Genomic DNA, 110066 nt, shown 5'->3' on the forward strand with positions numbered 1-110066 from the left:
GACATGACGCCGGCCGAGATCGCCGCGGAAACCGATCGCCTGTGGGGCCAGGTCAAGCCGCTGTACGAGCAACTGCACTGCTACACCCGCACCAAGCTGCAGGCCACCTATGGCGTGGAGAAGGGCCAGGTCAACGGCCTGCTGCCCGCGCACCTGATGGGCAACATGTGGCAGCAGGACTGGGGCAACCTGTGGGACATGCTGGAGCCGTACAAGGGCGCCGGTAGCCTCGACATTACCGGTGCGCTGGAGAAGCAGTACCAGGCCGACTACCAGGCGGCGCTGGCCAAGGCCGGCCCGGGCGTGGGCACCGACAAACTGTTCCAGGCCGAGCGTGAGGCGCAGCTGCAGGTCGCCAAGCAGATGACCGAGCGTGCCCAGGACTTCTACACCAGCCTGGGCATGCCCAAGCTGCCTGAGAGCTACTGGACCAAGACCCAGTTCATCAAGCCGATGGATCGCGACGTGGTCTGCCACGCGAGCGCGTGGGACATGAACATGACCGGCGACGTGCGCACCAAGATGTGCATCAAGCCGAACGAGGAAGACTTCACCACCATCTACCACGAGCTCGGCCATGTGTATTACTACCTGGCCTACAACAAGCTGCCGCCGCTGTTCCAGACCGGCGCGCACGACGGCTTCCACGAGGCCATCGGCGACACGATGGTGCTGGCGATGACGCCGGACTACCTCAAGTCCATCGGCATGGTGGGCGACCAGCAGCAGACCAACGAAGCGTTGATCAACGCGCAGATGCGCATGGCGCTGGCCAAGGTGTCGTTCATGCCGTTCGGCCTGATGATCGACCGCTGGCGCTGGGGCGTGTTCGACGGCAGCATCAAGCCGGCCGACTACAACAAGGCCTGGTGGGACCTGAAGGCGAAGTACCAGGGCGTGGCACCGGCCACGGCGCGTAGCGAAGACTTCTTCGATCCGGGCGCGAAGTACCACGTGCCGGGCAACACGCCGTACACGCGCTACTTCCTCTCGCACGTGCTGCAGTTCCAGTTCTACAAGGGCCTGTGCGACGCGGCCGGCTACAAGGGCCCGCTGTACAACTGCAGCTTCTACGGCAACAAGGCGGCGGGCCAGAAGTTCTGGGCGATGCTCGAGAAGGGCGCCAGCCAGCCGTGGCAGGGCACGCTGAAGGAACTCACCGGTACCGACAAGATGGACGCCGGTGCGGTGCTGGAATACTTCGCCCCGCTGCAGGAGTGGCTGAAGCAGCAGAACGAAGGCCAGACCTGTGGTTGGCCGGCGACGGCGCCTGCCGCCGCGGCCGCGCCCGCGAAGCCCTGAGTTCGTCCCCTGGGCGGGCCGCCATCGGCCCGCCCGTTCCGCCCCACGCTCCGACACGGAGGTCCGAAGAATGATGCGATCGAACACCTTGCGATGCCTTGCCAGCCTGATGCTGGTCTCCCTGCCCCTGACTGCGAGCGCAGCGGTTACCCAAGTGGCGGGCGAAGCCAGTCGCACGCCGGCGCAGTCCGCGCCCGCGTGGAAGCTGGCGCAGTTTCCGGCGAACAGCACCACCAGTCAGGGGTATCGCGAACTCGCACTGGAACGGCTGGTCGAAGTGGAGCAGCGAAACGCCAGCCAGCGCATCAAAGCGACCCAGATCGGCATCGAGCGCGTCCAGGCCAACGAAGGCATCGAGCGTTTCACGCCGGGGCTGCGCTGGGTAACGATGAAATCCGGAGACGCGGTGGCGCGCCTGCGGGTGGACTCCCCCGATGCGATGGGCTTGCGGGTTGGCCTCCAGGTGAAGCGTCTGCATCCGCACGTCGAACTGCGTTTTGCGGGCGCGGACGACCCCCAACGCGTCGTCGCGCGCGTCACCGCTGCCGAGGCGCAGTTGCTGGCCGACGCCGGCGGCCTGTACTGGACGCCCGCCACCGACGGCAGCGCGCAGATCATCGAGATCTATCGCCCCGCCCACGTGAAGGCGGCGCAGGCGCGGTTGCAGGCGCCCCAGGTGTCGCACCTGCTCACCAACAGCCGCAACGACTTCAAGATCGTGGAGAAAGTCGGCGAATCGGGGGCCTGCAACATCAACGCCGTGTGCCGGGTCGACCAGTTGGGCGCGGCCTACGTGCAGGCCAAGAACGCCGTGGCGCACATGGTGTTCGTCAAGAGCGGTCGCAGCTACATCTGCACGGGCACGCTACTCAACGACACGACCGCCGGCACCCAGGTCCCCTACTTCTACTCGGCCGCCCACTGCATCGCCGACCAGACGGTGGCGAATACGCTCAATACGTACTGGGCCTACGAGAACACCGGCTGCAATACGCTGGACGGCGTGCGCGCCAATCCGCTGGCCGGAGGCGCGGACATCCTGTTTGTCGATGCGGCCAGCGATGCCCTGCTCCTGCGACTGAAGAACCCCGCACCCGCCGGCGCAACTTTCGCTGGCTGGGATGCCAGTCCGGTAACGACAGGGGTCAACGTGGTCGCGATCCACCACCCGTCCGGTGATGCGAAGAAGGTCTCGTTCGGCCAGTCGACCACGGGCAGTCCCTACCCGGAGCGTTTCGCGGCGGGCTGGCTGGAAGGAACCACGGAGGGCGGTAGCAGTGGCTCGGGGCTCTTCACCCGCTATGCCGACGACTCCTATCGCCTGCGTGGTGGCCTGTACGGTGGCTGGGCGACGTGTGCGAACTCCGGCAACCTCAACAATGCGGAGAACCGCGACTTCTATTCGCGACTCGATCTGATCTTCCCGCAGATCAAGCAATGGATCGCCGCCGATCCCGTGCTTGAGCGCAGTTCGCAACCGCTCGTGCGCAGCGCGGGCGCGACAGCCGGGGTTCCTGCGCAAGGCCAGGGCGCGCGTGCCACCGGTTCGACTGACGCTCCGGTATCTCCCACGCCTTCGACGATCGCCGAGCGTGTGCGCCAGAAAGCACCGCTTCGCACGACCCAGCGCGAACGCTGATTCCCGCGCGGGGTTCGCTCTGGAAAGGCCGGCTCGATGCAGGCCTTTCCTTTTGGCCACACGCGCACTTCATCGAAGACACACCTCGGCGGCGGACGTTGGGTACTCCAACGAACGACATTCCGCATGCCCACGATCCTGACCCACGCCCTGCTCCCCCTCGCCGCCCGCATCGCGCTGGGGCGCGACCGCGTCCCGTCCCGACTGGTCGCCGCCGGCATGGCGGCCGCGATGCTGCCCGATGCCGATGTCGCGATGTTCGCGCTCGGCATCGACTACGCGCATGCCTTCGGCCATCGTGGCGCCAGCCATTCGCTGGTCTTCGCGTTGGCGTGCGGACTGCTGGCCACGTGCTTCGCGCGAACGTTGAAAACACCGCCCATCACCGCGTTGTTCTTCGTCGCGCTGTCCGCCACCTCCCACCCGCTGCTGGACATGCTGACCGATGGCGGTCTGGGCGTGGCGCTGTACTGGCCGTGGTCCGACGCGCGCCACTTCGCGCCGTGGCGGGTGATCGAGGTATCACCGTTCGCGAACCGCTTCTTCAGCGCGCGCGGCCTGGCCGTGCTGCGCTCGGAGCTGTGCTGGGTATGGCTACCGACGCTTGCGCTTGCCGGCGTCCTCTTCGGGACACGTGTCGCAGGACGAAGCGCGCGACAGCGCGGCGTCAGTTGATGTCCGGCGCCGGTTCTTGCTTGTTGGCCTTCATCTGCTCGGCCATCTGCTGCTCGAACTGCTCCAGCGTCAGGCCCTGGGCCGCCGCCTCGATCACCGCCGTATCGCGCAGCTCGTCGGAATACACCAGGCGCACCGCATTGCCCTGTGCTTCGTGCAACGCCGCGGCCTGCTTGATCATCGCCAGCACTTCGGCCGCGCTGTCGGAACTGCCGGCGATGCGGCCGTCCATGCCCAGCACCCACACCCCCGCCTGGCGCACGATGCCGGCCAGCAGGTCGCCTTGCGGATTGCGCAGCTCGGCATGCGGCTCGATCGCCGGCGCGTTGGCGCGCGCCACGTTGCGCTCCTTGGTCGCCTTGCGCTTCTTCGCTTCGCGTCGGGCCTTGGATTGGATGGACATGGGGAAATCTCGCTGCAGGTCAGAGTTGATCGGTGGGCTCGAGCGCGGCTGGCGCGCGCGGGCAGGCGGGCTGGCGGCGGCTGGCGTGCGCCTCCCATTGCCACATCAGCCAACCCACCAGCACGAAGCCGGCCATGCCCAGCGCCAGGTGCAGGCCATGATGGCTCAACAGCGGCGACAGCACGCCGGCGATGATGGCGTTCACCATCAGGTTGCTGAAGGCCTGCAACGACGAGGCCGCGCCGCGCTGGCGCGGGTACATGTCGAGGATGGCCAGGGTCAGGATCGGGAACACCAGCGCCACGCCCAACGCGGCCAGCATCATGGGCAGCACGGCCCACGGTACCCGGATGTCCGCCCCGGCCCAGGCGTTGTAGCCCACGTTCGCCACCATCGCCAACGCCATGCAGGCGTAACCGATCCGCACCAGGCGTGCGCCTTCGACGCGGCCGGCCGCACGCCCGGAAAGGAATGCGCCCAACACCATGCCACCGATGGTTGGCAGGAACAGCCAGGCGAACTGCTGCTCGTTGAGATGCAGCAGGTCCATCACGAACGCAGGCGCGGACGCGATGTACAGGAACAGGCCACCGAAGCTCAGCGAACCGGCCAGCGCCAGGCGCAGGAAGCGCCGGTTGCGCACGATGCCGACGTAATCGCGCAGCAGGCGGCGCGGGGACACTTGCAGGCGCACCTCGGCCGGATGCGTCTCCGGCAGCCATACCGCCACCGCGACCAGCAGCAGCAGCGAGAACGCCGCCAGGAACCAGAAGATCATCGGCCATGCGCTCCAGCCGAGGATCCAGCCGCCCACGATCGGCGCGATGGCCGGCGCGATGCCGAAGATCATCGACACCTGGCTCATCAGCCGTTGCGCATCGTCGCCCTGGCGCGCGTCGCGGATCACCGCGCGGCCGACGATGAAGCCCACGCCCGCCGACAGGCCCTGCAGCGCGCGGAACAGCAGCAGCGTGCCCATGTCGGTGGCCAGCGCGCAGCCTACGGACGCGAGCAGGAACACGAACAGGCCGCCCTGGATCACCCGCTTGCGCCCGAACGCGTCCGACAGCGGCCCGTGCACCAGGCTCATCAGCGCGTATGTCAGCAGGTAGGCGCTGATGGTCTGCTGCATCGCCACCTTGTCCGCGCCCAGCTGCGCGCCCATCGCCGGGAAGGCCGGGAAGATGGTGTCGATCGAGAACGGGCCGAACATCGCCAGCCCACCCAGCAGCAGGGCCAGGCGGCGGTTTGAAATGGCGTGGGGGGCACTCATTGCGGGGGACGCTCCGGACGGGCGCGGCGGTCCACCATGAACAGGCCGCGCCGGGCGGCACATGGTACGCCGAAACCGCCGGCGGCCCCGTCGCCGGGCTATAATCGGCCGGCAACACCCGGTGGGAGAAGCCTGTCGCACGCGACCGGCTGCCGAAGGCGCAAACGCCCGTAATCGCTCAGGCCCGATACCACCACTGCAACAGACACTCTGGAGAGACCGGCCGCCTAGCGGCAGCGCCGGCGCCGAAGGGGCACGAAGCACGCGACCTCGTCCGCCGCGCTTCCAAACTCTCAGGCAAAAGGACAGAGGGGCATCCCACGTGCGGTTTCCGCGCGCCGGTCCTCATTGCCCTTCCCGGATGCCTGCCATGTCGAATACCCCCTCCCTGCGCGAGCTCGAGCACCACGGCGCGTTCCTCGAACGCCACATCGGCCCCAACGACGCCGAGATCGCGCACATGCTCGGTGTCGTCGGCCATGCGTCGCTCGACGCGATGACCGATGCCATCGTGCCGGCCAACATCAAGTCCGCGCAGCCGCTGGCCCTGCCCGCGCCGATCAACGAAGAAGAAGCGCTGGCCAAGATCCGCGCCGTCGCAGACCGCAACCAGGTCTTCCGCAGCTTCATCGGCCAGGGCTACTACGGTACCCACACGCCGAAGGTCATCCTGCGCAACATCCTCGAGAACCCGGCCTGGTACACGGCCTACACGCCCTACCAGGCGGAGATCTCGCAGGGCCGCATGGAGGCGCTGATCAATTTCCAGACCATGGTCGCCGACCTGACCGGCATGGAGATCGCCAACGCCTCGCTGCTGGACGAAGGCACCGCCGCCGCCGAGGCGATGACGCTGGCCAAGCGCTCGGCCAAGTCGAAGTCGAACACCTTCCTGGTCGCCGGCGACACCCACCCGCAGACGCTGGAAGTGCTGGCCACCCGCGCCGAACCGCTCGGCATCACCGTCGACGTCGTGCGCTCCACCGACGCCTTCCACGAGAAGCTCGCCGCCGGCGATTACTTCGGCGTGCTCGTGCAGTACCCGGCCTCCAGCGGCTGGGTCGAGGAATGGACGAAGGACGCCGAGACCATCCACGCGCACAACGCGCTGTTCGTGGTCGCCACCGACCTGCTTGCGCTGACCCTGCTGAAGTCGCCGGGCGAAATGGGCGCGGACATCGTGGTCGGCAACTCGCAGCGCTTCGGCGTGCCGTTCGGCTTCGGGGGCCCGCATGCAGGCTTCATGGCCTGCCGCGACGCCTACAAGCGCAGCATGCCGGGCCGCCTGATCGGCGTGTCGGTCGATGCCGAAGGCAAGGCCGCCTACCGTCTCACGCTGCAGACGCGCGAACAGCACATCCGCCGCGAGAAGGCCACCTCCAACATCTGCACCGCGCAGGTGCTGCTGGCCGTGATGGCCAGCATGTACGCCGTCTACCACGGCCCCGAGGGCCTGAAGCGCATCGCCGGCCGCGTCGCCCGCCTCACCGCCATCCTCGCCGAAGGCCTGCGCACGCTGGGCTACCCGGCGGTGCACGCCAGCGCGTTCGACACGTTGTGCATCGAGCCCGGCGACGCCCGCGACGCCCTCCTCGCCCGCGCCCGCGCTGCCCGCATCAACCTGCGCGTGCGCGGCAACGGTTCGCTCTGCATCTCGCTGGACGAAACCACCACGCGCGCCGAGGTCGAAGCGCTATGGGGCGTGTTCGCCGGCGAAGGCGCCACGCTGCCGTCGATCGATGCGCTCGACGCTTCCGCACCGTCGCTGATCCCGGCCGCCCTGCGCCGCACCAGCGCGTTCCTGACCCACCCGGTGTTCAACACGCACCACAGCGAGCACGAACTGCTGCGCTACATGCGTGCGCTGTCGGACAAGGACCTGGCGCTGGACCGCACCATGATCCCGCTGGGCAGCTGCACCATGAAGCTCAACGCCACCGCCGAGATGATCCCGGTGACGTGGCCTGAGTTCGGCAACATCCATCCGTTCGCGCCGGCCGAGCAGTCGCAGGGCTACACGCAGCTGATCGACGAGCTGGAAGCGATGCTGGTCGAGTGCACCGGCTACGACGCCGTCAGCCTGCAGCCGAACTCCGGCGCGCAGGGCGAGTACGCCGGCCTGCTCGCCATCCGCGCCTACCACCGCGCGCGTGGCGACGCCCATCGCGACATCTGCCTGATCCCCGAATCCGCGCACGGCACCAACCCGGCCAGCGCGCAGATGTGCGGCATGGCCGTGGTGGTCACCAAGTGCGATGCCAACGGCAACGTCGATGTGGAGGACATCCGCCGCGCCGCCGAGAAGTACAGCGACCGCCTGGCCGCGATCATGATCACCTACCCGTCCACGCACGGCGTGTTCGAGGAAGACGTGGTCGCCATCTGCGACATCGTCCACCAGCACGGCGGGCAGGTGTACACCGACGGCGCCAACATGAACGCCCTCGTCGGCGTGGCCAAGCCCGGCAAGTGGGGCTCGGACGTTTCGCACCTCAACCTGCACAAGACGTTCTGCATTCCGCACGGCGGCGGCGGCCCCGGCGTGGGTCCCTGCGCGGTGAAGGCGCACCTCGCGCCGTACCTGCCGAAGAAGCTCGGCGGCGAAGGCGACGTCGGCATGGTCAGCGCGGCCAGCTTCGGCAGCGCCAGCATCCTGCCGATCAGCTGGATGTACGTCACCCTGATGGGCGCCTCCGGCCTGCGCAAGGCCACCCAGGTGGCGCTGCTCAACGCCAACTACATCGCCAAGCGCCTGGAAGCGCATTACGAGACGCTCTACACCGGTCGCAACGGGCTGGTGGCGCACGAGTGCATCCTCGACCTGCGCCCGATCAAGGACGCCACCGGCATCAGCGCCGAGGACGTCGCCAAGCGCCTGATCGACTTCGGCTTCCACGCGCCCACGCTGAGCTTCCCGGTCGCCGGCACGCTGATGGTCGAGCCGACCGAGAGCGAATCGCAGCACGAGCTGGACCGCTTCATCGACGCGATGATCGAGATCCGCGAGGAGATCCGCGCGGTCGAGGACGGCCGCCTGGACCGCGAGGACAACCCGCTGAAGAACGCGCCGCACACCGCCACGATGGTGATGGCCAGCGAATGGACCCACGCCTATCCGCGCGAACTGGCCGCGTTCCCGCTGGCCACGCTGAAGCTGCAGAAGTACTGGCCGCCGGTGGGACGCGTGGACAACGTCTACGGCGACAAGAACGTCATGTGCGCCTGCATCCCGGTGGATGCGTACAAGGAAGACGTGGAGGCGTAAGCCGCCTTGGTCGGATGGTGGAAGGCCCCGCATCGCGGGGCCTTCTGCGTTCAGGGGAACGTCTTGTGGGAGCGTGGCACAGGCCTGGCTGCGCCCCGCGACACCCCACATGGCGCCCGGCTAACATCGCGCCATGACCGATCTCACCGCGTTCGCCCTCGATGCCCTGATCTTCATCGGCCTGGCCTGGGCGGCCTGGCGCGTGCTGGGGCGGTCGATCCCGATCGCCGTCATCCCGATCATCATCGGCCTGCTACTGGCGGCTACCGGCGTACTGCCCGCGGGTTGGGGCGTGCCGTCGAAGCTCGGCGACCAGATCGGCTTCCTCGGCGTGCTGCTGCTCGCCTTCACCGCCGGCCTGGAAACCCGCGAATCCGCGCATCTTCCCAGCGCGCCCAATGCCGCGCCGCTGCCGCGTGCGCAGGCGCTGCGCTTCATCGCCAGCGCCGGCATGGCGCTGCTGCTGCCCTTCGTCGCCGGCACGCTGGCGGCGCACTACTACTTCACCGGCCTGCCGGGCTGGCAGGCACCGAAGGGCGGCGCATGGATGGGCTCGCTCGCGATCGGCCTGTGCATCGCGGTCAGCGCACTGCCGGTGCTGATCGGCATCATCCGCGAGCTCGGCCCGCTGCACCGCCCGCTCACCCAGATCGCCCTGCGCATCGCCGTGATCGACGACGCCGTGCTGTGGACCGGACTCGCCCTGCTGTTGCTCGCGGCCGAAGGCGGCTCGCTGCTCGCCAGTGCATCCCCGGTCACCGCACTCGCGATCGGCGCGCTCGTGGTGCTCGCCTTCGCGGGCCGGCTGGCGCAACGCGCGCAGGCGGCACCGCCGGCGTGGGCGGTGTGGATCGCGCTGCCACTGTTCCTCGTTGCCGGCGCATGGGCCAGTTCGCAGCTCGGCCTGCATGCATTGCTCGGTGCGTACTTCGGCGGCGCGATGGTGCCCCCGGCCTGGTCGCGTCGCGTGCCGGTCGAACGCGTCGGCCAGATCGCCCTGATCGGCATCGCCCCGCTGTTCTTCGGCCACAGCGGCCTGAAGATCGATGGCAGCGTGCTGGGCTGGGCTTCGCTGCAGGCCTCGCTCGTGCTACTGGGGGTGGCGGTGCTCGCCAAACTCGCCGCGGTGATCGCGTGCCCGCCGTCCTCCACGCTGTCGCGCCGCGACGCGCTCGCGGTCGGCGCGCTGCTGCAATGCAAGGGCCTGATGGAAATCGTCGCGGCCACCATCCTGCGCGACAAGGGCCTGCTGTCCGAACACGCCTTCGCCGCGCTGGTCACCCTGGCCGTGTTGTCGACGCTGCTCACCGGCCCGTTCTTCCGTGCGCTGGTGAAACGCCGCGCCACCGCCGACGCGCACAGCCGTCACGCCGTGTGATCGCGGCGATGCGTCGCGATCATGCATCCAGATAAGGCCGCGTCGTCTCCGTCAGCCACACCATGAACGCCTGCACGCGCTGCGGCAGGTGGCGGCGATGCGCATACAGCAGCGTCACCGGCATCGGCTCCGCGGCGTATTGCGGCAACACCTCCTCCAGCAGCCCCTGTTCCACCAGCGTGCGCAGGCCCGCGACCGGCGCCTGGATCAGGCCCAGGCCGGCGATGCACGCCGCTTCGTACGCATCGGAACTGTTGACCGTCAGCGCGCCTTCCATCGGCACGCTGGTGTAGCGCGTGCCGTCCCAGTATTCCCACCCATCGGGCTTGCCGCCGAACTGGCTGGCGTAGTGGATCAGCCGATGCGCATGTAGATCGTCCGGCGACTGCGGCACGCCATGGCGTTGCAGGTACGCCGGGCTGGCGCAGGTCACCACGCGCAACTGGCCCAGCGGCCGCGCGATCAGGCTGGTATCGGCCAGCGTGCCCACCCGCAGCACGCAGTCGAAGCCTTCGCGCACGACATCGACGCGACGATCGGTGCAGCTCAGTTCCAACGCGAGCTGCGGATGCTCGTGCAGGAACGCCGGCAGGTGCGGCAGCACGAAGTGCCGTGCGAAGCGCGCCGGCATGTCCACCCGCAGCCGGCCGCGCAACGCCTGCGGCGAGCGCGCGAACAGATGCTGCACCTCGTCCATGTCGGCCAGCAGGTCCTGGCAGCGCTCGTAGAAGGCCTGCCCGTCCTGGGTGAGCTGCACGCGCCGCGTGGTCCGGTGCAGCAGCTGCGTGCCCAGCCAGGCTTCCAGCTGCTGCACGGCGGTGGAGACGCTGGCCTTCGGCAGGCCCAAGCTGTCGGCGGCACGGGTGAAGCTGGCCATCTCGGCGACCCGGACGAAGGCCTGCATGGCATCGAGGCGGTTCATGGCGGCTCCGGCGATTGTTCGCCTTTGGCGAACGGTCCAATCAGTCTAAGCCGATTTATCCGCCCAATCCCGCCCAATACAGTGCCTCCACGGTGAATCCACCGCCTTCCCCACTGGAGACCTGCCATGACCCCGACCACCTCCCCCCTCACCCTCATCACCGGCGGCAGCCGCGGCCTGGGCCGCAACTTGGCGCTGGCCGTCGCTCGCCAAGGCCACGACGTGCTGATCACCTACCGCAGCCAGCAGGCGGAAGCCGAGGCCATCGTCGCCGAGATCGAAGCCCTCGGCCAACGTGCCGCAGCGCTGCCGCTGGACGTCGGCCAGAGCGACACCTTCGACGCCTTCGCCGATGCCGTGCGCGCCCGCCTCACCGCCTGGGGCCGCGAACGTATCGACCACCTGGTCAACAACGCCGGCATGGGCGTGCATGCAGGCTTCGCCGAGACCACGCGCGCGCAGTTCGATGCGCTGGTCGATGTGCACTTCAAGGGACCGTTCTTCCTCACCCAGGCGCTGCTGCCGCTGCTCGCCGATGGTGGCCGCATCATCAACATCTCCTCCGGCCTGGCGCGCTTCGCGCTGCCCGGCTACGCGGCATATGCGGCGATGAAGGGTGCGATGGAAGTGCTGACGCGCTACCAGGCCAAGGAACTCGGTGCACGCGGCATTGCGGTGAATATCGTCGCCCCCGGCGCCATCGAAACCGACTTCGGCGGCGGCGCCGTGCGCGACAACGCACAGCTCAACGCCTTCGTCGCCTCGCAGACGGCACTCGGCCGTGTCGGCGTGCCCGACGACATCGGTGGCGTGGTCGCCTCACTGCTGTCGCCGGCCAACCGCTGGGTCAACGCGCAGCGCATCGAAGCCTCGGGCGGCATGTTCCTGTAAACGCGCGGCAACGCCGTCTCCCCGCCGTGCGGGGAGAAGGCATCAGCAAGCGCTAGAACTCCACCTTCACCGACGGCGCACTGCGCTTGGCTTCGCCGTGGAAGACCGCTTCGATGTTGTTGCCGTCCGGGTCCAGCACGAACGCGCCGTAGTAGCCCGGGTGATACGCGCGCAGGCCCGGTGCGCCATTGTCCTTGCCGCCGTGCGCGAGCGCGGCCTCGTAGAAGCGGTCCACCATCGCGCGGTCCTGCGCCTGGAACGCGATGTGGTGGCGGCCGGTGAGCTTGCCGTCCGCCGCTTCGCTGTCGGCGGTGGAGACGAACAGTTCGTCGGCCCAGAAGTAGTTGCCGCCGTCGCCGCCCAGCGGGATGCCGAGCACTTCGAACACCGCCGTGTAGAACCTCCGGCTGGACTCCAGGTCGCGCACGACCAGCTGGATGTGGTCGATCAGGCGACCGCGGTGCAGTTCATTGGTTTCCATGGCAGGACCTCCGGTGGTGGTCGCGGCAGTATCCGCGGGCATTGTGGACAACGAGTGTCCGCGAGGCGCCGTTAACGCGGCCTCGACAGCGCGTGAGGGAGGCTGCCATTCCGCCAGCCATCGCGAGCGCGCCATGCCCGAGTCCATCTACGACGCCCTGCACGAAAGCCACGAAGCCCAACGCGCGCTGTGCCGCCGCGTACTGCGCTCCAAGCCGGGCACGCGCGAGCGGCTGGACCTGTTCACCGCGTTGCGCATCGAACTGGCCGCGCACGCCGCCGCCGAGGAACGCTTCCTCTACGTGCCCATCCTGATGGACGACCGCGGCCTGAATTCCTCGCGCCACGCCTTGCACGAACACCACGAGATCGACGAACTCGTCGAAGACATCCAGGCCCTCGACCCGCGCCATGCCGCCTGGCTGAAGAAAGCGCGCGCGCTGTCGGAGAAGGTGCACCACCACCTGCGCGAGGAAGAGAAGAAATTCTTCCAGGTCTCCGGCCGCATCCTCAGCGCCACGAAGAAAGCGCAGCTGGCCCGCCAGTACCGCCGCGACTACGCGCGCATGCGCAAGGAACTGGAAGCGGAATAAGGCCGCCCGCGACGATGACCGCGCCACGCGGTAGGCTGCCGGCATGGATTCCCTGATCGCCGCCGCCGGCCGGGCCCTGACGTCCGGCGATGTCCTGGGCGCCCTCAAGCACGTGGGCTGGCGCGAAGATCCCGCCGCGCTGGCGCTGCGCGGCATCGCGATGGCGCAACTCGGCGACTACGCGCGTGCGCGCGACCTGCTGAAACGCGCTGCGCGCGGCTTCGGTCCACGCGAGCCGCTGGCACGTGCCCGCTGCGTGGTGGCCGAAGCGGAAGTCGCGCTCGCCCTGCGCGAGTTCACCGCGTCGCCGCAGCGGCTGGACGACGCCGCGCAGGCGCTGGCCACGCGTGGCGATCATGCCAACGCGCGCCATGCGCAACTGATCGCCCTGCGCCGCCACCTGCTGCTGGGCCGACTGGATACCGCGCGTGCCGCGCTGGGCGCGCTCGATCTCGAAGGCGCGCCCGCCGCGCACCATGCGCTGGCCGCGCTGGCCGCCGCCGAGATCGCGCTGCGCTCGCTGCGCACGCGCGATGCGCGTTCGGCACTGCAACGCGCGCAGGCCGCCGCCGCCCAGGCGCGTATCCCCGCGCTGTCGGCTGAGATCGCACAGGTGGAATCCCTGCTGCAACAGCCTGCCGCCCGCATCCTGCACGCCGGCCACGAACAGCCGGTCACGCTGGACGAAGTGGAAGCCGTGCTCGCCTCCGGGACGCTCGTCGTCGACGCGGTGCGCCACGCGGTGCGCGACACCGCCGGCGTGGAATCGTTCGCGCGACGCCCGGTGTTGTTCGCGCTGTTGCGCGCACTCGCCGCGGGCTGGCCCGGGGATGTCGAGCGCAATGCGCTGATCGCGCGCGTGTTCCGCACGCGCGACCCGGACGAGACGCACCGCGCCCGCCTGCGCGTGGAGATCGGGCGCCTGCGGCGCCTGCTGGCGCCGTTCGCCGACATCACCGCGACCGCGCGTGGTTTCCTGCTGTCGCCGCACGGGACGCGCGGCGTGATGGTGCTGGCGCCGCCGGTCGAAGGCGAACAGGGCGTGCTGCACGGCCTGCTGGCAGACGGCATGGCCTGGTCCACGTCGGCGCTGGCGTTGGCCACCGGCGACAGCCAGCGCTCGGTACAGCGCGCGCTCGCCGCGATGGAAGCTGCAGGCCAGGTCCGCGCGATCGGCCGTGCCCGCGCGCAACGCTGGGTCGCACCGCCGCTCGCCGGATTCACGACGATCTTGTTACTCCCTGCCACGCCACCGTCTGCGTAGATTGGCCCTGTCCCCGCACATCAGGAGCACGCCATGAACGACACCACGCGCAAGGAGGCCTTTGTCGCCCCGGCCGAGATCACCCGCGAATACGGCCCGTTCGAGACCCAGAGCGGCGTGGCCGGCGTGACCCACGACGGCCGCCATGTCTGGGCGGCCACAGGCGATCGCCTGATCGCCATCGATCCGGCCAGCGGCGAGATCGCGCGCAGCCTGCCGCGCCCGGCCGACGCCGGCACCGCATTCGACGGCACGCATCTGTACCAACTCGCCGAGGCGCGCATCGACAAGATCGATCCGGCCACCGGCACCGTCGTCGCGTCGATTCCCGCGCCCGGCCTGGGATGCGACTCGGGCATGGCCTGGGCCGATGGCAGCCTGTGGGTCGGCCAGTACCGCGAGCGCCGCATCGTGCAGATCGACCCCGCCACCGGCGCGGTGCTGCGCACGATCGCATCCGATCGCTTCGTCACCGGCGTCAGCTGGGTGGACGGCGAGTTGTGGCACGGGACGTGGGAAGGCGACGACTGCGACCTGCGGCATATCGACCCGCGCGATGGCCAGGTGCTGGAGCGCCTGGAGATGCCGCCCGGCGTGCACGTCAGCGGCCTCGAATCCGACGGCGCAGGCCTGTTCTATTGCGGCGGCGGCCGCAGTGGCCTGGTGCGCGCCGTGCGTCGCCCCGCGCGCGCCTGAGCTATCCGCCGCATCGCGCGGCACGCCTTCCCCTCCCCCGCATTTCCGGTGCCGTCACGACACCGGCACGGGCAACGCCTGCCCGCTTCCCCCACTGCCTGGAGTCCGCGATGAACACGCTTGCACACGACACGCCCGCCATCGTCACCCACGACGCGTGGCGCACCGCTCGCCTTGCCTTGCTGGCGCGCGAGAAGGAACTCACCCGCCTGCACGACCAGATCGCGCGCGAACGCCGCGCCCTGCCCTGGGTGCGCGTGGAAACGCCCTACACCTTCGACACACCGCAGGGCACGCGCACGCTGGCCGACCTGTTCGACGGACGCCGGCAGCTGATGGTCCAGCACTTCATGTTCGCGCCCGGCTGGGAACAGGGCTGCAAGAGCTGCTCCTTCATGGCCGATCACCATGCCGGTGCGCGGGCCCACCTCGCCCAGCGCGACCTGGCGCTGGTCGCCGTTTCGCGCGCACCGCTGGCCGACATCGACGCATTTCGCCGCCGCATGGGGTGGACGTTCCCGTGGGTGTCCTCGTTCGGCACCTCGTTCAACCACGACTTCGGCGTGAACTTCACCCAGGAAGAGATGTCGCGCGGCCAGGTGGACTACAACTACACGCGCCAGCCGTTCCCGCATGAGGAAGCGCCCGGCATCAGCGTGTTCGTGCGCGACGACGCCGGCCAGGTCTTCCATACCTACTCGCGCTACGGCCGCGGCGTGGAAACGATGATGCACACCTACGCCTTGCTCGACCTCACCCCGTACGGTCGCGATGAAGACGCCGACGACTATCCGATGGCGTGGGTGCGCCACCACGATCGCTACGACGCCGCCCCCGTCTCTGCCGGTGGCTGCTGCGCGGCCAAGCCCTGAAGCCGCGCCGCCGTGTCGCTGCCGGATGCGGGGTGGCCGTGGCTGGCGGTCGCCGGCCTCGGCGTGCTGCACGGACTGAGTCCGGCGAACGGCTGGCTGTTCGCCGCGGCACGCGCGACGCGCAGCGGCGATACGCGCGACGTGCGGCGCGCGTTGTTGCCGATCGCGCTCGGACACGCGATGTCGGTTGCGCTCGTCGTCGCGCTGGTGATGCTGGGCCTGTGGCGGGCAGCGGATCGGCTGTACCCGCTGGCGGGTGCGGGCCTGCTCGCGCTCGCCGCGTGGCGCTGGCGGCGGCGGTCGTCACCCCCTGTGGCGCCTCGGTCGCACGCCGGCCTGGCCGCCTGGTCCTGCGCGATGGGCACGGCGCACGGTAGCGGACTGATGCTGGTGCCGGCGCTGCTGCCGCTCTGCATGGCGAACGGCCCGGCCGGCGCGATCACCGCGACCGGATCGCTGCTCCTGATGCTGGCGGCGGTGGCCGTCCATCTGCTGGCGATGCTCGCGACGACGCAGGTCATCGCCGGTAGTCTCTGTCGTGGCCTTCGGCACCGCGCATTCCCGACCGAAGCCGCAGGGACGCTGCTGCTTGTCCTGACGGGCGTGCTGCTGATCGCGCTGCACTGAACCGCTACGCGTTCTTTACGCGTCCGTGACCGGAACGCATGGCGACGTTACGCGGCGCGGGCCTAACGTGGCCACACCGCACACGCCGTGCGCCACGAACCGCTCCATGTCCATCCTGATCCTGCGCGGCCCGCATGCCACGCACCCCGAAACGTCCCCACTCGATCCTTCGCTGCGAAGTCGCGCCCATGCCGCCGGGCAGGCGCTGCACTGCCGTGCATTCGCGACGCTGCGCGGCCTCCTTGCCGGCCTGCGCCGCGCACGCACCGGGCAGGCGGACCTGCTGTTGCTCGATGTCGGCGACCTGGCGCTGCAGAACGCGTCCCATACGCAGGCAGTGCGCAACGCGCTGGATGCATTGCCAACGCCCTACATCGAACTGCACGACGATGCCGCGCACGCACTGGAACCGCGCGTGCACCCGCAGCACGCGCCACTGGTCACCGTGATCCTGCGCGACGACCTGCCGCGCGCCTACGCGATGGCGCTGGACATCGCCCTGCGCCGACTTCGCCCTGTGGCGACGGAGCCCTTCCATGCCTGAACCAGAGCCCCTCATGTCCATCCTCGTCATCCGTGGTCCTGAACGCCACGACGCCCTCACGTCGCCACCGCCGCCATTGCCGCCGTCGGTGCTTGGTGCGCTCGTGCAACGCGCCGGCTGCGCCGGGCAGACGCTCGCCGTCCGCAGCTGCGGCTCCACCACCGAAGTGCTTACCGCCCTGCGCCTGGCCAACGAATGGGGCGTGCGCGCCACCCTGCTCGACCCGGGCGCGCTCACTGATCATCCACTGCTGCAACGTGCGGTGCAGGGCCTCGCCCACCCGTACGTTGAGGTACACGACACCCTCGACGAAGGCAGCCTGCCCGCCGCCACCGGCCGTCGTCTTGCGGTGGTCGATGGCTACGGCGCGCGCAGTTATGCGCTGGCGCTGGAAATCGCGCTCGAGCAACTCGGGTGCGCGGAATGCGAGTGCGATGTGCACGTCGGCACCTGATGCGGACGCGTGCCTATCCGTTCGCCACTACTTCGCCGACTACGAGGTGTACGACGGCGGACAGCGCGTCGCGTGGGGCCAGGTGGCGACGCACGTCGACGACAAGGCGACACCGGCCGACACCATCGTGGCGGGATTGCGCGATGACGCCGCGCGCCAGCACGGCGTGGCGCGCGGCGCCATCCGTCTGCGCTGTGTGTGTCGGCTGTGAGCACGCCACGAGACAGCGCATGTTCACGCCTACCTGTGACCCCGCACGCAGTTTCGCGCGGTGTGCACGCCTGCGTTGACGCGGTCTTTGCGAACGCCGCGCGACACTGCACGTGTGGTCGGTGCCGCCCAGCGGCCAACCGGATCCAGGTGAACAGCCACGGCGACCACAAGGACACCGTTGTGCGAAGCCCTAGCTTCGTCCAGCTCGGCTGCATGTGCGTCCCCGTCGATAGGATCGCTGGCGCGGTGTCCTCTTCTTTCAGAATGCGCACCGCGCGCCTCCCCTTCCCTGGGGAGGCGCGCGATGGCCGCAAGGTTCATCCGGCGTGCGTATCGTCTGCCGGCATCGCTTCGTACCAGGCCGTGTCCTGCAGCGCGAGCAGCACTTCGGGCGCCGTCGCTGCGCCCATCGCCATCACGGCCATCGCCAACAGACCGGCGGTCGACAGCGGCGCGATCCCGGGCACACTGCCTTCGCAACCGCGGCGCGCGCGCATCGCGCGACGGCGGCCCGCATCGGGGGATACCCGCTTCATACGTTCGGCGGCAGCGGCAGGCGGATGCGGGGCAACGGCTCGGGCAACGAGGCCAGCGATTGCAGCTGGCAGAAGGTGGCGTCGTAGGCGGCCACTTCTTCCTGGTACTGGCAGAGCGCGCGGAAAGGATTGCGCGCGGACAACGCCTGCGCGGTGGCGCGCAACTGCTGGCCGTCGGGATGGGTCTGGACCAGCGCCGCCACCCATACGGTGAGGGCTTCCAACTGGCCGGTTGTGCGGGCATCGCTGGTTTCCAGTCGATCCAGCAGGTTGTGCAGGTGAGTTTGCGAGTACAGCAGCATGGGGCGTGGCATCCGGTGCGTGATCACCGCGGCCTGGCCCCTGTTCCAGCGCGTTGGTTTTCCCTGTCACGGGCCGCGCCACGGCATCCGGCCACCGTTCGGCGGCCGGAGTCAGGTGCCGTTGGGGAAGTCGTGACTTCCGGCCTACCCCATGCGCCCGCGCGTCATCCGCGCAGGTTCACCTCGGCCACCTTGTCTTCGTAAGCCTGCTTGGGATCCACGCCGAACAGCAGCTTCATGCCGGCCCACAGGCTCTGCTCGTTGAGCCAGATTTCCGCGTGCTCGGCATCGAAGCGCAGCAGCGCGAGCTTGGGATCGTCCTTGCCCTCTTCGTACCAGGCGGCGACGAAGGGATTCCACAACCGCTCGATCACGTCGCGGTCGTCATCGCGCACCAGCGCGCCCTGCAGGCTGGCGAACAGGTCGTGGCCCATCGACGCGAACGTGGCGATGGCGCGTTGCGGCGTGGTCGCACGCCGCGCCAGCAGGTTGTCGGTGGCGGTGAAGATCCACAGCGGGCCACGGCCTTCGTGTTCGAGCAACGCGGTCATCGGGCGCGTGTGTCCGTCTTCCGCACCGTCCAAACCCAGCATCAGCGTGCGGTCGGACTTCAGCGCCTTCCACAACTTCTTTTCGAGTTCTTCGGGGGTGTGCATGGCGGCGTCCTCGTCCATGGATGCGCACACCGTAGGCGCGCCCGTGTGGCGCCGATGTCAACGCAACGGGACATCGTCAGTCCGTGGTCATGTTTGTCGCGCGCGCGTCACGGGCAGTGCACTGGCAGGTGAATGCGCGCGTGCGGCTTTCACTTGGGGTTCGCAACATCGCGCGCAGGCTGGCCTCGCGATACCCACCAGGAGAAGCGCATGAAGACCTCCCGCCTCGTGCTGTCGTTCGGCCTGCTGTCGGTGATCTCGGCCGCCGCCGCGCAGAACAGCTACTACGGCCCCGAAGACGAGGGTCGCCGCTTCAGCGACGGCAGCAAAGTGGAATGCCGCAACGTGGAAGTGCAGAAGAACACCCGCGACCCGAACCGCGTGGCCGGCACCGCCATCGGCGCGGTGATCGGCGGCCTGCTGGGCAACCAGGTGGGCAGCGGCAACGGCAAGAAGGTCGCCACCGTGGGCGGCGCCGTCGCCGGCGGTGCGATCGGCCGCAAGGTCCAGGGCAACAGTCAGGAAACCAAGGGCGACCGCATCGTCGAACGCCGTTGCGAGCGCGTGTACCGCTGACGCACCTGCTCCCCGGGACAGGTGCCCCCGGGCGCCTGCGGTGACGAGGCCGCAGGCGCCTTTCTTTTTGTCCGGATAGGGCGCTCCGGAACGGGTTGCGGGCGCGGGACCGCGAGCGTATAACGCACGTTATAACACCCGGAACCCCGCGCCATGAAGCTCAAGATCACCACCATCGGCAACTCCGCCGGCGTCATCCTGCCCAAGGAACTGCTCGCCCGCCTGCGCCTGGAAAAAGGCGACGAGCTGCATGCGCTGGAGACGCCCGACGGCATCCGCCTGACCGTGTACGACCCCACCCTCGCCGAGCAGATGGAGGTCGCGGAACAGGTGATGCGTGAGGATCGCCAGGTACTGCACAAGCTGGCGCAGTGAGGGCGATGCCATGACGCAGAAACCTCCTCAGCCCTCGCGCCTGCCGCCTGCGCTGGCACGCCAGATCGTGGTCGCCGAACGCGTCATGCGCCGGCGACGCTTGCTGCTCGCACGCCTGTCGCGGTGAGCCGCTCCATGATCGTGTGGATCAGCACGACGTTGGCCCTTGCCATTCACGACCGCCAGTTGGCCGAACACGGCGGAGGTACCGGCGTGCGCGATATCGGCTTGCTGGAGGGCGCGCTCGCCCGGCCGCAGCAACGTCATGCCTACGGCGATCCCTCCCCCGACCTCGCCGAACTCGCCGCCAGCCTGGCGCATGCGCTGGCGCGCAATCATCCGTTCGTGGATGGCAACAAGCGCACCGCGCACGTTTGCTATCGGGTCTTCCTCCGCCTCAACGGTGGCGACCTTGTCGCCAGCGACGAAGAGAAGTACGCCATGATGATCGGCCTCTCTGAAGGCTCACTCAGCGAAGCCGACTTCGCCACTTGGCTGCGCGCGCACCTGGTGGTGACACGCAAGGGCAAGCTGCAGGAAAAACGCGCGACCTATCGCCGTTAGCGGGGAATCCCTCAGCCCAGCAAGCCGTACGCCGCGACGGTGGCGGCGCGCTCGGGTTGTTCCTCCACCGGGCGCGGCGGGCTGATCAGGTAGCCCTGCAGGCGCGTGCAGCCCATGCCGGCGAGCAGTTGCTTCTGCTCCAGCGTTTCGACGCCTTCGGCCACCACGTCCAGGCCCAGTTGCCGGCCCAGGTGCACGACCGATTGCACGATGGCGGCGTGGCGCGAACCGGGCACGAGCTGGCGCACGAACTGGCGGTCGATCTTCAACTCGTGCACCGGCAGGTGCGCCAGGTACGAGAGACTGGAATAGCCGGTGCCGAAGTCGTCCACCGAAATGCGCGCGCCGGCCTCGGCGAGTTCTTCCAGCACGCCGGCGGTGCGTTCGGGTTCCACCATCGCCATCGATTCGGTGATCTCCAGCGTCAGCACGCCGGGCGGCAGACCGTGGCGACGCATCGCGTTGCGCACCTGCGCGACCAGATCTTCGCTGCGCACCTGCGCCGCGGACAGGTTCACCGACACGGTGGGTACGCGCGCGCCGGCGCGTTGCCAGGCGGCCCACTGTCGGCAGGCTTCGTCCAGCACCCACGCGCCGAGTTCGACGATCAGCCCTACCCGCTCGGCCAGGGTGATGAAGCGGTCCGGCATCACCAGGCCCAGGCGCGGATGCTGCCAGCGCACCAGCGCTTCCATGCCGGCCAGGCCGTTGTCGAGGGCGCGGATCTGCGGCTGGTAATACAGCACCAGTTGGCCACGCTCCAAGGCGCGGCGCAGGTCGTAGGTCATCTGCAGCTGGCCCTGCGCGCCTTCGCTCATCGAGGGCTCGTACAGCGCCATGCCGTTGCGGCCGGATTCCTTGATGCAGTACATCGCCGCATCGGCGTGTGCCATCAGCGCGTCGGGGTCTTTGCCGTCGCCGGGATACAGCGCGATGCCGATGCTGGCGCTGACCATCACATCGTCGTGGTCTTCCAGCTTCATCGCTTCGCCCAACCGCGCGAGCAGGCGCTGGCCCAGCACGGTGGCTTCGTTGGCGCCGCCCACGGCCGCGGCCATGACGAACTCATCGCCACCCAGCCGCGCGACCGTATCGCCGGGCGCGATCATCTGCCGCAACGTGCTGGCCACGCGCACCAGCAGCGCATCGCCCACGTGGTGGCCGAAGCTGTCGTTGACGCCCTTGAAGCCGTCCAGATCGATGAAGAGCACGGCGAAGCGACTGTCGTCGCGCTGCGCCTGCACGATCAGCTGCTGCAGGTAGTCGACCAGTTGCAGGCGGTTGGGCAGGCCGGTGAGCGCGTCGTGCAGGGCCAGGTGGGTGAGCTGCTGGTTGGCCTGTTGCAGCGAGGCCGACAGCCGCGCGGTGCGTTCGTGCAGCAGGCGGTCCAGCACGCTGGCGCCGATCGCGGTGCCGAGCACGGCTGCGTTGATGACCACCACCAGCCAGGCGAGCGAATCGGGCGAAAAGCCATCGCGCAGCGCGGCGCCGCACATCGAGCCTTCGGGGAAATGCGCGGCGGCCATGCCGGTGTAGTGCATGCCCACGATGGCCACGCCCATCACGCCCGCGGCCAGGGCGCGATGCAGGCGTTCGTGGTGCACGTCGTCGCGCAGGCGATAGGCGATCGCCAGCGCGCCACCGGCGGCGGCGATGGCGATCAGCACGGAGGCGATGAACCAGCCCGGGCGGTAGACGATGTCCGGGTTCATGCGCATGGCGGCCATGCCCACGTAGTGCATGGCGGCAATGCCCATGCCCATCACCACTGCCCCGCTGAAGAGGCGCGCGCGGCCGACGTGGTCGCGGGTGACCAGCCACAGCGCATAGCCGCTGGCGGCGACGGCCAGCAGCAGGGACAGGAAGGTGATGCCGATGTCGTAACCCAGGCGGATCGGCAGGCGCAGGGCGAGCATGCCGATGAAGTGCATGGACCACACGCCGATGCCCATCGCCAGCGCGCCGCCGGCCAACCACCAGCGCCGGGCGACCGGGTCGCTGGCGCGCACGCGGCCGGTGGTCTTCAGCGCGGCGTACGAGGCCAGGGCGGCCACGAAGAACGAGGTGACCACCAACTCCGGCACGTAGGTTGCGACCAGCCCCTTGTCCATCAAGGTCCCGCTTACTCCTGTTCCTGACGGCCTTAGCGGCCGCCCGCCCCGCAGCATGATGGTGTATGCGTGGTTACACGGTGTACATGCCCCGGAGTGAGGGCTGTGTCACAGAAAGCAGGCCCTTCCGCGGGGTCTGCAGCGGGGCGCACAAGCGAAATGGCGGCTACGGCACGGGCATGGGGCACCGCTCACACGCAGCCCATGCCCCCTGCATCACCCCCCCAATGCCGCGCCGTTGGCCTGCCAGACGGCGTAGTTCAGCGCGGCCGCGAAGGTGATCCACAACAGGTAGGGCACCAGCAGCGCGCCCGCGATGACCCGGATCTTCCAGAACGCCGTGAGGGTCCACGCGACCAGGATCCACAGCAGCACGATGTCGACGAAGGCGAGCGCGCCCTGCTTCCAGCCGAAGAACAGCCAGCTCCATAGCGCGTTGACGACAAGCTGCAGCACGAAGGCGGTCAGCGCGGCTTTGCGACGTGCCCAGCCCCCCGTGCGCCAGACGATCCAGGCGGCGAGCGCCATCATCCCGTACAGCACGGTCCACACCGGACCGAACAGCCACGCAGGCGGCGCCCAGACGGGCAACGTCAGCGACGCGTAGAAGGTCCTCGCCTCCACGGACGCCAGCGCGCCCACGCCCGCGGCGGCGTAACACGCCACGATCCATCCCACCAACCCCGATGCCTGTCGGCCACGCGTCATTTTTGGTCTCCCTGTGTGTTCAACGTTGCAACGAAGTGATTGAAGCTGTCATCGCGTGTCGGCCGGTGCATCGGCATTGCAATGGCTATCCGGTGGGACGGCGCTCCACTGCCTCGCTGCCCATAGCAGGCCCGGCAATGCCATCGCCCACGCCACGGCGAGCCAGGCGATGCCCCGCCACGCGGGATCCGCGAATCGCGCCGCGTCCCACCCTTTACTCGCGGCCAGGTACGCCAGCGGCCCGCCGATGCCCCCGACCAGCACGCCCAGCCAACGCCGCCGTTGCAGGCTGCGCATCGCCACGTTGAGGGTGACGGCGAGCGAGGCCCACAGCGCCAGGATCCACACGGGCGGCAACCCCTCGCCTCCCGGCAGCGGCGCGGCATAGCGAAGCCACCCCTGCGACGCCGCGATGCCATCCACCATGACACCGCACGCCAATGCCGCGCCCACCAGTTTCAACTCCACGCGCGGCGCGGCCGCGGTGACCACATGGCAGCCGACGAACACCGCGGCCGCCAGCACTCCCGGCCACGCATGACCGTGCGACGCGGCGATCACCGCCACGAACCAGACCGCCTGGTTCCCCGCCACATTGATGAGCAGCCGCGGCCATCGCACCGCGCCCGCGTTACCCGAACCCGTTGGCCGGGTGCGTCGTTCGCCCCCGGCCATCCCCGTGCGTCGATATCTCAACGTTCCGGCTCGTAGAAGTAGGTCTGCACGCGTGCCGTGCCGATCGGCAAGCCGGCCTGGAACGCATCGACATTGAAGACCGCATTCAAGGCTGCCGCCGCGTCGGCGTTGAGGGTGAGTTGCACGTTGTCCAGTTGCACGGAACCGGCGCGGGCATGCAGGCCGCGCACCACCGGTGCGCTCACCAGCGCGATGTCGAACAGCGGCAATCGACCGAACACGCTGTCGTTGACCTTCACCAGACCGGTGAGGACCGGCGTGGCCCCGGTGGTGTCGATCGTGTAGCTGCTCAGATTGACCTGGGTGTCCCCAGCCTGCAGGGTCAGTCCGCCCGCGTGGTCCACTTCTCCCTTCAAGGTGCCCAGATCCAGTTCGCCACCCGGAATGGGGAAGGACGCCTGCGCGCCGCGCAGTCGCGCGGGATAGCTCGCGCGCACCGACACGCCCAGCGAGGTGAGCGCACCCACCAGATCACCGGACAGGTGGACACGGGTATCGCCACCGAGCGTATTGACGGTGGGGGCTGCGCTGGCGGCGAGCGGGATGAGCGCACCGGCCGCAAGGGTGTAACACCAGAGTCGAAGCGTGGTCATGATCGTATGTCCTGTGATGTAAGTACTCAGGGGAAGAACCTTCACCGGCGCGCGCAGGACAGCGATGTTCGCGAGGCACGGCGCAGACGGCGCGCGGCGTCTGGCGGAAGACATACGCGGGGCGATGCGTATCGGATGCGATCGCCCTGCCGAGCGCGCGCGATGCCGACGAACGGCCATCGCGTACAGCCACGTGGAGCGCGCGTGAAGCGTTCTGAAAGTGCGCTTACGTCCTGCGTTCTGTTGAATCCACCTGCACCGCGTTCGCGTAGAGGACGTGCCTACAGTGGGTAGGCGCAACCCGTTCTGGTGGGAGAGGCACATGCAGATCAAACTTCTTGGCGCTGCCCTGCTGATGGCCGCAGGGCCGGCATTCGCAGCGGGGCCCGAGCAGGGAAAATTCTCGATGTCCGTGTTCGGTGGCGCCGACAGGCCGATCAGCGGCGACGTCCACACGGGCGCCGTGGCGCCGGTCGCGGATCTCGGCCCGTTGAATCCCGACCTCGCCGGCGTCAGCGCGGAGTTGCGGATCCGTTCGCGCAGCCACGAACAGATCTACGGCACCGCCAAGTCGTTCGGCCTGGAAGTCGGCTATGGACTGAGCGACCGCAGCGAAGTCTTCCTTCAGGCCAAGGAGACCCGCGCCGATGACGGGCGCGTGCGCGTCGGTGCCGCCTACGTGCCCGCGCTCGAAACCGAGCTGGACGTCTTCGGCCGATTCTCGCGCTACGAGGCGTACACCTGGGAGGTCGGTTACCGGCACTACTTCGGCGACGGTGGCCGGGTCAGGCCGTTCGTCGCGGCGCGCCTGGGTGCGACCGAAACCGATGACATCCGGGCCACCTTCGAGATTCCCGACGCCGCGATCACCATCCCGAATGCGCCGTTCTACAAGAAGGATTGGGCGCTCAGCGGCGGGCTCGAGGCCGGCGTGCATGTCCCCTTCACCGAGCGCTTCAGCATGAAGCTCACCGCCGGCGTGAACTACATCGACGATCTGTCCGGCGACGATTCGGCGATCGGCGGGCTCGGTCTGGCCGCGATCAACGACACCGGCCGCCGCGTCTCCGTGCCGCTCTCCGTCACCGGCCGCTGGGACTTCTGAGAACGTGCAAGGGCGGGCACGACCACGTGCCCGCCGCCCTCGCCGGGTTTCCTGCCATCAGCGACCGGCGAGAAGTTCTGCATCCTGATCGGTCGCCGCCTTCACCCAGTCCGCCACGGCCCTGAACCTCGCCACTTGCGCCGCGTCCTTGTGGCTGAGAAGCCAGAGTTCGCGCTTGGACTCGATGCCGTCCTGCAATCTGGTCAGGCCAAGACGGCGACCAACGACGCACGGTAGCAGCGCGATCCCCAGGCCGCGCTCGCAGGCGCGGGCGAGCATGGCGATGCTGCTGAATCTCAGGAAGCGCTGTGGCGCGATCTTCGCCAGCCACTGCATCTCGGGCAGCCAGGACATCTCGGCGGGAAACGACAACCACGTCTGCGAAGCCCACTCCTTGCGCGTGACCCCCGCAAAGCTCGCCGCGCCATATACCGCGAACCCGAGCTCGCCCACTCTGCGCATCCGTAGTGCGGCATCGGCACCGGGCCGATTCAATCGCAGCGCCAAGTCGGTTTCCCTGCGGGTGAACGAGTATTCGCGCAGGTCGCCCAGCAGGTTGATCTCCAATCCCGGATGGCGCTGCATCAGCGACGGCACGTGATCGGCCAGCCAATGACTGAGCAGCACATCGATGCCGGTGATGTTGACCGGCCCGGCGATGTCCTCCTGCTCAGCACGTGCCTCCAAGAACATCGTCTCCACCCGGTCCACGATGCGATCGGCATGCGCCAGGAAAACCCGACCACTCTCGGTCGCCTTGTAGCCCGTCGGGTCACGGATGAACAGGCGCACGCCAAGCGCGTCTTCCGCGGCCGCCAACCGGCGGCTGACGGTGGACGTCACCAGACCCAGATTGCGCGCGGTCTGCGCCATCGATCCGGTCTGGGCCAGCGCCCGAAGCAGTGGAATGTCGTTCCAGTCGAAGTCCATCCGGTCCCCTCCGCGGGCCTGTCGGTACCCGTTGCATTTCTGCATTCATTGTTTGCCCGAATCGCTATTTTCGCAACGACCTGACAGGCGTAAAAAGTGCGCCACGGAGCCGGCAGACCACCCCGGTCTACCCCCGCCACTACCCACTACAGGAACCGCAATCATGAAAGCCATTCTTCTTGCTTCCGTCCTGACCGCTGCCGCCGCTTCGGCCCCGGCCCTGGCCAAGGACACCGCCGCCACCGCCAAGACCCAGTACGTCGACGTCGACGGCAACCGCGTTGCCTACCGCGCCATCGGTACCGGCAGCCCCATCGTGCTGGCCAACCGCATGCGCGGCACGCTGGACACCTGGGACCCGGCCTTCCTGGACACCCTGGCCAAGCACCACACCGTCATCACCTTCGACTACCCCGGCGTGGGCTACTCCACCGGCACGCTGCCGGATGACCTGGGCAAGGTCGCCCAGTTCGTTGACCGCTTTGCCACGTCGATCAAGCTGGGCAAGTTCGCCATGGCCGGCTGGTCCTGGGGTGGGTTCACCACCCAGACACTGTTGCTCGACCAGCCCGAACGCGTGACCCATGCCGTGCTGATCGGCACCAACCCCCCGGGCCCGGGCCAGACCCCGATCCAGCAGGTCTTCATCGAGCGCGCACTGAAGCCGGTCAACGATCTGGATGACGAGTACGTGCTGTTCTTCGAGCCCAAGTCCGCGTTCAGCCGCGCCGCCGCCAAGGCCTCGCGCGATCGCATCTATGCTCGTCCGGACGTGGTCTCCAAGATCCCCAGCCGTGTCGAACAGATCCAGGTCTACCTGACTGCCGCGCAGGCCTTCGGTGAAGACAAGCTGGGCCGCCGCCAGGCGCTGACCCAAACCCGCACGCCGATCCTGGTGATCAGTGGCGACAACGACACGAGCACGGCGGGTCAGAACTGGTTCCCGCTGGTCGGCCAGATGAAAAACGCGCAGTTCGTGTTCTACCCCGAATCCGGCCACGGTCCGCAGCACCAGTATCCGGAGCTGTCGGCCGAGTACATCACCGACTTCATCGCCCGCACCTCGAAGTAAATCACCCGGCGGCGCCCAAAGGCGCCGCCCCAGGAGAGCTGTCATGCGTTACCGCATTTTTGGCAACACCGGTCTTCGTGTCTCGACGCTGGCGTTGGGCGCCGGCAACTTCGGCAAAGGCTGGGGATATGGCGCCGAGCAGGACGAAGCCCAGCGCATCTACGCCACCTACCGCGACGCCGGTGGCAACTTCATCGATACCGCCGACCAGTACCAGTTCGGCCAGTCCGAGACGATGCTGGGCCAGTTCATGGCCGGCCATCGCGACGAGATCGTGTTGGCGTCCAAGTTCTCGCTCGGTGACGCACCGGACGCGGGCCTGCAGCGCAGCGGCAACAGCCGCAAGGCGATGCGCACTTCCGTCGAGGCCAGCCTCAAGCGGCTGAAGACGGACTATCTCGATCTGCTGTGGGTGCACATGCCCGATGGCGTCACGCCGATCGATGAACTCGCGCGCAGCCTGGATGACCTGGTTCGTAGCGGCAAGATCCTGCATGCCGGCCTGTCGGACTTCCCGGCATGGCGCATCGCCACCGCGGCGACCTTGGCCGAAGCCAAGGGCTGGGCGCCGGTGTCGGCAGTGCAGTTGGAGTACAGCCTGGTCGAGCGCTCGGCCGAGCGCGAGTTGCTGCCGATGGCCAAGGGCTTCAACCTCGGCACGGTGGCGTGGTCGCCGCTCGGCGGCGGTCTGCTGACGGGCAAGTACCGTCGCGGTGAGACCGGCCGCGCGCAAGGCCTGGGCGTGGTCATCCACGGTGAAGACGACGCGCGCAAGACGGCCGTGGTGGACGCGGTGCTGGCCATCGCCGAAGAAACCGGCGTTGCGCCCAGCCATGTCGCCATTTCGTGGGTCTTGGCGAAGGGCGTGCTGCCCATCATCGGACCCCGCACGCACGACCAGCTGACCGACAATCTGAAAGCGTTGGATGTCTCGCTGTCGACCGAGCAGTTGCAACGGTTGGACCAGGCGAGCGCGTTCAAACTCGGCTTTCCGCACGATGTGGTCGCCGAAACGGCACCTGCACTGTCAGGCGGCAAGCTTGAGTTGATCGACTTCCCACGCTTTCCGGTTCGCTGAAACGGACCTCGGCGAGATCGACAAAACCAGAAACGGGACCACCTGCGACCGCCCCGTTCTTCCAAACCCACTGCGCCGGGCACCGGTTCGATTGAGAAGAAGAAAGGCCCCGCGATGCGGGGCCTTTTTCGTTGACGCGCGGCTGGCGGCGTTTCGAACGGCGTCGGCGCATCACGCGAAGACGTAGCGCGCGTCGTCGCCGCTGAGGTCCTGCTTGGTGGGCAGCGTCATCACGAACGTCGTGCTGCCGCCTTCCACCCGTGCGGCGACCTCGCCGCCGTGCGCACGCGCGATCTCGCGCACGATGAACAAGCCCAGGCCGAGGCTGGAGTGTTCGCCCTTGTTCGCGGCTTGCGAGCCGCGCCGCAACGGATCGAACAGCGCGTTGAGTTCTTCGCTGGCCAACGGGGCGCCGGCGTTGCTCACCGCCAGCTGCAGCCGCTCGCCCTCGCCTTTCAACGACACCCGGATCTCCTCGCTCGGCGCGCCGTACTTCGCGGCATTGGTCACCAGGTTGTGTACGGCTTCGCGGATGCGGGTGTCGTCGAAGTGCCCGCGCGTGCCGCCTTCCACGTGCAGGGCGATCGTCGCGCGGGGCAGCGTGGATCGCAGCAGCTCGACCTCCTCGGTGACCGCGGGCGCGAGGTCGCAGTCGGCGCGCTGCAACGTCATGCCCGCGCCCAGCGTGCTCTTGCTGTAGTCCAGCAATCCATCCACCAGCCGGCCCAACTGAAGGCCGCCGTTGAGGATGCGCTCGGCGGGCCGCGCGTGCGGCGTGTCCTTCACGCTGTCCATCAGGAATTCGGCCGTACCGACGACGGCCGTCAACGGGCCGCGCAGGTCGTGGCCCAGCGCGCCCAGGAACACACTGCGCCACGACTCCACCGTGCGGGAGAATTCCACCAGCGATTCGGCCACGGCCTGGTCGATGGCTTCGTTGAAACGGATCATGTCGCCGAGCACGTCGGCGACCAGCGCGTCATCGGCCGCCCACAGGCGCAGCACCGAGGCGCGCAGTGCGCGGTACTCGGCGATCATCTGGTTGACGCCGAAGCCATCGTCGGCGCGGCTGCGGCCATGGCTGGTCGCCGCGGACTCGGGCCCCAGATGGACCGGCGCGCGACCGAGCGATTTGGCGCGCTGCTGGGCCTCACTCTGCGGCGTGCGCAAGTCGGCGACGATCTCGCGCAGGATGTGCGGAATGTCGTTGCGCAGCCGCTTGATGTTCAAGCGCGCGCCGCCAGGTGCCTGACTGACGGCGAAATGGACGGCGTCGTCGAGGATCGTCTGCGTGTTGGCTTCGATGAAATCGGCAAGTCGCATAGGCGCTCCGTGTGCGGCTACAGGGTCATGATCGTTGGGTTGATCGCCTTCCTTGGCGTTGCGGCATCTCAGTCGACGAGCGCGCGGGGATCGCGGGGATCGTCGATGTGGGGCTGCGGCTCCGGTGGCTGATCCGGTCCGCCGGGGACGTCGTCCGGGTCGCCCGGGTCACGCGGCATCGGGGGCGCGGAGGGCTCGTCCGGGCGATACGGATCACTCGGCGTGCCCGGCGCGCTGGGCGTGCCGGGCTTCGACGGTTTACCCGGCTCACTCGGTGTGCCGGGGACCGACGGTGTGGGCGTGCCGTGCGCCGCACCTTCGCCTGCGGACGATGGCGATGCGGGTGTCGGCGCGGGCACCACGGGCGTGGCGCCTTGGGTCGTGGGAACCATGGCGGAGTCCTCGCTTGCGAGGGCCAAGCGTGGTGGCCGACATGTTCGAGATACGTGAGGAACCCCCGCGGATTTTCAGCACGTAGTCACGCTGGCGGTCGCAAAGACGACTGTGCGCTGAACGCGTCCACGCCATGCGCACGATCTCCTTACAGAGTGCGACCCACCATCGCGGCATGCTCTGCCAAGAACGTATCGACGCACGCTTGAACGACGCGGAATCCCTGGTCCGCGCCGGCGCCGATATCGGCGATCCACAGGTCTTCCTGCGTGGCCTCTGGCTGCAGGTGTACGAGTGCGCGCCGATGCATCTTCGCTCGGCGGTGCTGCGCCGCCTGCACGCGCTGTCGCGGCAACTCGGTGTGCACTACGTGCATGGCGAGCACGGCGCTTCCGACTGATACACGCCGTCCACGCGCGGGCGTCTGCCGCCCGCTCACGCCTTCGGGCGCAGGCGCGCCAATGCGCTCTCGATGTCCTGGCGGCGGAATGGCTTGGCCAGCACCGCGGCATCGGCGAAGCGGTCCGGCAATCCCTGCTGGCCGTAGCCGGTGGTGAATACGAACGGCACGCCGCGTTCGCGCAGCGCATCGGCAATAGGGAACGAGGGCGTTCCGGCGAGATTGACGTCCACCAAGGCCAGGTCGATCTCTGCGTTTTCGATATCCGCGAGCGCCTGCTCCACGGAACCCGCGCTGCCGGCGACGGCGTAGCCCAGCGTGGGCAGCAGGTCTTCCAGCAGCATCAACAGCATGGACTCGTCTTCCACGATGAAGACGCGGGGCGCGGGGTCGGAGGTCGTCATGCGGCCACGTCCAGTTCGGGCATCGGGGCGGTGATACGGCAATGGACGCCGGCAGGTTGGAACTCCAGTGCGACATCGCCGCCCAGGTCGTGGCGCAGGCCGCGCTCGATCAGGCGCGCGCCGTACCCGCGTTGTGCCGGCGGGGCCACGGGCGGGCCGTCGGCTTCCTGCCAGTGCAACACCAGCACACGCCGCCCCTCGCGGGTCTCGGTGCGCCAGTGGATGCGCACGCGTCCCTGCGCCACCGACAGGGCGCCGTACTTCATGGCGTTGGTGCATAGCTCGTGCAGCGCCATCGACAGGGCCAGGGCGCGCTGGGGTTCCAACTGGATGGGCGGCCCGTCGATGTCGAAGCGGCCGGGGCCATCCTGCGCGCACGGGGCGACGGCGGTACGCACGATGTCGTGCAACGGTGCGTGCTCCCATTCCTGCCGGGTCAGCACGTCGTGCGCCTGGGCCAGCGCGTGCAGGCGCGATTCGAAGCGCTCGACCGCCGGGCCCATACCGTCGGCGCCGCGCAGGGTCTGCAGGGCGATGGACTGCACGATGGCCAGGGTGTTCTTGACGCGGTGGTTGAGTTCGTTGAGCAGCAGGCGCTGGTGGTCTTCGTGCTGCTTGCGCGCGGTGATGTCGGTGGCGGCGCCGAACCATTCGGTCACTTCGCCGCCGATCGGCTGGATGGGCACGGCCCGCGAGGCGATCCACGACCACGCGCCTTCTTCGTTGCGGACGCGGTGCTCGGCGCTGTAGGTGCTCTGGGCCGCGCGTGCGCGGGCGATGGCATCGGCGACCAGCATGCGGTCGTCGGGGTGCACCAGCACGTCCAGCCAGTCCGGCGTCAGCGAGCCGTGCCGGCCCAGCAGTTGGTTGCCGCCCACGATGTCCACTTCGCTCCAGTCGGCGTTGGTGCGGTAGACCAGGTCGGAGGTGGCATTGACCATGGCGGCCAGGCGTTCTTCGCTGCGGCGGCGCGCTTCTTCGTGCTGCTTGCGGTCGGTGACGTCGCGGGTGGTGCCGGCGACGGCTTCCACTTCGCCATCGGGGCCTATGACGGGCATCAGCAGGTAGTCGTAGATGCGGCGGCCGTTGGTGCCGTTGAACGGAACGTCGCCGCGCACGGGCTGGCGGGTGGCGATGACCTGGTCGATCTCGCGGTCGTGCATGGCGGCATGCCAGGGTTCGTAGCCCAGTTCCAGGCAGTTCCTGCCGATGGCCTCGTCCCAGGTCCTGCCCCACATGGCCAGCAGTGCGGCATTGGCGTAGGTGAAGCGGTGCTGCAGGTCCCACATGTAGACCAGATCGGGCGTGGTGTGCAGCAGGGTTTCGTACAGGCGGACGCGCTGCTCTGCCGGGGCCTGCGCGCCGCCTGCGGTCGATGCGCTATCCATGGAAGCAGGGTTTCCGAGGGGGATGAGGCACCTTATCGCCGGGGGGCGTGCGCTACCCGTGAAACTTGGCAGGGGTGGCCTTGCAGGCGAGGTTGCGGTTCAGAAAGCGACAAAAGAAAAGCCCCGCGATGCGGGGCCTTTCCTGACGCGCGGCGGCGTGCGTCAGCCGTTGTTGCCGCTGCCGCCCGCCGCGGAGGCCTGACTGCGCCGACTGAAGCGCGCGGCCAGTTCACGGCGGGCTTCGTCCACGCCCTTGTCCTTGCCGGCCACCTTGATGACGCCGTAGACCTCCAGCGAGGCGGCCATCAGGTCGCTGCCGAGGGCGAGTTCGGTGTCGGACGCGCGTTGCATGAGGTGGGCGAGCCGGGCGGTGCGCGGGCGCAGGGCTTCGAGGGCGCGGTGGTCGTGGCGGAAGGCGTCGAAGTCGAAGTCGCGCGGCATCAGGCCGGCGTGCTGTTCGGCCACGGCCAGTGCGCTGGTGCAGAAGGCGCGCGACTTGTTGCCCATCTTCACCAGGTCGGAGCGCTCTTCGAGGGTGAGGGCGATCAGCAGGTCGAGGTCGGCTTCGAGGGCGGTCAGGGCGCCATCGATACGTGCCAGGCGGTCGGCGTCGAACGTCATGGCGATGCGGTTCTGTGTCATGTGGTTGCGTCCTTTCAGGTTGTACCGGCCGGATCCGGCCGGCACGGGCAGCCTACTGCCGCCCGCCCGCGTTGCGACGCCCTGCCCCGCTAATGGAGGAGCCTGTGCAGATTTTTGTGTAACCGGATTTCGATAGCGGCGCATCATAGATGCCGAATGCTGCGTTGGAAATGACGCTTCTCTTCGGAAGCAGGCCAACGGGCAAATACTGACGTGTTTCGCTCGAATGGATCGGCACGATGATTGATTGATTGCCGGGCACCCCTTGAATCTGCCTGAACCGGTGCGGGTATTTGCTTGCCGGCCGGGTCTCCTTCGCCTTGCTCGCAAGCCGAAATTCCCTGACAGAGTTAAATCTCTCGCCTAGTTGTGGGATCGCCTCTGCCGCCTCTCTGTCGCTGTCCTCAACCCAAATACAAACACGCGGCCTACCATCAATGAACTCATGAGAGCCGTAGTAATAACGCAGATAGGGAGCAGCTTCACCGCTAGCCACTGAAATCGCCCTTGCTTCCTCCAAAGACATGAGTAGATGTCCGCCATCCACAGGCTTATTGCCCCAGAACATTGTTGGAACATCTAAATTTGGTTTAGCGGCGGGCTCCACGTAAATATTCGGACCCGCAACTAGGTAGGCGTTGATGTTTTCCACCTCGGCTTGAACCGTCTCACCAACCCCGTTCAACGAGTACAGCCTTTTGACTCTTTCACCGCCAGATGAAAGCCCAATGATGGCGACCGTTACGCCAGCGTTGTTAGCTGCCAGGTTCTGCCACTTGAACGATGTGTGGGCAAAATGAATAGTTGTTCCGTCCTTTAACAACAAGGGCCAAAACATTGGAACAAGCTGACCCTGGCAGATTGAATTAGTTGTGACGAATGCTGCTTTCGACACCTGTCCGCGCATAAATAGATGCGCTTTCCAAAACCACCCCATGACGTAATCGAACGACTTCCAATAGTCGCTAACACCCTCGAAGAGGATTCGTAGATCTTCTTTTTGCGATTCAGCCTGCGAACTCAAGCCAGCATACGGCGGGTTGCCGCATAAATAGATTTCGCCGCCTTCGTTCTCAAATTCGATTTCAGCTTGATCTAATGGTGTGTTGAAAAGATCGCTTCCAATCAGCTTCACCCCCGTCCCAGTGGGCGGACAGATCCCTAACCAATCCACCTGCAGCGCATTTCCGCAGGTGATCCAGTTCTGGCTATCCAACGGCAGAACGTCTTTTAGGGCTTCCTTCTGACCGCGATACAGCACATCACACTGGAACTCCGCAATGATCAGTGCCAGACGCGCAATCTCCGCTGGGAAGTCACGCAGCTCGATTCCACGAAAATTATTGATTGGAATTTCCGAAGGCTGCTCGACTTCGCCACGTCGCCGGTTGATCTCGGCTTCGATCTCGCGCATCTGCTTGTAGGCGATAACCAGGAAGTTGCCGCTACCGCATGCTGGGTCGAACACGCGGATGTGCGCCATGCGCTTGCGCAAGTTCAACAGCTTGATCTTGTTGTCGCCCGCCACTTCCAGCTGCGTCCGCAGGTCGTCCAGGAACAGCGGGTTTAGCACCTTCAGGATGTTGGGCACGCTCGTGTAGTGCATACCCAATGCACCGCGCTCTTCGTCATCGGCCACGGCCTGAATCATCGACCCGAAGATGTCGGGGTTGATCTCTCGCCAATCCAATTTCCCTGCTTGGTACAGATACGCACGAGCCGTACGGGTGAACTTCGGCACATGGGTATCGCCGGAGAACAATCCACCGTTGACGTAGGGGAACTCAATTGCCCAGCGCGGAATTCCCACCGCCCCCCGATCTTCCGTCTTGGTATTCATAGCGCGAAATATGGCGCTCAACACCTCGTCGACGTTCGAGCCATCAGACTGCGTCATCTTGTCGACGGTGGCCGTGAACAGCGTCGCACCGGGAAAGATGTCGGTGTCCTCCGCAAAGAAGCAGAAGATCAACCGGGCCATGAAGTGGTTCATATCTGGTCGGCGCGCTGTCGTGGCCCAATCAGGGTTCTCTCGCAGCAATTCGACGTACAACTTGTTCAGACGTCCGGTAGCCCGAACGTCGATGGGGTTGTCCTTGATCTCCTTAATCGTGGAGATACCTGCCAGCGGCAAGAACAAGCCAAAGTGGTCCGGGAACTGAGGGAACTCACACGCGATAGCGTCGCCGGAGGCCAGTTCCTCGGCTTCCAAGGTGATCCCATCGGTGGCCAGAATGAACTTGGCCTTGGCCTGGGCGGTCTTGGCGCTGGCCTTCAAGGCCGTCAGCGTTTGCCCCACTTGGCCGGGCTCGGCCACCGCGACGTGGATGTGGTTGCGCTGCAGCACACCACCCGCCACATCGGACGCGTTGCTGTCGCCCTTGCGCAACCGTTGGATAGTGGTTGCCTTGTTGCCGAAAGCGGCCAGGAACTGGAACGGAAACTCCGCGCCATCAAAGGCTTGCGCAGCCAAATCAGATAGAGCCTGTTCGATCTCCACGGCATTCATCGGACAGCCCCGACGAAGCACCTCTCAGAGAGAGCGGTACCAACTGAAAGCCGTTCCAACCAAGCGCCAACCAAAGACATGCAGATCCCCTAAGACACAGGCTTGAAAGTATCGGCCATAGGGCATTTCTGAGCCAGTTTTGGGCTAATCCCTCAACACCAACGTCGGGTTCTCATCGATCGTCCCGTCCTCGTTGACCACCACATAGCGGTCGCCGGCGCGGTTGAACAGCACGGAGACGGGGCTCTTGAAGAGCGGGCGCACGTGGCAAACGGAACATGCCTTGTCGGAACCTTGCTTCCGATTCCGAAGCCGCAGGCCCCGTTCTATTAGCCGGCTACGCGGATAACGAGCCACCCAGCCATAAGATTTGCCTATAAATCATATGCTTAATGCACATCTTGTTATCCAGTCGCCCTCTTCGCGCCCAGTAGTCAAGCAATAGTTGACAACTGAAACGAGCAAGACGGGATATAGGTTGATGGCGACTGATGCGTTCGGCGGCAGATCATGTTGCTGACGCCAGCAACATGATCCGCTGAGTTCCGTCACTTCAATCCCTCAACACCAACGTCGGGTTCTCGTCGATCGTCCCGTCCTCGTTGACCACCACATAGCGGCCTTCGCGGTTGAACAGCACCGGGATGGGGGTCTTGAAGAGCGGGCGGCGGACGAACTTCAGGTGCCAGTGGAAGTTTTCCATCGTGTGGATGGTGGCCTGCTGCGCGGGCGTGAGGCCGGCCAGCAACGTGGCGTTGTCGTGCTTGGGAGCGCCCTTGCGGCGCTCGGGCGTGCGGGGTGCGGCGCCGGGGGCGTCCGGGGGTGGGGTGTCGCCTGGGCGGTGCGGATCCGACATCCGGTGGGGGGCTCCTGATGGCGTGGAACGGGAACGGACCTGCCGCCGTGGCGGCAGGAGTCCACCTTGTATCGGCCGACTTCAAGAAAACGTGAGGGTCGCGTTGCCGCGTGGGGAGAGGGTTCAGCCACGGGCCGCCGTGGGCGCCCTGCCCGCCTGGCGCGGGCCGATGGCCGCGCACCGGCGTGCGCGGGAATAACGGGGCGCGTCAGGCGCGCAGGACGAGCGTCTGGCTTTCGTCGAGGGTGCCGTCTTCCTGGATGACCACGTGGCGTGTGTGGTCGCGGTCGAACAGCACCGGGATGGGCGCCTGGAACAGCGGACGGCGCACGAAGGCCAACTTCCACTGGAAGATCTCCAGCGCTTCCAGCGTCATGACCTGCGCGGGGGTGAGGCCGGCGCGCAGCGCGTCGCCCGACGGCGCGGGCTTGCGGCGCTCGGAGGCACGCGGCGTGGCCGCGGCGGGTGCGGGGGACGGCCAGGGACCGGTGATGACGGCGGCTTGGGCAGCATTGCGATACATGGGGGGGCAACTCCATCGACTACGGGCGACACCTGATGTTTCTAACGGCAGGGATCGGCCGCTATTTAGGGTCGTGATGACGTTGCAAGCCGCGTGCCGAAATTGAGCGCGGGCAAGAAAAAGCCCCGCAGGTGCGGGGCTTTTCTTTGCGACGGACCCGGCAGGCGCCGGGCCAGGCGATCAGGCGAACGGATCTTGCAGGACCATGGTGTGGTCGCGGTCCGGGCCGGTGCTGACGATGGCCAGCGGGCAGCCGGAAAGTTCTTCCAGCGCGCGCAGGTAGGCACGGGCGGCCGGCGGCAGCTTGTCCCACTCGGTGATGCCGTGGGTGTTCTCTTCCCAGCCCGGGAACTCCAGATACACCGGCGTGCACTCTTCCCAACCGCCGGCATCCAGCGGCGCGTACTCGGTGCGCTTGCCGCGGTACTCGTACGCGATGCAGATCTTCAGCTTCTCCATGCCGTCGAGCACGTCGAGCTTGGTGATGCACAGGCCCGAGATGCCGTTGATGGCGACGGCACGCTTCAGCGCGACGATGTCCATCCAGCCGCAACGGCGCGGACGGCCGGTGGAGGCGCCGTATTCCTGGCCGCGGTCGCGGATGCCCTGGCCCACTTCGTCGTCCAGCTCGGTCGGGAACGGACCGCCGCCCACGCGCGTGGCGTAGGCCTTGCAGATGCCCAGCACATAGTCGATCGCGTCCGCGCCCACGCCCGTACCGGCGAACGCGCCGCCGACGGTGGTGTTGGAGCTGGTGACGTAGGGATAGGTGCCGTGGTCGATGTCGAGCAGCGCGCCCTGCGCGCCTTCGAACAGCACGCGCTTACCCTGCTTGCGCAGGTCGTGCAGGATGCCGGCCACGTCGGACTTCATCGGCTGCACGTAGTCGCCGAAGGCGAGCGCTTCGTCGTAGGTCTTCTGGAAATCGACCGCTTCCACGCCCAGGTACTTGGTCAGCACGAAGTTGTGGTAGTCCAGCGCGGTGCGCAGCAGTTCTTCCAGCTGCTTGGGGTAATGCAGGTCGGCCACGCGGATGCCGCGACGCGCCACCTTGTCTTCGTACGCCGGGCCGATGCCGCGGCCGGTGGTGCCGATGGCCTTGCCGCCGGCGGCCTTCTCGCGGGCCTGATCCAGGGCGATGTGGTACGGCATGATCAGCGGGGTGGCCGGGGAGATCTTCAGGCGCGAACGCACTTCCACGCCGGCAGCTTCGAGCTCGGCGATTTCCTTCATCAGGGCGGCGGGCGACAGCACCACGCCGTTGCCGATCAGGCACAGCGCGTCGGGGCGCAGGATGCCGGACGGAATCAGGTGGAGAACGGTCTTCTTGCCACCGATGACCAGGGTGTGGCCGGCATTGTGGCCGCCCTGGAAACGGACGACGGCACCGATTTCCTCGGTGAGCAGATCGACGATCTTGCCCTTGCCTTCATCGCCCCACTGGGCGCCGAGAACGACGACTGACTGACCCATGACGGGTAACTCCTCGCTTGGTGGCGGCCATCGGGGCCGCCGGGAAGGGTCGTGCTGGGTTTGGCGCCACTGATGCCGGCAGGCTCCATCGGGGAGCCGCCCGCCACGCCGGGCCCAGACACGGAAAAAGCCGGCGGTCTTCCCACGCGGGGAGCCCGTCCGGCTTTTGTGCATTATCCGGGTTTCCGGGGACGGGGGCTACCCTGCCCAGCGGCGATCGTTCAGCGCTTCAGCGCCCACAGGATGGTCAGGCCGAAGATCAGGATGAAACCGCCCACGGCGCGGACCTGGCCGTCGGACATCTGCAGCAGCTGGATGACCGCGCGCTTCCAGCCGGCGGGGATGGCGAACAGCACCAGGCCTTCCAGGATGGCGACCAGGCACAGGGCGGACCAGAGTTCGGGCATGGCGGGGGTCCTGGCCCGCGCGACGGGGGCGGGCGACAAAAAGAAGGGGCCGGAACGGAACCGGCCGCCCTGGGGCGGCCGGCGGGGGTGACCTCAGCGGTCGCTCTTCAAGTACTGGAGGAACGGGTCGTCCTTGTCCAGGACGATCACGCCCTGCCCGTCGGCGAACGAGTTGCGGTAGGCCTCCAGGCTGCGCTGGAAGGCGTAGAACGCCGGATCGCGGTTGGCGGCCGCACCGTAGATGCGGGCGGCTTCGGCATCGCCTTCGCCGCGCAGCTTCTGCGCATCGCGTTCGGCTTCGGCCACGAGCACGGTCTGGTCGCGGTCGGCCTGCGCACGGATCGTGCGCGCCTGCTCCTCGCCCTCGGCGCGCAGGCGGCTGGCTTCCTGCCGGCGCTGCGCGCTCATGCGCTCGTAGACGTTCTGCAGCACGTCGTTGTCCGTCGGCAGGTCGACCTGCTTGAGGCGGATATCGACGATGCGCATGCCCAGGGCCTTGGCGTCCTGGTTGATCGCGGTCAGCTGTTTGGCGATCAGTTCATTCCGGTCGCCGGAGACCAACTGGCGCAGGGTGCGCGAGTTGATCTCGTTACGCAGCGAGCTGGTGATGATCGGCGAGAGGCGATCGGTGGCCACGCTGTCGACGCCGCCGGTGGCGCGATAGAACGCGCCCACGTCCTCGATGTAGCCGATGGCGATGAAGTCGACCAGCACGTCCTTCTGTTCGGAGGTGAAGTAACGCGCGGGCGTCATCTCCAGCACCTGCAACTTGGTGTCGAACACGCGCGCGCTTTCCACCAGCGGCAGCTTGAAGCGCAGGCCGGGCTTGATGTCCGTGCGCACCACCCGACCCAGGTTGAAGACCATCGCGGTCTCGCCTTCGCGCACGACGTAGATCGAGCCCATCAGGCCCAGCAGCAGGGCCACGGCGATGCCCACCAGCAGTGAAATCCTCATCGTTGGGCCTCCTCGCGGCCAGCCGGTCGCGGCGTGCGCACCGGGCTGCGGATGTTGGACGGGGTGGTATCGACCTGCGGCATCACCACCTCGGCCGGCAGCGGCGCGGCCGGCGTCGACGCCGCGGGCGAGCTGGCGCCCGCCATCGGCACATAGATCAGCTGGCGCCCATCGCCGCCGACGACCTTGCGGTTGTCGGCCAGCACCTGCTGGACGGTTTCCAGCCACAGGCGCTTGCGGGTGACCTCCGGCGCGTTCTTGTATTCGTCCTGCAGCAACGAGAAGCGCTGCGCATCACCCTGCGCGCGCGCGACGATGGCGGCTTTGTAACCCTCGGCGGCGGTACGGCGGCGGGCGGCTTCGCCGCGGGCTTCCGGCACCACCTTGGCCGCATAGGCCTGGGCTTCGTTGATCAGGCTCTCGCGCACCTGCTGCGCACCGTTGACGGCGTCGAACGCAGGCTGCACTTCTTCCGGCGGACGGGCGTCCTGCAGTTCCAGCGTGTTGACCACCAGGCCCGTCCGGTAGGTGGCGAGCGAGGCCTGCAGGCGCTCGCGCGCGGCTTCGGCCAGCGGGCCGCGCTGGTTGATGACGGCATTGAAGTCCGAGCGGCCGACCTGCTCGCGCACGGCGCTCTGCGCCGCCTGCTCCAGGACGGCCACGGCCGCGCGCGTACCGTAGAGGTACAGCTGCGGGTCGCTGATCCGGTACTGCACGTTGAACTGGATGCGGACGATGTTCTCGTCGCGGGTCAGCACCGACACGGTGTTGTTGAAGTTGTTGACCTGGGTCGCATTGACCTTGGTGACGCTTTCGATGGGCCACGGCCACTTGAAATTGGGGCCGGGCTGCATGGTGCGGGCGTACTGGCCGAAGCGCAGGACCACGCCGCGCTGCTGTTCGCCGATCAGCTGGAAACTGGAAAACAGCACCAGGATGCCGATACCGACCAGCACCCAGCGCAGCGGGTTGCCGCCACCGCCACCGGCGCCGCCGAGCAGGCCACGCAGGCGGTCGATCACGTCACCCAGGCCACCGCCCTGGCTCTTGCGGGGCTTCCAGTTGTTGTTGCGGTTGTCGTTGTTGCCGGATCCGCCGCTACCAGAGCCGCTTCCAGGGGTGTTCCAGGCCATGCCCACTCCATTTGAAAGGTTCGCGCGGGCCGCGGGGCCGGCGCGTTCTCGATTCTACTAGATAGGGGCGCCCCGACCGGGAGGCAAGGCCGGGAGGTCATGGGCGCGAGCATCCTGTCGTGGGAGCGACGTAAGTCGCGAAGGGCCTTACCGATCAGGCTTGGTTCCCATGCACGCCCCGTTCGCGACTTACGTCGCTCCCACAACGACCGAGCCCTTCCACCCTACTGCCAGTCTTCCGCTTCCACCGGCGGCAGCAGCGCTTCCAGCGGATGGCCGCCGGCCTGCGAGGCCAGGCGCTGCGCGTCGGCCAGGGCGAGGTCGACGGTGACGCGCCAGCCGTGTTCGTCGAAATCCTCCGACAGCACGGCGCCGAGCGCGTGCAGGCGCGAACGCAGGCGGGCCGAGTGCGCGGGCAGGTGCAGTTCGCCGCGCACGCGCTGGAAGCCCAGCCGCTGCGCCAGCGCGCCCTTGAGCAGGTCGATGCCCTCCCCGTCGCGCGCCGAAATCCACACGCGCTCGCGCGCGCGGCCGATGCCGACGGCGTCGCCGCCTTCTTCGCCGGCGTCCGGATCGGGCTGGTCGTGGCGCGGCTCGGCGCCTTCGATCCGGTCGATCTTGTTGAACACCAGCATCTGCGGCAGGTCGCCGGCGCCGATCTCCTGCAGCACTTCATCAACCTGGGCGATGCGTTCCTCGCGGTGCGGATCGGCGGCGTCGACGATGTGCAGCAGCAGGTCGGCTTCGCGCGCCTCGCTCAGGGTGGAACGGAACGCGGCCACCAGTTCGTGCGGCAGGTCGCGCACGAAGCCGACGGTGTCGGCGAGCACCACGGCGCCACCGGGCAGATCGATGCGGCGCACGGTGGGGTCCAGCGTGGCGAACAACTGGTCGGCCGCGTAGGCCTCCGCGCCGGTCAGCACGTTGAACAGGGTGGACTTGCCGGCGTTGGTATAGCCCACCAGGGCGACGCGCGGCAGTTCGCTGCGCACGCGGGCGCGACGCATCTGGGTGCGCTGCACTTCCACCTTCTCGAGCCGCTTCTGCAACTGCTCCACGCGCTTCTGCAGCAGGCGGCGGTCGGTTTCCAGCTGGGTTTCGCCGGGGCCGCGCAGGCCGATGGAACCGCCGCGCTGGCGCTCCAGGTGGGTCCAGCCGCGGATCAGCCGGGTGGCCATGTGGCGCAGCTGCGCCAGTTCCACCTGCAGCTTGCCTTCGTGGCTGCGTGCGCGCTGGGCGAAGATGTCCAGGATCAGCCCGGTGCGGTCGAGCACGCGGCGCTGCAGGAGTTTTTCCAGGTTGCGTTCCTGGCCCGGCGACAGCGGGAAGTTGACCAGGACCAGGTCGGCGCCGGTCGCATCGGCGGCCGCCTTCACTTCGTCCAGCTTGCCGCTGCCGATCAGGGTGGACGGATTGGGGCGGTCGATGCGCGCGGTGATCAGCGCGGCGATGCTGGCGCCCGCCGAGCGCGCCAGGTCGCTGAACTCCTCGGTGATGCCGTCGTCCAGACGGCCGCTGGCATACGGCTGGATCAGCAGCGCATGCTCGCCCTTGCGGGATCTTTCAAACAATGGGGTCGTGCCTCTTCAAACGAGGCACGCATTATCACGCGGTTTCGTCGTCGCCGCCTTCCGCGCCGTCTTCACCCTGCTGCACGTAGCCGCCACCGGGGCCCACGCGCACGTTGCGCGCCGGCACGACCGTGGAGATGGCGTGCTTGTAGACCATCTGGCTGACCGTGTTGCGCAGCAGGACCACGAACTGGTCGAAGGATTCGATGGTGCCCTGCAGCTTGATGCCGTTGACCAGGTAGACCGACACCGGCACGCGCTCGCGCCGTAGTGCATTCAGGAAAGGATCCTGCAGGGATTGCCCCTTGGACATGACGTACTCCCGCCTTGCGTTCTTATAGTAGGTATGGGTGCTGACCCCGGTGCGGCAAACAGCTCCCCTGCCGACCCGGAGCCCCGATGTTACACAACATCGGCCCCGGCAGGCGCCGCCAAGGCAGGCAGCCGGTCCCAGTTCCACCACGCTGGCCCCCGCGGACTCATTCCCGCGGCAGGAACAGGTCCACTGCCTGCGCCAGGCGCGCGCGGTCGGTGGCGGGGTCGAACCAGCGGGCATCCAGCTCGCCGCGCAGCCAGGTGAGCTGCCGCTTGGCCAGCTGGCGGGTCGCGGCGATGGCGCGTTCGCGGAAGTCCTGGGCATCGCCCTGCCCGTCCAGGAATTCCCAGGCCTGCCGGTACCCCACGGCACGCACGGCCGGCAGGTCCAGCGGCGTCGCCACGGCCTGCATGCCGGGCAGCGCGCGCAGCCGGCGCACTTCCTCCAGGAAGTCCTGCGCCAGCATCAGGTCGAAGCGCTGCGCGATCCGCGCATGCAGCACGGCGCGATCGGCCGGCGCCAGCACCAGCTTGAGCACGCGGAAAGGCGGACGCTCGCGCCGTGCTTCGCGCTGCCACTGGCTGATGGGTTTGCCGGTCAGCCGGAAGACTTCCAGCGCACGCTGGATACGCTGCGGATCGGTGGCGTGGATGCGCGCGCCCGCGTCGGGATCGATGCGCGCGAGTTCAGCATGCAACGCCGGCCAGCCGACCTGCTGCGCTTCAGCGCCGATCCGTTCACGCAACGCCGCGTCGGCAGGCGGCATCGCCGCCAGTCCTTCGAGCAGCGCCTGGAAATACAGGCCCGTGCCACCGGCCAGCACCGGCAGGCGGCCGCGCGCGGCGATGTCGTCCATCGCCTTGCGTGCATCGGCGGCGAAGTCGGCGGCCGAATACGTCTGCCACGGATCGCGCACATCGAGCAGGTGGTGCGGCACGCGCGCCTGCTCGGCTGCGGTGGGCTTGGCCGCGCCGACGTCCAGGCCGCGATAGACCAGCGCGGAATCGACACTGACGATCTCGCCGTTGAAACGTTCGGCCACGTCCAGCGCGAACGCCGTCTTGCCCGAGGCGGTCGGACCCATGATGGCGATGGCGAGGGGGCGGACACCGGACGGCATGCAGGCGGAACGTCGTGCGCGAGGGCGCCCAGCTTAACGCGCGATCCCACGATCAAACGCGTTCTGCGATGCCGGTCATGCTTGGCGATGCGGGGCCATCAGGCAGGCGTGGTGCTCAGGTACAGTCGGCCCGCGTCCACAGGGGGATGCCGAGGGACGCCGATGCGCGCGAAGCAGATCGTCGCGACGTCGCACACCGTGGACGTTGATATTTCCCAGCGCGAGCCGACCGGATGCCCGTACCTCACCTGTTTTCGCCGCGACCACTGCTGTCCTTGTTCGCCGTGGCTGCGCTGCTCTCCGCGTGCCGTGCGGACAACGTCGCTGATGTCGAGGCGACCGCCGCGCACGCAGCGGCGACCGCATGGCCGACCGCGGCGCCATCGCCCGAACGGGTGGCGGCGGCGGCCGTTCCGACGACCGCGGTGCCGACACCGATCCTGTTCGTCACCCAGGTACCGACGCAGGGCGATCCCTTCGCCAGCCGGATGTCGACCTTCGCCAATCATCTGCCCAGCATGGCGGCGCTGCCGCGGGGCGGCGACCTGATGATCCGCTATCCCGACGGCACGCTGCGCAACCTGACGAAGGAAGCGGGCTTCGGCATGGAAGGCCAACAGGGCGCCACCGCGATCGCGGTGCGCGAACCGGCCGTGCACTGGAGCGGCACCAAGGCTATCTTCAGCATGGTGGTCGGCGGACCGCCGCAGCGTTACGTACATCCCACGGCGAAGTGGCAGCTGTTCGAAATCACCGGCCTGGGCCAGGGCCAGGCGGCCGTCATCACGAAAGTCGCGAACCAGCCGGCGGACTACAACAACGTCTCGCCGCTCTACGACAGCCAGGACCGCATCCTGTTCACCTCCGACCGCCCGCGCGGTGGCGAGGCGCACCTGTATCCGCAGCTCGACGAATACGAGAGCACGCCCACCATCACCGGCATCTGGCAGCTGGACCCGTCCAACGGCCAGCTGCGCCTGCTCAACCATGCGCCGAGCGGTGCGTTCTCGCCCAGCATCGACAGTTACGGCCGGCTGGTCTTCATCCGTTGGGACCACCTGCAACGCGACCAGCAGGCCGACGCCGGCACCTACGGCGCCTACGACCTGGCCAGTGAAGCGTCGGGCGCCGCGAGCATCGGCCTGCAACCGGAAACCTTCCCCGAATCGCGCAGCGGCATGGGCAGCGCGTACGGCAACGTCAACGGCTTCACCTACAACCTGTTCACGCCGTGGCAGATGAACCAGGACGGCACCGAGGAACTGACGCTCAACCATATCGGCCGGCAGGAACTGTCGTTCGGTTATCTGCCCAAATCCTTCTCCACCGACAGCGCCCTGTCGGACTATTCCAACACCGCGCTGATCGCCAACAAGAAATACATCCGCATGGATGGTGGCCTGTTCCAGCTGCGCGAAGACCCGACCGTCGCGGGTAGCTACTACGCCATCTACACCCGCGAATTCGCCACCGGCGGCACCAACCAGATCGTGCGCATCACGGGCGCGCCGCATCTCAATGCGGAACAGATGGAGATCGTCGACGCCTCACCGCCCATCGACGGCAGCGGCAACCTCGCCGGTGGCCGCTTCCGCAGTCCGCTGCCGATGAGCAGCGGCCACATGGTCGCCAGCTATACCAGCAGCCCGGCGTTCCAGGCCGGGGTTCCGCTGCGCTTGCACCAGTTGCAGACCGATGCCAGCGGCCTGCTGGTCGCGGGGCCGGCATTGACACCGGGCATCAGCAAAAACCTGACGTGGTGGGATCCGGACAGCCAGCGCAGCTACAACGGCGTGCTGTGGGAGATCGACCCGGTGGAAGTCGTCGCGCGCGTGCGTCCGCCGGTGACCGCCACGCCGATCACATCGCCGGAGCAATCGGTGTTCGCCAGCGAGCAGGTCAACGAAGCCGCGTTCCGCGCCTGGCTGAAAGCGAACCAGCTCGCCCTGATCGTCACCCGCAACCAGACCGCACGCGATCGCGACGACAAGCAGCAGCCCTACAACCTGCGCGTCCCCGGCGGCGTGCAGACGCTGGGCGGCAGTGGACGGATCTACGAGATTTCGCACTACCAGATCCTGCAGGCCAACATGATCCGCGCTTACAACACTGGCTCGATCTACCAGCGGGGCCGCCGCCCGATCGCGCAGCCGATGGCGGTCGCAGCGAACCCCTCCAACGCGGGCGGTCCGGCCGGCAGCGTGCGTATCGCCGCCGACGGCTCGACGGCGGCCTTCGTACCCGCGAGCCGCGCACTGACGTGGCAGAGCACCGATCCTGCCGGCGTGCCTGTCGTGCGCGAACGTCTCTGGGTGACGCTGCAGCCCGGCGAGATCCGTACCTGTACCGGTTGCCATGGTGAGAACGTGCGCAATCAAGCGGGCGCAGCGCCCTCCACCACGCCCCCCGAAGCCCTGCGGCTGCTGTTGCGCCATTGGAAGCAGCAGAACGGCGGAGACCCGATCCGGGTCAATGGCTCGCAACCGCTGATCCCGACGCCCCCTGCGGCCATCACCGCACCGACGGCAGGCGCACGCGTAGCGCCCGCGACCGAGGGCGCAGTGCTGACAGCGCGATGGCGGGAGAGCGTGCGGCCGCATCGCGCGGACCGCTGACCCCCACGGCGAGACGCCAGCGACGCTCAGCGCGAATCGAGGAACAGCTTCAACGCAGCGATTTCCTCATCGGTCATGACCGGATACCGATAGGCCGCCACGCCGCTCATCATCCCGGTCTTCGACTTGCCGCCGGCGGCGATCTCGCCGGTGCGCATCAGCCGGGTGAACTGTTCGAACGTATAGGCCTTGGCGACCACCAGCGACGGCGCGGGATCGCCTTCCCACCCGTTGAGGTCCCAGGCGTGGCATTCGCTGCAGGACGTGTAGGCCAGGTGCCGGCCAAGCGCGAGCGCCTGCGTCGGCGGTGCGGCCGGCGGTTCATGGCCCGGGTCGGGCACCATGTCGACCAGCCAGGGATGCGTGCCGTCGTTGGTCGTCTTGATGAGCGATTCGGACCACTGCCCGGCAGGCAGGGTGGGGTTGTCCACGGCGGGCAGGCCGCGCAACCACGCGGTGATGTCGCGAACCTCGCGATCGCTGAGGTGCTGGAACATCTTGATCGGCATGCCCCACGGCACATGGCCATCGTGCGTGCGGCCTTCGCGCAACAGGGCGGCGAGCGCGGCATCGTCGTAGAGCGTGCGGCGCTGGGTGAGGTTGGGCGCGACGATGCGGCCGAGTTCCGGGTTTTCCTGGAATACCTCACCGGCACCGTGGGGCCCGTGGCAGCCGTTGCAGCCGACGCGCGTGGCGACGCGCAGGCCTTCCACGGGATCGCCCGCTGGCGGCACGGGTGCCGACACCGCGGGCGGTGACGGCGGCGCGCGGTTGCATGCGACCAACGACAGGCACAGCAGGACCAGCGATGCGATGCGCATGGACGACTCCCCTCCCCGACGCTGATGCCAACGCGGTAGCCGTCCTGCGCCGGCCAGTCAATCGTCGTCGGGCCAGCGGATCGTCGGCGTGGCCGCGGTCTTGCGGGGCGCGGGCACGGCAGCGACGGCGTTCCAGATTTTCAGTGCATCGACCGTGGCGCCGACATCGTGCACGCGCACGATCAGGGCGCCACGTTGCGCAGCGATCAGATGCGCCGCCACGGAACCGGCGGCACGATCCGCTGGCACGTCGCGGCCGGTCAGCTCGCCGATGCTGCGCTTGCGCGACAACCCTGCCAGCACCGGCACGCCGAGCTCGACGAAGCGCTCGAACTGCGCGAGCAACTGCAGGTTGTGCGCGGTGTCCTTACCGAAGCCGAAGCCCGGATCGATGACGATGTGCTTCTTCGGGATGCCTGCCATCTCGGCGGCGAAAATGCGTTCGGCCAGGAAGCGATGCACGTCGCCGACCACGTCGTCGTACTGCGGCGCGGCCTGCATCGAGCGTGGTTCGCCCTGCATGTGCATCAGCACCACCGGCACGCCGAGCGCGGCGGCGGCATCGAGCGCACCCTCGCGTCGCAAGCCGTAGACATCGTTGATCAGCCCGGCGCCCGCCTGCACGGCGGCACGCATGACCTCGGGCTTGGAGGTGTCGATGCTGATCGGCACGGACACCTGCGCGGCCAGCCGCGCGATCACCGGCACCACGCGGCGCAGTTCTTCTTCGGCCTCCACCTCGGCGGCGCCCGGGCGCGTGGACTCGCCGCCGATGTCGAGGACGTCGGCCCCCTCCTCCACCAGCTTCAACGCATGCGCGACGGCGGCGTCGGTCGTGTCGTGCGCGCCACCGTCGGAGAACGAATCCGGGGTGACGTTGACGATGCCCATGACCTGCGGACGATCGAGCCTCAGGATGCGGCCGGCGCAATCGAGTTGGGGGACGGTGTCGAACATCATTCGGAATCCTTGGGCGTACGCGAGGAAGAGGCCGAGAGCGCGGCGCCGATCGCCACGCCCAGGGCGAGCCAGAGCGCCAGGTTGTCGGTGGCGGCGCCGACCGCAGCGCCGATCGCGATGCCCAGGCCCAGACCCCAGCCGTTGCGCTTCTTGTCCTGCATGGTGAGCCTCCCGCATGGCGGCTGCGTCGTGCAGCGCATTATCCACGCAAAACAAAAGACGGCCGAAGCCGTCTTTTGTGACCCTCGCCTTCCGTGCGGACCGTCAGGTCTGCGCGGCAGGTCCGCCGAGCGGCGGCAGCGGGCGCGATTCCGGCTTGTCGTCCTTGTCCGCCTTGTTCCAGCCCAGCGGCGGCGGCACTTCGCGGCCTTCCATGATGGCGTCGATCTGCGGGGCGTCGATGGTTTCGTACTGCATCAGCGCGTCCGCCATCGTGTGCAGCTTGTCGATGTTGTCGGTGAGGATCTTGGTCGTGCGCGCATACGCCTTGTCCAGAATGTTGCGGACGACCTCGTCGATCTTGCGCGCGGTGTCGTCGGACACGTTCTTGTGCTGGGACACCGAGCGTCCGAGGAAGACTTCCTCTTCCTCTTCGGCATAGGTGATCGGCCCGAGTTCTTCGGACAGGCCCCACTTGGTCACCATGTTGCGTGCCATCTTGGTGGCGCGCTCGATGTCGTTGGACGCACCGGTGGTGACCTTGTCGGCGCCGAAGATCAATTCTTCGGCGACACGCCCGCCATACAGCGTGCACAGGCGGCTCTCGATGCCGGTGCGGTTGATGCTGTACTTGTCGCCTTCCGGCAGGTACACGGTCACGCCCAGCGCGCGGTCGCGCGGGATGATGGTCACCTTGTAGACCGGGTCATGCTCGGGGACCAATCGGCCGACGATGGCGTGGCCGGACTCGTGGTAAGCCGTATTGCGCTTCTCTTCCTCGCTCATGGCCATCGAGCGACGCTCGGTGCCCATGATGATCTTGTCGCGAGCGCGATCCAGGTGGTCCATACGGACCTCCTTGGCGTTCTCGCGCGCGGCGAACAGCGCAGCCTCGTTGCAGAGGTTGGCGAGGTCGGCGCCACTGAAACCGGGCGTACCACGCGCGATGACCATCGGCTCGACGTCGTCGGCCAGCGGCAACTTGCGCATGTGAACGCGCAGGATCTGCTCACGACCCCTCACGTCCGGCAGGCCCACGGTCACCTGGCGATCGAAACGGCCCGGACGCAGCAGCGCCGGGTCGAGCACGTCGGGGCGGTTGGTCGCGGCGATCACGATGACGCCTTCACCACCCTCGAACCCGTCCATCTCGACCAGCAACTGGTTCAGGGTCTGCTCGCGCTCGTCATGGCCGCCACCCAGGCCGGCGCCGCGATGGCGGCCGACGGCGTCGATTTCGTCGATGAAGATGATGCACGGCGCATGCTTCTTGGCCTGCTCGAACATGTCGCGCACGCGGCTGGCGCCGACGCCGACGAACATCTCGACGAAGTCCGAACCGGAGATGCTGAAGAACGGGACCTTGGCTTCGCCCGCAATGGCCTTGGCCAGCAGCGTCTTGCCGGTGCCGGGCTGGCCGACCATCAGCACGCCGCGCGGGATCTTGCCGCCCAGCTTCTGGAACTTGCCCGGGTCGCGCAGGAACTCGACCAGTTCGCCCACTTCTTCCTTGGCCTCGTCGCAGCCGGCGACGTCGGCGAAGGTGACCTTCACCTGGTCCTCGCCCTGCAGCTTGGCGCGCGACTTGCCGAAGGACATCGCGCCCTTCGCGCCGCCGCCACCGCCCTGCATCTGGCGCATGATGAAGATCCAGAACCCGATGATCAGCAGCACCGGCAGGAAATTGAACAGGATCGCGACCAGCGAGATGCCGCTCTCGGGCTGCTCGCGGTCGATGGTGACGTTCTTGTCCAGCAGCGTATCGACGAGCTTGTCGTCCTGCGGGCCATAGACGGTACCGGTGGTGCTGTCCTTGCGCTTGAAGGCGATGGCGTTCGTCGCGAGGTTGCTCTCGTTGGTGAACTTCACCGACGACACGCGACCGGATTCGACTTCCTGCAGGAATTCGGAATAGGTGATCGGGCCGCCCGGCGTATTGGCGCCGCCCTTGGGCGAGAAGCTCTGGAAGACGACCATCAGCACGACGGCGACGACTACCCAAAGCAGGAGGTTCTTGGTCAGGTCGTTCATCCTCATCGGCTCCGCTGTTCCTCTTTCCTGTTGCGCACGTTACGTCACCTTACTTGATCTGGGCCCGCTTGCCCTGTCCCAGGGCGTACACCTCGGGAGAGCGCTTGCGGGAGGCATCCGGCTTTCGGATCGCCACCTTGTCATAGCGGCGGCGAAGCTCGCGGATGTAGTCGTCGGAACCGGCGCCCTGGAACAGCTTGATCAGGAACGCCCCGCCCGTCTTCAAATGGGCGTCGGCGAACTCCATCGCCAGTTCGGCCAGGTGCATCATCCGCGGCTGGTCGACCGCATCCACACCACTCTTATTGGGGGCCATATCCGACAGCACAAGGTCCACCGACGCGCCGTCCAGCATGGCTTCCAGTTGGGATAGAACGCTGTCCTCCCTGAAATCCCCATGAAGGAAGTCCACGCCCGCCAGGGGGGGCATGTCCAGGATGTCCATGGCCACTACGCGGCCGCTGTCGCCCATCGCCTGGCGGACGAACTGCGACCACCCTCCGGGGGCGGCCCCCAGGTCGACCACCACCATGCCCGGCTTGAGCAAGCGGTCGCGCTCCAGGAGTTCCTCCAGCTTGTAGGCCGCACGCGAGCGCAGGCCCTCGGCCTGGGCTTTCTTCACGTAGGGGTCGGAGAAGTGTTCCTTCAGCCAGCGCTGGCTGCTCTTGCTGCGGGTAGCCATGGGCGGCGAGGTCTCCGGGCACGCTGCGACGGGAGCCGCCGGAGCCGTTCTGGGGGGCCGCCATGATACCCTGATCCCCCTTTTCGACCCGTACCGTGCCGCATGCCTGTAGCCCTGACCGCCGCCCAGACCCGTTTCCTGCGCGGCCAGGCCCATGACCTCAAGGCCCTGCTGCAGATCGGCAACAAGGGCGTCACCCCCGCCTTCATCGCGGAGCTGGATGGCGTGCTGGAGCAGCACGAGTTGGTCAAGGTGAAGGTGGCAGGCGAGGACCGCGAGGCCCGCGACGCCATGATCAGCGACTTGGCCGACAAGACCGACGCGGCCCTGGTACAGCGGATCGGCCACACCGCCGTGCTGTACCGCCCGAGCAAGGAACGCCGGCACATCGTGCTGCCGCGCGGTTGATTCACCGGCGCAGGCCCCCGCCATGCAGCTGAGCCACGAACTGCCCGACTATGCCTTCACCCTGCGGTCCGCCGACGGGCAACACGCCCGGGTGAACGACCGCACGCTGACGGCCAGCTTCATCCTGTCGCCTCAGCAACTGACCGAACACTGGTCCGTCAGCGACAGCAGCGCGCTCATGCCTGAAGACCTGGCACCCCTGATCGCGCTCCAACCCGAAGTGATCCTGCTCGGCACCGGCGACCGCCAGGTCTTCCCGCCCGCGGCCGTGATGGCGGCCTGTCTGCGTCAGGGCGTCGGGCTGGAAGTGATGACCAATGCCGCCGCCGCGCGCACCTTCAACGTGCTGGCCGGCGAGTCGCGGCGCGTGGTCGCCGGCTTCCTGTTGGCGCCCCGCTGATCCTGCCGCGACGATGCGTCGCGTCCTCCTGCTTCTCCTGATCTGCCTGCCGATCCCGGCGTGCATCGCCCCGGGACCCGACGAGGCCGCGCGCTACGCGACGTGGAAGACCACTTCACATGCTGCGGGTTTGTCGGCCTATGAGCGCGTGTTGAGCGAAGGCCGCGTGGCAGATGTGGTGCCGATGCAGGCGTTGCTGCGTTCGAGCCGCCGCTGGCGCGCCTGCGACGCGCAAGAATTCCTGCTGCCGCCACCGGACCGCGCCGCGGCGATCATCCCCACGCTGCGCGTGGTGCAGCGGCTTCAGGCGTCGGGTTGGCTGGAGGGCCAGGGCATCCGTTCGGGCTACCGGTCGGCGGCGCTGAATGCGTGCTCCGGCGGCAGTTCGCGCAGCCGGCACCTGCACAACACGGCACTGGACTTCGATCTGGCCAGCGATGCGCATGTCGCAGATCTGTGCCGTTTCTGGCGCGAGCAAGGCCCCGCCTTGGCGATGGGCCTGGGCTTCTACACGCCGACGAAGATCCACATCGATACATCCGGCCACCGCACGTGGGGCAAGGACTATCGGCGCGGGACGTCGCTCTGCATCACCCGGACCCAGACGCCGTAGTGGTCTGAGGGCCACGCGCCAGTGTCGTCGGCCTGATCGAGGATGATCCGCGCATCCACGACGCGGAATGCATCGCGCTCGACGAAGACATGGTCGATGCGTTCGGGCGGATGCCCCAGGTGGGTGTTCAGCGTGGTGTGTGCAGGCGTGTTGGTGTCCTGGTCCGCATGGGTGCCTGCATACGCTTCGGCGAATTTCGGATTCAACACGGTCAGTTCCGGCGTGTCGGAACGCGTGTTGAAATCACCGCCAAGCACGGAAGGCGCGTCGCCCGCAGTGGCCTCGATCAGTTCCAGTACGCCCGCCATCTGCTTCGCGCGGATCGCGCCGCCTTCTCGCGTGTGGTGCAGATGGGTCACATAGAGATTCAATGGCCGTCCCTGCATCGTGGCGCGAACCCAGCCTGCATTGCGGTAGTCGTCCAGCGGGTCCAGCTTCACTTCACGGGACGCTTCGATGACGCCCCTGACCAGGATCGCGTTGCCATAGCGCCGGGCCTGCGAAGGCGCATCGACGGAGAAGAACCGGTAGTCGTAGCCCAGTCGCGACGCCAGGACCTGCGCCTGGTTGGGCAGCGCGATGTCCTGCAGCACTTCCTGCAACACGATCACATCGGGTGCGAGTGCGCGCAGTTCGGCCACGATCAGGTCCTGCCGATGCGGCCAGTCCTGCTTGTCGTGCCAGAGATTCAACGTGACCACGTCGAGGGGCCCGACCGCCTCGTTCGCGACGCGTGCCGTCGACGCGCACCCCGCCAGCACGAGCGCCATCGCCAGCAGCAGCGACGCCATGAAGCGCACGCTCCGCGCCGAACCAGGCATCAGCGCGCCGGCAGGTACTGCAGCGGATCGACCGGCTTGCCGTTGTGGCGGATCTCGAAGTGCAGCATCTCGCGCGACGCGCCGCTGCTGCCCATTTCGGCGATCTGCTGGCCGGCCTTCACGCTCTGCCCTTCGTTGACCAACCGCTTGCGATTGTGGCCGTAGGCGGACAACCACTGCTCGTTGTGCTTGACGATGATGAGCTCGCCATAGCCGACCAGACCGGCACCGGAATACACCACCACGCCATCGGCGGCGGCACGCACCGCCTGGCCGTTGCTGCCCGCGATATCGACGCCCTGCTTGGTGGCATCGCCGTTGACGAACCGGCCGATGAGGTGGCCGTCGGCTGGCCAGCGCCAGGCGAACCCGCTGTTCGCAGGTGCCGGTGTCGCGGCCGGGCGCGTGATCGGTGCCGGCGGCGGCGTGGGTCGCGTCGTCGTGCCGGTCGCCGGTCGTGTCGGCGTGGTGGTGGTCGCCACAGGGCGGCTACCGGAAGCCGGATAGAGCTTGAGCGACTGGCCGGGGTAGATCGTGTACGGCGGCGCGATGCCGTTCCACGCCGCCAGGTCCTTCACGTCCACGCCGTTGCGGAACGCGATGCCATACAGCGTGTCGCCGCGCTGCACGCGCACGGTGGCGCCCGGCTTGGCCTGCGAAGGTTTGCGGGTGGACGACGAGGAGGTGGGTTCGCGCACCACCGTGGTGGAGCACGCCGCGAGCGTCGCGATGGCGAGGCCGATCAGGAGGGCGCGCATCATGTGGGTGCCGGAGTGGTGCGTCGTGGTCATGCGTTCTCGTCGTTTCCTCACGGGGCCCGGCGTCAGCCGGTCAGGCGCTGGAACAGTTCGCGTGCCGCCACACCGCCACCGCCGATCAGCACGCTGAAGTAGATGATCGTCCCGATGTTCGCCAGGTGCCCCAGCAGGATCGCACCGCCATCGCGCTGGATGAAGCCGATGGCGTACAACAGCAGGGCCAAGGCTGGCAGGGTATTGCTGAACGGGACGAATCCAAAAGGCGCCATCAACAGCAGGGCCGCAAGGATGAAGGCCAGGTTGTTGAAGACCCCCTGCCCCGGCCCATCGACGAAGAAGCGCAGCCGATGCGGGCGGCTGATCTTCTCCATGCGGCGCACCCACACCAACCCGGCAGTCAGGCCCGGGCGCAAACGATCCGCGGGCAGCGCCTTGTGCTTTACCCGCGTCGGCAACCACAGCGGTCGATTGAACAGGCGACTGATGCCGACCAGCAGGATGGCGGCGCCGAACACCGTGCTCACGCCGGGGATCGACACCGGGATCAGGAACACCAGCGTCAACAGGATCGTCAGCAACAGCAGGCCTTCATCGCTGAAGACGTCCAACAGCTCGCCCAGACTCAGGGTGTCCGGTGGCAGGCGCTCGATGATGTCCGCGAGTTGCTGGCCCAGCGACGCGGCCGGATCGACGGTGCCGGTAGGTGTGTCGGTCATGCGATCAGTCCAACGTGCCCGACAGCAGCGGGACGAACACGACCGGTGCCAGCGTGGTCTCTTCGATGCTGCCATCCTCGCGCTTCACCAGCCGTACCAGCGACTGCGAACCACTCCCGCCGACCGGCGCGACCAGTTGCCCGCCCACCGCGAGTTGCTCGATCAGCACCGGCACCAGCGCCGGTGCGGCAGCGGTCACGATGATGCCGTCGTACGGGCCGTGTTCGGCCCAGCCGATGCGTCCATCGTCGTGCTTGCTGCGCACGTTCATGCCCAGCTGGCGAAGGCGCTTGCGTGCCTGACGCAGCAGGTCGCCGATGCGCTCGACGGTATAGACCTCAAGCCCCAGGATCGCCAGCACGGCCGCCTGGTAGCCGGAGCCCGTGCCGATCTCGAGCACCTTCTTGGGTGCGTTCTGGAGCAACACTTCGGTCATGCGCGCCACCACCCATGGCTGCGAGATCGTCTGGCTGTGACCGATCGGCAACGCGGTGTCTTCGTACGCGCGCGTCGCCAGCGCCTCATCCACGAACAGGTGGCGGGGCAGCGTGCGGACCGCGTTGAGTACGCGTTCGTCGGTGATCCCGGATTCGCGCAGTCGCTCGACCAGGCGGTCGCGCACGCGCTGCGAGGTCATGCCCATGCCCACCGCTTCGGGTTGCAGGCGCAACCGCGGCGTCATTCAGACGTCTCCAGGGCGGCCGTCAGACCGCCCACCCAACCGGCGACTTTCTCCAGCGCCTGGTAGCGGGTCAGGTCGACGTGGATCGGCGTGATCGAGATATGCCCCGTGCGGACGGCGTGGAAATCCGTGCCCGGACCGGCGTCCTGCTCACGCCCGGCGGGTCCGATCCAGTAGACGGTGTGGCCGCGCGGGTCCGGTTGCGGCACGCACGGCTCGGAACGGTGGCGATTGCCCAGGCGGGTAACCTCGAAGCCGCGCACGTCGGCCCATGCCAGGTCCGGCACGTTGACGTTGAGGATGGTGTCGGCAGGCAACGGATCGGCCTTCAATCGCGCCACGATTTCCACGGCGGCGCGCGCGGCGGTCTCGTAGTGCTTCGCGTCGTGGTTCTTTGTCGCCAGCGACATGGCCACTGCCGGCAGCCCAAGGAACCGTCCTTCCATCGCGGCCGACACGGTGCCGGAATAGATGACGTCATCGCCCAGGTTCGCGGTGTTGTTGATGCCCGACACCACGATGTCCGGCTCGAACTCCAACATCCCGGTCAGCGCCAGGTGGACGCAATCGGTCGGCGTGCCGGCGATGCTGCACGTGTAGTGATCGATGCGCTTGAGGCGGATCGGAAGATCGAGCGTCAGCGAGTTGCTGGCGCCGGAGCGATCGCGGTCGGGTGCGACCACGTACACTTCGTGGCCCGCGCTGCGCAGGCCCTCTGCCAGGATTCGGATGCCGGGGGCGTCGACGCCGTCGTCGTTGCTGACCAGTACGCGCATGGGTTTCCTCGGGAACGACCCCATGATACCGGAACAGCGCCTATGCTTCCCGCTTGCACACCAACTGGTCGCGATCGGGCGATGCCGCTACGCTGGCGGCATGGTCAAGCCCTCGCCCCCGGACGACGATGACGCAGCGCTGTTCCGAGACGCGATCGGCGAGGTGCGTCGCCTGGAAGACGCCCCGCCGCCTCCCCGCAAGGCGCCGCCCAAACCCCGTGCGCGCATGGCCGAGCGTGATGAGTTGGATGCGCGCAGCGAGTTCCAGCGCGGGCTGGAGGCATTGGAGTTGCATGCGGCCGGCGATGTCCTCAGCCATCGGCGCGAGATGGTGCCGCCGCGGGTGTTCCAGCGCCTGAAACGTGGCCAGTTCTCCGCCCAGGACGAACTGGATCTGCATGGCGCGACGGCGCTACAGGCCGAAGGACTGCTGAGGCGGTTCCTGGCGGAGGCCCATCTGCATGATCACGGCTGCGTGCGCATCATTCATGGCAAAGGCGCGCGATCCGACGGGGGCGCGCCCGTGATCAAGAATGTGGTCGACAGGATCCTGCGCCAGCGCGCGGACGTTCTGGCGTTCCACTCCGCGCCGCCGGCTCAGGGAGGTACGGGCGCCGTACTCGTGCTGCTCGCCCGCCACCCCTGACGCTCGGCATCAATCTACGGCCGCGATGGTCTCCGGCGCCTTCTTCTTCGGCAGGTGGACCCACATGACACGGGTGCCGCGCAGCTTGGCGACGGTGTTGACGTAGCCCACGTAGACTTCATCGACGTCGGTCTGGCGCTGCATCAGCGTCTTGTCGGCGTTGCGTGCGGTCTGGGTACTCGCGCAACCGGACAGCAGCACAACGAGGAACGCAGCACAGGAAAGACAGTTGAGGCGACTCATGGCGACCTCCTGGGAACGGGAAGGATCTGCGACCCACGCGACGGCGACGCATCGTCACTGCCGTCGCCTCCGCTTATACGCCCGCCATGCCGTGCTGCCAGTGCTGCCACACGCTTTCCGACGAACGGCTCAGGCCAGCCCGGGACCCTCGGCCACCTGGCCCAGCTCATGCAACACGGCCGTGGCGTAGCTGCCAGGCGGCAGCGCGAACTCGACTCGCAGCGTGGATACATCTTGCCAATGCCACGCCAAACCCTCGGGCTTCAGGCGCAGCGCGCGCCGCTCCTGGCGGAGTCCCTCCTGCTCAAGTCCGGCCCGCAGCGCGTGCGCGTCCTCGCCTTGCAACGCCGCGTCCTCGCATGCCCGCGCCGTCGCCTGCGCACGCGATTCGCCCGTGCCCCACAACGGGCCCGTGGGGTGGATGTCGAAGTCGGCGAGGCGCTGTGCCAGCAGTTCGCTCCAAGGCTCCGGTCCGAACACGCTGCGGCTGCCCGCCAGCATCCATACCTCGCCTTCGAGGCCGAGATTCCAGCTCCCATCGGCCAGCCGGGCGGCGAGCACGCGATTGAACAGTTCCGAGCGCGCTGCGGACAGGAGGATCGATCGCTGGTCGCGCCGCACCCGTCGGCCGGCGAACATCGCCAATGCAGCGGCCACGTTGCCGCCATCGCGTCCGAATCGCTGTTCGCCGAACCAGTTGGGCAGGCCATGTGACGCGATTTCACCGAGCCGCGCGTCGATCGCATCACGCTCGCCTTCGACGTCGCGCAGCACCAGCACGAAACGGTTGCCGGCCAGCGCACCGCGCGGCAGCTTCCGAGAATGCCATGTCGCGTCGATGACCTTGAGATCGTCTGCCGCCAGATCCGCCAACTCAGGCGCGACCTTGCGTGGAAGGTGCACACTGAAACGCTGGCGCGTGACGGCATGGCGGTCCTTCAGCCCGGCATATCCCACGCCCATCTCGGCGATACCCGCCCAGGCGGCGATGCGCTTGGCGGCGAAGGCGGTATTCATGCCGCGCTTCTCGACCGTCAGCAGCAGATGTTCGCCTTCACCCGAGGGCTCGAAGCCCGGGAGTTCCTCGACAAAGAAGTCCTCGGGCGTGCTGCGGAATCGCGCCTCCAGCACGGGCGCGCCAAATGCGCGCGGCAGGCCTTCGCTCACGCTTTCACCAACAAGACGACGGCTTGCGCCGCGATGCCTTCGCCGCGGCCGGTGAAGCCGAGTTTCTCGGTCGTAGTGGCCTTGATGCTGACGGCATCCAGGTCGACGCCCAGGTCCTCTGCCACGCAGGCCCGCATCGCATCCGCGTGCGGACCGACTTTGGGGCGCTCGCAGATCACGGTGACGTCGGCATTGCCGACACGCCAGCCGCGTTCGCGCAGCAAGGCGTCGCAATGGCGCACGAAGGCGCGGCTGTCGGCGCCCTTCCAGCGATTGTCGGAGGGCGGGAAGTGCTTGCCGATGTCGCCCAGCGCTAGCGCGCCCAGCATGGCGTCGCACAGCGCGTGCAACACAACATCGCCGTCGCTGTGCGCCACTACGCCGCGATCATGGGGCACGCGTACGCCGCCCAGGACGACGTGGTCGCCGTCGCCGAAGGCGTGCACGTCGAAGCCCTGGCCGATGCGGATGTTCAAGGTGTCTGGCATGGCGGTACCGTCGTGGATCAGGTGCGGCGAGCGAGTTCGAATTCGAACCGCTCCAGGTCCGCGCGCGTGGTGATCTTGAAATTGCTTTCCGCGCCTTCTACCAGCAACGGGCGCTGGCCCTGCCGCTCCATCGCCATGGCCTCGTCGGTCACTTCGATGCCATCGGCCGTTGCCGCTTCGAGCGCGCGGGTAAGTTGTAGCCGGCGGAACAGCTGCGGGGTGAAGGCGCGCCATAGTCGTTCGCGCGGCTCGGTGCCGTCGATGCCGCCGTCGTCGCCTGCCCGCTTGAGGGTGTCGCGTACGGGCGCCGCGAGGATCGCGCCGACGGGATCGTTCCGTCCGCGTTCCAGCAGTTGCGCCAGGTCTTCGCGTCCCAAGTTCGGGCGCGCGGCGTCGTGCACCAGGACGAAATCATCCGCGCGTACGCTGGCCGGCAACGCCTGCAACCCTGCGAGGACCGAGGCTGCGCGTGTCGCGCCACCAGTACACGCAATCAGCGGCCTGCCTTCGAATTCCGTCCAGCCCGGCCAGTCCGGGTCATTCTCCGACAGCGGCAGCACGACGCCCTCGACGGTGTCGTGGGCGAACAGGGCCTGGAGCGTCCAGGCAAGCAGCGGACGATCGCGCACCATCAGGTACTGCTTGGGCAATTCGCTCCCGAAGCGGGTACCGCGACCGGCGGCCGGCACCACCGCCCAGACACCCGCCATCAGGGCGCGGCCTCTTCGTCCGCGTCGGGTGCCGCGGCGTCGCCGGTCGTGGGCACGGTGGGCACCGGCTCGACCACGCGATAGAACTTCTCGCCCGGCTTGATCATGCCCAGCTCACTGCGTGCGCGTTCCTCGACCGCCGACTCGCCTGACTTCAGGTCCTCGACCTCGGCGGCGAGGGCATCGTTGCGCTCCTGCAGGCCCGCATTTTCCCGCTTCTGCACCTCGACCTGCTGTTCCAGCGCGACGACCTGGCCCGAACTGCCGACGCCAAACCAGAACTTGTACTGCAGCCATCCCAGCAGCAGTACCAGCACCAGCAGGAGCCAAGGCGCCTTGCGCATGGATTACTTCTTCAGCGAGACGAAAGCGTTGCGGCCGGCGTAGCGCGCCTTGCTGCCCAGCGCCTCTTCGATGCGCAGCAGCTGGTTGTACTTGGCCACGCGATCGCTGCGGCACAGGGAGCCGGTCTTGATCTGGGTCGCCGTGGTGGCCACCGCGATGTCGGCGATGGTGGTGTCCTCGGTTTCGCCCGAACGATGCGACACGACCGCCGCGTAATTGGCGTGGTGCGCCATTGCGATCGCTTCCAGCGTCTCGCTCAGCGTGCCGATCTGGTTGACCTTGATCAGGATGGCGTTGGCGGTGCCCGACTCGATGCCTTCCTTGAAGATCTTCGGGTTGGTGACGAACAGATCGTCGCCTACCAGCTGCACCTTCTTGCCGATCCGATCGGTCAGCAGCTTCCAGCCCGCCCAGTCATCCTCGGCCAAGCCGTCCTCGATGGTGATGATGGGGTACTGCGCGGCCCAGTCGGCCAGGAAGTCGACGAACTGCTCGCTGGTCAGGCGCTTGTTCTCGCCGACCAGGTGATACTTGCCGTTGTCGAAGAACTCGCTGGACGCCACGTCCAAGCCCAGCAGCACGTCTTCGCCGGCGGTGTAGCCGGCCTTGCCGATCGCTTCGAGGATCGTGTCCAGCGCTTCGACGTTGCTGCGGAAGTCCGGGGCGAAGCCACCTTCATCGCCCACCGCCGTGCTCAGGCCATGGCCCTTCAGCACCGACTTCAGCGAGTGGAAGATCTCGGTGCCGGCGCGCAGCGATTCGGCGAACGAGTCGAAACCGACCGGCAACACCATGAACTCCTGGAAGTCCACGTTGTTGTCGGCGTGCGCGCCGCCATTGATGATGTTCATCATCGGCACCGGCAGGGTCACGTCGCCGGTGGCGAGGTACTGCCACAACGGCTGCTTCTTCGAAGCGGCCACGGCATGCGCATTGGCCAGCGAAACGCCGAGCAGCGCATTGGCGCCCAGACGCCCCTTGTTCTCTGTACCGTCCAGATCGATCAGGCGGCGATCCAGGCCTTCCTGATCGGCAGCGTCGAAACTCTTCAGCGCGGTCGCGATCGTCGTGTTGACGTTCTCCACCGCCTTGCGCACGCCCTTGCCCAGGTACCGGGTCTTGTCGCCATCGCGCAGTTCCACGGCTTCCTTGGTGCCGGTCGAGGCGCCGGACGGCACCATGGCACGGCCGAAGGAACCATCCTCCAGCGTGACCTCGGCTTCGAGGGTCGGATTGCCACGGGAATCGAGGATTTCGCGGGCGTGGATCTTGGCGATCTGGGTCATCGTGTCGTGTGCTCAGCTCAGAGAGTGGATTCGAGGAAGCCGTTCTTCTTGGTAATACCGTCCAGCGCCAGCAACGTTTCCAGCAGCGCTTCCATCTTGTCCAGCGGCCACGCGTTCGGGCCATCGGACAGGGCCTTGGCGGGATCCGGATGCGTTTCGGCAAACAAGCCGGCCACGCCGACTGCAACGGCCGCACGCGCCAGCACCGGCACGAATTCGCGCTGGCCGCCCGAACTGCTGCCCTGCCCGCCCGGCAACTGCACCGAATGCGTCGCATCGAACACCACCGGACAGCCGGTATCGCGCATGACACTGAGCGAACGCATGTCGCTGACCAGGTTGTTGTAGCCGAAGGACGCGCCACGCTCGCAGACCATGATGTCCTGGTTGCCGGTGGACTTGGCCTTGTCGACCACGGGCTTCATGTCCCACGGCGACAGGAACTGGCCCTTCTTGATGTTGACCGGCTTGCCCGCCGAGCAGACCTTCCTGATGAAGTCGGTCTGGCGCACGAGGAAAGCCGGTGTCTGCAGCACGTCGACGACGGCCGCGACTTCGTCCATCGGGGTGTATTCGTGCACGTCGGTGAGCACCGGCACGCCGACCTGCTTCTTCACCGCGTCCAGCACCTTCAGGCCTTCTTCCATGCCGGGGCCGCGGAAGCTGGTACCGGAGGTGCGATTGGCCTTGTCGAAGCTGGACTTGAAGATGAAGTTCATCCCCAGCTTGCCGGTGATTTCCTTCAGGCGGCCGGCGACATCGATCTGCAACTGCATCGACTCGATCACGCACGGGCCGGCGATCAGGAACAGGGGCTGGTCCAGGCCAACGTCAAATCCACAGAGCTTCATTCACCACTCCTTCGTTGCAGGCGCCGCGAGCGGCGCCGGTGCAGGACAGTTATGCGCGCGCTTCCTTCAACAGCTTCCCGCCCGCCTTCTTCTCGCGGGCGGCGCGGATGAAGCCGACGAACAGCGGATGGCCGTCGCGCGGCGTGGACAGGAATTCCGGATGCGCCTGGCAAGCCAGGAACCACGGATGCACGGCGCGCGGGAGCTCCACCATCTCGACCAGCAGGTCGTCCATCGACTTGGCGGCGATCACCAGGCCGGCGTCTTCCAACTGGGTGCGGTACCGGTTGTTGAATTCGTAACGATGGCGATGACGCTCGGCCACAACGTCCTTGCCGTACAGGTCGCGCGCCAGCGTGCCGGGCTTCAGGCGCTGCTCCTGCAGGCCCAGGCGCATCGTGCCGCCCAGGTCGGAGCGCTCATCGCGCTTCTCGACATCACCGGCGGCGGTGCGCCATTCGGTGATCAGACCGATGACCGGATGCGGCGACTGCTTGTCGTTCTCGGTGCTGTTGGCGTCGTCCAGGCCGGCCACGTGGCGGGCATAGTCGACGACCGCCGCCTGCATGCCGTAACAGATGCCGAAGTAAGGCAGTTTCTGCTCGCGCGCGAAGCGCGAGGTCAGCACCTTGCCTTCGAAACCGCGGTCGCCGAAGCCGCCGGGCACCAGGATGCCGTCCACGCCCTGCAGCAGGGCCATGTCGGTGCCTTCCAGATCCTGCGCTTCGATCCACTTCAGGTTGACGCGCGTGCGCTGGCGCAAACCGCCGTGCTTGAGCGCCTCGCCCACGGACTTGTACGCGTCCTGGTGGTCGACGTACTTGCCGACGACGGCGATGGTCACTTCGTCCAGTGGATTGAGCGTGGCGTCGACCGCGGCTTCCCACTCGGACAGGTCCGCGGACTTCGCGTTCTCGATGCGGAACTGGCGCAGGACGATTTCGTCCAGGCCCTGGCCGTGCAAGCCCATCGGAATGCGGTACAGCACGTCGACGTCCGGCACGCTGATCACGGCGCGCTCGGGCACGTTGGTGAACAGCGAGATCTTGCGGCGCTCGGAATCGGGAATGGGCTGCTCGGACCGGCACAGCAGCACGTCGGGCTGGATACCGATCGAACGCAGTTCCTTCACCGAGTGCTGGGTGGGCTTGGTCTTCAGCTCGCCGGCGGCCGCCACGTACGGCACCAGCGTCAGGTGCATGAAGAGGGCCTTCTCGGGGCCGCGCTCGGTGCGGATCTGGCGGATGGCTTCCAGAAACGGCAGCGACTCGATATCGCCCACCGTGCCGCCGATTTCCACCAGCGCCACGTCGAAGCCTTCGGTGGCTTCGTCGATGCAGCGGCGGATCTCGTCGGTGATGTGCGGGATCACCTGCACCGTGGCACCCAGGTAGTCGCCACGGCGCTCCTTGCGGATCACGTTCTCGTAGATCCGGCCGGTGGTGACCGAGTTCTTGCGGCTCAGGCGGGTGCGCACGAAGCGCTCGTAGTGGCCCAGGTCCAGGTCGGTTTCGGCACCGTCGTCGGTGACGTACACCTCACCGTGCTGGAACGGGCTCATGGTGCCCGGGTCGACGTTGATGTACGGGTCCAGCTTCATCATCGTGACCTTCAGGCCACGTGCTTCAAGGATGGACGCAAGCGAAGCGGCGGCGATGCCCTTGCCTAGCGAGGACACAACGCCGCCGGTAACGAAAATCAGGGGAGTCATGGGCGGGGCTCCGGAAAGCCATAGTCTACAGGCAACGCGTGTCGCCCGAAAGCGCGACGCCCCGCCGGAGCGGGGCGCCTTGGATCGTCAGATGGGCGCGAAACCCTTGCTTTGCAAGGGTTTCGGAGCGGAACAGATCAGGGCTTGCGCTCTTCTTCTTCCTCGCCGGCCTTCTTCTGCTGGCCATCGGCGGCCTTGCGCTTGGCGGCGGCCTCGTTGGCCGCGCGGCGACGCGCCTTGGCTTCCGGATCGGACGGATCACTGGTCTGGGACTGGTCCTGCTTCGGCTTGTCGGCGTCGGCGCCCGCCTTGGACTGGGCGAACGCATGGACGGCGAACAGCGTGCCGGCGACGGCGGCGGAGAGCAGCAACAGGTTGCGCGACTTCATGGCAAAGGCTCCTCGTGGCTGGTGGGAATCTGGGGGCGCCGGACGGCAATCCCAAGGGCATCCCTGTCCACGCGCGCAGTGTCAGCCCGTGCGACTGAACATGGCAAAAATCCGGGTCAGGCGGCACACTGCCGCACCCGTCCAGCCCCGACAGAGGAAGTCGAATGCGTTTCCCGCTCCGCCTGCTCGCCGCCCTTTTGACCGCCTTCGTTCTGGCGTTCCCCACGACGACGTGGGCGCAACGCGTCCCGCTTCCACCGAAGGACATCCGGCTGGACCAACTGGCCCGGGACACCCAGCGCACCGACATCAGCGATGACACTCTGGAGCTGGTGTGGCTGATCCCGCAGCGGTACTGGGAAGCCTCCGCGGCCCAGCAGCCCACGCTGTCCGACGAGGACCGCAACCGCTTCCTCGGCCAGCTCGACGGTTACCTGTTGCTCGCCTCCGTACGTGGCGAGGTCGGCATCGCGGGCATCGACCAGTTCGCCAGTGCGGATGTCGTGCGCGATGGCCTGCGGATCGTCGACGCCGCCGGCACGTCGCATGCACCGCTCGCACCCGAGCAGGTTCCCGCGCCCTTGAAGAACTTGCTGTCGGTGCTGCGCCCGGTGATGGCCAACATGATCGGCCCGATGGGCGACAACATGCATTTCGTCGTGTTCGCGTCGCGCGATGCGAAAGGCAGGCCGTTGTTCGACCCCTTGTCCGAAGGGCGCATCCAGGTGATTACCAGCCGGCGCGCGTACCCGTTCCGTACGCCGCTGGGCAGCGTCCTGCCCCCGCGCCTGGACGCCTCCACGGGCGAGAGCTTCCCCGGCGACTATCACTACAATCCCTATACCGGCGGCGCCCTGAAGGACGTCGCCCAGCCTCACTGAGAACCCGTAGAACCCATGAGCAGCCGCTACAACGCCGCCGATATCGAAGTCCTGTCCGGCCTGGACCCCGTCAAGCGCCGGCCGGGCATGTACACCGACACCGCGCGCCCCAACCATCTGGCGCAGGAAGTCATCGACAACGCCGTGGACGAAGCGTTGGCCGGCCATGCCGGCAGCATCGAGGTCACCCTCTTCAAGGACGGCAGCTGCGAAGTGTCCGACGACGGTCGCGGCATGCCCGTGGACATCCATCCGGAAGAAAAGATCCCGGGCGTCGAACTGATCCTCACCCGCCTGCATGCCGGCGGCAAGTTCAGCAACAAGAACTACACCTTTTCCGGTGGCCTGCATGGCGTGGGCGTGAGCGTGGTGAACGCGCTGTCGACGCTGGTGGAAGTGCACATCAAGCGTGAAGGCAGCGAACACCGCATCACCTTCCGCAATGGCGACCGCGCCACGCCGCTGGAAGTGGTGGGCAGCGTCGGCAAGAAGAACACCGGCACGCGCGTGCGCTTCTGGGCCGATCCGAAGTACTTCGACACGCCGAAGTTCAACGTGCGGGCGCTTCGCCACCTGTTGCGCGCCAAGGCCGTGCTGTGCCCCGGCCTGAACGTCACCTTGTTCGACGAGGCCACCGGCGAGCGCGACACCTGGCATTACGAAGACGGCCTGCGCGATTACCTGAAGGGCGAGATGACCGGCCGCGAGCTGCTGCCGCCGGACCTCTTCGTCGGCCAGTTGAAGAAGGACAGCGAGGTCGTGGATTGGGCCGTGGCCTGGGTGCCCGATGGCGAGCTGGTGCAGGAAAGCTACGTCAACCTGATCCCGACCGCGCAGCACGGCACCCACGTCAACGGCCTGCGCAGCGGCCTGACCGACGCGCTGCGCGAGTTCTGCGACTTCCGCAACCTGTTGCCGCGCGGCGTGAAGCTCGCGCCGGAAGACGTGTGGGACCGTGTGGCGTTCGTGTTGTCGTTGAAGATGACCGATCCGCAATTCAGCGGGCAGACCAAGGAGCGCCTGTCGTCGCGCCAGGCCGCCGGCTTCATCGAAGGCGCCGCGCACGATGCTTTCAGCCTGTGGTTGAACCAGCACGTGGACCTGGGCGAGAAGATCGCGCAGATCGCCATCGAGCGCGCCAGCGCGCGCCTGAAAACCGAAAAGCAGGTCGTCCGCAAGAAGGTCACCCAAGGCCCTGCCCTGCCCGGCAAGCTGGCCGACTGCATCAGCCAGGACCTCTCGCGCACGGAACTGTTCCTGGTGGAAGGCGACTCGGCCGGCGGCTCGGCCAAGCAGGCGCGCGACAAGGATTTCCAGGCGATCCTGCCGCTGCGCGGCAAGATCCTGAACACCTGGGAAGTCGCGTCCGGCAGCGTGCTCGCGTCGCAGGAAGTGCACGACCTGGCCGTGGCGATCGGGTGCGACCCCGGCAAGGACGACATCAGCGGGCTGCGCTACGGCAAGGTCGTCATCCTGGCCGATGCGGACTCCGACGGCCTGCACATCGCCACGCTGCTGAGTGCGCTGTTCCTGCGCCACTTCCCCGCCCTGGTCGCGGCCGGCCATGTCTTCGTCGCGATGCCGCCGCTGTTCCGCGTGGACGTGGGCAAGCAGGTGTTCTACGCGCTGGACGAAGAAGAGAAGCGATTGCTGCTGGAAAAGATCGAGCGCGAGAAGATCCGCGGCGCGGTCAACGTCACCCGCTTCAAGGGCCTGGGTGAAATGAACCCCTCGCAGTTGCGCGAATCCACCATCCATCCGGACACACGCCGCCTGGTGCAGCTGACCGTGGACGACGATCTGCAGACCCGCGGTCTGATGGACATGCTGCTGGCGAAGAAGCGTTCGGGTGATCGCAAGACGTGGCTGGAGACCAAGGGCGACCTGGCTTCGCTGGAAGCCTGACCGGGTCCTTTGGGCGCGCCGTGCCTCCGGTCTTACTGCTGGCGCGGCCTGCAGTGCCTACCAAGCATCGGTGCGGATGTTCGCGACCAGCGTATCCAGCGCTTCGGGAAATGCCGCGACATGCGGCAATCGAATCCGGTAGACGAGACGACCGTCCGCGGCCTCCTCGCGCGTCCATCTCCCTGCTCCGGCGCCCTCTGCGATCTCTACGCGCAGGATCGTGGCCGCTTCTTCCGGCATTTGGTCCGCGGGCGCCTCGCTGACGACCGTCATCGCGCGCACCCGCAGCCGTTCGCGTAGCGCACGCTGTAGCTGGCCCGCCACGTCGCGCCCCTGGGAGGTGACGAGGACCAGGTGCTGCAGCAGTACCTCCGGATTGCGGCGAGCGTCCGGCAACGCCCGGTCGAACGCGGCAGCCCATCCGGCCATCAGCGCATCGTCCATAGGCGCATTGGCGTCCAGGCGCGCATAGATGGCAGGCGCAATGGCGCGTGCGTAGGCATCGATGACGGCATCGTCGTACCAGGCCGCGCTGTCATCGTGACCCGCCATGCGCCGGTAGGCCCATCCATTGCCCACCGCCGTCGCCAGGGCTTCGTTGAGCCAGGCTTCGGCGTAGCGCCGGTTGGGCGACGGCGCGTCGCGGAAGGCGGCGCGGATGCGTTCCACCTGCGGGAGCGGCTGGCGCCCGAACAGGACATGGGCCACCTCATGCACCACGACGCTCGCGTAGCCCGTGTAGTCGCGGCTGTCCACCGGCATGAAGCTGCGTACCACGTGCCCATTCACCGTCGCGCTGAACGAGCCGCCCCCGACCGGAACGGGTGACAGGCCGATGGTCCAAGGCACGTCGGCGGCACCCGGCAGACCGTAGAACCTCGCGGCCGCGGCAAGCAACGTGTCCACCCTGTGCTCCTGAAGATGGTCGCGCATGCCATCCGCCATCGCGGACGCCTGGCCTGCCAAACCTCCTTCCACCTTTTCGACATACCAGGGTTCGACGGCCGCCAGCGCATCCATGACGATCTTCTGCTCTTCGGGTGCGTAATCCTCGGCGATGCGTTGCTGGAACGTCTTCAGATCCGGGGAGAGGACGGCTTCATCCTGGAGCCTCCACCAGGGCGACGACCACCGGCCGTAACCGCGCGGTCGTTCTTCCGAGGAACGGAAGTCCCGCCACCTGTCCATCCCGCAGAAGCGGTGCAGACGATCCGCATCGGCGGCGCTCGGCGGCGCCACGTCTGCGAGCGCCTTCTGCAGGGCTGGCGACCCTTCGTCGCCTCCGCAGTAGGACAGTGCAAGATCGAGCAGGCCTTGCAGCCTGTTGATCCGGACATCCAACGAGGCCTGCGCTACCGAAGGGCCCGACGCGAGCATCAGCAAAAGGAATACCAGCACAGCAGCGCAACGGATCATCGAACGCCCGGTCGGAGAGAATGACGTACAGGAGATGCACGGATCGCCCAAAGGGTCGCAGCGCGGCTGAACATCGCGTTCACCGAGTCGGTGCGATAACCCCGGCATGGCTTCGAAATCCGGGCCCTCCCGTCATCCCTATACGTTCGGTCTCGAGGAAGAATATTTCCTCGTGCGCCGCAACGGGCGTCGGTTGCGGCACATGCCGCGGCGGTTCTTCGCCGAATGCCGCGCAACACTGGGCGAGCGTTTCGGCAGCGAGATGCTGCAGACCCAGGTCGAAGTCCAGACCGGCGTGCACGACGACACGGGCGCCGCCGAAGCCGACCTGCGTGCGCTGCGCCGCACCGTCGGCGATATCGCGCACCGGCATGGACTCGGCATCCTGTCGGCCGGCACGCATCCTTCGGCGCAATGGCGCGGGCAACGCAGCACCGACAAGCCCCACTACGACAAGGTGATGGGCGAACTGCAGATGCTCGGCCAGCGCAACCTGCTGTGCGGCTTGCATGTGCATGTGCAACCGGCCGAACCCGCAGATCGCGTCGCGCTGATGGCGCGCATCCAACCGTTTCTGCCGTTGTTGCTCGCACTCAGCACGTCATCGCCCTTCTGGATGGGTCACGCCACCGGCCTGATGGGGTATCGGCAGACCGCCTACCAGGAGATCCCGCGCACGGGATTGCCACCGCTGTTCCGCGAACAGGCCGAGTACGATCACTACGTCCAGCGCATGACCGATGGTCGCGCGATCCAGGATGCAAGCTTCCTCTGGTGGGCGCTGCGACCGTCGCTCGCCTTTCCCACCCTGGAACTCCGTGTCACCGACGCCTGCACCGATCTGTGCGATGCGTTGGCCATCGCGCAGCTGTATCGCTGCCTGGTGCGGCATCTCGATCGCAGGCCCGAACTGTACGCCGACCTGCATGCAGGCGATCAGGCGATCGTCGCGGAGAATCTGTGGCGCGCGCAGCGTTACGGATTCGATGCCGGCCTGATCGACCTGGGCAGCCGCCGCCTCGTGTCGGTGCGCGAGATGCTGGAAAACACCCTGGAAGCGCTGGACGAGGACATCCGCGTACTGGACTGCATGCGCCAGGTCGAGCGCGTGTGGCAGATCCTCGAGGACGGCACCAGCGCACACGGGCAGCTGCAGCGTTACCGGGAGCGACGCGACGCGGGCGACAGCCACGCGGAAGCGCTGTCCCACGTGGTGCAATGGCTGGCGGACGCCACTGCCATCGCCTAGGCGCGCATGATCAACGGACGACCGTCTTCTGCTTGGACACCACGAACACGCCCGCCATCACCAGCACGGTGCCGGCGACCTGCCACGGCCCCATGGGCTCGCCCAACAGCAACAGGCTCAGGATGATGGTTGAGACCGGCCCGATCATCCCCACCTGCGCGGCCAGCGCAGACCCGATGCGCGCAACCGCCATCATCACCGCCAGCACCGGCAGCACGGTGCACAAGGTCCCGTTCACCAGCGAAAGCGCGTAGACCTCCCATGGCAACGCCAGCGCTTCCATCGGCCGTAGCAGGACGAATTGCAGCAGGCACAGCACGCTGGCCACGCTGCTCGCATAGGCCGTCAGGCGCACCGCACCCACGCGCTGTACCAGTTCTCCGCTGCCCACCAGATAAAGCGCATACGCCAGCGCGCTGCCGAACACCAGCAAGCTGCCCAGCGCGATGTTGGCGCCGCCCACCTGCAGGTCATGGCCGAAGGCGAGCGCCACGCCGAGGTAACTCACGAGCAGCGCGACGGCCTGGCGCCGCGAGATGCGCCGGCCGAACGCCAGCCAGCCGATCAGCGCCACCAGGGTCGGGGTGAGGTAGAGGATCAGCCGTTCCAGGGTGGCGGTGATGTACGCCAACCCGGCGAAATCCAGGAAGCTGGCGAGGTAGTAACCGAGGAAACCGAGCAGCAGGATCCGCCCGCGATCTGCCGTACTCAGCGGCGAACTGCGTCGTGCGGCCCACGCGCCCATCGCGAGGAAAAACGGGAAAGCCACCAGCATCCGCAGCGCCAGCAGCGTGACCGCATCGGTGCCGTAGCGATAGCCGAGCTTGACGATGATGGCCTTGCCCGAGAACGCGATGGCGCCCATCGCCGCGAGCATCAGCCCGGAACGGCTCACGGCATGCAAGGCCGGATGCGCCGGTGGCGCATCGATCGCCTCGGCCGGCGCCACGTCCAGCGGCTGCGCCAGTTCGTCCTCTGCGCCGGGACGGGTCATCGGCGCGGGATCATGCCAGCGTGCATTCCAGCAGCCGCCGGATCAGCGACTGGGTACCACGGGCGCGCTCGGGCAGGTAGGCGAAGCTGTCCTCGTCCATGTAGTTCAGCTGCGCCAGTTCCAGTTGCACGGCTTGCACCTGCTGCGCCGGATCGGCGTAGTGACGGGTGATGTAGCCACCGCGGAACCGGCCGTTGACCACGAAGCTGTAGTCCGACTGCGACGCGAGGATGCCTTCGAGTGCCTGCTGCAAGGCGGGTGAACAGCTCGCCCCTGCCGCCGTGCCGAGGTTGAAATCCGGCAGCCGTCCTTCGAACAGGAAGGGCACTTCGCTGCGGATGGAGTGGCCTTCCCACAACACTACGCGACCATGCGCCTCGCGGATGCGGGCGAGTTCCTGCTGCAACGCCTGGTGGTAGGGCCGCCAGTAGGTGTCGACGCGCGCGGCGATGTCGTCCGGCGTAGGCGCCTGGTCCGGCAGGTACACGGGGTCACCGCTGAAGCGCACGATGGGACACAAGCCGGTGGTGTTCTGTCCTGGATACAGCGAGACATCGTCTTCCGGGCGGTTGAGGTCGACCACGTAACGCGAGTACGCCGGCACGATGATCGATGCGCCCAACGAGCGCGCAAAGTCGTACAGCTCGGCGACATGCCAGTCGGTGTCCGGCACGCGTCGCGCTTCGGGTGTCAGGCGTGCGGCGATGTCGTCGGGAACGCGCGTCCCGTTGTGCGGCAGGCTGATGAACAGCGGCGCAGTGCCCTGGTGCAGCGTGTAGGTGTCCATGGCGCCATTGTATCGCCGCGCCCCGCGCCGTGGATTCAGCGCATCAGCACCACTTCCTCGGCGCTGGTGGGATGGATGGCCACCGTGTCGTGCAGGTCCGCGAGGGTGATGCCTTTCTTGAGCGCGACGGCGAACCCCTGCAGCATTTCGTCGGCGCCCTCACCCAACAGATGGATGCCGACCACCCGCTGCTCCTCACCCACGCAGACCAGTTTGAACAGGCTGCGCTGCGGCGAATCGGCCAGCGCGTGCAGCATGGGTCGGAAACGCGTGGTGTAGGTCTTCACGCTGTCTCCGTGCGCAGCGCGGGCCTCGTCCTCGGTCTGTCCTACCTTGCCTGCGGGCGGGTGCGAAAAGACGACGGTCGCGATGTCGCGATAATCCAGCCGGGCATCGGGCTGCCCACCGAACACCCGATCCATCAACCGTCGCGCGGCTGCGATAGCCACCGGCGTCAACGCCGCCTGGCCGGTCACGTCGCCCACCGCATGGATGCCAGTTATGTTCGTGCCCTGCCAGGCGTCCACCGGCACGAAACCCCGCGCATCGGTCTTCACGCCCGCGGCCTCCAGCCCCATGTCGCCGGTATTCGGACGGCGGCCGGTGGCGAAGATCAACCCGTCGAAGCGCTCGCTGCGCGTGCCATCTTCCGCCAGCACGATCACGCCGCCGTCGCGCGCTTCCTCCAGCGCCGCCACCGCATAACCGAAGTGCAGGCGCACGCCATGCTGGCGCATGTCATCGGCCAGCTCCGCGGTGATCTGCGCGTCGAAGCCGTCGAGCAGCTTCTGGCTTCGCACGAACAGCTCCACCTGGCTGCCCAGTGCCTGCAGCACGCCAGCCAGTTCGACCGCCACGTAACCTCCGCCAACGATGGCCACGCGCTGCGGTGCGGCGCACAGGTTGAAGAAGTCGTCCGACACCTGCCCCAGCGCCGCGCCCGGGATGTCCGGTCGCGAGGGCCGACCACCGGTGGCGATCAACAGGTGCTCCGCGCGCAGCGGCACGCCGTCCGCGTTCACCACGGTGTGCGCGTCGAGCAATCGCCCGTGGCAGGGCATCAGCACCACGCCGCTTTCATCCAGCCGCTTGCGGTAGCTGGCATGGATGCCGGCGATGTAGCGCTGGCGATGGACGATGAATTCCTTCCAGTCGAGCACCGGCGGCGGCACGTCGAAGCCGAGCGACGATGCCAGCGCGATCTTCTGGGCCATATCAGCCGCCAGCCACATCGCCTTCTTCGGTACGCAGCCAACGTTGACGCAGGTGCCGCCCAGTTCCTTCGGTTCCAGCAAGGCCACCCGCGCACCGTGCGAGGCCGCGCGGAACGCGCCGGCGAGTCCGCCGGAGCCGCCGCCGATCACGACAAGATCGAATTCCTGTGGCGTCATGCGAATCGCTCCGGTCGGTAGGGGGTGGGATCGAAGGCCGGTGTACGGCCGGTGATCATGTCGGCCATCAGCTGGCCGGTGGCCGTGCTCATGCTGATGCCCAGCATGCCGTGGCCCGCGGCGATCCAGACGCCGCGCTGGCCGGGCGCGCGGCCAAGCAATGGCAGATCGTCCCAGGTCATCGGACGCCAGCCGCACCAGCGCTCACGGACGTCCGGCCCAACGGGCTCGCGGAGGAACTCGCGCGCGCCCCGCTCCAGCGCGGCGAGGCGGGTCGGGTTGAGACTGTCGTCGTGGCCGGAGAACTCCATCGTGCTACCGAGCCGGAAACCGCTCTCCCACACGGTGACGCACACCGAGCGATCCTTCAGCACCATCGGATGGCGGGGCACCCGCGTGGGTCGCGAGTAGGTGATCGAGTAGCCCTTGCCGGGCTGGATGGGCGCGCGGATACCGAGCCGCCGCGCGAACGCAGGCGTCCAGGCGCCCAGTGCGATCACCGCGTCGCGTCCTTCCCGCGGCCCCTGCTCCGTGGTCACCCGAACACCTTCGCTCGCCTGTTCGAGCCGCTCCACCCGACAGTGCTCGTCGATGACGCCGCCATGGGCACGCACCGCGCGCGCGAGTTCGGCCACGTAGCGGTCCGGGCGCAGGCGGGCATCGCCCGGGAACCGGATGGCGCCCGCCACGCCCGGCAACATCGCGGGCTCCTCGCGCTCGTAGTCGCGCCCACCGAACACCTGCGTGGCGATGCCGAATTCCTTCAGCACCACGCTTTCGTCCACGTATTGCTGGAATTTGCGCGGGTCGCGGAAGACGTAATCAAGACCTTCTTCCTCGAACTCGCACTGCAAGCCGTAGCGACCGACCCACTCGGCCAGTCGCGTACGCGCATCATTGAGCAATGCAGCGCGTGCTTGCGTGCTCTCCCGCCAGTCGCGCGTATTGCAGCGCATCGCGAAGCGCAACAGCCAGTGCCACAACGCCGGATCGACGCGCGGCTTGAGATACAGCGGCGCATCGGGCGTGAACATCCAGCGCAGCGCCTGCGCCACCACGCCAGGCGCCGCGAGCGGCGGCGCGTGGCTGGGCGTGATGGTGCCGCAATTGCCATGCGAAGCGCCTCCGCCAGCGGGGCCCGCATCGATGACGCGCACGCTGCGGCCGGCTTCCAGCAACGCCAGGGCGGTCGCCAGGCCGATGGCACCGCCACCGATGATGAGGACGTCGTCGCGGGGGGAATTCACCCCGACAGTGTAGTCGCAATCACGCGGCGCGAAGGCGCAGCGGCTGCCACTGGGCGTAGGTCAGCGAGCGCCATGCCCATTCCATCGGTCCGAACCGGAAGCGCGACAGCCAGGCATGGCTGAGCAGCACCTGCACACTGAAGAAGGCCAGGGCGAACAGCGGGTGCCAGGCGCGCGGCAACTGTTCGAAATAACCCAGCCCATAGCCGTAGAAGATCCACGTGCACACCAGCGACTGCATCAGGTAATTGGTAAGGGCCATCCGGCCCGCAGGTGCCAGCACCGAGAACGCGCGCTCGCCCATCGGGCTCTGCAACGCTTTCACGATCCACGCCAGGTACCCCAGGCACATCAGCAGGTTGGCCATCATCTGCAGGGCGAATGCGGTGGACACGCGCAGGTTGAAGGTCGTCGGATCCATTGTCGGCGACAGCGCCACCGAGCCGAGCATGGCCACCAATCCGAGCGGCAACGCCACCCAGCGCAGCACGGCGTAGAGACGCGGAAACTCGAGCGGGCGGGCAATGGCGCCGCTGCGGACGAACCACGCGCCCAGCAGGAACAGGCCGAAGGCGATGAACCCGAACATCGTGATGTTGCTCAGCGCCATGCCGGTACTCTTCAGGCGCTGCCATGTCGCATCGGCGTAGCTGCCACTGGCGTAAGCGGCCCGCTCGTTGTCGACCAGCGCCTGCATCTGCGCACCGATCTCGCCCATCGCCTTGTCCCAGCCTTCGGTGCCGCCGAGCAGCGAACCCATCGCACCCATCAGGTACATGAAGCCGATCGGCATGACGTAGGCGCCCAGCCCGAACCACACGTACCAGCGGTACGGCAATGGCCGGAACGCCAGCAGCAGGAACGAGCACAGGGCGTACATCATCAGGATGTCGCCCGCCCAAATGAAGATCGCGTGCACCAGCCCGATCGCCAGCAGGACAAGTCCGCGGCGCCAGTAGATGCCGGCGAACGGGCGGCCTGCCTGCTCGGCGCGCTGCGACATCACCGCGAATCCCATGCCGAACAACAACGAGAACAACGTGTAGAACTTGCCCTGCACGAGTATGTAGATCAGCAGGTCGACGATGCGGTCCGCTCCGGTCAGCGTCGGATCCACGCCGCTCGCCGAGGCCATCACCGGGCCCACGAATCCTTCGAGATTCATCAACAGGATGCCCAGCAGCGCGAAGCCGCGCAGCACGTCCATCGCCTCGATGCGCTCCGCCATCCCGACCGGTGCCAAGTTTTCCGTGATCGTCGCCGTCATTCCATTCCCCCCTGGATCGAAGCCGCGATTAGAACATGCCCGACTCACCGCCCTGCGCGCCCAAAAAAAACGGCCCGCGTGCGCGGGCCGTTCGATGGACGTGTCGGGCGCGGCTCAGTGGTGGTGGCCACCGTCGCCGTGCACGTGGCCGTGCTCGAGTTCTTCGGCACTGGCTTCACGCACTTCGACGATCTCCACGTCGAAGTGCAGGTCCTTGCCCGCCATCGGGTGGTTGAGGTCGACGTCGACCACGCTCATGCCCACCTTCTCGATGGTGACGGCGCGCGGGCCGAAGTTGGTCTGCAGCACGACCTGCTGGCCGGGGATCAGGCGCTGGTTGCCGAAGTGCTTCTTGGGCACGCGCTGGGTCAGGCCGTCGCGACGCTCGCCATAGGCATCGGCCGCGGCGACATCGACGCCGAAGCTCTCGCCGGCTTCACGGTCCTGCATCGCGTTCTCGAGGCCCGGGATGATGTTGCCATGGCCGATGAGGATCGCCAGCGGCTCGCGGTCCTTCGAGGTTTCGATCGGCTCCTGGCCGGCTTCGGACACGGTGTAATGGAAACGGACGACGCTGTCTTTTGCGATTTTCATGCGGGACTCTGGGCGGGGCCTGCCGGCCGGCAGGACAGGAGCGGCTTGTCGGCCGCGAGGGAATGCGGCGAAGATGCGCCGCGATGAAGGCCCGACATTATCCCGGCTTGCCCCTGCCCGCGCCACTTCAGCGCTGGGTCGCGCTGTCCGTCTGCGCCATCGTGCTGGGCCTGGCCGGCTGTGGCGGCTCCAAGCCCCAGGCCCGGAAATCCTCGCCGCCACCTTCGCAGCGCGCGTGGCCCGTGGTGGAAGCCAACGATCCGGCCGCCGCGACGGCGGTGCTGATGCGGGCCATCGGCCTGGTGGGCACGCCTTACCGGTACGGCGGCAACACCCCGGAATCCGGCTTCGACTGCAGTGGCCTGGTCACTTATGTATTCCGGGACATGCTGGATGTTCGCCTGCCTCGCACCTCGCGCGAGCTGGCGGGCGTGCAGGGCCCGAAGATCGAGCCCCTCCGGTTGGCGCCGGCCGATCTGGTGTTCTTCGGCAGCCGGGGGAACGTCACCCACGTGGGCATTTACGTGGGGGAGGGGCGCTTCGTCCATGCCCCGAGCACCGGGGGTACGGTCCGGCTGGACCATCTGGACGGGCCCTACTGGCGGGACCATTACACCGGCGCGAAACGCGTCCTTCGTTAGGAATCGGTCAACTCTGTGACAGCGGACGTTCACTCTTAACGAATAAATAACGATTTCTGAACCAAATCGGTCCGATCAGCCGGCATTATCGTGATCATCCTGTGAAACCTTCCCGCGCGTGACGACCGACGACCTGCCGCCAGGCCTGCCAGCCGCCACCCACCGCATCCCGCGGGGGGTCACCCGAATCCTCCTCAGCCTGTCGCTCTGCGTCGCCGCTTCGACGGCTGTCGCCCAGAACGCGCCGGCCCCGGTCGACGCTGCCGCCCCGGCCGTCGCCAGCACCGACGTGGTCGAAGCGCCCGTCGCGACCCCGGCCAAGTCGGTTACCGCCAGCGTCAAGGAAAAGGCCGCCGAGGCCGCGACCGCCACCCTCTCCGCCCTGCTCCCGCGTCTGGCCGCCAGCGATACGCTGCCGCTGGTCGACCGCTCGGCGATGGTCGCCGGCGACATCAGCAAGCTGCTGGCCGCCTACGACCTCAGCAAGGAAGGCGTGGTCGCCCAGGAACAGCAAGGCGGCAAGGTCCAGGTCGTACTGCAGCGCGCGCTCGCGCTGATGGGCACGCCGTACCGTTGGGGCGGCACCTCGCCCGACAGCGGCTTCGACTGCAGCGGCCTGGTCGGTTACGTGTTCCGCACCGCGCTCGGCATCGAACTGCCGCGCGTCTCCCGCGACATGGCCAGCAAGGCCGACGCCGAACTGATCGGCGCGCGCGAGGAACTGCGCCAGGGCGACCTGGTGTTCTTCGGCCTGAAGGGCCGCGTGAACCATGTCGGCATCTACGTCGGCGAAGGCCGCTTCCTGCACTCGCCCAGCCGCGGCAAGGACGTGCGCGTGGACACGCTGCTGACCGGCTACTGGGGCAACCGCTACCTCAGCGGCCGCCGCGTCACGATGTAACGCGCAGCGCAGATCCGCGATGCGAAGAAGGCCGCCATGTGCGGCCTTCTTCTTTTCGGTTCGACGGTGCAGCGCAACTTGCGCCGCATGGCGCGTTGCCGCCATCCTCCGGCAAGCGCCACATGCACGCCATCCAACCATTCGCGCCGAAGGGGAGTCGTACGCGATGCAGGCTTCATTGCTGACCAACCTGCTGTTGCCGTTGGCCTTGGGCATCATCATGCTCGGGCTGGGATTGGGACTGACGCTGGACGACTTCCGTCGCGTCGCGCGTTATCCGCGCGCGGTGCTGATCGGACTCGCGCTGCAGACGCTGGTTCTGCCATGGGTCGCGTTCGGGCTGGCGCTGGGCTTCGGTTTGCCCGCCGAGCTCGCCGTTGGACTCATGCTGCTCGCGGCTTCGCCCGGTGGCGCGACCGCCAACATCTATAGCCATCTCGCCCGTGGCGATGTGGCGTTGAACATCACCCTGACGGCGATCAACAGCCTGCTCTGCCTGCTGACGCTGCCGGTGATCCTCAACCTGTCGCTGGAGTACTTCCTCGGCGCCGGCCAGTACGTGCCGCCGCCGACGAAGAAGGTGGTCGAGGTCGCCGCCATCATCCTGCTGCCTGTCGCGATCGGCATGTTGCTGCGCGCGAAGGCGCCGGGTTTCGCAGCCCGCGCGGAGAAGCCGATCCGGCTGCTGTCGGTCCTCGTGCTCGCCTTGCTGGTCGCCGCCGCGGTCGTGCAGTCTTGGGAGACGCTGGCCACCTACTTCGCCATCGTCGGCCTGGCCTGCCTGCTGTTCAATCTGGTCAGCATGGGCGCTGGCTACGTGGCGCCGCTGGCACTACGCCTGCCGAAGAAGCAGGCCATCGCCATCGCGATGGAGATCGGCATCCACAACGGCACGCTGGCGATCTTCATCGCGCTCAACGTGCTGGAGAAACCGACGATCTCCGTGCCCGCCGCGGTCTACAGCCTGCTGATGTTCGTCACGGCGGCGGTATTCGCCTGGTGGGTGTCGCGCAACGCGCGCGAGGCCAACGCCTAGCTGTCGGTACCGGAACCGCGCGCTACATAAGCCATGCTGATCGATGCAGGCGCCGTGTCGGCGAAGCCGAACTGCGCATACAGATGCCGGGCTTCTCCGTCCGCGACCAGCATGACGTAGGCCGAAGGTGGTGCGTTCGCGCGCAGCCATGCATCCAACGCCGCCATGATGCGCTTGCCCAATCCCTGCCCCTGGTGGTCCCGTCGCACGGCGATGTCCACGACGACGAACACGGTGCCGCCGTCGCCGACCACCCGCCCCATGCCGATCACCTCTCCGGCCGTCAGCAGGCTGACCCCATACAGCGTGTTCGCAAGCCCGCGCTCCGCGGCTTCCTGCGATTTCGGCGACAGGCCCGTCTCGATGCGGAGCCGCCTGTAGGTCGGCGCATCGGGGAACGACTCGACCAGTTCGACCGACCCGGCGTCGCTCATGGCGTGGGTGCTGCGTCGTCCGTGAGGCCTACGTTCGTCGACGCCGATTCGTAGACCTCCCTGTCCAGCAGGCCGGTCTCCTTCGCCACCAGCACCGGCACCAGCATCTGGCCGGTGACGTTGGTCATCGTGCGCATCATGTCGAGGATCCGGTCGATCGCCACGAGCAGACCGATGCCTTCCAGCGGCAGGTTCGCCGCGCTCAGCACCAGCGTGACCATCACCGTCGCCGTACCCGGCACGCCGGCCGTGCCGAAGCTGCCCAGCACGGAGGCCAGCAGGATGACGAAGTACTGGTTCACCGACAGGTCCAGACCAAAGTACTGCGCCACGAAGATCGAGGTCAGCGCCGGGTAGATCGCGCCGCAGCCGTCCATCTTGATGCTGGCGCCGAGCGGCACGGCGAATGCGGCGTAATCCTTGTCCACGCCCAGGTTGTGGGTGACGCTGCGCAACGCGACCGGCATCGAGGCGAAGCTGGACGAACTGACGAACGCCACCTGCATGCCCGGCGCCGCGCCGCGGAAGAACTTCCACGGGTTCAGGCCATGCGCGAGCAGCAGGCTGCCGTACACCACCACGATGTGGAGCGCGCAGGCGACGTACAACGCACCGATGTAGCTGCCCAGCGGCAGCAGCTTCTCGAAGCCGTACGTGCCCACCAGCGAACCGATCAGGCCGAACGTACCCAGCGGGGTCATTTCCAGCACGAAGCGGGTGACCTGCACCATCGTGTCGCTGGCCTCGCCCGCGAGCTTGCGCAGGCCCGCGCTGCGTTCGCCGAGCTTCACGAGTGCGAAACCGAGCAATCCCGCGAAGAAGATCACCTGCAGGATCTTGCCTTCGGTCAGCGCCTTGAACGGATTGGCGGGCACGATGTCGAGCAGCACCTGCACCGGCGTGGGCACTTCGCGCACCTGGTAGTCGGGCGCCATCATCAGCCCGGTCAGCCCCTTGCCCGGCTGCACCACCCAGCCCACGGCCAGGCCCACGCAGACGGCCAGCGCGGCGGTGGCGGCAAACCACAGGAACGTGCGCCCGCCCAGCGCCGCCACGGACTTTTGCCCGTGCAGACTGGACACCGCATTGATCACCGCGAAGAACACCAGCGGCACCGCGATCATCTTGATCAGCGTGACGTACAGATCGCCCAGCGGCTTCAGCCAGGTTCCCGCCGCCGGCCCCATCAGCCAGCCTGCGAGCGCGCCCAGCACGAAGCCGGCGACGACGCGCTGCCAGAACGGGATCTTCAACCAGGCCGACACCAGCTTCATCCAGACGACTCACCTAAATGGACGGGACACCTTATCCCAAGGCCTACCCGGGGGCGACCTTGCGGGCGGAATGCCGGGTGTCATGAACAGGACACTGCCCGGACGGCATAATGATGCGTCTGCCTTTCCCCGGTTCATCATGCATCTGCGCTCTTTCGTATCGCCGCTCGCCGGCGCAGTCCTGCTCACCGTCCTGGCCGGGTGCGCCAGCACGTCGCCCTCCCAGCCCTCTTCCCTCCGCGTCGACGTCGCGCCAGTGGCGCACCCGCAGGGCGAGACCCCGCAGTGGTGGTATCGCAGTGGTGCTGCCAAGGCGGCAGGCAATGGCGCCATGCAGGGGCGCGCGAAGAACGTCATCGTCTTCCTCGGCGACGGCATGAGCCTGACCACCGTGGCCGCGGCCCGCATCTTCGAAGGCCAGCGCAAGGGCACGCCGGGCGAGGAAAACCTGCTGAGCTGGGAGCGCTTCCCGCACACCGCCTTCAGCAAGACCTACAACACCGATTCGCAGACGCCCGACTCCGCCGGCACGATGACCGCGGTGGCGACCGGCGTGAAATCGCACATGGGCGCCATCGGCGTCTCCGCGGGCCGCAAGAACGATTGCGCCGACAGCCGCAACAAGCACCTGCTCAGTTGGCTGACGCTGGGCGACAGTGCGGGCCTGGCGACAGGCATCGTCACCACGGCGCGGCTCACGCATGCCACGCCTGCCGCCACGTACGCGCATGTCCCGCACCGTGACTGGGAGAACGACAGCGACCTGCCTGAGCAAGCCGTCGCAGCGGGCTGCACGGACATCGCCCAGCAACTCCTCGCCGCTGAGCGCTTCGGCCATGGCCCGACGGTCGCCTTGGCCGGTGGCCGGGGTGAGTTCCTGCCGGTCGACGTGCGCGATCCGGAAGAAGACGACAAGGTCGGCCAGCGCCTGGATGGCCGCAACCTCGTGGCCGAATGGCAGCAGGCGCATCCCCAGGGCGCCTATGTCTGGAACACGCAGCAGCTGAAGGCCGCGGCCGACGCGCCGCAGCTGCTGGGCCTGTTCGAATACGACCACATGCAGTTCGAACATGATCGCCGCAAGGACGACCAGGGCGAGCCCTCGCTCGCCGACCTGACCCGCGCAGCGATCCACACGCTCTCGCGTAATCCGGAAGGCTTCGTGCTGCTGGTGGAAGGCGCGCGCATCGACCACGCCAACCACTACGGCAATGCGTATCGCGCGCTCGACGAAACCGTCGCCATGTCCGACGCGGTGCAGGCCGCGCTCGACGCGACCTCGCGCGACGACACGCTGATCCTGGTCACCGCCGACCACTCGCACACGCTGAACTTCGTCGGCTATCCGGTGCGCGGCAACCCCATCCTCGGCAAGGTCCGCGGCCAGGGTGGCGAAGATGACACGCCCGGCGACCTCGCGCGCGACCAGACCGGCATGACCTTCACCACGCTGAGCTATGCCAACGGCCCCGGCTATACCGGCGCCAGCAATCGCCAGCCTGCAGGCCCGAAGAAATTCCTGCACGCGCCCAGCAGCGTCGAGCCCGCGGAAGGCCGCCCGGACCTGAGCCATGTCGACACGGAGCATCCCGATTACCTGCAGGAGGCGTTGGTGCCGTTGAAGTCCGAATCGCACGGCGGCGAAGACGTCGGCATCTGGGCGATCGGCCCCGGCAGCGACGCCTTCCGCGGCACGCTGGAGCAGAACACGATCTACCACGTCATCGTGCAGGCCACGCCGAAGCTGCGCGCACGCTTGTGCGCCGCCGGCACCTGCGACGCCAACGGCGTGCCGGTGGAGCTGCCGAAGATCGGCGATTTCGAGAAACGGCCGCGCTAAGAAGAACCGTCGCGCTGCATTTAGGCGGGTACGATCTGAATGTCGCCCGCCGGGACCTGCGGCCTGAGCTCTTGCACAATCCGCCCCTGCTCCATCACCAGCACACGGTCCGCGCTGGCGATGGTCTCGGGCCGATGGGCGATAATGACCTTGGTGAGGCTCAAGGCCTTGACGGCATCGTTGACCAGACGCTCCTTCATCACGTCCAGATGGCTGGTCGCCTCATCCAGGAACAGCAGCTTCGGGTTGCGGTACAACGCACGCGCCAGGATCACCCGCTGCTTCTGTCCGCCTGACAGCGAACTGCCCATGTCGCCGATCAGGCTGTAATAGCCCATCGGCATGGCGGCGATCTCGTCATGCACGGCAGCCAATCGCGCCGCGTGTTCGATCCGGGCCTGATCCATTTCCGGGTCGCAGAAGCTGATGTTGTCGGCCACGCTGCCGGCGAACAGTTGATCGTCCTGCATCACGGCACCCACGATGGCGCGGACATTGCGGGGACCTATCCTGTGCAGATCGTGCCCGCCGACGCGGATGGTGCCCGCCGTGGGCGGGAGCAGGCCCAGCAGCAGTTTAACCAGCGTGGTCTTCCCGCAGCCCGACGCTCCGATGATCGCCACGGACTCCCCGGCCTCGATCGCGAAACTGCAATCCTTCAGCACCCATTGCTCGCCCTCGCCGTAGCGGAAGGAAAGGTTCTCCACTTCGATCCGTGTGCTGGCAGGGGGTGGCGCCTCAGACCGACCGGAATGCTCTTCGGGCGGCGTCAACACGATATCGGCCAGCCGCTCGCCATGCAGGCGCAGCATGCGGAATTCGAGCCAACGATCGATCAGTGCCGCCATGCGTCCAGCAAACTGGTCCTTGTACGCAAGATAGGCGATCAGCATGCCGACCGAGAATACGTTCTGCAGCGCGAGCGTGGCGCCGATCCAGATCACGGCGATACGCTCGATGCCGAACACCAGTTGGCTGGCGCCGTTGAAACCTAGCCCCATGCGAGCTAGTAGTACTTCCTGATTGACGGTGTCGTACATGAGGTTGTCGTACGCGCTGCAGCGCTGCGACTCCTCGCCCGCCACTTTCAGGCTCTGCATCCCGCGCAACGATTCCAGCAGATGGGTCTGCTGCTTGGCGCCCGCGACCAGTTGCTGCTCGGTACGATCGCGGACGGGCCGGTAAGCTATGGAGCGAATGCCCATATACAGGATCACGGCCACCAGTGTCACTAGCGCCAGCTTCCAGCTGTAGAACAGCATCAGTCCGAGGGTGACGACCGCCATCACGCCATCGATGATGGCCTCGACGAAGCTGGTGGTCAGCGTGCGCTGGATCGCCTGTACCGACGACATGCGAGAGGTGATGTCGCCGAGATGCCGCTTCTCGAAGTAGTCCAGTGGCAGCTTGAGCAGGTGGGCGAACACATTTCCCATCCACTGCAGGCCCAAGCGCGACGATAGGTAGACCACGGACCAACCACGCAGCAGGCCGATACCGATCTGCAGCACCAGCGCCAGGCCGAAGCCGAGCCCGAGCACGGTCAGGAGGTCTCGATCGGCGGATACCAGCACTTGGTCAACCACCCACTGCATATAGAACGGCGCCAGGACAACGAACACCTGCAGCGCCACGGACAGCAGCAAGATCTGCGTCAGCGCGCGCCAGAGACCTCGCACCGGACCAGCAAGCTGTCGAGCCGTCACGGTAGGCGTCGCCTTCTGCGGCTTGAACTCAACGGTGGGCGTCAGCTCCAGCGCAACGCCGGTGAAATGATCGGAGGCTTCGGCTAGCGAGAGCTTTCGTTCGCCGACCGCAGGATCGAGGACGGTGACTCTCGATGTTCCGACCTTCGCCAGTACGACGAAATGATTGAGATCCCAATGGAGGATGCAAGGTAGATTGAGCTTACCCAGATCCCCCAAATCGAGCCGCAGCGGCCGGCTGGAGAAGCCAAGCTGTTGGGCGATGTGGATCACTTGATTTAGCTTGGCGCCCTTGAGGGACGTCGGAAAACGTCGACGAAGCTCGGCGAGCCCGACACTCATTCCATGGCAATTCGCCACCATACCCAAACAGCTGAGGCCGCACTCGGCGGCCTCAGATTGCAGAATACACTTCAAGAACCACCCGCCTTCCGGAACAGAATCATGAAACTAACCGCCAGACTCTTGATCAGTAGCACTGATTCGCTCATCCAGAACGGGCACACAGTAGCGTGTGGAGACCAGCACAACTTCCCCGAAAGCGATCAAGAAGATCGTTACCGGAAATAGTTGAGCTCGTTGGATAAAGTTAAATCCAAACAGAATTACACCGAACAAAGCCGCGACACAAAAGATCACGCCATGAACTCTTATTCTGTAACGTGCAGGCTTCATAGGAGACCTCATCTCAAGCGGCTCGAAGATCCATTCGGCCAATGTCCTGCGCTCACCCAGCACATCCGCATCCACCAACATGCCCGCTTTCAACACCTCCGACTTGCCGTAAGCGGTGAATGCTTGTCGCGCCAGCGAGACGCCCCCCCGCTGGAACCGGCTCACCCTGCTGCGCCCTGCCGATCAGAGCACCTAGTTAACCCGCGCTCGGCGTGCTGCGAATGATGGCAGAGACCTCGCCTTCCTGATGACCGAACTTCTGGTACGGAACCGCCTGCCAACGCAACAGCACCGGATCACCCGCCTCGACGAACCCGATCGTGCGGCTTAGCACAAGCAATTCTGCTTCCATGCACTCGTCGCCCGGCAGCAGCGTCGTCAGCGCCTGTCAGGCAGAAACATGGGGCAGAGCACATCATTCGTACTGCACAAGGCGAGCGCCTCGAACGAGGCGCACCACGAAGGAGCTCCCCGCAAGCAACCCCACCATAACGAATAAACTGTGTCGCGCCCTTGATCAGGCGCCCCCAATATCTTGCGAGCGTCCGCTGAGCGCTACGATTTTATTCAACCTTCCGCATGAAATCTCGTTCGTACATCAACCCCCCAACACCAAACTCCTCAAGCCTCTCGCGAGGCCATTCCCACATCACGACTTCACCTGCAGATATCCTTTCTTGAACCTCTTCGGGCGGCTTCGTCAGCATATCTATACTGATCGATCTTTCCGTGTAGAAGTCCAGAAATTCCTTGTTCTGGCGCATCAAGCTTTCCCCAACAACATGAGGCAGTCGCAACGAGGCGATCTTAGCGGCCGAGAGAGGCCCGCCATGAAAAAGCACATGACCACCTTCCATTACGTACTTCCTTCGGCCAGCCATAAAAATAAATTGAGCACATGACGAAGCGCACATTCGACCCACGATGACATCAGCTCCCATTCTTTCTATCAGATGCGCAATGGCGATTGCGGGACGCATCTCGCCCCCATCACTATCAACCACTACTAGCTTTACTTTCATGGCTGCTGATGAAAGATTTTCTGCACGAGAATCGAAGTCTTTCTGAAGCTGGTAAGTAGCAGGCCCCTTAACGCACAGGGCTTCAGCCTTACTAGCATATGCGACCCCCTTCTCCAGCACAGAGCACTCGTGAACCGCTTTCGCAGCATCACTGAAGAGGCGCACCTCGTTGGACTCCACTTCAGCCCCAACAAGCTCTGGAGGCACGGACGCGAGGACAACCAAGCAAGCAAATGAAATGTACTTTTTCATGTTTCTCCTCGCACTTCATTCTTAATGAGCGCCCGTTGGGTGGGCGCTCGAACGACCTTAGCTCTTGCAAGTAGCCGTAGTCGTACCACCAGAAGTACTGGTTGACATAGTCGTGCCGGCTGGGCATGAGCAGGTAACAGCAACAGCGATCGTTGACACGCCATTTGACCCAGTAATTTGCGCATAGACCACCGCGCAAGAAGGCGCCTGATCCCCGCCCCCAATAGAATTCAGCTCGTCAAAATATAGTGCACGCATGGCTTCTCCTTATCTTCATATATTTGTATTTTGAGTTGGAGAAAGAACTTTTCGATTAGGACTTTGACTGAGTATCTTTAACGCAAGTAACAGAAACTCCGCCCCCGGAGTCAGCAGTAGGCCCGATGACTACCACCATCGCGGTTGTACCTGCCGGACAGGACATAGTGGTTGTGTTCCCAGATGTTGTGGTAGTTGGCGCCGATGGAGCGCCGCTCCCATTGCCCCCGGAGACCCATCGAATTTCACTTCTATCCAGTACTTTCATTTGCTACTACTCCTCACTTTATGACGCAATCCCGGCGCCGAGGGGTCGAGATTGAACTCGACGGGTTATAGTTTTCGGCGCGACTTTTCAGGCGTCGCCAACCCTCCCGCCCAACGAATACAGCGGCTCGAAGACCCACTCGACCAATGTCCTGCGCTCACCCAGCACATCCGCATCCACCAGCATTCCCGGCTTCAGCGCCTCCGGCTTGCCGTAAGCCGTGATCGCCTGTCGCGTCAGCGAGACCGTCACCCGATAGAACGGCTCGCCCTGCTGAGCATTGCCGATCAACGCACCCAGCTCACCGGAGTTCAACGCGCTGCGACTGATGGCCGCGACGCGCCCCTCTTGGTGACCGAACTTCTGGTACGGAAACGCCTGATAGCGCAGCAGCACGCGGTCGCCAGGCTCAATGAAGCCGATGGCGCGGCTCGGCACCAGCAACTCGGCTTCCAGACGCCCATCACCCGGCAGCAGGGTCATCAATGGCTGCCCGGCCTGTACCGCCTGACCGGGCTTGACCACCTGCGTGGCCACCACGCCAGTCACCGGTGCCTTGACGACCAGCGCACCACTGGCCTGCGTCTGCACCCGCTCCTGTTCCAACTGCGCCAGCTCGCGCTGGAAGCCCGCCTCGCTCGCTTGTCCCTGTGCGGGCAACTCGCGTACCGCCTGCTGCAACTGCGCGATCAGACGGCGCGTGGCGATGGCCTGGCGCTGCAAGGACTGCATCTGCCCTGTGTACTCCAGTACGCCGGCTTCCTGCTGTTTGATCTGCAGCACGCTGACGTACTGCCCGCCCTCCAGCCTGCGCAGACGTTCAAGCGTCTCGGTGGCGATCCGGATCTGGTCCTGCCGGGTCGCCACTTCCGATTCGATCTGCGCCAGTTCACGTTGCGCGACCGCAAGTTGCACGCCTGCACCTTGCATTTGCGCCAGCAACTGGCGCTGCTGTGCCTGCTGGGCGGACGCCAGCCCTTCCTGCCGCTGGGCCAGCTGCTGTTCAAGCGCGACCTGCGTATCGCCTGATGCCAACGTCGCGCGGGGAACGGCGACCACCGCCAGCGCTGCACCCATTCCAACACGGCCGCCCTCCGCCGCATCCAGCCTGACCACCACACCCGTGGCCGGGGCCAGCACCGTAGCGAGTCCCTGCGAAGGCACCAGTTGCCCGGTCACGGTGGAACGACGCGTGTAGGTGCCCAGCGTGACGAACAGGACGATGACCGTGGCTGCGGCGACCGCCGCGAGTGTCAGTACCCACAGCCGGACCGGTTGCGCCAGCGAGATGCCACCCAGCCAGCTGCCGCGTTTGGCTTCCAGAACTTCCGGGCGGAACAACGGTTGCGTCATGCGGCGTCCTTGACTCGTGATACGCGCCGGAGAAGATCCGACCGACTCAGGCATCCCTGCGCCCTTGAGTCGATCCTGCCGCAACGCCAATGCGTGCTTCAACCGCGATTCGGGAAGCCCGCGTCAATACTGCTGACATTCACGTTTTCGAGGACGTTCTACTTCAACGACTTGCCTGCTCATGTCAGCCGGACTGCACAACATGACGTCAATCTGGCTGACGCAACAATGTGAGTTGCATCGTGAAATTCACGCATTTAGTTTGAGCTACCCTCGCTCAGTCGCCGAATCAACTCACATGAAGCTCTCGATGCGCATCCGGATTGCACGCCAACGCGCACGAATGTCCCAGGAGGCGCTCGCCCTGAATCTTGGGGTGACGCGAAGTGCCGTAGCGAACTGGGAGAGTGTCGAGGGCGTGTTGCCCGCAACGGGTCGGTTGGCCAGGCTGGCTGAGTTGACAAGCGTGAGTTTTGAGTGGCTCGCCACAGGCCGTGGCGCCCTCGACGCGGGCGCCAGCGCGAATGACACGCCGGCGGTCGACGCAGAAATGGTCTACGACGAACTGGAACGCCAGATGCTGGGCGCGTTCAGGCGGATGACACGCGATGCGCGTTTACAGGCCATCCTTGAGTTTGAAGCGAACGCGCCTGTCGCACGATCGATGGAACGCTCGCCCCGCTGACAGGGGCGGTACGTCAGAACGGCTTGGCGAGCACGAGCCAGATGATCGCGATCAAGGCGAACAGCGGCAGTTCGTTGAACCACTTCAATGCGGTCGGCGATGGCAGCGACTTGCCCTTCGCGACGCCTTTCAGCCAGCGGCCGGTGACGATGAAGTGCGCCAGCACCAGCGCGACCAGCGTCAGCTTGGCGTGCAACCAACCGCCGCTGATGCCGAAATGGAACCACAGCACGCCACCGAGGATCACCGCGATGCCGAACATGCTGTGGCCGAAGCCGTATAGGCGACGCCCCATCAGCAACAGACGCGCCTGCACGTCGGGCTGCCCGGTCGTCTCGGCCAGGTTGACCAGGATGCGCGGCAGATAGAACACGGTCGCCATCCAGGCGATGACGAAGACGAGATGGAAGGTCTTGACCCACAGGTACATGCGGCTGGCTCCGTCTGGCTGCGCAGGATGGCGTGCGGCGCATAGGATAACGCGCCGCATCGCGTAAGCTTGCCGCCTTTCCGTACCCGGGCGCGCGCATGACCAAGCAGTACGACGCGGACTATTTCAAGCGCTGGTACCGCGACGGCGACATCGGCGGTGCGCCGCGGCTCGCGCGCAAGATCGCGCTGGCGGTCGCGGTGGCCGAATACCACCTGGAGCGGCCGATCCGCACCGTGCTCGACATCGGCTGCGGCGAAGGCGCGTGGCGCGCACCGTTGCTGAAGCTGCGCCCGAAGCTGCAGTACCTGGGCTTCGACGCCAGCGAGTACGCCATCCGCCGCTTCGGGCGCACGCGCAATCTGCACCTCGCGCGCTTCGAGGACTTCCAGTACCTGCGCCCGTGTGCGCCGGTTGACCTGCTGGTGTGTTCGGACGTGCTGCACTACGTGCCGACCCGCGAACTGAAGCGCGGCCTCCCCGGGCTGGCGGAACTGTGCGGTGGCGTCGCGTTCCTCGAGACCTTCGCCAAGGAGGACGACTTCGACGGCGACCACGAGGGCTTCCAGCCGCGCAAAGCCGCCTGGTACCGGCAGGCCTTCAACGGCGAGGGATTCCAGTCGATCGGCAACCACTGCTGGCTGGGCCCGCGACTGGCAGGCGACGTGGCGGTCCTGGAGGCCGCGGATTATCGGCCGATAACCTGAACAGGCCACGCGCGGCGCCCTCGCCTTTGGGGTATGCTGCGGCGCAACACCGTGCACCAAAAGCGGGATTCCGGACAGCCATGACCTTGTACCAACTGCACGAACTCGGACGCGCATGGATGGCGCCGCTGGCCTACATGGCCGAAGCGAACGCGCGCATCTTCTCCGCCCCGACCAGTTGGTTGTCCAACGTGCCGGGCGCCGAGCGCATCGCCGCCGGCAACGAACTGATCTATCGCATCGGCAAGGATTACGAGAAACCGGCGTGGGAGATCCACGAGGTCGAGGTCGAAGGGCGCACCGTTCCCGTGGTGGAGCAGGAGATCGTCAAGAAGCCGTTCTGCCGATTGTTGCGCTTCAAGCGCTACACCGACGACGCCGAGACGATCACCACGCTGAAGGACGACCCGGTCGTGCTGGTCGTGGCGCCGCTCTCCGGCCACCACGCCACCCTGCTGCGCGACACCGTGCGCACGCTGCTGCGCGACCACAAGGTCTACGTGACCGATTGGGTCGATGCGCGCATGGTGCCGGCGTCCGAGGGCGCCTTCAGCCTGGACGATTACGTCGCCTATGTGGAGGAGTTCATCCGCCACATCGGCGCGGACAAGCTGCACGTGATCAGCGTCTGCCAGCCCACCGTACCGGTGTTGGCGGCCGTGTCGCTGATGGCCGCACGCGGTGAAGCCACCCCGCGTTCGCTGGTCATGATGGGCGGACCGATCGATGCGCGACGCAGCCCGACCGAAGTGAACAGCCTTGCCACGCGCAATCCGCTGTCGTGGTTCGAGAACAACGTGATCCATTCGGTACCGATGCCCTACCCGGGCGAAGGCCGTCGCGTGTATCCCGGCTTCCTGCAGCATGCGGGCTTCATCGCGATGAATCCCAGCCGCCACTTCATGTCGCACTGGGACTTCTACGCAGACCTGGTGAAGGGCGACCTGCAGGATGCCGAATCGCACCGCAAGTTCTACGACGAGTACAACGCCGTGCTCGACATGCCGGCCGAGTACTACCTGGACACGATCCGCACCGTGTTCCAGGAGTTCCTGCTGCCGCGCGGCAAGTGGAAGGTCAATGGCGAACTGGTGACGCCCTCGGCCATCAAGAAGACGGCCCTCATGAGCATCGAGGGCGAACTGGACGACATTTCCGGCCAGGGGCAGACCGCCGCCGCGCACGACCTGTGCACCGGCATCGCGAAAGCCCACCACAAGCACCTGACCGTCGAAGGCGCCGGCCACTACGGCATCTTCAGCGGCCGTCGCTGGCGCGACAAGGTCTATCCGCAGGTGCGCGACTTCATCGCGAAGTACGCAGGCTGACGGCACCCACCCACCTTCGTGCCGTGCGCCGATGCACGGCGCACGGGTCTAACGATTGTCCGGCGACGTGCCGGTGCGTGCAGTGATCCATCGCACCGCGGCGTCCACGGGCTCACTGGAATCGGCGAAGGCCACGTTGTGCCCCAACCCGGGAAACACCTGGGACTCGTACGCCTTGCCTTGCGCCTTGAGCGCGTCGAGACGTTCCACCGACAACCGCACCGGCGCCTGCACGTCCACATCGCCGTAGAGCCAGAGCCCCGGGATCGAAAGCGCGGCGAGCGCATCGCGCGGATCGGTGTCGGCGAACTGATAACGGTCCGGATCGTTGCGGATGTGGTCGCGCGCATCGGCCTCGGTATGCGTCTTCCAGAAATCCGGCGCGCCTTGCGTGTAGAACTGGAAGCGCAACTGCTCGCGTGCGGTGACGACCGGCCCGCTGAAGAGCACCATGAATCGAACGGCAGGTCGCGTCTTCGCGGCAAGCGGAATGATCCAGGTCGCCTGACTGAAACCCACCAGCCCGACCGGAACGTCACGGGAAGGAAGGTGCGCCACCAGCGCATCCACGGACGCGCCCGCATCCGCCGCCAGCAACGCGAGATTGGCGGCGTCGACGTTGTTGGTGCCCACCTCGGGACCCGCGTACACGCCGCCCGATCCACCGACGCCACGCTTGTCGTACGTCAGCACCGCGATGTCGTCGCGGGCCAGGCGCGCCGCGAAATCCGTCATGCGTTTTTCCTGCCCTGATCCATGCACGATGACGACCGCCGCGCGCGGATGTGCCGGCTGGAACAGCGTGCCGACCAGGGTGACGCCTTCGCTCTCGAAGCTGACTTCTTTCGATGCGACGGCGGGCGGCTCTTCTGCGTGCGGACGAAACGGGACCAGCAGCAGCGACAGGCACAGCAGACGCACAAGCACGTGGTGCATGACGACGGCTCCTCGGTTCTCTTCGTGAAAACGCCGGGCCGCGAAGGCGGCCCGGCGCTCGATGACTTACACCACCGGCGTCCGCACCAGCAGGTGCTTGGCCAGCCAGCCGTGGAAGCGGCCGATGTAGCGCGCCAGGTGCAGCGTACCGAACAGCAGCAGGAAGCCGGCCAGGAAGCACACCGGCCACAGCCAGGGCCAGTCGGGCGTCAGGTTGATGACGTCGACGTCGAACGCGCCGGCATGGCCCAGCAACAGGATGACCGGAGCCGCCATCAGGCTCAGCGAAACGGCCAGGAACGTGATCGCGATGGTGAAGTAGGCCGTGCCCAGCGCCTGCATCAACACCAGGTACAGCATCGCCGTCCAGGTGCGCCCGTCGGTGAACAGTTCCTGCAAACGCGTCATCCACGGCTTGTCGCGCTGCGTGTACAGCGGGCGGCGCGGCATGCGCTCGCCCAGCAGCACTTCCACGATGCGGCCTTCCACCAGCGACAGCAGCCGCACCGACATCAGGAACAGCAACAGCAACGGGATGCCGACGATCAGGATCAGCAGACCCACCGACAGGCTCGCGCCGGTGACGACCCAGGTGAAGTAGAACGTGCCGGTCGCCAGCGACAGCAGCATGTAGAACAGCGCGCCGTAGGTGCGTGGATCGGCAGCGACGCCGAAGAAGCGCCCCAGCAGCGACGTGCGCTTGGGCGGTGCCGGCGGCTGCAGTGCGCGCGTCACCGTGACCTCGGTGTCGCGGTAGATGTCGGCCACCTCCTCCGGCGCGCCATAGCTGCCGGCGACGGACGCAATGACATCGGCTTCCGACGTGCCGGGGTTGGCCGCCATTTCCGCGCGCAGGTATTCCTCCGCGTCGTACAGGGCGTCCTGGACCATGGCCTTGTCGGCACCCGACAGCGCGGCGCGCAATTGCTCCAGGTAAACGGGGATGGTGGTGGGCAGGCTGCCCGGGGCGGTGGTGGTGTTCATGCAGGAATCCCCTCAAGCACGGAATCAACGGAATCGCGGGTGGCGCGCCAGGCGGCGGTCCAGGCCTGCAGGGTCTGCCGCCCTGCCTCGGTAATGCGGTAGTAACGACGCGGCGGCCCGGCGACCGAGGGCTCGACGAAGCTGTCCAGCAGCCCGCCCCCCTCCAGATTGCGCAGCACCGGGTACAGCGCACTCTGCTTGCCGCTGAGCACGCCTTCGCCCACGCGCTCCAGCTGTTTGGCGATCAGGTAGCCATACAACGGCTCCCCGGCGCGGGCCAGGACGGCCAGCAATGCCAGCGAGACAGTGCCGGCGCTGAGCTCTTTCTGGAACTTCTTCAGATGGATATCGGGTTCGTTCATTGCTCCCCCTTTGCGGACCCGCCGCTAGGTTGGAGAGGATGCTATTGCGAACTTTGATATAGCGAATGTGCCAGTAGTCACTGGGACCGGCGGCCTCCCTACAATCGGGTCACCTACCCGCCCGGATCCGCCATGCGCCTGACACCCTTGCTGCTCGCCTGCCTGCTTGCCCTGCCTGCCGCGCACGCGGCCGAGGCGCCGAAGTACCTCAGCGCCAAAGAGATCTTGGATGCATCCCCGGACACCGACTGGCGCACGCTCGATCCGGCGAACACGCTGTACATGGACGTGCCCGGCGGCCGCGTGGTGATCGAACTGGCACCCGCCTTCGCACCCGAGCATGCGGGCAACATCCGCACGCTGGCGCACGAGGGCTTCTGGAACGGACTGGCCATCTATCGCTCGCAGGACAACTTCGTGGTGCAGTTCGGCGATGCCGATGCGGAAGACACCGCCAAGGCGAAATCGCTGGGCACGGCGAAGACGAAGCTGCCGGCGGAATTCGCGCGCACGGGCAAAGGCGTGTCCTTCACCCGATTGCCGGACGCGGATGGCTGGGCGCCCGAGGTCGGCTTCGTCGATGGCTTCCCGGCGGGACGCGACCCGAAGACGAACGAGGTCTGGCTGGCGCATTGCTATGGCGCCCTGGGCGCGGGCCGCGGTGGTCCGCCCGACAGCAGCAACGGCAGCGAGCTCTACGTGGTCACCGGCCAGTCGCCGCGGCAACTCGACCGCAACATCACCCTGGTCGGCCGCGTGGTGAAAGGCATGGAACTGCTCAGCGCGATTCCTCGCGGTCCGGAGCCGATGGGCTTCTACGAGAACGCCACCGAGCGCACCCCGATCACCGCCGTTCGCCTCGCCAGCGATGTGCCCGATGCCGAACGCACGCCGCTGCAGGTCCTGCGCACCGATTCGAAGACCTTCGCCGCCGCCACGGAGGCGCGCCGCAATCGTCGCGACGGCTGGTACGTGCGTCCGGCCGGCCATATCGACCTGTGCAACGTGCCGCTGCCGGTGCGCACGCCCCCGACCCGTTGAGCCCCCGCAAGCGCCGCCCCGACGGGCGGCGCTTGACAGCCATGCCCTGCACTTAGATATTTAGCAAATACGTTAATTATCTAAATCCACATGACGGTCGACCGCATCTTCGACGCCCTGGCTTCGCGCCCGCGTCGCGAAATCCTCGCCTACCTGTCCGCACAGGAGCTCACCGCTGGCGAGATCGCCGCGCGTTTCGACATGAGCGCGCCCGCCATCTCGCGGCACCTGTCCGTGCTGGAAGCCGCCGGCCTGGTCAGCAGCGACAAGCGCGGCCAGTTCGTTTTCTACCGACTGGCGCCCGACAACCTGGTCAACACGCTGACCGGTTTCGCCTTCGAGGTCTGCCCCACCGCCGGCCCGCTGAAGCGCGAAGCCAAGGCGCGCGCGCGCAAGACCGCGACACCCAAGCCCCGCTGACCTTCGAGGAGTCCTGCCATGCACCGCCATGCCGATGTCGTCCCGGGGTTCCCCACCGCCCGCATCCGCTCCTACTCGGGCGGGCTACCGGTGGAGGTGGTGTTGCTGGCGCAACTGGGGCCCGGCGCGGGCGATCGCCTGCACGCGGACACCGGCGCGCTGCAGCGCGCGCATCCCGGCTTCGTGGATGCATTGGACGAACCATCGGTGCGCATCGCAGCGCCCGATTTCGAGGCCGGCGAACGCAGCGCGCTGTACACCTTCACCGTCGGCGCGGCAGGCCATCCGTTCCACCGTCACGCCGGGCACCGCACGTTCACCGCCGTGACCGGCAGCGGCGGCGCGCGCCTGCGTTTCTCCACGGCATCGGACGCACAGCTCGCGCGCGATCCCGCGCACTTCGCCGCCGCCCTGCACCACGTCGACCTGCCCGCCGATGCGCTTTTCAGCGTGCGCTTCGGTGGCGGCACCTGGCACCAGTTCGCGCCGCTGCAGGCGGGCACATCGCATCCGGTGCTGTTCGCGCTGTCGTGCCATACCGACGAACTTGGCGGGCTGCCACGGGGTGCCCTGCAGGACGAAGTCCTGGCGGGCGACGCGAACATCGCCACGCTGACGGAAACGCTGCCGCCTTCCGTGCAGGCGTGGCTGGCCGCGCATCCCGCGCATGTGGAGCACATCCCGACCGTTCGGCTTGCCCTGCATGCGCCGCCTGGCAGCTGGCAGCAACATCTCTGTGCCGGCCTGCGCGCGCGGGCCGGTCGCGTCCGCACGCGGTTGGCGGGCTGGTGCGGCGAGATCGGCTTCGTCGAGGGCCGCGCATCGCCAGTGAAAGCGCTGCCGTCTCCACCCATCGGATCACTGCTGTTGGAGCAACTGCCGGACTTCCATCACGAGGACACCTTCAGCCTGCGCCTGCAAGGCACGACGCACGCGACCGCATCGGCCCTGATGGCGGACGTGCTGGAAGGCTTCCTGCAATACCGCCCCGCCGGCGTGACCCAGCTGATGCGATTGCGGAATGTGTTGGTGCGGCCGTTGCGCCTGCGCACCTCGCCGCTGGGATGCCCGGTGTCGTCGTTGCTGTCGACCGGCGACGGGCCGCTGTTCGCCGGTCGCTATCCGGTGCTGGCACAGCGGATCGACGCGGATGGGCGGCGCGCACAGGTGATCCTCGGCGCGGATGATCGCCATCTGGCGTTTCGTTCCTGCGTGGGCGTGCAGATCACCGATACCGGCGTGGACATCACGCTGGGCACGCGCGTGCAGTGCGCCAACGTGTTCGGACGCGCCTACATGGCCGCCATCAATGGCGTGCACCACGCCTACATCGCGCCGACGATGCTGCGCATGGCCGTGGAAGGCGCCGTGCAGCGGCATGCGCCACTGACGCTGGCGCAGGGTTTGTTCGCCTGACGCCCGTCAGGCGGCGCGCTGGCTGGCCGCCACGCTGCCCAGGATCAGCGCGCCCGCGGCCAGCATCGCCAGCGTGACCGGTTCGCCGAGGAACGCCCACGCGAAGCCCGCACCGAACAGCGGCACCAGGTAGGTCACCGTCGACGCACGTGCCGGACCGATGCGCTGGATCAACCGGTAATACAGCAGGAACGCGTAGCCGGTGCAGACCACGCCGATGGCGATGGCCGCACCCCATGCACCGGGCGCGATGCTGGCGGTGGGCCAATGCGTCGCCGCGAACGGCAACACCAGCAGCGCCGCGCAGCCCAGCGTCGCCGCCGCCGCGGCCGCCGGCGGAATGCCTGCGAGGTGCTTGCGCACCAGGTTCACGCCCACGCCGTACAGCAATGCCGCCGTGGAGCCGGCCATCACCGCGCCGCCCACACTCAAGCCACCGGCCTTGCTCGTCGCCAGCACGACCACGCCCACGAAACCCACGAGCAGCGCCAGCGAACGGCGCGTGCCGATCTTCTGGCCGAAGAACAGGAAGCCCACCAGCGCCGTGAACAACACGGTCATCGCGTTGCAGATCGCACCGATCGCCGCAGGCGAACGCTGCGCCGCCCACGCGAACAACAGGAACGGAATGGCCGAGTTGATCGCGCCGATCATCGCCAGGCGCGGCCACATGCCGGCGCGGAAATGCGCGCGCTCGCGCCACAGGAACGGCAGCAGGACCAATGCTCCCAGCGCCAGCCGCACCTCGACCAGCGCGAACGGTCCGAACGGGTTCGCCGCGATGCGCATGAAGAGGAACGAGCTGCCCCAGATCGCGCCCAACGCCAGCAACTCCAGCGGCGTGCGCCAGTCGCGTCCGGCCACCTGCGGCAAGGGGTCCACGGTTGTCGTTGCCTGTGCCATCACCGCACCCTCGTTCGTGCCTGCCGCCATTCTGGCCGATCCTGCCAACCCCACAAGCGCGTACGATACGGCCAAGCCACAAATATGGCTTGTGCCTGGAGCCACCATGAGCCTGCGCCCCGCCCTGCTGCCCGCCCTCGGCGTCTTCGCCGCTGCGGCCCGCCACCAGAATTTCGCCCACGCCGCCGACGAACTGCACCTCACCGCCAGCGCCGTCAGCCACCACGTACGCAAACTGGAAGGGCTGCTCGGCGTGGTCCTGTTCCAGCGCCACGCGCGCGGCGTGAAGCTCACGATGGAGGGCCGCCAATTGGCGGATGCCGCCAATGCGGCGCTCGGCGATATCGATGCCGTGGCCTCGCACCTGCAACTCGCCGGCAAGACCACCACGCTGCGCATCACCACGCTGCATTCGATGGCCTATTGCTGGCTGCTGCCACGGTTGCCGCGGTTCTGCGCGCGCCACCCGCACGTCCGCCTGCACGTCGACACCGGCATCGCGCTGACACGCTTCGATGACGAGGGCCCGGAACTGGGCATCCGCCATGGACCCGGGCATTGGGCAGGCCTGACCTCGTATCACTTGATGGACGACGAACTGTTCCCGGTCGCGTCGCCCGCCCTGCCCGGCATCGAAGCGGTCACGGAGCCACGGCAGATCGCGCAGTTGCCGCTGGTGACGGACCTTGCGCTGCAGGGCTGGCGCGACTGGTTCCGTGCCGCCGGCGTGCGCGGGCTGCGCCTGCCGTCGATGCACAGCTTCAACGACAGCACCGATGCGATGCGCGCCGCCGTGTATGGCGTCGGTGCGGCGCTCGCGCGCCGGCATGTCGCCCAACCGTATCTGCAACGTTACGAACTCGTGCGGCTGCCCGGACCCGCACTGAAAGCGCGCTTCGCCTACTACGCGGTGCATCCGGCACACAAACCGCCGAGCGCCGCCGCGCAGGCCTTCATCGACTGGCTGAAGGAAGAAGCGCGCGACGAGCGCACGCCGCTACCGCCGATGCCGGACGACTTCCTGGGGCGCGGTCCCTGACATCGTCAGGGCACGGCTTTCAGCGCCTGCACCACGATCGGTTTCAGCGCACGGATGTTGGGGTCTTCGGACTGATCGGCTTCCAGATGGATACTCATCAGGAAGGCCATCAGATCGTGGCGGCTCGCGAGCCAGTCCGTATCCGCATAAGCCTGCTTCTCATCCCCCAACCTGGGCGGCAGCGCGTCGAACCAACGCGTCCACGCCGCTTCGTCCAGCAATCCGCGCTTTGCGGCGTACAGCACGGGCCGCGCCAGTCGCCCCGGCTCGCCGAAGACATACGCGTGCGCATTCCCGGGCACCACCTGGGCCGCCACCGCCTGCAGCAATGTCTCCACCTGGGCGCGGTCCACACGTTCGTTGAGTACCAACTGGAGCGCCCAGTCCGCACCATGGGCAACACCATGCCGCCAGCCTACTTTCGCGTCGAAACCGCGGTAGTCGCGCACCGACGACAGGTACGCGCCTGCGCGCCGCACCATCGCGTCGCGCTCCTCCGCCGACATCCATGGCGCGATGCGGTCGGTACGCGCGACTTCGGACAGCACGAGTGCGGCGAACGGAGGCCCTACCCCGTCGGCCGTGTCCTGTTCCAGCATCGCGTACAGGCGATCGCGCAGGGTGCGGCGCTGCGCCTCGTCCAACAGGCCCGCACGAAGCCACGCACTCAGGCCTTCGTAGGCAACGCCATCGCGAAGCGTCGGGTCAGGATCGGACAAGCACGCGGGAAGCCTTTCGACCAACGTCGCGCGCACGTCGTCCGGCACGGCGAAGCGTTGCTCGCGCAACAACCGCAACGATCCGGCATCCGTTCCCTCGGGCGGACACGACGCGTACGCTGGCGAGGTAAGTAAGCCCGCCAGCACCAGCAGTGTCGAAGCGCGCATCGTCATCTCCCCATGTCGTTGGCGACCACGTCAGAGGCTGGCGCCGTCGAACGGGGTCACCTTGAGCCCCGCCAGGTCCACGCCCGGCAAGCAGCGCACGTTGACGGCCGCCATCTGCGTGCCCGTCTTGGGATGCGCGGCTTCGCCGTACGGAGCGATCCCGCAGACCGCGCAGAAGTGGTGCTGGATGTGGTGCTTGTTGAACGTGTAGGTCGACAGGTCGCCTTCGGGCGTCTTCAACACCAGCGCCTCACGCGGTGCGAACCACAACAGGCCGCCGCGCCGACGGCAGAGCGAGCAGTTGCAGTCGATCACGTCGTTGACCTCGCCTTCGACCTCGAACGCGATCCGTCCGCAATGGCAGCTTCCTTCGTGCTTCATGGCGTGTGTCCCGTTTGGCTGGATGGCCAGCGTATATCGAATGGCACGGGCACGGGCATGACCTTCGGCCTATGCTTCCGGTTCCGCTCACCGCCGCACTGCAACAGGACTCCCATGCGCAAGACCCTGCTCGCCGCCGCCCTCCTGGCCTCGCTGTCCGCCTGCCAGAAGAGCGAAGCCCCCACCGCCGCTGCCGGCGCCGACACGGCGGTCACCGCCACGGATACCGCCAAGGCCGATGCGGCCTTCGCCGATCTCTCCAAGCGCGCCCTGGAAGGCTGGCTGCAGCTCTCGCCCGTCGGCGCCACCCAGATCGGCGAACACAAGTACGACGGCGACCTCGACGACCTGAGCGCCGCTGGCCGCCAGAAGGGCCTGGAGTTCAGCAAGAAGATCCTGGCCGAACTGGATGCCACCGACATCGCCGCACTGTCGCGCGAGAACCAGGTCGACGCCGCCATCCTGCGCAACCAGCTGCAGTACGACATCTGGACCGCCGAAACGCTGCAGAGCTGGGCGTGGGATCCGCAGGTCTACAACAACGTCGCCGGCGGCGCGATCTACGGCCTGATGGCGCGCGAGTTCGCGCCGTTGCCGGATCGCCTGAAGTCCGCCACCGCGCGCATGCAGAAGATCCCGGCACTGCTTGCGCAGGCCCGCGAGAACCTGGACCCGGCGCGCGTACCCAAGGTGCATGCCGAGACCGTCGCCAAGCAGAACGCCGGCATCCTCAGCATCGTCGACACCTTCATTGCGCCGCACCTCAAGGAACTGCCCGAAGCCGACCGTGCACAGGCCGATGCCGCCATCGACGGCCTGAAGAAGGCCGTGGCCGAGCACCAGGCCTGGCTGGACAAGACGCTGGTACCGAACGCGAAGGGCGACTTCCGCATCGGCCAGGCGCTGTACGACCAGAAGCTGCAGTTCGCCCTGCTCTCCTCGCTGTCGCGCGCCGACATCAAGCAGCGCGCCGAGGGCGAGCTGAAGCGCGTGCGCGAAGAGATGTACGGCATCGCCCGCACCGTGCTGAAGGACAAGCCCGGCGCGCCCGCGCTGCCGGAAACCCCTACCGCCGACGAGCAGCAGAAGGCGATCGAGGCCGCGCTCGAGCTGGCCTACGCCGAACGCCCGGCGCGCGACAAGGTGGTGCCGGATGCCGAAGCGGCGCTGGCGCAGGCCACCGAGTTCGTGCGCAAGCACGACCTGGTCACGCTGCCCGACGCGCCGGTGGAAATCATCGAGATGCCGGAGTTCCAGCGCGGCGTGGCGGTGGCGTACTGCGATTCGCCCGGCCCGCTCGACAAGAACCTGAAGACCTTCTACGCCGTCTCGCCGATTCCGGACGAGTGGGACCAGAAGCAGGTCGACTCGTTCCTGCGCGAATACAACAGCCGGATGATCCACCTGCTGAGCATCCACGAAGGCACGCCGGGCCACTACCTGGAAGGCTGGCACTCGGCCAAGTTCCCGTCGACGCTGCGCGCCGTGCTGCGCTCGGGCATGTTCGCCGAAGGCTGGGCCGTCTACACCGAGAAAATGATGTCCGATGCCGGCTACCTCGACAACGATCCGCTGTTCCACCTGGTGCAGATGAAGTTCTACCTGCGCACGATCGCCAACGCGATCCTCGACCAGGGCGTGCAGGTGGATGGCTGGACGCGCGAGCAGGCGATGGACCTGATGGTGCGCCAGACCTTCCAGCAGGAACGCGAAGCCGCCGGCAAGTGGACCCGCGCGCAGCTGACCTCGGCGCAGCTGCCGACGTACTTCGTCGGCGTGCAGGAGCACTTCGACATGCGCAAGGCGGCGGAAGCCAAGCAGGGCGCGCAGTTCAACCTGAAGGCCTACCACGACCAGGTACTGTCGTATGGCGCACCGCCGGTGCGCTTCGTCCGCCAGCTGATGCTGGACGAACCGATCAAGTAAGACCGGCGCGTGACGGAAACACCGCAAAGGGCGGGCCGCAAGGCCCGCCCTTCTTCATGAGGGCTGCAACGACGACGTCGCGACGATCACGCCGTTGGCGTCGGCATAGATCCAGTCGCCCGGCACGATCGACAGGCCGGCGAACGCCACCGGCACCTCCACGTCACCCAGGCCGCGCTTGTCGGTCTTCATCGGATGCGATGCCAGCGCCTGCACGCCGAGCGGCAAGGCGGCGAGCGCGTCCACATCGCGTACGCAGCCGAAGATCAGGAAACCGGACCAGCCGTGCTTCACCGCGTTCGCCGCGATCTGGTCGCCCAACAGCGCACGCCGCAGCGAACCGCCACCATCGACCACGATCACACGGCCTTCGCCCGGCGTCGCCGCCAGTTCGCGCACGCGCGAGTTGTCCTCGAAACACTTCACCGTCACTGCCGGTCCGGCGAACGCAACGCGTCCGCCATAGCCGCGGAACACCGGCTCGGCGACCTGCACGTCGGGGTACTGGTCGCACAGGTCGGGCGTGGTCCAGGACATGCGGGCTCTCCTGCGTGGGGTGGCCCGATGGTAACGCGGTGCTGACGGCCGCCGCGCTATCCTGACCGCATGGACGATCTTTTCGCTGCACCGCCGCCCACGGCCACCGACGGTATCCGCATCGGCATCGGCGGCTGGACCTTCGCGCCGTGGCGCAAGAATTTCTATCCCGATGGCCTGGTGCAGCGGCGCGAGCTGGAGTACGCCAGCCGTCAGCTGACCGCCATCGAGATCAACGGCACCTACTACAGCGCGCAGAAGCCGGCGACCTACGCCAGTTGGCGCGACCAGACGCCGGACGGCTTCGTGTTCTCGGCCAAGGCGCCCAAGCGGATCATGCAGTCGCGCTCGCTGGCGTCGACACGGGCCCAGGTGGAGGATTTCGTCGGCGGCATCGCCGAACTGGGCCCGAAGCTGGGGCCGCTGGTCTGGCAGTTCGAAGCGGGACGACGCGTCGATGCGGACGAACTCGATGCCTTCCTGGCGCTGCTCCCGCGCGACGTGGATGGCCGCCCACTGCGGCACGTGCTGGAAGTCCGCGACCCCGCCGCCGTGGACGCGGACTTCATCGAACTCGCGCGTCGCCACCAGGTCGCCACGGTCTTCACCGATTCCACCGACTACCCATCCTTCGCCGACCTCACCGCGGATTTCGTCTACGCACGCCTGATGCGCTCGCAACCGATCGAGACCGGTTATCCGCCGAAGGAACTGACGCAATGGGCCGAGCGCGCACGCGCCTGGTCGCGCGGTGAAGACATCGCCGAACTGCCGCACGTGGGCGAGCCTGCGCCCGTGCTGCCCAGGCGCGACGTGTTCTTGTACTTCATCAGCAGTGCGAAAGAACGCAACCCGGCGGCGGCGATGGCGATGATCCGCCAACTCGCGAAGTAACCCTCAGTAGCGCAGCGGTCGCTTCGCGATGATCCAGGCGGCCACGCCGACACCGACCACGCAGGTGAAGGCCACATAGTGCGCCGGGGCCAGCGGCCCCCATGCCTTCGACAACCAGGCGAGCAGCGGCGGGGTCAGCCCGCCGAACACCGCGTACGCCACGTTGTAGGAAAACGAAAGACCGGAAAATCGCACTTCCGGCGGGAACGCCGCGACCATCAGCGCCGGCGTCACGCCGACCACGCCGCAGCAGAAGCCGGCCAGCGTGTACCACGCCACGAACTGCGCTTCGTGCCCCGACAGCAGCGCGCCGTACAGCGCGTAGGCCGCCACGCCCAATCCCAGCGAACCCGACAGCAGCGCGCGCCCCACGCCGATCCTGTCCACCGCCCAGCCGGCGGCCAGGCAGCCGAACACCAGCGCCAGCGTCGCCAGGCTGTTGCCGTGGAACGCGACCGCGGGCGCAATACCGAAGCTGGTCTGCACCAGAGTAGGCGTCAGCAGCACGATGACGACGATCGCCGCCGTCAGCTGCCACGAGGCGAGGATCGACAGCACCACGGCCGGCCGATGCGCGGCGAGCACCTGTTTGACCGGCACCTGGCGGGAGAGCTGCCGGCGTTCGCGCATCTCGACGAAGACCGGCGTTTCTTCCAGCCATCGCCGCAGCCATACCGCGACAAAGCCGAACACGCCGCCGATCAGGAACGGCACGCGCCATACCCACGCCTGCACCTCCGCCGCGCTGTAGTGCGTGTTGATCCACGCGGCCAACAGCGAGCCGATCAGGATGCCGGCGGTCAGCCCCGCCGTCAGCGTGGCGCAGGCGATGCCCACGCGGCTGCGCGGTACGTGCTCGGCCACGAACACCCAGGCACCCGGCACTTCGCCACCGACCGCGATGCCCTGCACGATCCGCATCGTCAGCAACAGCAACGGCGCCAATGCACCGACCTGCGCATGCGTGGGCAGCAGGCCGATCAGCAGCGTCGGCACCGACATCATGAAAACGCTGAGCGTGAACATGCGCTTGCGCCCCAGGCGGTCGCCGAAGTGCGCCATCACGATGCCGCCCAGCGGACGCGCCACGTAGCCGGCGGCGAAGATGCCGTACACCTGCAGCTGCGCCAGCCAGGGTGCGGTGCCGGGCGGGAAGAACAACGCGCCCAGCGTCTTGGCGAAGAACACGAACACGACGAAGTCGTAGAACTCCAGCGCGCCGCCCAGTGCCGACAGGCCGAGCGTCTTCGCATCGCGCCGGTCGAAGGGGCGCTGTACCGGAGCGGCGGGTGCGTTCATTCGATCATCGGCAGGACGGGCGGCGGGCGACCATCGCACGCGGCCGTGCGGCCGTCCAGTTCACCGTGGCGATGCGCGCTTGCCGCCCAGCACGCGGTCCAGGCCCACGACGACCAACCCCAGCACGACGAACACGCCCATGACACCCAGCGCGTTGACGCCGACCCGTGCCCAGCCGAGCTGGCCCACGTCGATGAACGGATACGGGTACTCGCCCACCCACGCGCCGCGCAGGAACACCCAGATGACGTAGCCCAGCGGAAACAACAGCCACCCTGCGACATCGCGCCAGCGCAGCGCGCCGTGCGGCACGCCGGCCAGCCACCACGCCCAGTACGCCAGCGGCACTGCGTAGTGCAGGCCGGTGTCGGCCCACCATTGCGCGCCCTGCGGCTGCCACAGGTGGCGCAGGATGAAGAAATAGATGCTGCCGGTAACGCCGATGTAGAGCGCGACCGCACCGCGCACGCGGGCCTGCGCGAAGAAACCCGGACGCCCCGTGGTCGCGGTGAACGCGACCAGCGCCACCGCGATGTTGCTGAGGATGGTGAAGTAAGTGATGAAACGCAGCGTGCCCAATCCCACGCCGATGGTGTCGCGCGTCAGCTGCACGAGCAGGATGTACTGCAGCGCCAGCGCCGAGAGGGCCAGCAGCCCCACCAGGGCGGCGCAGGTACGGGATACGACGGGAAGGCGTGCAGGCGACATCGGTCATCCTCGGTCCGCAGTGTCGCCAGCTTGCCACGACGGACGCCCGGCAGGGAGTGGTCCCATCGCCAGCCGCGCAGTGCTTCGGCGACAATGTGCGGATGCCGATGACACCGACCGCCAAGGCCCAGTTGCAGATCCACCTGTGCGTCCTGCTGTGGGGCTTCACCCCCATCCTGGGCAAGATGATCAGCCTGTCGGCCCTGCCGCTGGTGTGGTGGCGCATGCTGATCGTGGTCGCGGCGCTGGCGCTGCTGCCGCGCGTCTGGCGCGGCCTGCGCGCGATGCCGGCGAAGCTGATGCTCGCGTACTGCGGCATCGGCCTGATCGTCGCCCTGCACTGGCTGACCTTCTACGGCGCGATCAAGCTGTCCAACGCCTCGGTCGCGGTGACCTGCATCGCCCTGGCACCGGCCTTCACCTCGGTGATCGAGCCCTGGCTGACGCGTCGCCCGTTCTCGTGGCGCGAACTGCTGTTCGGCATCGCAGTGCTGCCGGGCGTGGCGCTGGTCGTGGGCGGCATTCCCGATGGCATGCGCCTGGGCGTGCTGGTGGGCGCGCTGTCGGCACTGCTGGTGGCCGTGTTCGGCCCGCTCAACAAGCGCCTGATCGACCACGGCGAACCGTTGACCATCACCGGCCTCGAACTGGGCGCCGGCACCCTGCTGCTGACCGCGCTCGCCCCGCTGATGCCGACGCTGTTCCCGGCCTTCGCGGGCGACCTGTTCGTGCTGCCCGGCCTGAAGGACGGCGCGCTGCTGGTGATCCTGTCGCTGGCCTGCACGCTGCTGCCGTTCGCGCTGTCGCTGGTCGCACTGAAGCACCTCAGCGCGTACGGCGTGCAGCTGGTGACCAACCTGGAACCGGTCTACGCCATCGTCCTGGCCATCGTGCTGCTGGGCGAACAGCGCGAACTGACGCCGCTGTTCTACCTCGGCGTGGGCATCATCCTGGCCGCGGTGTTCCTGCACCCGCTGACCCAGCGCAGCAAGCGCATCGAACACCCGGAAGTGCTCGGCACCTCCGAGGCGAAGAACGTCGTCGACTGACGCGCTTCAGCGGGCGACGACCACCGGTACCGGGCTCGTCGCGATCACCTTCAGCGCCACCGAGCCGACGAACAGCTGCTTCAGCGCACCGCGGCCGTGCGTACCCATCACCACCAGGTCGGCCTTGCTCGACTTGGCCTGCTTGACGATGCTCTCGGCGGGCTCGCCCACCAGCACTTTTTCGACGAACGGGATCTGCGCACGCTTGAGGGCGGTCCGCGCCTTCTTGAGCGCGTACGCGCCGTTCTCCGCGTGGTAGCGCTCCACGCCGTCGCTGCCCAGCTCGAGCGCGACCGACCGCAGCAGCGGCGGATCGACGTACAGCAGGGTGACGGTCGGCGTCTCCGCCAGCGACTTGCCCAACTCCACCAGATGGCGGACGCCGGCCAGGCCGATCTCGCTTCCATCCACGGCCAACAGGATCTTCATCGTCGTGCTCCGTAGGGGGCGGCTGCAGGCTGCGCCGCCGACGGAGACACGATGCGACGGTTCGCCGCAGCGTGCATTGATCCCGATCAACTCAGCGGGCGGCCACCACCACGCGGTCGCGGCCATTGCGCTTGGCCTCATACAGCGCCTGGTCGGCACGACGGAACATGGTTTCCGCCGTGTCCTCGCGCAGGCGGGCCGCCAGGCCGATGCTGACGGAAATCGGCAGGCCCATCGGCAGCAGGGCCACGCTCTGGCGCATGAATTCGCACTGCAGGCGCGCTTCTTCCAGCGTGGCGCCGGGCATCAGGATGACGAACTCCTCACCCCCGTGGCGCGCGGCCAGGCCACGACCGGCCGTCTGTGCCTTCAGCATGTCGGCCAGGGCCACCAGCACGCGGTCGCCCTCGTCGTGGCCATGGATATCGTTGACCGTCTTGAAGTGGTCCACGTCCAGCACGGCCACCGCCAGCGGGTCGCCGCTCTGCGTGGCCTTGTGCATGGCGCCGTCCAGTGCGGCCGTGAACGCGCGGCGGTTCGGCAACCCGGTCAGCGGATCGGTGCGCGTCTGTTCCGAGAGATCGGCGTTCTGCTGCTCCAGCTGGTCCTGGTAGAGCTGCATCTGCTGCTCGTACCAGGCGCGCTCGTGCAACTGGTGCCGCAACTGCTTGCTCACGCGACGCAGTTCCAGCAACTGGACGATCTGTCGCGACAGCGCATCCAGCGCCTGCAACTGGAACGGCGCCAGTTCGTGTGGCTCGTCGTCCACCACGCACAGCGCACCCAGCGCGAAGCCTTCCTGCGTCACCAGCGGCGCACCGGCGTAGAAGCGGATGCCGTTCGCCGCGGTCACCAGCGGGTTGTCGGCGAAGCGATGGTCCTGGGTGGCATCGGCCACCACGGTCGCGGCGCCGGGGTCCAGCACGGTGTGTGCGCAGAACGAGGTCTCCAGCGACGGGTCCGGGCTTTCCATCCCGACCTGCGCCTTGAACCACTGGCGGTCGCGATCGATCAGCGTCACCGCCGCCATCGGCACGCCGCAGATGCCGGCGGCGATGCGGACCAGGTCGTCGAAGGCGCGTTCGGGCTCGCTGTCGAGGATGTCGAAGCTGCGCAGTGCGGCGAGGCGCTGTTCTTCGTTGTCGGGCTTGGGCGGTTTGCTCATGCCGGGCAATCGTTCACCTGGGGACGGGCGAAGTATGCCCGTCTTTGCCGCGATGAAAACCCCCGACGACGCTATGTCGCGGGCGCCGTCACAGGCTTACCAGCTGTCCTGCTGCGGCAGCAGTCCACGCAGTTCCTGGTCGGTCAGGTTGCGCCAGCGACCCGGCTTCAGGTCGCCGAGCTTGACGTTGTCGATGCGCACGCGGCGCAGCTGGGTGACGCGGTAGTCGAACGCCGCCGCCATCAGGCGGATCTGCCGGTTCAAGCCCTGGGTCAAGGTGATGCGGAAACCGAACTTGGCGATCCGGCTGGTCCTGCACGGCAGCGTCGTTTCGCCATGCACGCGCACGCCGCGCGCCATGCCGCGCAGGAATTCATCGGTCACCGGCTTGTTCACCGCCACCAGGTATTCCTTCTCGTGGCGGTTCTCCGCGCGCAGGATCTGGTTGACGATATCGCCGTTGCTGGTCAGCAGGATCAAGCCTTCCGAATCCTTGTCGAGCCGGCCGATCGGAAAAATGCGCTGCTCGTGGCCGATGAAGTCCACGATGTTGTCCTTCACCGACGATTCCGTGGTGCAGGTGATGCCCACCGGCTTGTTCAGCACGATGTAGACATGTCGGCGCTTGCCGGCCTTCACGGCGCGCAGCTTGAGCGGCTGCCCGTCGACCAGGACCTCGTCGCCCTCGCCCACCACGGCGCCGGTGCCCGCGGGGATGCCGTTGACGGTGACGCGTCGCTCGCCCAGCAGGCGGTCGGCCTCGCGGCGGGAGCAGAAGCCGGTATCGGCGATGTATTTGTTGAGGCGGACGGTCATGCCGCCATTATCCGGGATCGGCAGGCTGGCGTCGCCGGCCCTGCGTTCAGGCCGGTTCCGCCACCGCCTCGTCGACCAGCGCCAGGTCCGCCAGCGGGCATGGCACGTGCACCGCATACCCCTGCACGTAACCGATGCCGACCTCGCGCAACTGCGCCATCACCGCTTCCGATTCCACCCACTCGGCGATGGTCACCTTGCCCAGCGCCTGCCCCATCTGGCTCATGGAACGCACCAGGGCGAGATCGGATTCGCCCTTGGCGAGGTCGCGGATGAAGGCGCCGTCGATCTTCAGGATGTCTACCGCCAGCCGCTTGAGGTAGCCGAACGACGACAACCCGCTGCCGAAATCGTCCAGCGCGATGCAGCAACCGCGCGCCCGCATGCCATCGATGAAGCGGCAGGCATCGTCGAGGTTGGCGATCACCGCGGTCTCGGTGATCTCGAAACACAGGCGCTGCGCCACGCCGGGATGCTGGTCCAGCAGCAGGTTGACGTGGTCGAGGAAGGCCGGATCGGCGATCGACTGCGCGGACACGTTCACGTGGCAGAGATCCACGCGCGCGAGCTCCGCGGGGTGGCGGGCGAAGTGGCGGCACAGCGCGTCGATGACGGCGCGGTCCACCGCCATGCCCTGCCCGTAGCGTTCCATCGCCGGCAGGAACACGCCGGGCGCGTGCACGTGCCCGTCGCGGTCGCGCAGCCGCACCAGCACTTCGTACTGGAAGCGATCGCCGCCATCGAGGGCGACGATCTGCTGCGCATACAACAGCAGGCGATCTTCGGCGATGGCCAGTTGCGTATGCGCGACCCACTCGAGTTCGTGACGTCGGCGCGACAGGCTTGGGTCGGAGTCGCGATAGCAGCGGATGCGGTTGCGGCCTTCTTCCTTGGCCATGTAGCACGCCGCGTCGGCCGCGCGCAGCAGCCAATCGACGTCCACCGCCGCGTCGTTGATCTCAGCCACGCCGATGCTGCAGTTGAGGCCGAACGCCCGCCCGTTCCACTGGAACGAGGCCTCCGCCAGCGTGGCGTGGATGCGCGCCATCGCGGCCTCGGCCTCTTCCAGCGTGGTGTCGTGCAGCAGGATCGCGAATTCGTCGCCGCCCAGCCGACCCAGCCAGTCGTCCCGGCGCAGCAGCGCCGCGACGCGGCTGGCGAAATGACAGAGGAACCGGTCGCCTGCTTCATGGCCGCAGGTGTCGTTGACCAACTTGAACTGGTCCAGGTCGATGTAGCACAGCGTGTGCCGCCCGGTGCAACCGCGCGCCTGTCCCAACGCACAGCCGAGGCGCCGCGCGATCTCGCGGCGATTGATCAGCCCGGTGAGTTCGTCATGGCTGGCCTGGTGTGCGATTTCGCAGGCGAGTTCGTGCGCATCGGAAACGTCCTCCACCAGCACGAATACCCGATCGTCGCCTTGCGCGTTCGCCGCCACCACCGAGGCGGTCCATCGGACCCAACGCACGTCGCCATCCTGCCGCACCAACCGGCGCTCGCCGGGTTCGAGCAGACGGTCCCAGTCGATCCCGCCCTTCGCATCCAGCCGCACATCGTCGGCATGCAGCACGTCGTGCAGCCGCAGGGCCCGGATCTCCTGCAGCGCCCTGCCCAGGATCTGCGCGAGCGCCTCGTTGGCCTGGGTGAAGCGCCCATCGCGATCCAGCTTCAGCATGCCCACCGCGGACTGGTGGAAGGCCATGCGGAATTCGCTTTCGGTTTCGCGCACCCGCCGCAGCGTCTTGCGCATCACATGGAGTGCGTAAGCGCACAACACGAGGAACGCCAACGCACTGAGCGCCAGCAACACATGCCGCATGAAGTCCGCACCGTCGGCGAGCGAGCGC

Annotated in this window: 115 protein-coding genes, 2 pseudogenes and 1 riboswitch (2 of these 118 only partly in view); of the genes and pseudogenes, 43 read left to right on the top strand and 74 right to left on the bottom strand. The window is 67.1% G+C overall.

The features are described from left to right. From ACSION_RS14225 to ACSION_RS14235, 3 genes are all read left to right on the top strand, one after another. Positions 1-1302 carry the 3' portion of a M2 family metallopeptidase gene (locus ACSION_RS14225; protein ID WP_435306421.1) on the top strand. The gene continues 675 nt to the left of window position 1, outside the view, so only the last 1302 of its 1977 coding nucleotides appear in the window; its start codon lies off the left edge, out of view; it ends in the stop codon at positions 1300-1302. Between the two features lie 70 nt (positions 1303-1372). After that, positions 1373-2941 (top strand): trypsin-like serine peptidase, encoded by a 1569-nt coding sequence (locus ACSION_RS14230; RefSeq protein ID WP_435306422.1) that lies wholly within the window; start codon positions 1373-1375, stop codon positions 2939-2941. 126 nt (positions 2942-3067) lie between these two features. Next, positions 3068-3616, top strand: coding sequence for a metal-dependent hydrolase (locus ACSION_RS14235; RefSeq protein ID WP_435306423.1), 549 nt, complete (start codon positions 3068-3070; stop codon positions 3614-3616). Here the strand turns inward: ACSION_RS14235 and ACSION_RS14240 are convergent. Further along, positions 3609-4019 carry a hypothetical protein gene (locus tag ACSION_RS14240; protein ID WP_093486963.1) on the bottom strand — a complete coding sequence of 137 codons (411 nt, stop codon included), beginning with the start codon at positions 4017-4019 and terminating at the stop codon, positions 3609-3611. The genes ACSION_RS14235 and ACSION_RS14240 overlap by 8 nt on opposite strands. A 19-nt stretch (positions 4020-4038) precedes the next feature. Next, positions 4039-5292: a multidrug effflux MFS transporter gene (locus ACSION_RS14245; RefSeq protein WP_435306424.1), complete on the bottom strand. Its 1254-nt coding sequence runs from the start codon at positions 5290-5292 to the stop codon at positions 4039-4041. 200 nt (positions 5293-5492) lie between these two features. Further along, positions 5493-5611: riboswitch (glycine riboswitch) on the top strand. Between the two features lie 42 nt (positions 5612-5653). Between ACSION_RS14245 and gcvP the strand changes: the two genes are divergently transcribed. Both gcvP and ACSION_RS14255 read left to right on the top strand, forming a co-directional pair. After that, positions 5654-8557, top strand: a complete 2904-nt coding sequence (gene gcvP, locus ACSION_RS14250) for an aminomethyl-transferring glycine dehydrogenase (protein WP_435306425.1) — start codon at positions 5654-5656, stop codon at positions 8555-8557. Positions 8558-8690: 133 nt separating this feature from the next. Beyond that, the gene (locus tag ACSION_RS14255; protein ID WP_435306426.1) at positions 8691-9935 is read left to right on the top strand and encodes a cation:proton antiporter; all 1245 of its coding nucleotides are present in this window, start codon (positions 8691-8693) and stop codon (positions 9933-9935) included. 19 nt (positions 9936-9954) lie between these two features. Here ACSION_RS14255 and ACSION_RS14260 read toward each other — a convergent pair whose 3' ends face one another. Further along, positions 9955-10857, bottom strand: coding sequence for a LysR family transcriptional regulator (locus tag ACSION_RS14260; protein WP_435306427.1), 903 nt, complete (start codon positions 10855-10857; stop codon positions 9955-9957). Between the two features lie 126 nt (positions 10858-10983). Here ACSION_RS14260 and ACSION_RS14265 point away from each other — a divergent pair, with 126 nt between their 5' ends. Next, positions 10984-11748: an SDR family NAD(P)-dependent oxidoreductase gene (locus ACSION_RS14265; RefSeq protein WP_435306428.1), complete on the top strand. Its 765-nt coding sequence runs from the start codon at positions 10984-10986 to the stop codon at positions 11746-11748. A gap of 52 nt (positions 11749-11800) precedes the next feature. On the opposite strand, the gene ACSION_RS14270 is transcribed toward ACSION_RS14265, so the two are convergent. Further along, the gene (locus ACSION_RS14270) at positions 11801-12229 is read right to left on the bottom strand and encodes a VOC family protein (RefSeq protein ID WP_435306429.1); all 429 of its coding nucleotides are present in this window, start codon (positions 12227-12229) and stop codon (positions 11801-11803) included. A 133-nt stretch (positions 12230-12362) separates the two neighbouring features. On the opposite strand from ACSION_RS14270, the gene ACSION_RS14275 reads away from it, so the two are divergent. The 8 genes from ACSION_RS14275 (at position 12363) to ACSION_RS14310 (ending at position 17489) form a co-directional block, all read left to right on the top strand. Continuing rightward, positions 12363-12821, top strand: a complete 459-nt coding sequence (locus ACSION_RS14275) for a hemerythrin domain-containing protein (protein WP_435306430.1) — start codon at positions 12363-12365, stop codon at positions 12819-12821. A 43-nt stretch (positions 12822-12864) separates the two neighbouring features. After that, positions 12865-14085, top strand: a complete 1221-nt coding sequence (locus ACSION_RS14280; RefSeq protein WP_435306431.1) for a helix-turn-helix domain-containing protein — start codon at positions 12865-12867, stop codon at positions 14083-14085. A 33-nt stretch (positions 14086-14118) separates the two neighbouring features. Next, entirely contained in the window at positions 14119-14781 is a 663-nt protein-coding gene (locus tag ACSION_RS14285; RefSeq protein WP_435306432.1) for a glutamine cyclotransferase, read from the top strand. A 110-nt stretch (positions 14782-14891) separates the two neighbouring features. Next, complete coding sequence (locus tag ACSION_RS14290) at positions 14892-15653, top strand: DUF899 domain-containing protein (RefSeq protein WP_435306433.1); 762 nt, start codon at positions 14892-14894, stop codon at positions 15651-15653. A gap of 12 nt (positions 15654-15665) precedes the next feature. Beyond that, positions 15666-16280, top strand: a complete 615-nt coding sequence (locus ACSION_RS14295; protein ID WP_435306434.1) for a hypothetical protein — start codon at positions 15666-15668, stop codon at positions 16278-16280. A gap of 106 nt (positions 16281-16386) precedes the next feature. Beyond that, positions 16387-16824, top strand: coding sequence for a hypothetical protein (locus tag ACSION_RS14300; protein WP_435306435.1), 438 nt, complete (start codon positions 16387-16389; stop codon positions 16822-16824). A gap of 13 nt (positions 16825-16837) precedes the next feature. After that, positions 16838-17278: a 3-dehydroquinate dehydratase gene (locus ACSION_RS14305; protein WP_435306436.1), complete on the top strand. Its 441-nt coding sequence runs from the start codon at positions 16838-16840 to the stop codon at positions 17276-17278. Continuing rightward, positions 17259-17489, top strand: a complete 231-nt coding sequence (locus tag ACSION_RS14310; RefSeq protein WP_435306437.1) for a hypothetical protein — start codon at positions 17259-17261, stop codon at positions 17487-17489. Before ACSION_RS14305 ends, ACSION_RS14310 begins: the two co-directional genes overlap by 20 nt. Positions 17490-17808: 319 nt before the next feature. Here the strand turns inward: ACSION_RS14310 and ACSION_RS14315 are convergent, their stop codons facing one another. From ACSION_RS14315 to ACSION_RS14325, 3 genes are all read right to left on the bottom strand, one after another. Further along, positions 17809-18027 (bottom strand): hypothetical protein, encoded by a 219-nt coding sequence (locus tag ACSION_RS14315; protein ID WP_435306438.1) that lies wholly within the window; start codon positions 18025-18027, stop codon positions 17809-17811. Beyond that, positions 18024-18329, bottom strand: a complete 306-nt coding sequence (locus ACSION_RS14320; RefSeq protein WP_435306439.1) for a hypothetical protein — start codon at positions 18327-18329, stop codon at positions 18024-18026. The genes ACSION_RS14315 and ACSION_RS14320 overlap by 4 nt, the downstream gene beginning before the upstream one ends. A gap of 164 nt (positions 18330-18493) precedes the next feature. Continuing rightward, positions 18494-18985: a pyridoxamine 5'-phosphate oxidase family protein gene (locus tag ACSION_RS14325; protein ID WP_435306440.1), complete on the bottom strand. Its 492-nt coding sequence runs from the start codon at positions 18983-18985 to the stop codon at positions 18494-18496. A gap of 210 nt (positions 18986-19195) precedes the next feature. On the opposite strand from ACSION_RS14325, the gene ACSION_RS14330 reads away from it, so the two are divergent. The 3 genes from ACSION_RS14330 (at position 19196) to ACSION_RS14340 (ending at position 20500) form a co-directional block, all read left to right on the top strand. Then, complete coding sequence (locus ACSION_RS14330; RefSeq protein WP_435306441.1) at positions 19196-19561, top strand: glycine zipper 2TM domain-containing protein; 366 nt, start codon at positions 19196-19198, stop codon at positions 19559-19561. Between the two features lie 153 nt (positions 19562-19714). Then, positions 19715-19936, top strand: a complete 222-nt coding sequence (locus ACSION_RS14335; RefSeq protein ID WP_435306442.1) for an AbrB/MazE/SpoVT family DNA-binding domain-containing protein — start codon at positions 19715-19717, stop codon at positions 19934-19936. Between the two features lie 135 nt (positions 19937-20071). After that, a complete protein-coding gene (locus ACSION_RS14340) occupies positions 20072-20500 on the top strand; it encodes a type II toxin-antitoxin system death-on-curing family toxin (protein ID WP_435306443.1) in 429 nt (142 codons plus the stop codon). A gap of 11 nt (positions 20501-20511) precedes the next feature. Here ACSION_RS14340 and ACSION_RS14345 read toward each other — a convergent pair whose 3' ends face one another. From ACSION_RS14345 to ACSION_RS14360, 4 genes are all read right to left on the bottom strand, one after another. Beyond that, complete coding sequence (locus ACSION_RS14345) at positions 20512-22611, bottom strand: putative bifunctional diguanylate cyclase/phosphodiesterase (RefSeq protein ID WP_435306444.1); 2100 nt, start codon at positions 22609-22611, stop codon at positions 20512-20514. 216 nt (positions 22612-22827) lie between these two features. Further along, a complete protein-coding gene (locus tag ACSION_RS14350; RefSeq protein ID WP_435306445.1) occupies positions 22828-23319 on the bottom strand; it encodes a TspO/MBR family protein in 492 nt (163 codons plus the stop codon). Between the two features lie 48 nt (positions 23320-23367). Continuing rightward, positions 23368-23940 (bottom strand): DUF2878 domain-containing protein, encoded by a 573-nt coding sequence (locus tag ACSION_RS14355; RefSeq protein WP_435306446.1) that lies wholly within the window; start codon positions 23938-23940, stop codon positions 23368-23370. Between the two features lie 71 nt (positions 23941-24011). Next, on the bottom strand, positions 24012-24608 hold the full coding sequence (locus ACSION_RS14360; RefSeq protein WP_435306447.1) for a hypothetical protein: 597 nt from the start codon (positions 24606-24608) through the stop codon (positions 24012-24014). A gap of 322 nt (positions 24609-24930) precedes the next feature. Here ACSION_RS14360 and ACSION_RS14365 point away from each other — a divergent pair, with 322 nt between their 5' ends. After that, positions 24931-25713, top strand: a complete 783-nt coding sequence (locus ACSION_RS14365; protein WP_435306448.1) for a hypothetical protein — start codon at positions 24931-24933, stop codon at positions 25711-25713. Between the two features lie 57 nt (positions 25714-25770). Here the strand turns inward: ACSION_RS14365 and ACSION_RS14370 are convergent, their stop codons facing one another. Beyond that, positions 25771-26643, bottom strand: coding sequence for a LysR family transcriptional regulator (locus tag ACSION_RS14370; RefSeq protein WP_435306449.1), 873 nt, complete (start codon positions 26641-26643; stop codon positions 25771-25773). Positions 26644-26806: 163 nt separating this feature from the next. Between ACSION_RS14370 and ACSION_RS14375 the strand changes: the two genes are divergently transcribed. Further along, complete coding sequence (locus tag ACSION_RS14375) at positions 26807-27715, top strand: alpha/beta fold hydrolase (RefSeq protein ID WP_435306450.1); 909 nt, start codon at positions 26807-26809, stop codon at positions 27713-27715. 43 nt (positions 27716-27758) lie between these two features. Continuing rightward, positions 27759-28793, top strand: a complete 1035-nt coding sequence (locus tag ACSION_RS14380; RefSeq protein ID WP_435306451.1) for an aldo/keto reductase — start codon at positions 27759-27761, stop codon at positions 28791-28793. Positions 28794-28964: 171 nt separating this feature from the next. Here the strand turns inward: ACSION_RS14380 and ACSION_RS14385 are convergent, their stop codons facing one another. After that, the gene (locus ACSION_RS14385) at positions 28965-30116 is read right to left on the bottom strand and encodes a sensor histidine kinase (RefSeq protein WP_435306452.1); all 1152 of its coding nucleotides are present in this window, start codon (positions 30114-30116) and stop codon (positions 28965-28967) included. A gap of 68 nt (positions 30117-30184) precedes the next feature. Next, positions 30185-30508, bottom strand: a complete 324-nt coding sequence (locus ACSION_RS14390) for a hypothetical protein (protein ID WP_435306453.1) — start codon at positions 30506-30508, stop codon at positions 30185-30187. Between the two features lie 176 nt (positions 30509-30684). Between ACSION_RS14390 and ACSION_RS14395 the strand changes: the two genes are divergently transcribed. Further along, a complete protein-coding gene (locus tag ACSION_RS14395) occupies positions 30685-30909 on the top strand; it encodes a hypothetical protein (RefSeq protein WP_435306454.1) in 225 nt (74 codons plus the stop codon). A 35-nt stretch (positions 30910-30944) separates the two neighbouring features. Here the strand turns inward: ACSION_RS14395 and ACSION_RS14400 are convergent, their stop codons facing one another. From ACSION_RS14400 to miaA, 14 genes and pseudogenes are all read right to left on the bottom strand, one after another. Further along, positions 30945-31313 (bottom strand): response regulator, encoded by a 369-nt coding sequence (locus tag ACSION_RS14400; RefSeq protein WP_435306455.1) that lies wholly within the window; start codon positions 31311-31313, stop codon positions 30945-30947. Then, the gene (locus tag ACSION_RS14405) at positions 31310-32254 is read right to left on the bottom strand and encodes a sensor histidine kinase (RefSeq protein ID WP_435306721.1); all 945 of its coding nucleotides are present in this window, start codon (positions 32252-32254) and stop codon (positions 31310-31312) included. Before ACSION_RS14405 ends, ACSION_RS14400 begins: the two co-directional genes overlap by 4 nt. Before the next feature lie 33 nt (positions 32255-32287). Further along, positions 32288-32701, bottom strand: a pseudogene (locus ACSION_RS14410) (PAS domain-containing protein); the annotation flags it as partial. 162 nt (positions 32702-32863) lie between these two features. Further along, positions 32864-33343 (bottom strand): hypothetical protein, encoded by a 480-nt coding sequence (locus ACSION_RS14415; protein ID WP_435306456.1) that lies wholly within the window; start codon positions 33341-33343, stop codon positions 32864-32866. A 52-nt stretch (positions 33344-33395) separates the two neighbouring features. After that, a complete protein-coding gene (locus ACSION_RS14420) occupies positions 33396-35852 on the bottom strand; it encodes a class I SAM-dependent DNA methyltransferase (RefSeq protein ID WP_435306457.1) in 2457 nt (818 codons plus the stop codon). A gap of 553 nt (positions 35853-36405) precedes the next feature. Continuing rightward, positions 36406-36708 (bottom strand): hypothetical protein, encoded by a 303-nt coding sequence (locus ACSION_RS14425; protein WP_435306458.1) that lies wholly within the window; start codon positions 36706-36708, stop codon positions 36406-36408. A gap of 208 nt (positions 36709-36916) precedes the next feature. Continuing rightward, the gene (locus tag ACSION_RS14430; RefSeq protein ID WP_435306459.1) at positions 36917-37231 is read right to left on the bottom strand and encodes a hypothetical protein; all 315 of its coding nucleotides are present in this window, start codon (positions 37229-37231) and stop codon (positions 36917-36919) included. Positions 37232-37411: 180 nt separating this feature from the next. After that, on the bottom strand, positions 37412-38704 hold the full coding sequence (locus tag ACSION_RS14435) for an adenylosuccinate synthase (RefSeq protein WP_056881352.1): 1293 nt from the start codon (positions 38702-38704) through the stop codon (positions 37412-37414). 221 nt (positions 38705-38925) lie between these two features. Beyond that, positions 38926-39111 carry a DUF2065 domain-containing protein gene (locus ACSION_RS14440; RefSeq protein ID WP_435306460.1) on the bottom strand — a complete coding sequence of 62 codons (186 nt, stop codon included), beginning with the start codon at positions 39109-39111 and terminating at the stop codon, positions 38926-38928. A gap of 93 nt (positions 39112-39204) precedes the next feature. Beyond that, the gene (hflC, locus tag ACSION_RS14445) at positions 39205-40068 is read right to left on the bottom strand and encodes a protease modulator HflC (protein WP_435306461.1); all 864 of its coding nucleotides are present in this window, start codon (positions 40066-40068) and stop codon (positions 39205-39207) included. Beyond that, on the bottom strand, positions 40065-41201 hold the full coding sequence (gene hflK, locus ACSION_RS14450) for an FtsH protease activity modulator HflK (protein WP_435306462.1): 1137 nt from the start codon (positions 41199-41201) through the stop codon (positions 40065-40067). The genes hflC and hflK overlap by 4 nt, the downstream gene beginning before the upstream one ends. A gap of 224 nt (positions 41202-41425) precedes the next feature. Next, positions 41426-42772, bottom strand: coding sequence for a ribosome rescue GTPase HflX (gene hflX / locus ACSION_RS14455; protein ID WP_435306463.1), 1347 nt, complete (start codon positions 42770-42772; stop codon positions 41426-41428). A 34-nt stretch (positions 42773-42806) separates the two neighbouring features. Further along, positions 42807-43085, bottom strand: coding sequence for an RNA chaperone Hfq (hfq, locus tag ACSION_RS14460; protein WP_056881347.1), 279 nt, complete (start codon positions 43083-43085; stop codon positions 42807-42809). Positions 43086-43251: 166 nt separating this feature from the next. Further along, complete coding sequence (gene miaA, locus ACSION_RS14465; RefSeq protein ID WP_435306464.1) at positions 43252-44208, bottom strand: tRNA (adenosine(37)-N6)-dimethylallyltransferase MiaA; 957 nt, start codon at positions 44206-44208, stop codon at positions 43252-43254. Positions 44209-44441: 233 nt separating this feature from the next. On the opposite strand from miaA, the gene ACSION_RS14470 reads away from it, so the two are divergent. Beyond that, on the top strand, positions 44442-46823 hold the full coding sequence (locus tag ACSION_RS14470; RefSeq protein WP_435306465.1) for a hypothetical protein: 2382 nt from the start codon (positions 44442-44444) through the stop codon (positions 46821-46823). Positions 46824-46849: 26 nt separating this feature from the next. Here the strand turns inward: ACSION_RS14470 and ACSION_RS14475 are convergent, their stop codons facing one another. From ACSION_RS14475 to rlmE, 5 genes are all read right to left on the bottom strand, one after another. After that, positions 46850-47644, bottom strand: coding sequence for a c-type cytochrome (locus ACSION_RS14475; RefSeq protein WP_435306466.1), 795 nt, complete (start codon positions 47642-47644; stop codon positions 46850-46852). Positions 47645-47701: 57 nt separating this feature from the next. Continuing rightward, the gene (gene folP / locus ACSION_RS14480; RefSeq protein ID WP_435306467.1) at positions 47702-48601 is read right to left on the bottom strand and encodes a dihydropteroate synthase; all 900 of its coding nucleotides are present in this window, start codon (positions 48599-48601) and stop codon (positions 47702-47704) included. Then, positions 48601-48765, bottom strand: a complete 165-nt coding sequence (locus tag ACSION_RS14485) for a hypothetical protein (protein WP_175502040.1) — start codon at positions 48763-48765, stop codon at positions 48601-48603. The genes folP and ACSION_RS14485 overlap by 1 nt, the downstream gene beginning before the upstream one ends. Before the next feature lie 103 nt (positions 48766-48868). After that, positions 48869-50794, bottom strand: coding sequence for an ATP-dependent zinc metalloprotease FtsH (gene ftsH, locus ACSION_RS14490; RefSeq protein ID WP_435306468.1), 1926 nt, complete (start codon positions 50792-50794; stop codon positions 48869-48871). Between the two features lie 49 nt (positions 50795-50843). Then, positions 50844-51476 carry a 23S rRNA (uridine(2552)-2'-O)-methyltransferase RlmE gene (gene rlmE / locus ACSION_RS14495; RefSeq protein WP_093487041.1) on the bottom strand — a complete coding sequence of 211 codons (633 nt, stop codon included), beginning with the start codon at positions 51474-51476 and terminating at the stop codon, positions 50844-50846. A 102-nt stretch (positions 51477-51578) separates the two neighbouring features. Here rlmE and yhbY point away from each other — a divergent pair, with 102 nt between their 5' ends. The 3 genes from yhbY to ACSION_RS14510 are packed head-to-tail and all read left to right on the top strand — an operon-like array spanning position 51579 to position 52897. Next, on the top strand, positions 51579-51884 hold the full coding sequence (gene yhbY, locus ACSION_RS14500; protein ID WP_435306469.1) for a ribosome assembly RNA-binding protein YhbY: 306 nt from the start codon (positions 51579-51581) through the stop codon (positions 51882-51884). A 22-nt stretch (positions 51885-51906) separates the two neighbouring features. Further along, on the top strand, positions 51907-52284 hold the full coding sequence (locus ACSION_RS14505; RefSeq protein ID WP_435306470.1) for an Mth938-like domain-containing protein: 378 nt from the start codon (positions 51907-51909) through the stop codon (positions 52282-52284). 13 nt (positions 52285-52297) lie between these two features. Further along, complete coding sequence (locus ACSION_RS14510) at positions 52298-52897, top strand: D-Ala-D-Ala carboxypeptidase family metallohydrolase (protein ID WP_435306471.1); 600 nt, start codon at positions 52298-52300, stop codon at positions 52895-52897. Here the strand turns inward: ACSION_RS14510 and ACSION_RS14515 are convergent. From ACSION_RS14515 to surE, 5 genes are read right to left on the bottom strand one after another with little or no spacing between them, the layout of a single operon-like run. After that, complete coding sequence (locus tag ACSION_RS14515) at positions 52849-53688, bottom strand: endonuclease/exonuclease/phosphatase family protein (protein WP_435306472.1); 840 nt, start codon at positions 53686-53688, stop codon at positions 52849-52851. The genes ACSION_RS14510 and ACSION_RS14515 overlap by 49 nt on opposite strands. Positions 53689-53717: 29 nt before the next feature. Next, positions 53718-54509 (bottom strand): peptidoglycan DD-metalloendopeptidase family protein, encoded by a 792-nt coding sequence (locus tag ACSION_RS14520; RefSeq protein WP_435306473.1) that lies wholly within the window; start codon positions 54507-54509, stop codon positions 53718-53720. Between the two features lie 32 nt (positions 54510-54541). Beyond that, a complete protein-coding gene (locus ACSION_RS14525) occupies positions 54542-55192 on the bottom strand; it encodes an exopolysaccharide biosynthesis protein (protein WP_435306474.1) in 651 nt (216 codons plus the stop codon). Positions 55193-55196: 4 nt separating this feature from the next. Continuing rightward, a complete protein-coding gene (locus ACSION_RS14530) occupies positions 55197-55874 on the bottom strand; it encodes a protein-L-isoaspartate(D-aspartate) O-methyltransferase (RefSeq protein ID WP_435306475.1) in 678 nt (225 codons plus the stop codon). Continuing rightward, positions 55871-56650, bottom strand: coding sequence for a 5'/3'-nucleotidase SurE (gene surE / locus ACSION_RS14535; protein ID WP_435306476.1), 780 nt, complete (start codon positions 56648-56650; stop codon positions 55871-55873). Before surE ends, ACSION_RS14530 begins: the two co-directional genes overlap by 4 nt. Before the next feature lie 100 nt (positions 56651-56750). Here surE and ACSION_RS14540 point away from each other — a divergent pair, with 100 nt between their 5' ends. After that, positions 56751-57296: a Smr/MutS family protein gene (locus ACSION_RS14540; protein ID WP_435306477.1), complete on the top strand. Its 546-nt coding sequence runs from the start codon at positions 56751-56753 to the stop codon at positions 57294-57296. A gap of 9 nt (positions 57297-57305) precedes the next feature. Here ACSION_RS14540 and ACSION_RS14545 read toward each other — a convergent pair whose 3' ends face one another. From ACSION_RS14545 to ACSION_RS14585, 9 genes are all read right to left on the bottom strand, one after another. Then, complete coding sequence (locus ACSION_RS14545) at positions 57306-57539, bottom strand: hypothetical protein (protein WP_435306478.1); 234 nt, start codon at positions 57537-57539, stop codon at positions 57306-57308. A gap of 129 nt (positions 57540-57668) precedes the next feature. After that, positions 57669-58706 (bottom strand): tRNA pseudouridine(13) synthase TruD, encoded by a 1038-nt coding sequence (truD, locus tag ACSION_RS14550; protein ID WP_435306479.1) that lies wholly within the window; start codon positions 58704-58706, stop codon positions 57669-57671. After that, on the bottom strand, positions 58703-59194 hold the full coding sequence (ispF, locus tag ACSION_RS14555) for a 2-C-methyl-D-erythritol 2,4-cyclodiphosphate synthase (protein ID WP_435306480.1): 492 nt from the start codon (positions 59192-59194) through the stop codon (positions 58703-58705). Before ispF ends, truD begins: the two co-directional genes overlap by 4 nt. 17 nt (positions 59195-59211) lie before the next feature. Further along, positions 59212-59904, bottom strand: coding sequence for a 2-C-methyl-D-erythritol 4-phosphate cytidylyltransferase (gene ispD / locus ACSION_RS14560; RefSeq protein ID WP_435306481.1), 693 nt, complete (start codon positions 59902-59904; stop codon positions 59212-59214). After that, positions 59904-60248, bottom strand: a complete 345-nt coding sequence (ftsB, locus tag ACSION_RS14565) for a cell division protein FtsB (RefSeq protein ID WP_435306482.1) — start codon at positions 60246-60248, stop codon at positions 59904-59906. The genes ispD and ftsB overlap by 1 nt, the downstream gene beginning before the upstream one ends. 3 nt (positions 60249-60251) lie before the next feature. Next, positions 60252-61535: a phosphopyruvate hydratase gene (gene eno / locus ACSION_RS14570; protein ID WP_435306483.1), complete on the bottom strand. Its 1284-nt coding sequence runs from the start codon at positions 61533-61535 to the stop codon at positions 60252-60254. Between the two features lie 17 nt (positions 61536-61552). Beyond that, complete coding sequence (gene kdsA / locus ACSION_RS14575; RefSeq protein ID WP_056881325.1) at positions 61553-62386, bottom strand: 3-deoxy-8-phosphooctulonate synthase; 834 nt, start codon at positions 62384-62386, stop codon at positions 61553-61555. A 49-nt stretch (positions 62387-62435) separates the two neighbouring features. Next, positions 62436-64097 (bottom strand): CTP synthase, encoded by a 1662-nt coding sequence (locus ACSION_RS14580; protein WP_093487078.1) that lies wholly within the window; start codon positions 64095-64097, stop codon positions 62436-62438. Positions 64098-64234: 137 nt separating this feature from the next. Beyond that, positions 64235-64486 (bottom strand): hypothetical protein, encoded by a 252-nt coding sequence (locus ACSION_RS14585; RefSeq protein WP_435306484.1) that lies wholly within the window; start codon positions 64484-64486, stop codon positions 64235-64237. A 164-nt stretch (positions 64487-64650) separates the two neighbouring features. Between ACSION_RS14585 and ACSION_RS14590 the strand changes: the two genes are divergently transcribed. After that, positions 64651-65367, top strand: a complete 717-nt coding sequence (locus ACSION_RS14590; RefSeq protein ID WP_435306485.1) for a hypothetical protein — start codon at positions 64651-64653, stop codon at positions 65365-65367. Positions 65368-65382: 15 nt separating this feature from the next. Further along, positions 65383-67272: a DNA topoisomerase IV subunit B gene (gene parE / locus ACSION_RS14595; RefSeq protein ID WP_435306486.1), complete on the top strand. Its 1890-nt coding sequence runs from the start codon at positions 65383-65385 to the stop codon at positions 67270-67272. Positions 67273-67329: 57 nt separating this feature from the next. Here parE and ACSION_RS14600 read toward each other — a convergent pair whose 3' ends face one another. Further along, on the bottom strand, positions 67330-68670 hold the full coding sequence (locus ACSION_RS14600; RefSeq protein WP_435306487.1) for a hypothetical protein: 1341 nt from the start codon (positions 68668-68670) through the stop codon (positions 67330-67332). Between the two features lie 124 nt (positions 68671-68794). Here ACSION_RS14600 and ACSION_RS14605 point away from each other — a divergent pair, with 124 nt between their 5' ends. Next, positions 68795-69937: a carboxylate-amine ligase gene (locus ACSION_RS14605; protein WP_435306488.1), complete on the top strand. Its 1143-nt coding sequence runs from the start codon at positions 68795-68797 to the stop codon at positions 69935-69937. A gap of 10 nt (positions 69938-69947) precedes the next feature. Here the strand turns inward: ACSION_RS14605 and ACSION_RS14610 are convergent, their stop codons facing one another. The 6 genes from ACSION_RS14610 to ACSION_RS14635 all read right to left on the bottom strand — a co-directional run bounded on the left by ACSION_RS14610 (position 69948) and on the right by ACSION_RS14635 (position 76217). Then, positions 69948-70814 carry a DMT family transporter gene (locus ACSION_RS14610; RefSeq protein WP_435306722.1) on the bottom strand — a complete coding sequence of 289 codons (867 nt, stop codon included), beginning with the start codon at positions 70812-70814 and terminating at the stop codon, positions 69948-69950. 127 nt (positions 70815-70941) lie between these two features. Further along, positions 70942-71718: an N-formylglutamate deformylase gene (hutG, locus tag ACSION_RS14615; protein WP_435306489.1), complete on the bottom strand. Its 777-nt coding sequence runs from the start codon at positions 71716-71718 to the stop codon at positions 70942-70944. Between the two features lie 35 nt (positions 71719-71753). After that, a complete protein-coding gene (gene gorA / locus ACSION_RS14620) occupies positions 71754-73109 on the bottom strand; it encodes a glutathione-disulfide reductase (RefSeq protein WP_435306490.1) in 1356 nt (451 codons plus the stop codon). Further along, entirely contained in the window at positions 73106-74356 is a 1251-nt protein-coding gene (locus tag ACSION_RS14625) for an NAD(P)/FAD-dependent oxidoreductase (RefSeq protein ID WP_435306491.1), read from the bottom strand. The genes gorA and ACSION_RS14625 overlap by 4 nt, the downstream gene beginning before the upstream one ends. A 19-nt stretch (positions 74357-74375) precedes the next feature. Beyond that, positions 74376-75623, bottom strand: a complete 1248-nt coding sequence (locus tag ACSION_RS14630) for a DUF418 domain-containing protein (protein ID WP_435306492.1) — start codon at positions 75621-75623, stop codon at positions 74376-74378. Positions 75624-75737: 114 nt separating this feature from the next. Then, entirely contained in the window at positions 75738-76217 is a 480-nt protein-coding gene (locus tag ACSION_RS14635; protein WP_093487098.1) for an FKBP-type peptidyl-prolyl cis-trans isomerase, read from the bottom strand. Between the two features lie 83 nt (positions 76218-76300). On the opposite strand from ACSION_RS14635, the gene ACSION_RS14640 reads away from it, so the two are divergent. The 3 genes from ACSION_RS14640 to ACSION_RS14650 all read left to right on the top strand — a co-directional run bounded on the left by ACSION_RS14640 (position 76301) and on the right by ACSION_RS14650 (position 78795). Further along, positions 76301-76858: a C40 family peptidase gene (locus tag ACSION_RS14640; RefSeq protein ID WP_435306493.1), complete on the top strand. Its 558-nt coding sequence runs from the start codon at positions 76301-76303 to the stop codon at positions 76856-76858. 118 nt (positions 76859-76976) lie between these two features. After that, the gene (locus ACSION_RS14645; protein ID WP_435306494.1) at positions 76977-77759 is read left to right on the top strand and encodes a C40 family peptidase; all 783 of its coding nucleotides are present in this window, start codon (positions 76977-76979) and stop codon (positions 77757-77759) included. 166 nt (positions 77760-77925) lie between these two features. Then, the gene (locus ACSION_RS14650; RefSeq protein WP_435306495.1) at positions 77926-78795 is read left to right on the top strand and encodes a bile acid:sodium symporter family protein; all 870 of its coding nucleotides are present in this window, start codon (positions 77926-77928) and stop codon (positions 78793-78795) included. Here ACSION_RS14650 and ACSION_RS14655 read toward each other — a convergent pair. Next, complete coding sequence (locus ACSION_RS14655) at positions 78792-79229, bottom strand: GNAT family N-acetyltransferase (protein ID WP_435306496.1); 438 nt, start codon at positions 79227-79229, stop codon at positions 78792-78794. The two genes, ACSION_RS14650 and ACSION_RS14655, sit on opposite strands and share 4 nt — an antisense overlap. Beyond that, positions 79226-80503, bottom strand: a complete 1278-nt coding sequence (locus ACSION_RS14660; protein WP_435306497.1) for a dicarboxylate/amino acid:cation symporter — start codon at positions 80501-80503, stop codon at positions 79226-79228. Before ACSION_RS14660 ends, ACSION_RS14655 begins: the two co-directional genes overlap by 4 nt. A 139-nt stretch (positions 80504-80642) precedes the next feature. On the opposite strand from ACSION_RS14660, the gene ACSION_RS14665 reads away from it, so the two are divergent. Further along, positions 80643-82343 carry an alkaline phosphatase gene (locus tag ACSION_RS14665; protein WP_435306498.1) on the top strand — a complete coding sequence of 567 codons (1701 nt, stop codon included), beginning with the start codon at positions 80643-80645 and terminating at the stop codon, positions 82341-82343. 20 nt (positions 82344-82363) lie between these two features. Here the strand turns inward: ACSION_RS14665 and ACSION_RS14670 are convergent, their stop codons facing one another. The 4 genes and pseudogenes from ACSION_RS14670 to ACSION_RS14685 all read right to left on the bottom strand — a co-directional run bounded on the left by ACSION_RS14670 (position 82364) and on the right by ACSION_RS14685 (position 87877). Further along, on the bottom strand, positions 82364-84466 hold the full coding sequence (locus ACSION_RS14670) for a peptidase domain-containing ABC transporter (RefSeq protein ID WP_435306499.1): 2103 nt from the start codon (positions 84464-84466) through the stop codon (positions 82364-82366). A gap of 273 nt (positions 84467-84739) precedes the next feature. After that, positions 84740-85097, bottom strand: a pseudogene (locus ACSION_RS14675) (hypothetical protein); the annotation flags it as partial. Between the two features lie 190 nt (positions 85098-85287). Beyond that, positions 85288-85998 (bottom strand): ATP-dependent Clp protease proteolytic subunit, encoded by a 711-nt coding sequence (locus tag ACSION_RS14680; RefSeq protein ID WP_435306500.1) that lies wholly within the window; start codon positions 85996-85998, stop codon positions 85288-85290. Positions 85999-86611: 613 nt separating this feature from the next. Beyond that, positions 86612-87877 carry an HlyD family secretion protein gene (locus ACSION_RS14685; RefSeq protein WP_435306501.1) on the bottom strand — a complete coding sequence of 422 codons (1266 nt, stop codon included), beginning with the start codon at positions 87875-87877 and terminating at the stop codon, positions 86612-86614. 202 nt (positions 87878-88079) lie between these two features. Between ACSION_RS14685 and ACSION_RS14690 the strand changes: the two genes are divergently transcribed. Continuing rightward, positions 88080-88562 carry a helix-turn-helix domain-containing protein gene (locus ACSION_RS14690; RefSeq protein ID WP_435306502.1) on the top strand — a complete coding sequence of 161 codons (483 nt, stop codon included), beginning with the start codon at positions 88080-88082 and terminating at the stop codon, positions 88560-88562. Positions 88563-88575: 13 nt separating this feature from the next. Here ACSION_RS14690 and ACSION_RS14695 read toward each other — a convergent pair whose 3' ends face one another. Then, on the bottom strand, positions 88576-88992 hold the full coding sequence (locus tag ACSION_RS14695; protein WP_435306503.1) for a CopD family protein: 417 nt from the start codon (positions 88990-88992) through the stop codon (positions 88576-88578). A 98-nt stretch (positions 88993-89090) separates the two neighbouring features. On the opposite strand from ACSION_RS14695, the gene ACSION_RS14700 reads away from it, so the two are divergent. After that, complete coding sequence (locus tag ACSION_RS14700) at positions 89091-89699, top strand: class I SAM-dependent DNA methyltransferase (RefSeq protein WP_435306504.1); 609 nt, start codon at positions 89091-89093, stop codon at positions 89697-89699. Between the two features lie 80 nt (positions 89700-89779). After that, positions 89780-91027: a polyhydroxyalkanoate depolymerase gene (locus ACSION_RS14705; protein ID WP_435306505.1), complete on the top strand. Its 1248-nt coding sequence runs from the start codon at positions 89780-89782 to the stop codon at positions 91025-91027. A gap of 48 nt (positions 91028-91075) precedes the next feature. Here ACSION_RS14705 and ACSION_RS14710 read toward each other — a convergent pair whose 3' ends face one another. The 3 genes from ACSION_RS14710 to ACSION_RS14720 form a co-directional block, all read right to left on the bottom strand. After that, positions 91076-91963: an alpha/beta hydrolase gene (locus ACSION_RS14710; RefSeq protein ID WP_435306506.1), complete on the bottom strand. Its 888-nt coding sequence runs from the start codon at positions 91961-91963 to the stop codon at positions 91076-91078. Between the two features lie 66 nt (positions 91964-92029). Next, entirely contained in the window at positions 92030-92947 is a 918-nt protein-coding gene (locus ACSION_RS14715; RefSeq protein ID WP_435306507.1) for a sensor domain-containing protein, read from the bottom strand. Continuing rightward, a complete protein-coding gene (locus ACSION_RS14720; RefSeq protein ID WP_093296662.1) occupies positions 92944-93309 on the bottom strand; it encodes a PadR family transcriptional regulator in 366 nt (121 codons plus the stop codon). Before ACSION_RS14720 ends, ACSION_RS14715 begins: the two co-directional genes overlap by 4 nt. Before the next feature lie 132 nt (positions 93310-93441). Here ACSION_RS14720 and ACSION_RS14725 point away from each other — a divergent pair, with 132 nt between their 5' ends. From ACSION_RS14725 to ACSION_RS14735, 3 genes are all read left to right on the top strand, one after another. After that, complete coding sequence (locus ACSION_RS14725; RefSeq protein ID WP_435306508.1) at positions 93442-94350, top strand: peptidylprolyl isomerase; 909 nt, start codon at positions 93442-93444, stop codon at positions 94348-94350. 90 nt (positions 94351-94440) lie between these two features. Then, on the top strand, positions 94441-94770 hold the full coding sequence (locus ACSION_RS14730; RefSeq protein ID WP_093296658.1) for a metalloregulator ArsR/SmtB family transcription factor: 330 nt from the start codon (positions 94441-94443) through the stop codon (positions 94768-94770). An 18-nt stretch (positions 94771-94788) separates the two neighbouring features. Next, positions 94789-96186 (top strand): DUF2867 domain-containing protein, encoded by a 1398-nt coding sequence (locus tag ACSION_RS14735; protein WP_435306509.1) that lies wholly within the window; start codon positions 94789-94791, stop codon positions 96184-96186. A 6-nt stretch (positions 96187-96192) separates the two neighbouring features. Here ACSION_RS14735 and ACSION_RS14740 read toward each other — a convergent pair whose 3' ends face one another. After that, positions 96193-97089: a DMT family transporter gene (locus ACSION_RS14740; RefSeq protein ID WP_435306723.1), complete on the bottom strand. Its 897-nt coding sequence runs from the start codon at positions 97087-97089 to the stop codon at positions 96193-96195. Positions 97090-97195: 106 nt separating this feature from the next. Between ACSION_RS14740 and ACSION_RS14745 the strand changes: the two genes are divergently transcribed. After that, complete coding sequence (locus tag ACSION_RS14745; RefSeq protein ID WP_435306510.1) at positions 97196-98128, top strand: LysR substrate-binding domain-containing protein; 933 nt, start codon at positions 97196-97198, stop codon at positions 98126-98128. Positions 98129-98133: 5 nt separating this feature from the next. On the opposite strand, the gene ACSION_RS14750 is transcribed toward ACSION_RS14745, so the two are convergent. Next, positions 98134-99015: a DUF2785 domain-containing protein gene (locus ACSION_RS14750; RefSeq protein WP_435306511.1), complete on the bottom strand. Its 882-nt coding sequence runs from the start codon at positions 99013-99015 to the stop codon at positions 98134-98136. A gap of 30 nt (positions 99016-99045) precedes the next feature. Beyond that, positions 99046-99396 carry a GFA family protein gene (locus ACSION_RS14755; protein WP_435306512.1) on the bottom strand — a complete coding sequence of 117 codons (351 nt, stop codon included), beginning with the start codon at positions 99394-99396 and terminating at the stop codon, positions 99046-99048. A gap of 114 nt (positions 99397-99510) precedes the next feature. On the opposite strand from ACSION_RS14755, the gene ACSION_RS14760 reads away from it, so the two are divergent. Continuing rightward, complete coding sequence (locus ACSION_RS14760) at positions 99511-101322, top strand: DUF885 domain-containing protein (protein ID WP_435306513.1); 1812 nt, start codon at positions 99511-99513, stop codon at positions 101320-101322. 54 nt (positions 101323-101376) lie between these two features. Here the strand turns inward: ACSION_RS14760 and rraA are convergent, their stop codons facing one another. Beyond that, positions 101377-101859 (bottom strand): ribonuclease E activity regulator RraA, encoded by a 483-nt coding sequence (rraA, locus tag ACSION_RS14765; RefSeq protein WP_435306514.1) that lies wholly within the window; start codon positions 101857-101859, stop codon positions 101377-101379. Between the two features lie 69 nt (positions 101860-101928). Here rraA and ACSION_RS14770 point away from each other — a divergent pair, with 69 nt between their 5' ends. Further along, positions 101929-102753 (top strand): DUF72 domain-containing protein, encoded by an 825-nt coding sequence (locus ACSION_RS14770; protein WP_435306515.1) that lies wholly within the window; start codon positions 101929-101931, stop codon positions 102751-102753. Between the two features lie 3 nt (positions 102754-102756). On the opposite strand, the gene ACSION_RS14775 is transcribed toward ACSION_RS14770, so the two are convergent. Together ACSION_RS14775 and ACSION_RS14780 are read right to left on the bottom strand one after the other, a co-directional pair. Beyond that, positions 102757-104052 carry an MFS transporter gene (locus ACSION_RS14775; RefSeq protein WP_435306516.1) on the bottom strand — a complete coding sequence of 432 codons (1296 nt, stop codon included), beginning with the start codon at positions 104050-104052 and terminating at the stop codon, positions 102757-102759. 60 nt (positions 104053-104112) lie between these two features. Continuing rightward, positions 104113-104760 (bottom strand): Pr6Pr family membrane protein, encoded by a 648-nt coding sequence (locus tag ACSION_RS14780; RefSeq protein ID WP_435306517.1) that lies wholly within the window; start codon positions 104758-104760, stop codon positions 104113-104115. A 101-nt stretch (positions 104761-104861) separates the two neighbouring features. Between ACSION_RS14780 and ACSION_RS14785 the strand changes: the two genes are divergently transcribed. After that, positions 104862-105809 carry a DMT family transporter gene (locus tag ACSION_RS14785; protein ID WP_093487142.1) on the top strand — a complete coding sequence of 316 codons (948 nt, stop codon included), beginning with the start codon at positions 104862-104864 and terminating at the stop codon, positions 105807-105809. A 6-nt stretch (positions 105810-105815) separates the two neighbouring features. Here the strand turns inward: ACSION_RS14785 and ACSION_RS14790 are convergent, their stop codons facing one another. The 4 genes from ACSION_RS14790 to ACSION_RS14805 all read right to left on the bottom strand — a co-directional run. Next, positions 105816-106238 carry a universal stress protein gene (locus ACSION_RS14790; protein ID WP_435306518.1) on the bottom strand — a complete coding sequence of 141 codons (423 nt, stop codon included), beginning with the start codon at positions 106236-106238 and terminating at the stop codon, positions 105816-105818. Positions 106239-106329: 91 nt separating this feature from the next. Then, positions 106330-107403, bottom strand: a complete 1074-nt coding sequence (locus tag ACSION_RS14795) for a sensor domain-containing diguanylate cyclase (RefSeq protein WP_435306519.1) — start codon at positions 107401-107403, stop codon at positions 106330-106332. A 96-nt stretch (positions 107404-107499) separates the two neighbouring features. Next, a complete protein-coding gene (locus ACSION_RS14800; protein WP_435306520.1) occupies positions 107500-108219 on the bottom strand; it encodes a pseudouridine synthase in 720 nt (239 codons plus the stop codon). 46 nt (positions 108220-108265) lie between these two features. Continuing rightward, positions 108266-110066, bottom strand: partial view of a putative bifunctional diguanylate cyclase/phosphodiesterase gene (locus tag ACSION_RS14805; protein ID WP_435306521.1) — the 3' portion only. 614 nt of this gene lie beyond the right edge of the window; only the last 1801 of its 2415 coding nucleotides appear in the window; the start codon falls outside the window, past its right edge; its stop codon occupies positions 108266-108268.

Origin of the sequence: Pseudoxanthomonas sp. LjRoot125 (genome assembly GCF_964252705.1) — a bacterium.
GTDB lineage: Bacteria > Pseudomonadota > Gammaproteobacteria > Xanthomonadales > Xanthomonadaceae > Pseudoxanthomonas_A.

What these genes read in the sequence shown, in the direction of transcription:
- ACSION_RS14230 (WP_435306422.1), top strand. Translation starts at nt 1,373, where the DNA reads ATGATGCGATCGAACACCTTGCGATGCCTTGCCAGCCTGATGCTGGTC.
- ACSION_RS14235 (WP_435306423.1), top strand. Translation starts at nt 3,068, where the DNA reads ATGCCCACGATCCTGACCCACGCCCTGCTCCCCCTCGCCGCCCGCATC.
- ACSION_RS14240 (WP_093486963.1), bottom strand. Translation starts at nt 4,019, where the DNA reads ATGTCCATCCAATCCAAGGCCCGACGCGAAGCGAAGAAGCGCAAGGCG.
- ACSION_RS14245 (WP_435306424.1), bottom strand. Translation starts at nt 5,292, where the DNA reads ATGAGTGCCCCCCACGCCATTTCAAACCGCCGCCTGGCCCTGCTGCTG.
- gcvP (WP_435306425.1), top strand. Translation starts at nt 5,654, where the DNA reads ATGCCTGCCATGTCGAATACCCCCTCCCTGCGCGAGCTCGAGCACCAC.
- ACSION_RS14255 (WP_435306426.1), top strand. Translation starts at nt 8,691, where the DNA reads ATGACCGATCTCACCGCGTTCGCCCTCGATGCCCTGATCTTCATCGGC.
- ACSION_RS14260 (WP_435306427.1), bottom strand. Translation starts at nt 10,857, where the DNA reads ATGAACCGCCTCGATGCCATGCAGGCCTTCGTCCGGGTCGCCGAGATG.
- ACSION_RS14265 (WP_435306428.1), top strand. Translation starts at nt 10,984, where the DNA reads ATGACCCCGACCACCTCCCCCCTCACCCTCATCACCGGCGGCAGCCGC.
- ACSION_RS14270 (WP_435306429.1), bottom strand. Translation starts at nt 12,229, where the DNA reads ATGGAAACCAATGAACTGCACCGCGGTCGCCTGATCGACCACATCCAG.
- ACSION_RS14275 (WP_435306430.1), top strand. Translation starts at nt 12,363, where the DNA reads ATGCCCGAGTCCATCTACGACGCCCTGCACGAAAGCCACGAAGCCCAA.
- ACSION_RS14280 (WP_435306431.1), top strand. Translation starts at nt 12,865, where the DNA reads ATGGATTCCCTGATCGCCGCCGCCGGCCGGGCCCTGACGTCCGGCGAT.
- ACSION_RS14285 (WP_435306432.1), top strand. Translation starts at nt 14,119, where the DNA reads ATGAACGACACCACGCGCAAGGAGGCCTTTGTCGCCCCGGCCGAGATC.
- ACSION_RS14290 (WP_435306433.1), top strand. Translation starts at nt 14,892, where the DNA reads ATGAACACGCTTGCACACGACACGCCCGCCATCGTCACCCACGACGCG.
- ACSION_RS14300 (WP_435306435.1), top strand. Translation starts at nt 16,387, where the DNA reads ATGTCCATCCTGATCCTGCGCGGCCCGCATGCCACGCACCCCGAAACG.
- ACSION_RS14305 (WP_435306436.1), top strand. Translation starts at nt 16,838, where the DNA reads ATGTCCATCCTCGTCATCCGTGGTCCTGAACGCCACGACGCCCTCACG.
- ACSION_RS14310 (WP_435306437.1), top strand. Translation starts at nt 17,259, where the DNA reads ATGTGCACGTCGGCACCTGATGCGGACGCGTGCCTATCCGTTCGCCAC.
- ACSION_RS14315 (WP_435306438.1), bottom strand. Translation starts at nt 18,027, where the DNA reads ATGAAGCGGGTATCCCCCGATGCGGGCCGCCGTCGCGCGATGCGCGCG.
- ACSION_RS14320 (WP_435306439.1), bottom strand. Translation starts at nt 18,329, where the DNA reads ATGCTGCTGTACTCGCAAACTCACCTGCACAACCTGCTGGATCGACTG.
- ACSION_RS14325 (WP_435306440.1), bottom strand. Translation starts at nt 18,985, where the DNA reads ATGCACACCCCCGAAGAACTCGAAAAGAAGTTGTGGAAGGCGCTGAAG.
- ACSION_RS14330 (WP_435306441.1), top strand. Translation starts at nt 19,196, where the DNA reads ATGAAGACCTCCCGCCTCGTGCTGTCGTTCGGCCTGCTGTCGGTGATC.
- ACSION_RS14335 (WP_435306442.1), top strand. Translation starts at nt 19,715, where the DNA reads ATGAAGCTCAAGATCACCACCATCGGCAACTCCGCCGGCGTCATCCTG.
- ACSION_RS14340 (WP_435306443.1), top strand. Translation starts at nt 20,072, where the DNA reads ATGATCGTGTGGATCAGCACGACGTTGGCCCTTGCCATTCACGACCGC.
- ACSION_RS14345 (WP_435306444.1), bottom strand. Translation starts at nt 22,611, where the DNA reads ATGGACAAGGGGCTGGTCGCAACCTACGTGCCGGAGTTGGTGGTCACC.
- ACSION_RS14350 (WP_435306445.1), bottom strand. Translation starts at nt 23,319, where the DNA reads ATGACGCGTGGCCGACAGGCATCGGGGTTGGTGGGATGGATCGTGGCG.
- ACSION_RS14360 (WP_435306447.1), bottom strand. Translation starts at nt 24,608, where the DNA reads ATGACCACGCTTCGACTCTGGTGTTACACCCTTGCGGCCGGTGCGCTC.
- ACSION_RS14365 (WP_435306448.1), top strand. Translation starts at nt 24,931, where the DNA reads ATGCAGATCAAACTTCTTGGCGCTGCCCTGCTGATGGCCGCAGGGCCG.
- ACSION_RS14370 (WP_435306449.1), bottom strand. Translation starts at nt 26,643, where the DNA reads ATGGACTTCGACTGGAACGACATTCCACTGCTTCGGGCGCTGGCCCAG.
- ACSION_RS14375 (WP_435306450.1), top strand. Translation starts at nt 26,807, where the DNA reads ATGAAAGCCATTCTTCTTGCTTCCGTCCTGACCGCTGCCGCCGCTTCG.
- ACSION_RS14380 (WP_435306451.1), top strand. Translation starts at nt 27,759, where the DNA reads ATGCGTTACCGCATTTTTGGCAACACCGGTCTTCGTGTCTCGACGCTG.
- ACSION_RS14385 (WP_435306452.1), bottom strand. Translation starts at nt 30,116, where the DNA reads ATGCGACTTGCCGATTTCATCGAAGCCAACACGCAGACGATCCTCGAC.
- ACSION_RS14390 (WP_435306453.1), bottom strand. Translation starts at nt 30,508, where the DNA reads ATGGTTCCCACGACCCAAGGCGCCACGCCCGTGGTGCCCGCGCCGACA.
- ACSION_RS14395 (WP_435306454.1), top strand. Translation starts at nt 30,685, where the DNA reads ATGCTCTGCCAAGAACGTATCGACGCACGCTTGAACGACGCGGAATCC.
- ACSION_RS14400 (WP_435306455.1), bottom strand. Translation starts at nt 31,313, where the DNA reads ATGACGACCTCCGACCCCGCGCCCCGCGTCTTCATCGTGGAAGACGAG.
- ACSION_RS14405 (WP_435306721.1), bottom strand. Translation starts at nt 32,254, where the DNA reads ATGGTCAATGCCACCTCCGACCTGGTCTACCGCACCAACGCCGACTGG.
- ACSION_RS14415 (WP_435306456.1), bottom strand. Translation starts at nt 33,343, where the DNA reads ATGACACAGAACCGCATCGCCATGACGTTCGACGCCGACCGCCTGGCA.
- ACSION_RS14420 (WP_435306457.1), bottom strand. Translation starts at nt 35,852, where the DNA reads ATGAATGCCGTGGAGATCGAACAGGCTCTATCTGATTTGGCTGCGCAA.
- ACSION_RS14425 (WP_435306458.1), bottom strand. Translation starts at nt 36,708, where the DNA reads ATGTCGGATCCGCACCGCCCAGGCGACACCCCACCCCCGGACGCCCCC.
- ACSION_RS14430 (WP_435306459.1), bottom strand. Translation starts at nt 37,231, where the DNA reads ATGTATCGCAATGCTGCCCAAGCCGCCGTCATCACCGGTCCCTGGCCG.
- ACSION_RS14435 (WP_056881352.1), bottom strand. Translation starts at nt 38,704, where the DNA reads ATGGGTCAGTCAGTCGTCGTTCTCGGCGCCCAGTGGGGCGATGAAGGC.
- ACSION_RS14440 (WP_435306460.1), bottom strand. Translation starts at nt 39,111, where the DNA reads ATGCCCGAACTCTGGTCCGCCCTGTGCCTGGTCGCCATCCTGGAAGGC.
- hflC (WP_435306461.1), bottom strand. Translation starts at nt 40,068, where the DNA reads ATGAGGATTTCACTGCTGGTGGGCATCGCCGTGGCCCTGCTGCTGGGC.
- hflK (WP_435306462.1), bottom strand. Translation starts at nt 41,201, where the DNA reads ATGGCCTGGAACACCCCTGGAAGCGGCTCTGGTAGCGGCGGATCCGGC.
- hfq (WP_056881347.1), bottom strand. Translation starts at nt 43,085, where the DNA reads ATGTCCAAGGGGCAATCCCTGCAGGATCCTTTCCTGAATGCACTACGG.
- miaA (WP_435306464.1), bottom strand. Translation starts at nt 44,208, where the DNA reads ATGCCGTCCGGTGTCCGCCCCCTCGCCATCGCCATCATGGGTCCGACC.
- ACSION_RS14470 (WP_435306465.1), top strand. Translation starts at nt 44,442, where the DNA reads ATGCCCGTACCTCACCTGTTTTCGCCGCGACCACTGCTGTCCTTGTTC.
- ACSION_RS14475 (WP_435306466.1), bottom strand. Translation starts at nt 47,644, where the DNA reads ATGCGCATCGCATCGCTGGTCCTGCTGTGCCTGTCGTTGGTCGCATGC.
- folP (WP_435306467.1), bottom strand. Translation starts at nt 48,601, where the DNA reads ATGTTCGACACCGTCCCCCAACTCGATTGCGCCGGCCGCATCCTGAGG.
- ACSION_RS14485 (WP_175502040.1), bottom strand. Translation starts at nt 48,765, where the DNA reads ATGCAGGACAAGAAGCGCAACGGCTGGGGTCTGGGCCTGGGCATCGCG.
- ftsH (WP_435306468.1), bottom strand. Translation starts at nt 50,794, where the DNA reads ATGAACGACCTGACCAAGAACCTCCTGCTTTGGGTAGTCGTCGCCGTC.
- rlmE (WP_093487041.1), bottom strand. Translation starts at nt 51,476, where the DNA reads ATGGCTACCCGCAGCAAGAGCAGCCAGCGCTGGCTGAAGGAACACTTC.
- yhbY (WP_435306469.1), top strand. Translation starts at nt 51,579, where the DNA reads ATGCCTGTAGCCCTGACCGCCGCCCAGACCCGTTTCCTGCGCGGCCAG.
- ACSION_RS14505 (WP_435306470.1), top strand. Translation starts at nt 51,907, where the DNA reads ATGCAGCTGAGCCACGAACTGCCCGACTATGCCTTCACCCTGCGGTCC.
- ACSION_RS14510 (WP_435306471.1), top strand. Translation starts at nt 52,298, where the DNA reads ATGCGTCGCGTCCTCCTGCTTCTCCTGATCTGCCTGCCGATCCCGGCG.
- ACSION_RS14515 (WP_435306472.1), bottom strand. Translation starts at nt 53,688, where the DNA reads ATGGCGTCGCTGCTGCTGGCGATGGCGCTCGTGCTGGCGGGGTGCGCG.
- ACSION_RS14520 (WP_435306473.1), bottom strand. Translation starts at nt 54,509, where the DNA reads ATGACCACGACGCACCACTCCGGCACCCACATGATGCGCGCCCTCCTG.
- ACSION_RS14525 (WP_435306474.1), bottom strand. Translation starts at nt 55,192, where the DNA reads ATGACCGACACACCTACCGGCACCGTCGATCCGGCCGCGTCGCTGGGC.
- ACSION_RS14530 (WP_435306475.1), bottom strand. Translation starts at nt 55,874, where the DNA reads ATGACGCCGCGGTTGCGCCTGCAACCCGAAGCGGTGGGCATGGGCATG.
- surE (WP_435306476.1), bottom strand. Translation starts at nt 56,650, where the DNA reads ATGCGCGTACTGGTCAGCAACGACGACGGCGTCGACGCCCCCGGCATC.
- ACSION_RS14540 (WP_435306477.1), top strand. Translation starts at nt 56,751, where the DNA reads ATGGTCAAGCCCTCGCCCCCGGACGACGATGACGCAGCGCTGTTCCGA.
- ACSION_RS14545 (WP_435306478.1), bottom strand. Translation starts at nt 57,539, where the DNA reads ATGAGTCGCCTCAACTGTCTTTCCTGTGCTGCGTTCCTCGTTGTGCTG.
- ispF (WP_435306480.1), bottom strand. Translation starts at nt 59,194, where the DNA reads ATGCCAGACACCTTGAACATCCGCATCGGCCAGGGCTTCGACGTGCAC.
- ispD (WP_435306481.1), bottom strand. Translation starts at nt 59,904, where the DNA reads ATGGCGGGTGTCTGGGCGGTGGTGCCGGCCGCCGGTCGCGGTACCCGC.
- ftsB (WP_435306482.1), bottom strand. Translation starts at nt 60,248, where the DNA reads ATGCGCAAGGCGCCTTGGCTCCTGCTGGTGCTGGTACTGCTGCTGGGA.
- eno (WP_435306483.1), bottom strand. Translation starts at nt 61,535, where the DNA reads ATGACCCAGATCGCCAAGATCCACGCCCGCGAAATCCTCGATTCCCGT.
- kdsA (WP_056881325.1), bottom strand. Translation starts at nt 62,386, where the DNA reads ATGAAGCTCTGTGGATTTGACGTTGGCCTGGACCAGCCCCTGTTCCTG.
- ACSION_RS14580 (WP_093487078.1), bottom strand. Translation starts at nt 64,097, where the DNA reads ATGACTCCCCTGATTTTCGTTACCGGCGGCGTTGTGTCCTCGCTAGGC.
- ACSION_RS14585 (WP_435306484.1), bottom strand. Translation starts at nt 64,486, where the DNA reads ATGAAGTCGCGCAACCTGTTGCTGCTCTCCGCCGCCGTCGCCGGCACG.
- ACSION_RS14590 (WP_435306485.1), top strand. Translation starts at nt 64,651, where the DNA reads ATGCGTTTCCCGCTCCGCCTGCTCGCCGCCCTTTTGACCGCCTTCGTT.
- parE (WP_435306486.1), top strand. Translation starts at nt 65,383, where the DNA reads ATGAGCAGCCGCTACAACGCCGCCGATATCGAAGTCCTGTCCGGCCTG.
- ACSION_RS14605 (WP_435306488.1), top strand. Translation starts at nt 68,795, where the DNA reads ATGGCTTCGAAATCCGGGCCCTCCCGTCATCCCTATACGTTCGGTCTC.
- ACSION_RS14610 (WP_435306722.1), bottom strand. Translation starts at nt 70,814, where the DNA reads ATGCTCGCGGCGATGGGCGCCATCGCGTTCTCGGGCAAGGCCATCATC.
- hutG (WP_435306489.1), bottom strand. Translation starts at nt 71,718, where the DNA reads ATGGACACCTACACGCTGCACCAGGGCACTGCGCCGCTGTTCATCAGC.
- gorA (WP_435306490.1), bottom strand. Translation starts at nt 73,109, where the DNA reads ATGACGCCACAGGAATTCGATCTTGTCGTGATCGGCGGCGGCTCCGGC.
- ACSION_RS14630 (WP_435306492.1), bottom strand. Translation starts at nt 75,623, where the DNA reads ATGACGGCGACGATCACGGAAAACTTGGCACCGGTCGGGATGGCGGAG.
- ACSION_RS14635 (WP_093487098.1), bottom strand. Translation starts at nt 76,217, where the DNA reads ATGAAAATCGCAAAAGACAGCGTCGTCCGTTTCCATTACACCGTGTCC.
- ACSION_RS14640 (WP_435306493.1), top strand. Translation starts at nt 76,301, where the DNA reads ATGAAGGCCCGACATTATCCCGGCTTGCCCCTGCCCGCGCCACTTCAG.
- ACSION_RS14650 (WP_435306495.1), top strand. Translation starts at nt 77,926, where the DNA reads ATGCAGGCTTCATTGCTGACCAACCTGCTGTTGCCGTTGGCCTTGGGC.
- ACSION_RS14655 (WP_435306496.1), bottom strand. Translation starts at nt 79,229, where the DNA reads ATGAGCGACGCCGGGTCGGTCGAACTGGTCGAGTCGTTCCCCGATGCG.
- ACSION_RS14660 (WP_435306497.1), bottom strand. Translation starts at nt 80,503, where the DNA reads ATGAAGCTGGTGTCGGCCTGGTTGAAGATCCCGTTCTGGCAGCGCGTC.
- ACSION_RS14665 (WP_435306498.1), top strand. Translation starts at nt 80,643, where the DNA reads ATGCATCTGCGCTCTTTCGTATCGCCGCTCGCCGGCGCAGTCCTGCTC.
- ACSION_RS14680 (WP_435306500.1), bottom strand. Translation starts at nt 85,998, where the DNA reads ATGAAAAAGTACATTTCATTTGCTTGCTTGGTTGTCCTCGCGTCCGTG.
- ACSION_RS14685 (WP_435306501.1), bottom strand. Translation starts at nt 87,877, where the DNA reads ATGACGCAACCGTTGTTCCGCCCGGAAGTTCTGGAAGCCAAACGCGGC.
- ACSION_RS14690 (WP_435306502.1), top strand. Translation starts at nt 88,080, where the DNA reads ATGACGTCAATCTGGCTGACGCAACAATGTGAGTTGCATCGTGAAATT.
- ACSION_RS14695 (WP_435306503.1), bottom strand. Translation starts at nt 88,992, where the DNA reads ATGTACCTGTGGGTCAAGACCTTCCATCTCGTCTTCGTCATCGCCTGG.
- ACSION_RS14700 (WP_435306504.1), top strand. Translation starts at nt 89,091, where the DNA reads ATGACCAAGCAGTACGACGCGGACTATTTCAAGCGCTGGTACCGCGAC.
- ACSION_RS14705 (WP_435306505.1), top strand. Translation starts at nt 89,780, where the DNA reads ATGACCTTGTACCAACTGCACGAACTCGGACGCGCATGGATGGCGCCG.
- ACSION_RS14710 (WP_435306506.1), bottom strand. Translation starts at nt 91,963, where the DNA reads ATGCACCACGTGCTTGTGCGTCTGCTGTGCCTGTCGCTGCTGCTGGTC.
- ACSION_RS14715 (WP_435306507.1), bottom strand. Translation starts at nt 92,947, where the DNA reads ATGAACACCACCACCGCCCCGGGCAGCCTGCCCACCACCATCCCCGTT.
- ACSION_RS14720 (WP_093296662.1), bottom strand. Translation starts at nt 93,309, where the DNA reads ATGAACGAACCCGATATCCATCTGAAGAAGTTCCAGAAAGAGCTCAGC.
- ACSION_RS14725 (WP_435306508.1), top strand. Translation starts at nt 93,442, where the DNA reads ATGCGCCTGACACCCTTGCTGCTCGCCTGCCTGCTTGCCCTGCCTGCC.
- ACSION_RS14730 (WP_093296658.1), top strand. Translation starts at nt 94,441, where the DNA reads ATGACGGTCGACCGCATCTTCGACGCCCTGGCTTCGCGCCCGCGTCGC.
- ACSION_RS14735 (WP_435306509.1), top strand. Translation starts at nt 94,789, where the DNA reads ATGCACCGCCATGCCGATGTCGTCCCGGGGTTCCCCACCGCCCGCATC.
- ACSION_RS14740 (WP_435306723.1), bottom strand. Translation starts at nt 97,089, where the DNA reads ATGGCACAGGCAACGACAACCGTGGACCCCTTGCCGCAGGTGGCCGGA.
- ACSION_RS14745 (WP_435306510.1), top strand. Translation starts at nt 97,196, where the DNA reads ATGAGCCTGCGCCCCGCCCTGCTGCCCGCCCTCGGCGTCTTCGCCGCT.
- ACSION_RS14750 (WP_435306511.1), bottom strand. Translation starts at nt 99,015, where the DNA reads ATGCGCGCTTCGACACTGCTGGTGCTGGCGGGCTTACTTACCTCGCCA.
- ACSION_RS14755 (WP_435306512.1), bottom strand. Translation starts at nt 99,396, where the DNA reads ATGAAGCACGAAGGAAGCTGCCATTGCGGACGGATCGCGTTCGAGGTC.
- ACSION_RS14760 (WP_435306513.1), top strand. Translation starts at nt 99,511, where the DNA reads ATGCGCAAGACCCTGCTCGCCGCCGCCCTCCTGGCCTCGCTGTCCGCC.
- rraA (WP_435306514.1), bottom strand. Translation starts at nt 101,859, where the DNA reads ATGTCCTGGACCACGCCCGACCTGTGCGACCAGTACCCCGACGTGCAG.
- ACSION_RS14770 (WP_435306515.1), top strand. Translation starts at nt 101,929, where the DNA reads ATGGACGATCTTTTCGCTGCACCGCCGCCCACGGCCACCGACGGTATC.
- ACSION_RS14775 (WP_435306516.1), bottom strand. Translation starts at nt 104,052, where the DNA reads ATGAACGCACCCGCCGCTCCGGTACAGCGCCCCTTCGACCGGCGCGAT.
- ACSION_RS14780 (WP_435306517.1), bottom strand. Translation starts at nt 104,760, where the DNA reads ATGTCGCCTGCACGCCTTCCCGTCGTATCCCGTACCTGCGCCGCCCTG.
- ACSION_RS14785 (WP_093487142.1), top strand. Translation starts at nt 104,862, where the DNA reads ATGCCGATGACACCGACCGCCAAGGCCCAGTTGCAGATCCACCTGTGC.
- ACSION_RS14790 (WP_435306518.1), bottom strand. Translation starts at nt 106,238, where the DNA reads ATGAAGATCCTGTTGGCCGTGGATGGAAGCGAGATCGGCCTGGCCGGC.
- ACSION_RS14795 (WP_435306519.1), bottom strand. Translation starts at nt 107,403, where the DNA reads ATGAGCAAACCGCCCAAGCCCGACAACGAAGAACAGCGCCTCGCCGCA.
- ACSION_RS14800 (WP_435306520.1), bottom strand. Translation starts at nt 108,219, where the DNA reads ATGACCGTCCGCCTCAACAAATACATCGCCGATACCGGCTTCTGCTCC.